The 115,343-nt window shown below is 58.1% G+C and carries 91 protein-coding genes, 1 tRNA gene, 1 pseudogene and 1 other annotated feature (2 of these 94 only partly in view); of the genes and pseudogenes, 54 read left to right on the forward strand and 39 right to left on the reverse strand.

Annotated features, from left to right (window positions below; all coding sequences use genetic code 11):
- The 9 genes and pseudogenes from EH206_RS23590 to EH206_RS02715 form a co-directional block, all read left to right on the forward strand.
- Positions 1 to 147, forward strand: a pseudogene (locus tag EH206_RS23590) (Slam-dependent surface lipoprotein); its annotated part reaches 177 nt to the left of the window's first position; the annotation flags it as partial.
- Positions 148 to 150: 3 nt separating this feature from the next.
- Positions 151 to 609, forward strand: coding sequence for a Slam-dependent surface lipoprotein (locus EH206_RS23280; RefSeq protein ID WP_246050218.1), 459 nt, complete (start codon positions 151 to 153; stop codon positions 607 to 609).
- 297 nt (positions 610 to 906) lie between these two features.
- Positions 907 to 2,388, forward strand: a complete 1,482-nt coding sequence (locus tag EH206_RS02685; RefSeq protein WP_198008314.1) for a surface lipoprotein assembly modifier — start codon at positions 907 to 909, stop codon at positions 2,386 to 2,388.
- An 844-nt stretch (positions 2,389 to 3,232) separates the two neighbouring features.
- Positions 3,233 to 16,072: a BapA/Bap/LapF family large adhesin gene (locus EH206_RS02690; RefSeq protein WP_137739227.1), complete on the forward strand. Its 12,840-nt coding sequence runs from the start codon at positions 3,233 to 3,235 to the stop codon at positions 16,070 to 16,072.
- 108 nt (positions 16,073 to 16,180) lie between these two features.
- Positions 16,181 to 17,587, forward strand: a complete 1,407-nt coding sequence (locus EH206_RS02695; RefSeq protein WP_009111280.1) for a TolC family outer membrane protein — start codon at positions 16,181 to 16,183, stop codon at positions 17,585 to 17,587.
- Entirely contained in the window at positions 17,584 to 19,737 is a 2,154-nt protein-coding gene (locus tag EH206_RS02700; protein WP_009111281.1) for a type I secretion system permease/ATPase, read from the forward strand. The genes EH206_RS02695 and EH206_RS02700 overlap by 4 nt, the downstream gene beginning before the upstream one ends.
- Positions 19,734 to 20,918 carry an HlyD family type I secretion periplasmic adaptor subunit gene (locus tag EH206_RS02705; protein WP_009111282.1) on the forward strand — a complete coding sequence of 395 codons (1,185 nt, stop codon included), beginning with the start codon at positions 19,734 to 19,736 and terminating at the stop codon, positions 20,916 to 20,918. The genes EH206_RS02700 and EH206_RS02705 overlap by 4 nt, the downstream gene beginning before the upstream one ends.
- A gap of 126 nt (positions 20,919 to 21,044) precedes the next feature.
- Entirely contained in the window at positions 21,045 to 21,971 is a 927-nt protein-coding gene (locus tag EH206_RS02710) for a D-2-hydroxyacid dehydrogenase (protein WP_009111283.1), read from the forward strand.
- A gap of 184 nt (positions 21,972 to 22,155) precedes the next feature.
- Positions 22,156 to 22,231: transfer RNA gene (locus EH206_RS02715), tRNA-Gly, on the forward strand.
- Between the two features lie 237 nt (positions 22,232 to 22,468).
- Here EH206_RS02715 and EH206_RS02720 read toward each other — a convergent pair.
- Complete coding sequence (locus tag EH206_RS02720; protein ID WP_009111284.1) at positions 22,469 to 23,341, reverse strand: LysR family transcriptional regulator; 873 nt, start codon at positions 23,339 to 23,341, stop codon at positions 22,469 to 22,471.
- 102 nt (positions 23,342 to 23,443) lie between these two features.
- Between EH206_RS02720 and EH206_RS23285 the strand changes: the two genes are divergently transcribed.
- The 3 genes from EH206_RS23285 (at position 23,444) to EH206_RS02735 (ending at position 25,310) form a co-directional block, all read left to right on the forward strand.
- Positions 23,444 to 23,638 carry an NADH:flavin oxidoreductase/NADH oxidase gene (locus EH206_RS23285; protein WP_009111285.1) on the forward strand — a complete coding sequence of 65 codons (195 nt, stop codon included), beginning with the start codon at positions 23,444 to 23,446 and terminating at the stop codon, positions 23,636 to 23,638.
- A gap of 30 nt (positions 23,639 to 23,668) precedes the next feature.
- Positions 23,669 to 24,274 (forward strand): isochorismatase family protein, encoded by a 606-nt coding sequence (locus tag EH206_RS02730; RefSeq protein WP_009111286.1) that lies wholly within the window; start codon positions 23,669 to 23,671, stop codon positions 24,272 to 24,274.
- Between the two features lie 166 nt (positions 24,275 to 24,440).
- A complete protein-coding gene (locus EH206_RS02735) occupies positions 24,441 to 25,310 on the forward strand; it encodes an alpha/beta fold hydrolase (RefSeq protein WP_009111287.1) in 870 nt (289 codons plus the stop codon).
- 205 nt (positions 25,311 to 25,515) lie between these two features.
- Here the strand turns inward: EH206_RS02735 and EH206_RS23290 are convergent, their stop codons facing one another.
- The 3 genes from EH206_RS23290 to EH206_RS02745 all read right to left on the reverse strand — a co-directional run bounded on the left by EH206_RS23290 (position 25,516) and on the right by EH206_RS02745 (position 27,122).
- On the reverse strand, positions 25,516 to 25,743 hold the full coding sequence (locus EH206_RS23290; protein ID WP_232216566.1) for a hypothetical protein: 228 nt from the start codon (positions 25,741 to 25,743) through the stop codon (positions 25,516 to 25,518).
- Positions 25,716 to 26,270, reverse strand: coding sequence for a pirin family protein (locus tag EH206_RS02740; RefSeq protein ID WP_232216567.1), 555 nt, complete (start codon positions 26,268 to 26,270; stop codon positions 25,716 to 25,718). Before EH206_RS02740 ends, EH206_RS23290 begins: the two co-directional genes overlap by 28 nt.
- A 120-nt stretch (positions 26,271 to 26,390) precedes the next feature.
- Positions 26,391 to 27,122 (reverse strand): SDR family NAD(P)-dependent oxidoreductase, encoded by a 732-nt coding sequence (locus tag EH206_RS02745; RefSeq protein ID WP_198008316.1) that lies wholly within the window; start codon positions 27,120 to 27,122, stop codon positions 26,391 to 26,393.
- Positions 27,123 to 27,465: 343 nt separating this feature from the next.
- Here EH206_RS02745 and EH206_RS02750 point away from each other — a divergent pair, with 343 nt between their 5' ends.
- Positions 27,466 to 28,206, forward strand: coding sequence for a pirin family protein (locus tag EH206_RS02750; RefSeq protein WP_232216568.1), 741 nt, complete (start codon positions 27,466 to 27,468; stop codon positions 28,204 to 28,206).
- A 7-nt stretch (positions 28,207 to 28,213) separates the two neighbouring features.
- On the opposite strand, the gene EH206_RS02755 is transcribed toward EH206_RS02750, so the two are convergent.
- From EH206_RS02755 to EH206_RS02790, 8 genes are all read right to left on the reverse strand, one after another.
- A complete protein-coding gene (locus EH206_RS02755; protein ID WP_009111290.1) occupies positions 28,214 to 29,371 on the reverse strand; it encodes an FAD-dependent monooxygenase in 1,158 nt (385 codons plus the stop codon).
- Positions 29,368 to 30,552 (reverse strand): MFS transporter, encoded by a 1,185-nt coding sequence (locus tag EH206_RS02760; protein WP_009111291.1) that lies wholly within the window; start codon positions 30,550 to 30,552, stop codon positions 29,368 to 29,370. Before EH206_RS02760 ends, EH206_RS02755 begins: the two co-directional genes overlap by 4 nt.
- A gap of 109 nt (positions 30,553 to 30,661) precedes the next feature.
- Positions 30,662 to 32,182 carry an MFS transporter gene (locus EH206_RS02765; RefSeq protein ID WP_009111292.1) on the reverse strand — a complete coding sequence of 507 codons (1,521 nt, stop codon included), beginning with the start codon at positions 32,180 to 32,182 and terminating at the stop codon, positions 30,662 to 30,664.
- A gap of 9 nt (positions 32,183 to 32,191) precedes the next feature.
- Positions 32,192 to 33,403, reverse strand: a complete 1,212-nt coding sequence (locus EH206_RS02770; RefSeq protein ID WP_009111293.1) for an HlyD/EmrA/EmrK family protein — start codon at positions 33,401 to 33,403, stop codon at positions 32,192 to 32,194.
- A 13-nt stretch (positions 33,404 to 33,416) separates the two neighbouring features.
- Positions 33,417 to 34,844 (reverse strand): efflux transporter outer membrane subunit, encoded by a 1,428-nt coding sequence (locus tag EH206_RS02775; RefSeq protein WP_198008317.1) that lies wholly within the window; start codon positions 34,842 to 34,844, stop codon positions 33,417 to 33,419.
- A 143-nt stretch (positions 34,845 to 34,987) separates the two neighbouring features.
- Entirely contained in the window at positions 34,988 to 35,620 is a 633-nt protein-coding gene (locus EH206_RS02780; RefSeq protein WP_009111295.1) for a TetR/AcrR family transcriptional regulator, read from the reverse strand.
- 864 nt (positions 35,621 to 36,484) lie between these two features.
- A complete protein-coding gene (locus EH206_RS02785) occupies positions 36,485 to 37,405 on the reverse strand; it encodes an aldo/keto reductase (RefSeq protein ID WP_009111297.1) in 921 nt (306 codons plus the stop codon).
- Positions 37,406 to 37,425: 20 nt separating this feature from the next.
- Positions 37,426 to 38,571, reverse strand: coding sequence for a metal-dependent hydrolase (locus EH206_RS02790; RefSeq protein WP_009111298.1), 1,146 nt, complete (start codon positions 38,569 to 38,571; stop codon positions 37,426 to 37,428).
- Positions 38,572 to 38,988: 417 nt separating this feature from the next.
- Here EH206_RS02790 and EH206_RS02795 point away from each other — a divergent pair, with 417 nt between their 5' ends.
- Genes EH206_RS02795 through EH206_RS02815 form a run of 5 tightly spaced genes read left to right on the forward strand, consistent with a single transcriptional unit; the run spans position 38,989 to position 43,937 of the window.
- The gene (locus EH206_RS02795) at positions 38,989 to 40,089 is read left to right on the forward strand and encodes an ABC transporter ATP-binding protein (protein WP_009111299.1); all 1,101 of its coding nucleotides are present in this window, start codon (positions 38,989 to 38,991) and stop codon (positions 40,087 to 40,089) included.
- Complete coding sequence (locus EH206_RS02800) at positions 40,086 to 40,736, forward strand: ABC transporter permease (RefSeq protein ID WP_009111300.1); 651 nt, start codon at positions 40,086 to 40,088, stop codon at positions 40,734 to 40,736. The genes EH206_RS02795 and EH206_RS02800 overlap by 4 nt, the downstream gene beginning before the upstream one ends.
- Entirely contained in the window at positions 40,733 to 41,461 is a 729-nt protein-coding gene (locus EH206_RS02805; protein WP_009111301.1) for an ABC transporter permease, read from the forward strand. The genes EH206_RS02800 and EH206_RS02805 overlap by 4 nt, the downstream gene beginning before the upstream one ends.
- Positions 41,458 to 42,354, forward strand: coding sequence for an ABC transporter substrate-binding protein (locus tag EH206_RS02810; RefSeq protein WP_009111302.1), 897 nt, complete (start codon positions 41,458 to 41,460; stop codon positions 42,352 to 42,354). Before EH206_RS02805 ends, EH206_RS02810 begins: the two co-directional genes overlap by 4 nt.
- Before the next feature lie 14 nt (positions 42,355 to 42,368).
- Positions 42,369 to 43,937 carry an HAL/PAL/TAL family ammonia-lyase gene (locus tag EH206_RS02815; RefSeq protein ID WP_009111303.1) on the forward strand — a complete coding sequence of 523 codons (1,569 nt, stop codon included), beginning with the start codon at positions 42,369 to 42,371 and terminating at the stop codon, positions 43,935 to 43,937.
- 115 nt (positions 43,938 to 44,052) lie between these two features.
- Here the strand turns inward: EH206_RS02815 and hutU are convergent, their stop codons facing one another.
- The 3 genes from hutU to EH206_RS02830 all read right to left on the reverse strand — a co-directional run bounded on the left by hutU (position 44,053) and on the right by EH206_RS02830 (position 47,863).
- Entirely contained in the window at positions 44,053 to 45,738 is a 1,686-nt protein-coding gene (hutU, locus tag EH206_RS02820; RefSeq protein ID WP_009111304.1) for a urocanate hydratase, read from the reverse strand.
- Positions 45,739 to 45,935: 197 nt separating this feature from the next.
- The gene (locus EH206_RS02825) at positions 45,936 to 46,511 is read right to left on the reverse strand and encodes a HutD/Ves family protein (protein ID WP_009111305.1); all 576 of its coding nucleotides are present in this window, start codon (positions 46,509 to 46,511) and stop codon (positions 45,936 to 45,938) included.
- Positions 46,508 to 47,863, reverse strand: coding sequence for a formimidoylglutamate deiminase (locus EH206_RS02830; RefSeq protein ID WP_009111306.1), 1,356 nt, complete (start codon positions 47,861 to 47,863; stop codon positions 46,508 to 46,510). Before EH206_RS02830 ends, EH206_RS02825 begins: the two co-directional genes overlap by 4 nt.
- 100 nt (positions 47,864 to 47,963) lie before the next feature.
- Here EH206_RS02830 and hutI point away from each other — a divergent pair, with 100 nt between their 5' ends.
- Positions 47,964 to 49,181 (forward strand): imidazolonepropionase, encoded by a 1,218-nt coding sequence (gene hutI, locus EH206_RS02835; RefSeq protein WP_009111307.1) that lies wholly within the window; start codon positions 47,964 to 47,966, stop codon positions 49,179 to 49,181.
- Complete coding sequence (gene hutG / locus EH206_RS02840) at positions 49,178 to 49,969, forward strand: N-formylglutamate deformylase (protein ID WP_009111308.1); 792 nt, start codon at positions 49,178 to 49,180, stop codon at positions 49,967 to 49,969. Before hutI ends, hutG begins: the two co-directional genes overlap by 4 nt.
- Positions 49,970 to 49,997: 28 nt before the next feature.
- Here the strand turns inward: hutG and hutC are convergent, their stop codons facing one another.
- Entirely contained in the window at positions 49,998 to 50,753 is a 756-nt protein-coding gene (hutC, locus tag EH206_RS02845) for a histidine utilization transcriptional repressor HutC (protein ID WP_009111309.1), read from the reverse strand.
- A 244-nt stretch (positions 50,754 to 50,997) separates the two neighbouring features.
- On the opposite strand from hutC, the gene EH206_RS02850 reads away from it, so the two are divergent.
- From EH206_RS02850 to ahpF, 4 genes are all read left to right on the forward strand, one after another.
- Positions 50,998 to 51,318, forward strand: coding sequence for a type II toxin-antitoxin system PrlF family antitoxin (locus EH206_RS02850; protein ID WP_009111310.1), 321 nt, complete (start codon positions 50,998 to 51,000; stop codon positions 51,316 to 51,318).
- The gene (locus tag EH206_RS02855) at positions 51,318 to 51,776 is read left to right on the forward strand and encodes a type II toxin-antitoxin system YhaV family toxin (protein WP_009111311.1); all 459 of its coding nucleotides are present in this window, start codon (positions 51,318 to 51,320) and stop codon (positions 51,774 to 51,776) included. Before EH206_RS02850 ends, EH206_RS02855 begins: the two co-directional genes overlap by 1 nt.
- A gap of 235 nt (positions 51,777 to 52,011) precedes the next feature.
- Entirely contained in the window at positions 52,012 to 52,575 is a 564-nt protein-coding gene (gene ahpC / locus EH206_RS02860; RefSeq protein WP_009111312.1) for an alkyl hydroperoxide reductase subunit C, read from the forward strand.
- Positions 52,576 to 52,646: 71 nt separating this feature from the next.
- A complete protein-coding gene (gene ahpF / locus EH206_RS02865) occupies positions 52,647 to 54,215 on the forward strand; it encodes an alkyl hydroperoxide reductase subunit F (protein ID WP_009111313.1) in 1,569 nt (522 codons plus the stop codon).
- A 513-nt stretch (positions 54,216 to 54,728) separates the two neighbouring features.
- Here the strand turns inward: ahpF and queG are convergent.
- Complete coding sequence (queG, locus tag EH206_RS02870; RefSeq protein ID WP_009111314.1) at positions 54,729 to 55,868, reverse strand: tRNA epoxyqueuosine(34) reductase QueG; 1,140 nt, start codon at positions 55,866 to 55,868, stop codon at positions 54,729 to 54,731.
- 144 nt (positions 55,869 to 56,012) lie between these two features.
- Here queG and nnr point away from each other — a divergent pair, with 144 nt between their 5' ends.
- The 11 genes from nnr to EH206_RS02925 all read left to right on the forward strand — a co-directional run bounded on the left by nnr (position 56,013) and on the right by EH206_RS02925 (position 68,517).
- Positions 56,013 to 57,542, forward strand: a complete 1,530-nt coding sequence (gene nnr / locus EH206_RS02875) for a bifunctional ADP-dependent NAD(P)H-hydrate dehydratase/NAD(P)H-hydrate epimerase (RefSeq protein WP_009111315.1) — start codon at positions 56,013 to 56,015, stop codon at positions 57,540 to 57,542.
- The gene (tsaE, locus tag EH206_RS02880) at positions 57,539 to 58,021 is read left to right on the forward strand and encodes a tRNA (adenosine(37)-N6)-threonylcarbamoyltransferase complex ATPase subunit type 1 TsaE (RefSeq protein WP_009111316.1); all 483 of its coding nucleotides are present in this window, start codon (positions 57,539 to 57,541) and stop codon (positions 58,019 to 58,021) included. The genes nnr and tsaE overlap by 4 nt, the downstream gene beginning before the upstream one ends.
- Positions 58,018 to 59,706, forward strand: a complete 1,689-nt coding sequence (amiB, locus tag EH206_RS02885) for an N-acetylmuramoyl-L-alanine amidase AmiB (protein WP_009111317.1) — start codon at positions 58,018 to 58,020, stop codon at positions 59,704 to 59,706. The genes tsaE and amiB overlap by 4 nt, the downstream gene beginning before the upstream one ends.
- Positions 59,707 to 59,780: 74 nt before the next feature.
- Entirely contained in the window at positions 59,781 to 61,712 is a 1,932-nt protein-coding gene (gene mutL / locus EH206_RS02890) for a DNA mismatch repair endonuclease MutL (protein WP_009111318.1), read from the forward strand.
- The gene (gene miaA / locus EH206_RS02895; protein WP_009111319.1) at positions 61,705 to 62,646 is read left to right on the forward strand and encodes a tRNA (adenosine(37)-N6)-dimethylallyltransferase MiaA; all 942 of its coding nucleotides are present in this window, start codon (positions 61,705 to 61,707) and stop codon (positions 62,644 to 62,646) included. Before mutL ends, miaA begins: the two co-directional genes overlap by 8 nt.
- Positions 62,647 to 62,760: 114 nt before the next feature.
- Positions 62,761 to 63,057, forward strand: a complete 297-nt coding sequence (hfq, locus tag EH206_RS02900; protein ID WP_009111320.1) for an RNA chaperone Hfq — start codon at positions 62,761 to 62,763, stop codon at positions 63,055 to 63,057.
- Between the two features lie 92 nt (positions 63,058 to 63,149).
- Positions 63,150 to 64,430: a ribosome rescue GTPase HflX gene (hflX, locus tag EH206_RS02905; RefSeq protein ID WP_009111322.1), complete on the forward strand. Its 1,281-nt coding sequence runs from the start codon at positions 63,150 to 63,152 to the stop codon at positions 64,428 to 64,430.
- A 91-nt stretch (positions 64,431 to 64,521) separates the two neighbouring features.
- Positions 64,522 to 65,790 (forward strand): FtsH protease activity modulator HflK, encoded by a 1,269-nt coding sequence (gene hflK / locus EH206_RS02910; RefSeq protein WP_009111323.1) that lies wholly within the window; start codon positions 64,522 to 64,524, stop codon positions 65,788 to 65,790.
- 3 nt (positions 65,791 to 65,793) lie between these two features.
- Positions 65,794 to 66,783: a protease modulator HflC gene (gene hflC, locus EH206_RS02915; RefSeq protein WP_009111324.1), complete on the forward strand. Its 990-nt coding sequence runs from the start codon at positions 65,794 to 65,796 to the stop codon at positions 66,781 to 66,783.
- A 135-nt stretch (positions 66,784 to 66,918) separates the two neighbouring features.
- Positions 66,919 to 67,119 (forward strand): DUF2065 domain-containing protein, encoded by a 201-nt coding sequence (locus tag EH206_RS02920; protein ID WP_009111325.1) that lies wholly within the window; start codon positions 66,919 to 66,921, stop codon positions 67,117 to 67,119.
- A 99-nt stretch (positions 67,120 to 67,218) separates the two neighbouring features.
- A complete protein-coding gene (locus EH206_RS02925; protein WP_009111326.1) occupies positions 67,219 to 68,517 on the forward strand; it encodes an adenylosuccinate synthase in 1,299 nt (432 codons plus the stop codon).
- 544 nt (positions 68,518 to 69,061) lie between these two features.
- Here the strand turns inward: EH206_RS02925 and mpl are convergent.
- Positions 69,062 to 70,447: a UDP-N-acetylmuramate:L-alanyl-gamma-D-glutamyl-meso-diaminopimelate ligase gene (gene mpl, locus EH206_RS02935; RefSeq protein ID WP_009111327.1), complete on the reverse strand. Its 1,386-nt coding sequence runs from the start codon at positions 70,445 to 70,447 to the stop codon at positions 69,062 to 69,064.
- 167 nt (positions 70,448 to 70,614) lie between these two features.
- Here mpl and fbp point away from each other — a divergent pair, with 167 nt between their 5' ends.
- Positions 70,615 to 71,619 (forward strand): class 1 fructose-bisphosphatase, encoded by a 1,005-nt coding sequence (gene fbp, locus EH206_RS02940; protein WP_009111328.1) that lies wholly within the window; start codon positions 70,615 to 70,617, stop codon positions 71,617 to 71,619.
- Between the two features lie 227 nt (positions 71,620 to 71,846).
- Here the strand turns inward: fbp and ruvX are convergent, their stop codons facing one another.
- The 7 genes from ruvX to metK form a co-directional block, all read right to left on the reverse strand.
- The gene (gene ruvX, locus EH206_RS02945) at positions 71,847 to 72,275 is read right to left on the reverse strand and encodes a Holliday junction resolvase RuvX (protein ID WP_009111329.1); all 429 of its coding nucleotides are present in this window, start codon (positions 72,273 to 72,275) and stop codon (positions 71,847 to 71,849) included.
- Positions 72,275 to 72,838 carry a YqgE/AlgH family protein gene (locus tag EH206_RS02950; RefSeq protein ID WP_009111330.1) on the reverse strand — a complete coding sequence of 188 codons (564 nt, stop codon included), beginning with the start codon at positions 72,836 to 72,838 and terminating at the stop codon, positions 72,275 to 72,277. The genes ruvX and EH206_RS02950 overlap by 1 nt, the downstream gene beginning before the upstream one ends.
- Positions 72,839 to 72,940: 102 nt before the next feature.
- Complete coding sequence (gshB, locus tag EH206_RS02955; protein ID WP_009111331.1) at positions 72,941 to 73,900, reverse strand: glutathione synthase; 960 nt, start codon at positions 73,898 to 73,900, stop codon at positions 72,941 to 72,943.
- Positions 73,901 to 73,912: 12 nt separating this feature from the next.
- Positions 73,913 to 74,647 (reverse strand): 16S rRNA (uracil(1498)-N(3))-methyltransferase, encoded by a 735-nt coding sequence (gene rsmE, locus EH206_RS02960; protein ID WP_009111332.1) that lies wholly within the window; start codon positions 74,645 to 74,647, stop codon positions 73,913 to 73,915.
- A gap of 128 nt (positions 74,648 to 74,775) precedes the next feature.
- Positions 74,776 to 75,474, reverse strand: a complete 699-nt coding sequence (endA, locus tag EH206_RS02965; protein ID WP_009111333.1) for a deoxyribonuclease I — start codon at positions 75,472 to 75,474, stop codon at positions 74,776 to 74,778.
- 97 nt (positions 75,475 to 75,571) lie between these two features.
- A complete protein-coding gene (locus EH206_RS02970; RefSeq protein ID WP_009111334.1) occupies positions 75,572 to 76,084 on the reverse strand; it encodes a SprT family zinc-dependent metalloprotease in 513 nt (170 codons plus the stop codon).
- A 90-nt stretch (positions 76,085 to 76,174) separates the two neighbouring features.
- Positions 76,175 to 77,326 carry a methionine adenosyltransferase gene (gene metK / locus EH206_RS02975; protein WP_009111335.1) on the reverse strand — a complete coding sequence of 384 codons (1,152 nt, stop codon included), beginning with the start codon at positions 77,324 to 77,326 and terminating at the stop codon, positions 76,175 to 76,177.
- A gap of 721 nt (positions 77,327 to 78,047) precedes the next feature.
- Here metK and speA point away from each other — a divergent pair.
- A complete protein-coding gene (gene speA / locus EH206_RS02980) occupies positions 78,048 to 80,027 on the forward strand; it encodes a biosynthetic arginine decarboxylase (protein ID WP_009111336.1) in 1,980 nt (659 codons plus the stop codon).
- 38 nt (positions 80,028 to 80,065) lie between these two features.
- Here speA and EH206_RS02985 read toward each other — a convergent pair whose 3' ends face one another.
- Complete coding sequence (locus tag EH206_RS02985) at positions 80,066 to 80,689, reverse strand: LuxR C-terminal-related transcriptional regulator (RefSeq protein ID WP_009111337.1); 624 nt, start codon at positions 80,687 to 80,689, stop codon at positions 80,066 to 80,068.
- Between the two features lie 472 nt (positions 80,690 to 81,161).
- Positions 81,162 to 81,914 (reverse strand): metalloprotease LoiP, encoded by a 753-nt coding sequence (loiP, locus tag EH206_RS02990; RefSeq protein ID WP_009111338.1) that lies wholly within the window; start codon positions 81,912 to 81,914, stop codon positions 81,162 to 81,164.
- Positions 81,915 to 82,285: 371 nt separating this feature from the next.
- Between loiP and tkt the strand changes: the two genes are divergently transcribed.
- From tkt to EH206_RS03030, 8 genes are all read left to right on the forward strand, one after another.
- A complete protein-coding gene (tkt, locus tag EH206_RS02995) occupies positions 82,286 to 84,280 on the forward strand; it encodes a transketolase (protein WP_009111339.1) in 1,995 nt (664 codons plus the stop codon).
- 357 nt (positions 84,281 to 84,637) lie between these two features.
- The gene (epd, locus tag EH206_RS03000) at positions 84,638 to 85,654 is read left to right on the forward strand and encodes an erythrose-4-phosphate dehydrogenase (protein ID WP_009111340.1); all 1,017 of its coding nucleotides are present in this window, start codon (positions 84,638 to 84,640) and stop codon (positions 85,652 to 85,654) included.
- A 72-nt stretch (positions 85,655 to 85,726) separates the two neighbouring features.
- Positions 85,727 to 86,890: a phosphoglycerate kinase gene (gene pgk, locus EH206_RS03005; RefSeq protein WP_009111341.1), complete on the forward strand. Its 1,164-nt coding sequence runs from the start codon at positions 85,727 to 85,729 to the stop codon at positions 86,888 to 86,890.
- 124 nt (positions 86,891 to 87,014) lie between these two features.
- Complete coding sequence (gene fbaA / locus EH206_RS03010) at positions 87,015 to 88,091, forward strand: class II fructose-bisphosphate aldolase (protein WP_009111342.1); 1,077 nt, start codon at positions 87,015 to 87,017, stop codon at positions 88,089 to 88,091.
- Positions 88,092 to 88,225: 134 nt separating this feature from the next.
- The gene (gene mscS / locus EH206_RS03015) at positions 88,226 to 89,080 is read left to right on the forward strand and encodes a small-conductance mechanosensitive channel MscS (RefSeq protein WP_009111343.1); all 855 of its coding nucleotides are present in this window, start codon (positions 88,226 to 88,228) and stop codon (positions 89,078 to 89,080) included.
- 168 nt (positions 89,081 to 89,248) lie between these two features.
- Positions 89,249 to 89,869 (forward strand): hypothetical protein, encoded by a 621-nt coding sequence (locus tag EH206_RS03020; protein ID WP_009111344.1) that lies wholly within the window; start codon positions 89,249 to 89,251, stop codon positions 89,867 to 89,869.
- Positions 89,870 to 89,996: 127 nt separating this feature from the next.
- The gene (gene argO / locus EH206_RS03025; RefSeq protein ID WP_009111345.1) at positions 89,997 to 90,611 is read left to right on the forward strand and encodes an arginine exporter ArgO; all 615 of its coding nucleotides are present in this window, start codon (positions 89,997 to 89,999) and stop codon (positions 90,609 to 90,611) included.
- Between the two features lie 155 nt (positions 90,612 to 90,766).
- Positions 90,767 to 91,489 carry an oxidative stress defense protein gene (locus EH206_RS03030; protein WP_009111346.1) on the forward strand — a complete coding sequence of 241 codons (723 nt, stop codon included), beginning with the start codon at positions 90,767 to 90,769 and terminating at the stop codon, positions 91,487 to 91,489.
- 11 nt (positions 91,490 to 91,500) lie between these two features.
- Here the strand turns inward: EH206_RS03030 and EH206_RS03035 are convergent, their stop codons facing one another.
- Entirely contained in the window at positions 91,501 to 92,394 is an 894-nt protein-coding gene (locus EH206_RS03035) for a LysR family transcriptional regulator ArgP (RefSeq protein WP_009111347.1), read from the reverse strand.
- Between the two features lie 201 nt (positions 92,395 to 92,595).
- Here EH206_RS03035 and rpiA point away from each other — a divergent pair, with 201 nt between their 5' ends.
- Positions 92,596 to 93,252 (forward strand): ribose-5-phosphate isomerase RpiA, encoded by a 657-nt coding sequence (rpiA, locus tag EH206_RS03040; RefSeq protein WP_040342857.1) that lies wholly within the window; start codon positions 92,596 to 92,598, stop codon positions 93,250 to 93,252.
- Positions 93,253 to 93,549: 297 nt separating this feature from the next.
- Positions 93,550 to 94,779: a phosphoglycerate dehydrogenase gene (serA, locus tag EH206_RS03045; protein WP_009111349.1), complete on the forward strand. Its 1,230-nt coding sequence runs from the start codon at positions 93,550 to 93,552 to the stop codon at positions 94,777 to 94,779.
- A gap of 171 nt (positions 94,780 to 94,950) precedes the next feature.
- Here the strand turns inward: serA and EH206_RS03055 are convergent, their stop codons facing one another.
- A complete protein-coding gene (locus EH206_RS03055; RefSeq protein ID WP_009111350.1) occupies positions 94,951 to 95,952 on the reverse strand; it encodes a zinc-binding alcohol dehydrogenase family protein in 1,002 nt (333 codons plus the stop codon).
- 344 nt (positions 95,953 to 96,296) lie between these two features.
- Positions 96,297 to 97,964 (reverse strand): energy-dependent translational throttle protein EttA, encoded by a 1,668-nt coding sequence (ettA, locus tag EH206_RS03060; protein WP_009111351.1) that lies wholly within the window; start codon positions 97,962 to 97,964, stop codon positions 96,297 to 96,299.
- A 328-nt stretch (positions 97,965 to 98,292) separates the two neighbouring features.
- Between ettA and sltY the strand changes: the two genes are divergently transcribed.
- Both sltY and trpR read left to right on the forward strand, forming a co-directional pair.
- Complete coding sequence (gene sltY, locus EH206_RS03065; protein ID WP_009111352.1) at positions 98,293 to 100,221, forward strand: murein transglycosylase; 1,929 nt, start codon at positions 98,293 to 98,295, stop codon at positions 100,219 to 100,221.
- A gap of 74 nt (positions 100,222 to 100,295) precedes the next feature.
- The gene (trpR, locus tag EH206_RS03070; protein WP_009111353.1) at positions 100,296 to 100,643 is read left to right on the forward strand and encodes a trp operon repressor; all 348 of its coding nucleotides are present in this window, start codon (positions 100,296 to 100,298) and stop codon (positions 100,641 to 100,643) included.
- Here trpR and yjjX read toward each other — a convergent pair.
- On the reverse strand, positions 100,640 to 101,176 hold the full coding sequence (gene yjjX / locus EH206_RS03075) for an inosine/xanthosine triphosphatase (RefSeq protein WP_009111354.1): 537 nt from the start codon (positions 101,174 to 101,176) through the stop codon (positions 100,640 to 100,642). The two genes, trpR and yjjX, sit on opposite strands and share 4 nt — an antisense overlap.
- A gap of 51 nt (positions 101,177 to 101,227) precedes the next feature.
- On the opposite strand from yjjX, the gene gpmB reads away from it, so the two are divergent.
- Entirely contained in the window at positions 101,228 to 101,878 is a 651-nt protein-coding gene (gene gpmB, locus EH206_RS03080) for a 2,3-diphosphoglycerate-dependent phosphoglycerate mutase GpmB (protein WP_009111355.1), read from the forward strand.
- Here the strand turns inward: gpmB and robA are convergent.
- Positions 101,867 to 102,757 (reverse strand): MDR efflux pump AcrAB transcriptional activator RobA, encoded by an 891-nt coding sequence (gene robA, locus EH206_RS03085; RefSeq protein WP_009111356.1) that lies wholly within the window; start codon positions 102,755 to 102,757, stop codon positions 101,867 to 101,869. The genes gpmB and robA overlap by 12 nt on opposite strands.
- 201 nt (positions 102,758 to 102,958) lie before the next feature.
- Here robA and creA point away from each other — a divergent pair, with 201 nt between their 5' ends.
- Positions 102,959 to 103,447 carry a protein CreA gene (gene creA, locus EH206_RS03090; protein WP_009111357.1) on the forward strand — a complete coding sequence of 163 codons (489 nt, stop codon included), beginning with the start codon at positions 102,959 to 102,961 and terminating at the stop codon, positions 103,445 to 103,447.
- Positions 103,448 to 103,522: 75 nt separating this feature from the next.
- On the opposite strand, the gene arcA is transcribed toward creA, so the two are convergent.
- The 7 genes from arcA to EH206_RS03125 all read right to left on the reverse strand — a co-directional run bounded on the left by arcA (position 103,523) and on the right by EH206_RS03125 (position 111,771).
- On the reverse strand, positions 103,523 to 104,239 hold the full coding sequence (gene arcA / locus EH206_RS03095; protein WP_009111358.1) for a two-component system response regulator ArcA: 717 nt from the start codon (positions 104,237 to 104,239) through the stop codon (positions 103,523 to 103,525).
- A gap of 346 nt (positions 104,240 to 104,585) precedes the next feature.
- Complete coding sequence (locus tag EH206_RS03100; RefSeq protein WP_136163859.1) at positions 104,586 to 104,870, reverse strand: hypothetical protein; 285 nt, start codon at positions 104,868 to 104,870, stop codon at positions 104,586 to 104,588.
- Between the two features lie 3 nt (positions 104,871 to 104,873).
- Positions 104,874 to 106,490, reverse strand: coding sequence for a dipeptide ABC transporter ATP-binding protein (locus EH206_RS03105; protein WP_009111359.1), 1,617 nt, complete (start codon positions 106,488 to 106,490; stop codon positions 104,874 to 104,876).
- 29 nt (positions 106,491 to 106,519) lie between these two features.
- Complete coding sequence (locus EH206_RS03110; RefSeq protein ID WP_009111360.1) at positions 106,520 to 107,995, reverse strand: Sapep family Mn(2+)-dependent dipeptidase; 1,476 nt, start codon at positions 107,993 to 107,995, stop codon at positions 106,520 to 106,522.
- Between the two features lie 242 nt (positions 107,996 to 108,237).
- On the reverse strand, positions 108,238 to 109,122 hold the full coding sequence (gene opp4C, locus EH206_RS03115) for an oligopeptide ABC transporter permease (protein ID WP_009111361.1): 885 nt from the start codon (positions 109,120 to 109,122) through the stop codon (positions 108,238 to 108,240).
- Positions 109,119 to 110,087, reverse strand: a complete 969-nt coding sequence (locus EH206_RS03120; RefSeq protein ID WP_009111362.1) for an ABC transporter permease — start codon at positions 110,085 to 110,087, stop codon at positions 109,119 to 109,121. Before EH206_RS03120 ends, opp4C begins: the two co-directional genes overlap by 4 nt.
- A 52-nt stretch (positions 110,088 to 110,139) precedes the next feature.
- A complete protein-coding gene (locus EH206_RS03125) occupies positions 110,140 to 111,771 on the reverse strand; it encodes an ABC transporter substrate-binding protein (RefSeq protein ID WP_009111363.1) in 1,632 nt (543 codons plus the stop codon).
- A gap of 242 nt (positions 111,772 to 112,013) precedes the next feature.
- On the opposite strand from EH206_RS03125, the gene EH206_RS03130 reads away from it, so the two are divergent.
- From EH206_RS03130 to thrA, 3 genes are all read left to right on the forward strand, one after another.
- Positions 112,014 to 112,700 (forward strand): tRNA/rRNA methyltransferase, encoded by a 687-nt coding sequence (locus EH206_RS03130; protein ID WP_009111364.1) that lies wholly within the window; start codon positions 112,014 to 112,016, stop codon positions 112,698 to 112,700.
- Positions 112,701 to 112,910: 210 nt separating this feature from the next.
- Complete coding sequence (thrL, locus tag EH206_RS23595; protein WP_071778505.1) at positions 112,911 to 112,979, forward strand: thr operon leader peptide; 69 nt, start codon at positions 112,911 to 112,913, stop codon at positions 112,977 to 112,979.
- Positions 112,918 to 113,033: a sequence feature (Thr leader region), on the forward strand. Its footprint overlaps the gene before it by 62 nt.
- A gap of 326 nt (positions 113,034 to 113,359) precedes the next feature.
- Positions 113,360 to 115,343 carry the 5' portion of a bifunctional aspartate kinase/homoserine dehydrogenase I gene (gene thrA / locus EH206_RS03140; RefSeq protein WP_009111365.1) on the forward strand. It continues 476 nt past the right edge of the window, so only the first 1,984 of its 2,460 coding nucleotides appear in the window; its start codon is at positions 113,360 to 113,362; its stop codon lies off the right edge, out of view.

Consider the following 115,343-nt stretch of genomic DNA (forward strand, 5'->3'; position numbering starts at 1 on the left):
TTGACCGCATCTTTCAGCCATTTTTCCAGTCCTGACTATCAAGATAGTAACGATGTCTATAAGGTAAGCGGCAGACAACTTGTTGAAGATGGGGCTCCAGGGTCCGGACCTTATGATCACAGCGGTATAGGCGTCTGGTCCTTTGCTCAGGTGGGCAGTCAGGATGTCTGGTTCGGCGAATGGGATGCCGAAGCGGCAGCAGGTGATGGCGCCATCGGCGATAAGGTCGCCGGCACCCATAACGTCTGGTACGTGGGTGAGAGTGGCGACGTAGCCACCACGCTGCCTACCGGCGCGCCGGTAACCTACACGGTGCAGTCGATCAACAACTACACCGGCGCGACGCTGCCCACCAGCACGCTTACCGCCAACTTTGACGGCCTGACGGCCAGTTCCACCGGCGATATTTCCTTCTCCGGCGGGGCTATCACCAATACCGGTTCCGACGTACAGCTTGCCGCCAACGGCGTGAACGTCGCCAGCAGCGGCGGCACCAATGGCGATCTGGCCGGTAACTTCTTCGGCACCGGCGCGGCGGCGGTAGCGGGGATCGTCACTTTCGCCGATCGCAATCAGGACACCGCCTTTGGGGGCAGCAAAAATCCGTGAGCGATAACCATTACTCTGGCGCAATAAGTCAGCATCTCGGTCGTAGCCGCAGTGAGGTATAGCCGACGATGAATTCCGCTTGCGCATGTACCGGGAGCAGGGGCTTGCTCCGGCTTGCCTCTGCTCTTTTTCGCGTTCGTCCCTGAATCGCTGGCGCAATGGTTGCCGGGACGTGCGTAGTGGCATTTTCCGGGATATCTATCTATGTCGTATCAGCCGGATTTGTTCGCCGTAATCCAATCAGAACAATGGCGCAGAAAGTGTTTTTCCCCGTGGGCGACGCCGGGTCGATTTGCCGTGACTGCCTTTATCCGCGTTTTCATCTTTTTTCTCTGCCTGCCGCTGACGGGCGTCGTTGTGGCGCAGGAACGCGACGATACGCGCCGCCTGCTGGAGCAGAGCATCGAGAGCCGGGCGTTTGAGCGCGAGCGCGAACTGCTGCGCGACGAGCGGGAACAACCCGCCGCAAGCCGGCCGACCCTTACCCTTGACGGCCGCACCTATACCGTCGAACGTACCGCCGCCGCGTTGGGGCAGGCTCTCTATCTGTCATTGCAGCACCGACAGTGGGGCGCGGCGCGGCGTTTTCTGGATGAATACCTAACCTTGCCGGACCACGATCCCCTGCTGGTGCACTATGCCAGGGGAATGTTGGCCCGCGCGGCCGGACTGCTGGCGCAGGCGGAGGCGGAATTCCGCGCGCTGCTGGCGCTGCGGCCCGCCTTTCTGCCCGCCCGGCTCGAACTGGCGCGCGTACTGTTCGAGGACGGTCAGGAGCGCGAGGCAGAACTGGCGTTCGTGGATATTCTGGCGTCCATCAATGCTGCGGATCCCAAGACAGCCGGGGTGCGCAAGACGATTGCGGCCTACCGCAATGCGCTACGACAGCGCAGCGATTGGCACGGTTCCTTTTCCTTCGGCCCGACCTGGTCCGATAATGTCAACCGCACCTCGGCGAGCCAGACCTGTCTCTGGCTGTTGGCAAACGGTCTCTGTCTGGTGGAACGCAAGCTGCCGGACGCCATCTCCGCCGGCGGCCTGGCCTTCGACGCCAGCGCGCAGCGGCGCATACCGCTACGCGGCCGCCACGGCCTCTATCTCCGATCGTCCCTGTATGGCGCGCAATACCGTCATCACGGCGACTACAACGAAACCACGTTCACGGCGCAGGGCGGCTACAGCTATCGCGGCGGGCGGCATCAGTTACAGTTGGCCCCCTCCTTCGAATATTACCAATGGGGCAGGGAAGCGCTTTACGGCGCCTGGGGAGCGCATGCCGACTGGAGCTACATACCGTGGCGCAACGCGCTGCTAAAGCTGGAAGGGGAGTATAAGGATATGAGCTATCGGCGGCGGGCGTACGCCAATAATTTCGACGGCGCAACGCGCCAACTGTACGCCACCTATTATCATGAAGTGGGCGCCGGCTGGACGCTGTTCGGCGGCGTCGATTGGGTGGACAGCGATGCGCGGCTGGAGGCCAACGGCTACCGGCAGACGGGGCTACGCCTTGGCGCTGCCGTGACCTATTCCGGTTTTTCCGCCACGCTGTTCGGCGCCTACCGGGTACGGGACTACGACGCATACAACCCCCTGCTGGCGGCCCGCAGGGAAGATGACGAACAGAATTATACCTTGATCCTCAAAGCGCCGCGCTGGCAGGCGGCCGGCTTCGTTCCGGTCCTGACCCTGCGTCATAATAAAGTGAAAAGCAACGTGGACTGGCTCTACTCCTACGATCGCAACGATATCAGCCTGAAGCTGGAGCGCACTTTCTAAACGCGAAAGTTTATCTATCTCCGGTAATTAGTGGATATTGCTGATGGAAATGAGTTTTTAAATATAAAAATATTATTATTTTCATTATAAAGTTTCCATGTTTTCCACGATTAATAAAAATGTTTTTAGTCTTGTTTTTTTGATGAAGGTTGGGGGACGTGAAAACTAATGTCGTTTGAGTCTCTGAAAGTTGGTGTTTTAATATCTAAAATGATCTTACATATGAATGAATTGTTAGGTAATTTTTTCACTGCTTAGTATTATGTATATAAAATATAAGTCTGCTAACTATGCCAATGATAAACGATTGGCAAATCCACGGCACAGCATAAGCTAAAAACGTTACAGCGCATGTCCAGTTCTTTTCGGGAGATGGCCGGTAACGGCTATTCTTACCGCGCAATCACCCGTTCATTGTTGATATCAAAAAATTTTTCAGTAATGGAGAGGTTTTTTTGAATTTGCCTTAAGCAAAATTTTTTTGTATCACCTTGCATCTCGTCTTGCTTGTGCTAAATAAAATAGATGGAATAAATTTTTTACAGATGATAACGCCCATGAATTATCGAAAAATTAAAATATAATAAACATCAGTATTGCTTGAATATTTCATAGAGAAAATTCTCTGGGGGTACTTATTGTTTCTTGCTCAATGCTTTTATTTATAAAAAACAGGCGCTTTAATTAGGGTGCTATTTTTTTTGGGGTATTTTTATGATGAATTAATGGTCGGTGTAATTAATTCACTATGGCGCTCTTTTGTCTGGAATATATCAGTGATGTACTTAGTTATCTTTTTTCATAACTAATTTTTAGCCAATACTCATTTGGGAGTGGAAGTTAAATGAAAGGTTTCTCTATTACTGCGAAAGAAAACGGCATTAGCTCTATGGTTAATACCTCTTCCGGAGAATTGAATTTATCTTCTCCTTCCATTGTGACATTGCAGGCCAATCGGCAAGAAATCGCCTCAATGGCTCGCTCTGGCAATGATTTGGTGGTGATATTCCACTCCGGTGAAAAAGTAATACTGCAAAACTTTTATATCGCCGGAGAACAGGGCGCCAGCGAATTGGTGTTGGAAGACGAGAATGGCGCGCTCTGGTGGATAAAAGATCCTGCAACTCAACCTCAATTTGAATCCATTTCCGGTATTGATGAGATCATGGCCGGCATTGAAGGTGCGGAATCTGCTGGCGGTACTGTCCTGCCATACATTCTGGCCGGGAGCGCAGGTGTGGCTGGTGTTATTGCTATAGCGTCCGATCGCCACGATGATGATGATAACGAGCGCAATACCCGCACACCCGAAGCGCCGACGGTAAACATCAGCGAAGATGGCACCGCCATTAGTGGTGAAGCGGAGCCAGGCAGTATCGTGACTGTGACTCTGCCGGATGGTTTAACCATCGAATCCATAGTCGATACGGACGGTTCCTGGAGAGTCACCCCCGAGGACTTGCTGACGAACGGCGAAACAGTGTCCGTGGTGGTGACTGATCCGGCAGGGAATACCTCCACCGCTGTGATTGTCACCGCACCCGACACCACGGCGCCTGCGGCCCCCGCCGATCTGCTGGTGGCGGAAGACGGTTCGTCGGTGAGCGGCAGCGCTGAGCCGGGCAGCACGGTGACCATTAGCGACGCGGCCGGTAATGAACTGGGCAGCGTCACGGTGGGTGATGACGGCAGCTTTACCGTACCGCTAACCCCGGCGCTGACCAATGGCGAGACGATTAGCGCTGTCGCCAGCGACGCGGCGGGGAATGCCTCTGCTGCGGTGAGCGTTACCGCGCCGGACGCTACCGCGCCGTCTGCGCCCGCCGATCTGCTGGTGGCGGAAGACGGTGCGTCGGTGAGCGGCAGCGCTGAAGCGGGCAGTACGGTGACCATCAGCGACGCGGCCGGCAATGAACTGGGCAGCGTGACGGTGGGAGAGGACGGCAGCTTTACCGTACCGCTGACGCCGGCGCTGACCAATGGCGAGGCGATTAGCGCGGTCGCCAGCGACGCCGCGGGTAACGTCTCGACTGCGGCAACGGTGACGGCGCCGGATCTTTCCGTACCGGATACCACCGCGCCGGACGCGCCGGTTGCCGCCGTCAGCGAAGACGGTCTGACGGTGAGCGGCACGGCGGAGCCGAACAGCACGGTAACCGTAACACTGCCGGATACCACCACCCTGACCACCACGGCGGATGCGTTTGGCGTATACGGCGTTGTTCTGCCGACCGCCTTGACCAACGGCGAAACCGTGACGGTGACCGCCACGGATGCTTCGGGGAATGTGTCTGTACCGGCCACTGCGACGGCGCCGGACACCACCGCGCCCGCGGCCCCCGGCGCTTTGCTGGTGGCGGAAGACGGTGCGTCGGTGAGCGGCAGTGCGGAGCCGGGCAGTACGGTGACCATCAGCGACGCGGCCGGCAATGCGCTGGGCAGCGTGACGGTGGGAGAGGACGGCAGCTTTACCGTACCGCTGACGCCGGCGCTGACCAATGGCGAGGCGATTAGCGCGGTCGCCAGCGACGCCGCGGGTAACACTTCGGCTGCGGCAACGGTCATTGCCCCGGACGCTACCGCGCCGGAAGCGCCGGTTGCCTATATCAATGATGACGGCACGGTGGTAAACGGCACGGCGGAGCCGAACAGCACGGTAACCGTAACACTGTCGGATACCACCACCCTGACCACTACGGCGGATGCGTCTGGCGTATACGGCGTTGTTCTGCCGACCGCCTTGACCAACGGCGAAACCGTGACGGTGACCGCCACGGATGCTTCGGGGAATGTGTCTGTACCGGCCACTGCGACGGCGCCGGATCTGACCGCCCCTTTATCCCCCGCCGATCTGCTGGTGGCGGAAGACGGTTCGTCGGTGAGCGGCAGCGCTGAAGCGGGCAGTACGGTGACCATCAGCGATGCGGCCGGCAATGAGCTGGGCAGCGTGACGGTGGGAGAGGACGGCGGCTTTACCGTACCGCTGACGCCGGCGCTGACCAATGGGGAGGCGATTAGCGTGGTCGCCAGCGACTCCGCGGGTAACACTTCGGCTGCGGCAACGATCATTGCCCCGGATACCACCGCGCCGGACGCGCCGGTTGCCTATATCAATGATGACGGCACGGCGGTAAACGGCACGGCGGAGGCGGGCAGCACGGTGACGGTGACCTTACCGGACAACAGTACCCGGATCGTGACGGCGGCGGACGATGGCACCTGGGGTCTCACGATGCCGGAAGCCTTAACCGCCGGAGAACAATTGACGATCACCGCCACTGACGGGGCAGGCAATACCTCTGTCCCCGCCACGGTGACGGCGCCGGATCTTTCCGTACCGGATACCACCGCGCCGGACGCGCCGGTTGCCGCCGTCAGCGAAGACGGTCTGACGGTAAGCGGCACGGCGGAGCCGAACAGCACGGTAACCGTAACACTGCCGGATACCACCACCCTGACCACTACGGCGGATGCGTCTGGCGTATACGGCGTTGTTCTGCCGACCGCCTTGACCAACGGCGAAACCGTGACGGTGACCGCCACGGATGCGGCGGGGAATGTGTCTGTACCGGCCACTGCGACGGCGCCGGACGCTACCGCGCCGTCTGCGCCCGCCGATCTGCTGGTGGCGGAAGACGGTTCGTCGGTGAGCGGCAGCGCTGAAGCGGGCAGCACGGTGACCATCAGCGATGCGGCCAGCAATGAGCTGGGCAGCGTGACGGTGGGAGAAGACGGCGGCTTTATCGTACCGCTGACGCCGGCGCTGACCAATGGCGAGGCGATTAGCGCGGTCGCCAGCGATGCGGCAGGGAATGCCTCTGCCGCGGTGAGCGTTACCGCGCCGGACACCACCGCGCCCTCTACTCCTGCCGATCTATCGGTAGCGGAGGATGGTTTATCGGTGAGCGGCAGTGCGGAGCCGGGCAGTACGGTGACCATCAGCGACGCGGCCGGCAATGAGCTGGGCAGCGTGACGGTGGGAGAGGACGACGGCTTTATCGTACCGTTGACCCCGGCGCTGACCAATGGCGAGGCGATTAGTGCGGTCGCCAGCGACGCCGCGGGTAACACTTCGGCTGCGGCAACGGTCATTGCCCCGGACACCACCGCGCCGGACGCGCCGGTTGCCTATATCAATGATGACGGCACGGCGGTAAACGGCACGGCGGAGGCGGGCAGCACGGTGACGGTGACCTTACCGGACAACAGTACCCGGATCGTGACGGCGGCGGACGATGGCACCTGGGGTCTCACGATGCCGGAAGCCTTAACCGCCGGAGAACAATTGACGATCACCGCCACTGACGGGGCAGGCAATACCTCTGTCCCCGCCACGGTGACGGCGCCGGATCTTTCCGTACCGGATACCACCGCGCCGGACGCGCCGGTTGCCGCCGTCAGCGAAGACGGTCTGACGGTAAGCGGCACGGCGGAGCCGAACAGCACGGTAACCGTAACACTGCCGGATACCACCACCCTGACCACTACGGCGGATGCGTCTGGCGTATACGGCGTTGTTCTGCCGACCGCCTTGACCAACGGCGAAACCGTGACGGTGACCGCCACGGATGCGGCGGGGAATGTGTCTGTACCGGCCACTGCGACGGCGCCGGACGCTACCGCGCCGTCTGCGCCCGCCGATCTGCTGGTGGCGGAAGACGGTTCGTCGGTGAGCGGCAGCGCTGAAGCGGGCAGCACGGTGACCATCAGTGACGCGGCCGGCAATGAACTGGGCAGCGTCACGGTGGGAGAGGACGGCGGCTTTACCGTACCGCTGACGCCGGCGCTGACCAATGGGGAGGCGATTACCGCGGTCGCCAGCGACGCCGCGGGTAACACTTCGGCTGCGGCAACGGTGACGGCGCCGGATCTTTCCGTACCGGATACCGCCGCGCCGGACGCGCCGGTTGCCGCCGTCAGCGAAGACGGTCTGACGGTGAGCGGCACGGCGGAGCCGAACAGCACGGTAACCGTAACACTGCCGGATACCACCACCCTGACCACCACGGCGGATGCGTTTGGCGTATACGGCGTTGTTTTGCCGACCGCCTTGACCAACGGCGAAACCGTGACGGTGACCGCCACGGATGCTTCGGGGAATGTGTCTGTACCGGCCACTGCGACGGCGCCGGACACCACCGCGCCCGCGGCCCCCGGCGCTTTGCTGGTGGCGGAAGACGGTGCGTCGGTGAGCGGCAGTGCGGAGCCGGGCAGTACGGTGACCATCAGCGACGCGGCCGGCAATGCGCTGGGCAGCGTGACGGTGGGAGAGGACGGCAGCTTTACCGTACCGCTGACCCCGGCGCTGACCAATGGCGAGGCGATTAGCGCGGTCGCCAGCGACGCCGCGGGTAACACATCGGGTGCGGCCACTGCGACGGCGCCGGACACCACCGCGCCCGCGGCCCCCGGCGCTTTGCTGGTGGCGGAAGACGGTGCGTCGGTGAGCGGCAGTGCGGAGCCGGGCAGTACGGTGACCATCAGCGACGCGGCCGGCAATGAACTGGGCAGCGTGACGGTGGGAGAGGACGGCAGCTTTACCGTACCGCTAACCCCGGCGCTGACCAATGGCGAGGCGATTAGTGCTGTCGCCAGCGACGCCGCGGGTAACACTTCGGCTGCGGCAACGGTCATTGCCCCGGATACTACCGCGCCGGACGCGCCGGTTGCCGCCGTCAGCGAAGACGGTCTGACGGTGAGCGGCACGGCGGAGCCGAACAGCACGGTAACCGTAACACTGCCGGATACCACCACCCTGACCACTACGGCGGATGCGTCTGGTGTATACGGCGTTGTTCTGCCGACCGCCTTGACCAACGGCGAAACCGTGACGGTGACCGCCACGGATGCTTCGGGGAATGTGTCTGTACCGGCCACTGCGACGGCGCCGGACACCACCGCGCCCGCGGCCCCCGGCGCTTTGCTGGTGGCGGAAGACGGTGCGTCGGTGAGCGGCAGTGCGGAGCCGGGCAGTACGGTGACCATCAGCGACGCGGCCGGCAATGCGCTGGGCAGCGTGACGGTGGGAGAGGACGGCAGCTTTACCGTACCGCTGACCCCGGCGCTGACCAATGGCGAGGCGATTAGCGCGGTCGCCAGCGACGCCGCGGGTAACACATCGGGTGCGGCCACTGCGACGGCGCCGGACACCACCGCGCCCGCGGCCCCCGGCGCTTTGCTGGTGGCGGAAGACGGTGCGTCGGTGAGCGGCAGTGCGGAGCCGGGCAGTACGGTGACCATCAGCGACGCGGCCGGCAATGAACTGGGCAGCGTGACGGTGGGAGAGGACGGCAGCTTTACCGTACCGCTAACCCCGGCGCTGACCAATGGCGAGGCGATTAGTGCTGTCGCCAGCGACGCCGCGGGTAACACTTCGGCTGCGGCAACGGTCATTGCCCCGGATACTACCGCGCCGGACGCGCCGGTTGCCGCCGTCAGCGAAGACGGTCTGACGGTGAGCGGCACGGCGGAGCCGAACAGCACGGTAACCGTAACACTGCCGGATACCACCACCCTGACCACTACGGCGGATGCGTCTGGTGTATACGGCGTTGTTCTGCCGACCGCCTTGACCAACGGCGAAACCGTGACGGTGACCGCCACGGATGCTTCGGGGAATGTGTCTGTACCGGCCACTGCGACGGCGCCGGACACCACCGCGCCCGCGGCCCCCGGCGCTTTGCTGGTGGCGGAAGACGGTGCGTCGGTGAGCGGCAGTGCGGAGCCGGGCAGTACGGTGACCATCAGCGACGCGGCCGGCAATGCGCTGGGCAGCGTGACGGTGGGAGAGGACGGCAGCTTTACCGTACCGCTGACCCCGGCGCTGACCAATGGCGAGGCGATTAGCGCGGTCGCCAGCGACGCCGCGGGTAACACATCGGGTGCGGCCACTGCGACGGCGCCGGACACCACCGCGCCCGCGGCCCCCGGCGCTTTGCTGGTGGCGGAAGACGGTGCGTCGGTGAGCGGCAGTGCGGAGCCGGGCAGTACGGTGACCATCAGCGACGCGGCCGGCAATGAACTGGGCAGCGTGACGGTGGGAGAGGACGGCAGCTTTACCGTACCGCTAACCCCGGCGCTGACCAATGGCGAGGCGATTAGTGCTGTCGCCAGCGACGCCGCGGGTAACACTTCGGCTGCGGCAACGGTCATTGCCCCGGATACTACCGCGCCGGACGCGCCGGTTGCCGCCGTCAGCGAAGACGGTCTGACGGTGAGCGGCACGGCGGAGCCGAACAGCACGGTAACCGTAACACTGCCGGATACCACCACCCTGACCACTACGGCGGATGCGTCTGGTGTATACGGCGTTGTTCTGCCGACCGCCTTGACCAACGGCGAAACCGTGACGGTGACCGCCACGGATGCTTCGGGGAATGTGTCTGTACCGGCCACTGCGACGGCGCCGGACACCACCGCGCCGGAAGCGCCGGTTGCTTATATCACCGAAGACGGCACGGTGGTAAACGGCACGGCGGAGGCGGGCAGCACGGTGACGGTGACCTTACCGGACAACAGTACCCGGATCGTGACGGCGGCGGACGATGGCGCCTGGGGTCTCACGCTGCCGGAAGCCTTAACCGCCGGAGAACAATTGGCGATCACCGCCACGGACGGGGCCGGCAATACCTCTGTCCCCGCCACGGTGACGGCGCCGGATCTTTCCGTACCGGATACCACCGCGCCGGACGCGCCGGTTGCCGCCGTCAGCGAAGACGGTCTGACGGTAAGCGGCACGGCGGAGCCGAACAGCACGGTAACCGTAACACTGCCGGATACCACCACCCTGACCACCACGGCGGATGCGTTTGGCGTATACGGCGTTGTTCTGCCGACCGCCTTGACCAACGGCGAAACCGTGACGGTGACCGCCACGGATGCTTCGGGGAATGTGTCAGTACCAACCACCGCGACGGCGCCGGACACCACCGCGCCGGATGCGCCGGTTGCTTATATCACCGAAGACGGCACGGCGGTAAACGGCACGGCGGAGGCGGGCAGCACGGTGACGGTGACCTTACCGGACAACAGTACCCGGATCGTGACGGCGGCGGACGATGGCGCCTGGGGTCTCACGCTGCCGGAAGCCTTAACCGCCGGAGAACAATTGACGATCACCGCCACGGACGGGGCCGGCAATACCTCTGTCCCCGCCACGGTGACGGCGCCGGATCTTTCCGTACCGGATACCACCGCGCCGGACGCGCCGGTTGCCTATATCAATGATGACGGCACGGTGGTAAACGGCACGGCGGAGCCGAACAGCACGGTAACCGTAACACTGCCGGATACCACCACCCTGACCACTACGGCGGATGCGTCTGGTGTATACGGCGTTGTTCTGCCGACCGCCTTGACCAACGGCGAAACCGTGACGGTGACCGCCACGGATGCGGCGGGGAATGTGTCTGTACCGGCCACGGCAACAGCGCCGGATCTGACCGCCCCTTTATCCCCCGCGGATCTGCTGGTGGCGGAAGACGGTTCGTCGGTGAGCGGCAGCGCTGAAGCGGGCAGCACGGTGACCATCAGCGACGCGGCCGGCAATGAGCTGGGCAGCGTCACGGTGGGAGAGGACGGCAGCTTTATCGTACCGCTGACCCCGGCGCTGACCAACGGCGAAATCATTACCGCGGTCGCCAGCGACGCCGCGGGTAACACTTCGGCTGCGGCAACGGTTACTGCCCCGGATCTGACCGCCCCTTTATCCCCCGCCGATCTGTTGGTGGCGGAAGACGGTTCGTCGGTGAGCGGCAGCGCTGAAGCGGGCAGCACGGTGACCATCAGCGACGCGGCCGACAATGAGCTGGGCAGCGTGACGGTGGGAGAGGACGGCAGCTTTACCGTAACGCTGACCCCGGCGCTGACCAACGGCGAAATCATTACCGCGGTCGCCAGCGACGCCGCGGGTAACACTTCGGCTGCGGCAACGGTCATTGCCCCGGATACCACCGCGCCGGACGCGCCGGTTGCCTATATCAATGATGACGGCACGGTGGTAAACGGCACGGCGGAGCCGAACAGCACGGTAACCGTAACACTGCCGGATACCACCACCCTGACCACTACAGCGGATGCGTCTGGCGTATACGGCGTTGTTCTGCCGACCGCCTTGACCAACGGCGAAACCGTGACGGTGACCGCCACGGATGCGGCGGGGAATGTGTCTGTACCGGCCACCGCGACGGCGCCGGATCTGACCGCCCCTTTATCCCCCGCCGATCTGTTGGTGGCGGAAGACGGTTCGTCGGTGAGCGGCAGCGCTGAAGCGGGCAGTACGGTGACCATCAGCGATGCGGCCGGCAATGAGCTGGGCAGCGTGACGGTGGGAGAGGACGGCAGCTTTACCGTACCGCTGACGCCGGCGCTGACCAATGGGGAGGCGATTAGCGCGGTCGCCAGCGACGCCGCGGGTAACACTTCGGCTGCGGCAACGGTCATTGCCCCGGACGCTACCGCGCCGAATGTGCCGGTTGCCGCCGTCAGCGAAGACGGTCTGACGGTGAGCGGCACGGCGGAGCCGAACAGCACGGTAACCGTAACACTGCCGGATACCACCACCCTGACCACTACGGCGGATGCGTCTGGCGTATACGGCGTTGTTCTGCCGACCGCCTTGACCAACGGCGAAACCGTGACGGTGACCGCCACGGATGCGGCGGGGAATGTGTCTGTACCGGCCACTGCGACGGCGCCGGACGCTACCGCGCCCGCGGCCCCCGCGGATCTGCTGGTGGCGGAAGACGGTTCGTCGGTGAGCGGCAGCGCTGAAGCGGGCAGCACGGTGACCATCAGCGACGCGACCGGCAATGAGCTGGGCAGCGTGACGGTGGGAGAGGACGGCAGCTTTACCGTACCGCTGACGCCGGCATTGACCAATGGCGAGGCGATTAGCGCGGTCGCCAGCGACGCCGCGGGTAACACTTCGGCTGCGGCAACGGTCATTGCCCCGGATACCACCGCGCCGGAAGCGCCGGTTGCCTATATCAATGATGACGGCACGGCGGTAAACGGCACGGCGGAGGCGGGCAGCACGGTGACGGTGACCTTACCGGACAACAGTACCCGGATCGTGACGGCGGCGGACGATGGCGCCTGGGGTCTCACGCTGCCGGAAGCCTTAACCGCCGGAGAACAATTGACGATCACCGCCACTGACGGGGCCGGCAATACCTCTGTCCCCGCCACGGTGACGGCGCCGGATCTTTCCGTACCGGATACCACCGCGCCGGACGCGCCGGTTGCCGCCGTCAGCGAAGACGGTCTGACGGTGAGCGGCACGGCGGAGCCGAACAGCACGGTAACCGTAACACTGCCGGATACCACCACCCTGACCACTACGGCGGATGCGTCTGGCGTATACGGCGTTGTTCTGCCGACCGCCTTGACCAACGGCGAAACCGTGACGGTGACCGCCACGGATGCGGCGGGGAATGTGTCTGTACCAACCACCGCGACGGCGCCGGACACTACCGCGCCCGCTGCGCCCGCGGATCTGCTGGTGGCGGAAGACGGTTCGTCGGTGAGTGGCCACGCCGAAGCGGGCAGCACGGTGACCATCAGCGACGCGGCCGGCAATGAACTGGGCAGCGTGACGGTGGGAGAAGACGGCAACTTTACCGTACCGCTGACGCCGGCGCTGACCAACGGCGAAATCATTACCGCTGTCGCCAGCGATGCCGTGGGTAACGGCAGCAATCCAGCCACGGTCACCGCACCGGACACCACCGCGCCGGACGCGCCGAGCGCCGCCATCAGCGCCGATGGCGGCAGTATCAGCGGGGTGGCGGAAGGCGGCAGTACCGTTACCATCACCCTGGCGGATGGCTCGGTCGCTACCGTACAGGCGAATGCGCAGGGTAACTACAGCTACGATTTCCCGAGCGTGCAAGCCAACGGGGAGTCGGTGTCGGTTACGGCCACCGATGCGGCGGGGAATATCTCGCCAGCGACAAGCGTCACCGCGCCGGTATTGGAACTGGCGGCGAACGATAATGAGGTATTACTGGCTTTGACCACCGATGCGGCGGTTACAACCGAATCGTACAGTGACTGGGGCTTGTTGGTCGTAGGGGCGCTGGGCAATATCGCTTCATTGCTGGGGAATGATAGCGCACAGGTCAGCTTCACGATCGATAACGGCGCGACGGCGGATGTGGCGCTGGAAGCCAATGCCACTGGCGGCGTGTTGTCGCTGCTCAATAGCATGGGGGTGATGGTGCAGCAATATAGCGCTGACACCGACTCCTGGAACACGGTGATCGATACCGCGAACTCACAGTGGGCCAGCCTGCTGACGATCGGTAGTAACGGCGTCACCCTGAACCTTGAGGACATGAGCGAAGGCACTTACCGCGTGCTGGCTTATAACACCACTTTGCTGGCGGTTGGCTCTTACATCAGCGTGGCGGCGACGGTTACCCAAACCGCCGCGGGTGTAGTAAGCGGGGAAACCAGCTATAGCGGTAACCTCATTACCGATGACGACCCTGCCCACGGTGCTGATATCACGCCGGCCGGGACAGTGGTGACGCAGATTGCGAACGGCGCGGGGGATGTGGTTGCCGTAACGTTGGATGGTACGACTATCCAGGGAGAATATGGCACGCTGACTATCAATCCGGACGGCAGCTATACCTATACGCTCACGGATACTTCCACAGCGGTGCTGGGCCGTGTTGATAGCTTCACTTACACGGTAACCGGCAATGGCGCAACGTCCACAGCCGAGCTATTGGTGTCGCTGGGGACGGAAATCAATGCGCCCGGTAATGTGATTGCTGTGGATGACTCGGCTTTCATTACCTTCGATACCACAGTGGACGCGATCGATAACGGCACGTCGTCGCAAAGCGGATTTACCGTGCTGAATCTTGGCCTGGGCAGCGTACTGAGTGTGGGCATTCTGGACGATCTCACCAACCCGATCATTTTTGATGTGGAGGAGGGCACAACCCGTACCATGACGCTTCAGTCGTCGGTGGGCGGCGTTTCCGTATTGTCCGGCTTTGATCTCTATGTCTACAAATTTAATGCCGCCACCCAGCAATATGATCAATACCGTGTGGTGGAAGACTGGCTGACCGTTGTGGCTCTTGGCGCTTCTTCTAGTGAGCTGACGCTAACTCTGCAAGGCGGACAATATCTGTTCCTGCTGGATACCGCTTACGGTATTTCCGCGCTGACGGGCTACACCCTGAACATTCTGGAAGACCATGTCTATACCGTGGAAACGGTCAGCGCCAGCACGTCCGGCAATGTGATGGAGGATGACACCGCGCCTGCGGATTCGGTGATCGGCGTGGTGAACGGGGTGGCGATCGCCGCGGAGGGCATCACCAGCGTTACCGGCGCGTACGGCGTGTTGACCATCGACGCGCAGGGCAACTATACCTACACGTTGAACGCCGGCGTGGGCGCGGACAGCATTACCGCCCCGGACAGCTTCGTGTATACGGTGACGGCGCCGGATGGCGAGTCCGACAGCGGCACCCTGAATATCAATCTGGTGTCCCGCCCGCTGACAGCGGTGGAGGACAGCGTTACGCTGGCGGCGACGGCAGTGCAGGAGGAGACAAGCTACAGCGACAGCGACGCGGGTTCCGTCACCTGGAGTTCAAGGCTTACTAGTTCAAGCTCAGCGAGCACTAGCGGTACGGTTACGGTGGCGGAGCAGACTGCGGTGAAGGACGCCAGTATTACCTTTAATGTGAATTCGTTACTGAGCCTCAGCAGTCTGAGTATTGGCTGGACCTTGCTGAGCAGCGACGGAACACAACTGGCGTCCGGCACGGTATCCAGCGACACGCTGCTCGGCAGCAGCGCGACCGTCTCGCTGGGGGGCCTGGAACTGGCGGCCGGCGACTACACTCTGAACTTTACCGGCTCCATCGGCGCGCTATCCCTGGGGAGTATCACGGTAAGCGCATCGGTCACGGGCACCAGCGTGCTGCTGGATGATTTCCAGACCGAAACCGCCGCCGTGACGGGGAATATCTTCGATGGCAGCGGTTCGGAAGCAAATGCCGCCGATCAACTTGTTTCTGTGGAAACCACGCTCTCCATTGCCGATGTCAATGGCAATGTCACTACGTTGGATCCTTACGTTACCAGCGACTCGACGGTGACGGTACAGGGCAAATATGGCGTACTGACGCTCAATATCGACGGCGAGTACAGCTATACGCTGAACAGCGATGTAGCGCTCACCGACATCACCGAGAAAGAGACGTTCAATTACACCCTGACCGCCGCGGATGGGGAAACCGCCGGTTCGGCGCTGACCATCGACCTGGCGCTGCAGCTGAACGGCAGCAGCCATAGCGACACCGCCACCAGTTCGGCCTACGGCGACACCTTCGTACTCGGCGGCAGCGGCGACTCGTTAATTTTCAGCCTGCTGAATGCGGCGGACGCCACGGGAGGCAACGGCAGCGATATCTGGACGGACTTCTCGCTGGCGGATGGCGATCGCATTGATGTCAGCCAGTTACTGCAAGGCTGGGACAGCGGAACCAGCGATGCCCGCGACTGGCTTTCTGTGGAAATCATTGACGGCAATACGGTGATCTCCATCGACCGTGACGGCCAGGGTACGGAGTTCGGCACTACGCCGCTAGTCACGTTGCAGGGGGTACAAGCCACGCTGGATGAGCTGCTGGAAAATAATTCCATTATTACCTGACGCATAACAAAAGCCCACGGGCGCAGTGATGCCGCCGCGTTCGTGGGGTTTATATTTAATTTATTGATTTTATTAGGGATTGATATGAATGGCAGTCGAGGGTACGCGATGGGGCTGGCGTGTTTTCTGGCTTCGACGGGGGGCATTTACCACGGTGTCAACGCCGCACAGAGCGCGTTGCAGCCAGGCGTTATCAGCACCGGGCAGATCATCTATCGGGAGCAACTGCCCTCGCTTTCCGGCCCGGTTGCGCCGCCGACGGCCTCCAGCGCGCCGGAAAGCCTTGATATTAACCTTGCCGTCGCGCGCGCCGTCTCCTGGCACCCGAATATTCGTGAGGCTATCGGGCAGTTGTTCGAGCAGTCGGAAGCGGTCAACGTGGCGCGATCGCAATATTATCCGCAGGTGACCGGCGGTATTAATAACGGGATTACAAATAGTTACGGTAACAGCGGCTATAGCCCGTCGCTGGTGTTGTCGATTTCCCAGATGTTGTATGACTTCGGTAAGGTAAATAGCCAGGTGCGCGCCGCCAATGCAGGCGTGGCGCAGGAGCAGGCCAATGTGCTGGTGAGTATTGATACGGTGGCGCATGACACCGCGTCGGCGGTGGTTCAGGTACAGGGTTATCAGAAACTGCTGGAGGTCGCCACAGAGCAACTGGCGGCCCTTGACAACATTAGCCGATTGGCGCGCCAGCGCAACGATGAGGGCGCCAGTTCACAGTCGGATGTGGTGCAGACCGAAACGCGTATCGAAGGCGCCCGTTCGGCGCTGCTACAGTACCAGGCCAACCTCGACCGCTGGCGGGCGACGCTCGCTTCCCGGCTGGGCTGGGCGCGTATTCAGCGCGTCAGCGACAATTTTCCGGCAAATCTGCAACGCGCCTGCGACGTTAGCGAGCCGGATGACCGACTGATACCGGCGGTATTAGCGGCTTACGCCCAGGCCAACAAAGCGCAGGCGCAGTTGGATGAAGCCAACGCCCGGATGCTTCCCACCATCTCGTTACAGCCGGAAGTCAATCACTACCTGAATGACCGTTACGCCAACAGCCAAACGCTGGATCGCACGCAATATGCCGCCTGGGTAAAAGTTGAAATGCCCCTTTATCAGGGCGGCCGGCTGACCGCCGGCCGTAATGCGGCGGCACACGCGCGGGAAGCCGCCAATGCCGCGGTGCAGGCCGCGCGGCTGGAAGCGCGCCAGCAACTGACGGAAGCGCAAAATGAGGCCCAAAGCCTGGCGCGCACCTTGCAAATTCAGGTGCGGCAACAGGAACTGGGCGAGAAAACCCGCGAACTCTATCAACAACAGTATCTGGAACTGGGCACCCGGCCGTTGCTGGACGTGCTGAACGCCGAGCAGGAGGTGTTTCAGGCACGCTTTACCGAGCAGCAAACGCTGATCCAGCTTCACCAGTTACAACTTGATTGCCTGTACAGCACCGGAAAGATGCGCAGCGCGTTCGCACTGAATAATCGCACTATCCAGGCCGTGGAGATCCAGCCATGAAGCATTTAATCAATGCAAAAGACGACGCGCAGTTACTGACGCGCTGGACTTCCGCCATCACTTATGTGGGCAGCCACTATCGGCTGGCCTTTTCGCCGGGCGCGCTCCGGGCCAGCACGCAGTGGCAGGAGGGGCTGCCGCTGCTGCGCGCATTACAAAACCTGGCGCGCCAGGCCGGGTTGACGGTCCGCATCCTTCAGGGACATCAGGATATCGCCGCCTGGCGTCTGCCGCTGGTGGTACAACTGACCAGCGGCCAGATAGTCGTTCTCGAACAGTTTGATGGTCAGGACACCGTGAGCGTCAGTTTTATGGCGGACGGCAACCAGTTTAGTCGGCTATCCCTGAGTAAGATTTTACCGGATATTCGCTATGTGGTGGCGCTGCGGCCGGCGGCGGCGGTGAAAGACAGCCGCGCCGGGTACTATCTGGAGGACTACCGCCCGGACTGGCTGTGGAAACTGGTGCTGCGGGATCTCAAACCCTACGGCTATGTGATGCTGGCCTCGCTGCTCGTTAACATCCTGTCGCTGGCCGGGATTCTGTTTTCCATGCAGGTTTATGACCGAGCGATCCCGGCGCAATCCTATCCGACGTTGTATGTCCTGGCGATCGGCGTGTTTATCGCGGTGATCTTCTCTTTTCTGTTGCGGCTGGGGCGCGGGCACATTATGGATATTCTCGGTAAGCGTGCGGATATCCGCGTTTCCGACCGCGTGTTCGGCCATGCGTTGCGGTTACGTAACAGCGCCATTCCACGCTCTACCGGGAGCTTTATTTCCCAGCTCCGTGAACTGGAGCAGATCCGCGAAATGGTCACCTCCACCACGGTTTCGGCGGTGGTGGATCTGCCGTTTTTCCTGCTGTTCTTACTGGTGCTGGCGATTATCGCGCCGTCGCTTTCGTGGATCGCGCCCGCGGCGGCGCTGCTGATGATCCTGCCCTGCCTGCTGATGCAAAAGAAACTGGCGCAGCTGGCGCGCCAGTCCAGCCAGGAATTTACGCTGCGTAACGCGGTGTTGGTGGAAAGCGTGCAGGGATTGGAGGACATCAAACTGATGCAGGCGGAAAACCGTTTTCAGCAGCAGTGGAACAGCTACATCAGTATTAGCGCCGAATCCGGGGTGCGGATGCGTAAACTCACCCAGTGGCTGATTAGCTGGGGTTTGAGCGTTCAAGGGCTGGTGTATGCGCTGGTGGTGATGATTGGCGCGCCGTTGGTGATTGAAGGCGGGATGACCACCGGGGCGATTGTCGCCGCCTCGTTATTGTCGTCGCGCATGATTGCGCCGATGACCACTCTGTGCGGCGTACTGGCGCGCTGGCAGCAGGTTAAAGCCGCGAAAGAGGGGTTGGACAACGTTATGCAGTTGCCGGTGGAGAACGGGCATGATGAAAGCAAACTGCATTGTGATGTGTTGTATGGTCATTACCAGTTCGTCAGGGCGGCGTTCCGTTACCACAGTGAAGAAGGCTCGATCGCGCTCAAAATCGCTAAACTGGAAATCCGCCCTGGCGAGCGGGTGGCGATTCTGGGACGCAATGGCGCCGGGAAATCCACCTTGCTCCAGGCGATGGCGGGGGGAATGGCGTTGGTGGAGGGCGAGCTAAGGCTCGATAACCTGAGTCTGGCGCATATCGATATGGAAGATGTGCGGCGTAACATTGGCCTGGTAACGCAGCACGCCCGGCTGTTTTTCGGCACGTTGCGCGAGAATCTGACGCTGGGCGCGCCGCGCGCCAGCGACGCGGAGATCTTTGCCGTACTGGAAGTTTGCGGCGCGGACAGTTTTGTGAAAAAGCTGGCGCTGGGGCTGGATCACCCGGTGATGGAGGGCGGGATTGGGCTTTCCGGCGGCCAGCGGCAATCGATCCTGCTGGCGCGCATGCTGCTGCGCGATCCGAATATTGTGTTGCTGGATGAACCTACCTCCTCTTTGGATGAGCACACCGAACAGGAATTTATTCGGCACCTCGCCAAGTGGTTGGGAGGACGCACGTTGGTGGTGGCGACCCATCGCGTCGCGGTGCTGGAACTGGTGGAACGCATCATTGTGCTGCAAGAAGGGCAACTGGCGATGGATAAACCGAAAGAGCAGGCGCTGAACACCGGCCGCCATCAAAACGACCATCGGGAAGTCAAGGCATGAAAGAAAACATAGTTGATGACCTGGAAAACGAATATGACCGTAAAAACCAGTACGCCGGTTCAGTGCGGATCGTTGTAATCACCGCGCTGTTGCTGCTGGCGGCGGGGGTTTGGGCATGGTTTGGCACGCTGGATGAAGTTTCCACCGGCAGCGGGAAAGTGATCCCAAGTTCGCGCGAACAGATGTTGCAGTCGTTGGATGGCGGGATACTGACGGAGCTGAACGTCCGCGAGGGGGATATGGTTGATGCCGGGCAGGTATTGGCGCGGCTGGATCCGACCCGATCGGAATCCAATGTGGGTGAGAGCGCCGCCCGTTATCGGGCGGCGCTGGCCGCAGGCGCCCGCTTGAACGCGGAGGTCAGCGACGAACCGCTGAAATTCCCTGCCTCGTTAAGCGGCTGGCCGGAGTTGATCGCCGCGGAAACCCGTCTCTATAAAAGCCGACGCGCGCAGTTTGAGGGATCCGAATCACAGTTAAAAAAAGCGCTGGGCCTGGTTGAGAGTGAACTGGCGATAACCGAACGGCTAGTGAAAACCGGGGCGGCGAGCCATGTTGAAGTACTGCGTCTGCGGCGCCAGAAAGCGGAGCTTGACCTGAAACTAACCGACCTGCGTTCGCAATATTATGTACAGGCGCGCGAGGAGCTGGCCAAAGCCAGTGCGGAAGTGAATATGCTCTCGGAAGTGATTAAAGGGCGTACGGACTCCGTTACGCGGCTGGTGGTTCGCTCGCCGGTGCGCGGTATTGTGAAAAATATCCAGGTGACCACCATCGGCGGAGTGATAGCGCCGAATGGGCATCTTATGGAAATTGTCCCGGTGGATGACCGCTTGCTGGTTGAAACGCGCCTGTCGCCGCGGGATATCGCGTTTATTCATCCAGACCAAAAGGCGTTGGTGAAAATCACCGCTTACGATTACGCCATTTACGGCGGGTTAAGCGGAGTGGTGAAAACCATTTCGCCGGACACGATTCAGGACGAAGTCAAACCAGAAATCTTTTATTACCGGGTATTTATTCTCACCGATCAGGATTATCTGCAAAACAAGGCCGGCCGCCGTTTTTCCATTGTGCCGGGGATGATTGCCACGGTGGATATCAAAACCGGTGAGAAAACGGTGATGGACTATTTAATCAAACCGTTTAATCGCATAAACGAGGCCCTGCGCGAACGCTAGATAACGCCGCGAACCTTTTCTCTTACTTTTCATCCCTTCATTTGCGGTTGCAACTGTGCGGCTTAACGCAATAATCTGTTCTTCCCGGCGTTAATTTTTATCGTTGCCTCGTTTAAGGAACCTGCTATGACCGCTGTGCTGCTGTTGGATTCCCGTGCTGATGAAATCGGCCCCGTGCTGTATAACCAGGCGCCGGAACTTGAACTGGTATTGTCAGATGGTACGGCAGGGCAGGCTGAGCGTTATCCGATCTGGCTTGGCGACCCCGCCGCCGCCGCGGTCCTGCTGGCTCAAGGGGGAAAGCCGCAATGGCTGCAGTCCACCTGGGCCGGGTTTAAACCGTTGCTGGCCGCCGGGTTGCCGCGTGATTACCGGCTCAGCCGGGCCGTGGGAGTATTCGGTCAACCGATTGCCGAATATGTGCTTGCCTATATGCTGCGCCACGAACTACAGATGGATAAACGGCAACATAGCCAGGCTAATCGGCAATGGGATCACCGCCTGCCGGGTTCTCTTGCCGGCAAAACGGTACTTATTGTCGGCGCTGGCGAAATCGGATGTGAAGTCGCGAGCTTCCTGCACCCCTTCGGGGTTGAACTGCATGGCATCGTAAATACGCCCCGCAGGTTACCTCACTTTAAACAAGTATTTGGGATCGCCGGGTTGCAACAGGCCGTGCAGGATGCCGACTATGTGATTAACCTACTGCCTGACACTTCGGCCACGGCGGATATCTACCATTCCGCCCTGTTTACCGCGATGAAGGCGTCAGCCTTATTTATCAACGTTGGCCGGGGAACGGCGGTCGTTGACGACGACTTGCTCGCAGCCTTGCGCAATCACCAGATTGCCGGCGCGGTGCTGGATGTGTTCAGACAGGAGCCGTTGCCCGCATCCCATCCGTTCTGGCTGGAGCCGAATCTTGCCGTTAGTGCTCATATCGCCGGCCCGATGGTGCCGGGATTACTCGGGCGCTTATTTCTGGATAACCTGGCCCGTTTTCGACAGGGAAAGGTCTTACGGGGCGAGATTGATTTTGCTCAAGAGTATTAAACGGTTTTTCGCTGAAAAGAGCTTGCCAGTGCCAATCGATTGGGACATAATGCTGTCCGCTAAGTGGGTTTTTAAGATAAATATCTATAAAATTCATATGGTTGTATAGGTTAATCCACTATATCGCTCCCGGTCCGTCAAAACAGCTTTTCAACGGTACTGAGAGATCATAAGCTGGTCATATGCGGGAATAGCTCAGTTGGTAGAGCGCAACCTTGCCAAGGTTGAGGTCGCGAGTTCGAGCCTCGTTTCCCGCTCCAAATTCTTTTCTATAGACGTCCGCTAAAGTCTGTAGGTCTATGAAAAAAGAGCGAAAAGCTCTTTTTTTGTTTCCGGGGCAATCCGCTGAAAACCACCGTCAACCGTAAGTATCCCGATAATCCGAACAGAACGTCTGCCACTACCCGCTCTGGTTCAGCTGTTCCGGAGTGGCAAGCGCAGACGGATTATGGATTGACAGCCGCTGCTTTCCCTTGCGGCGAAAAGCCGATAAGCGGCTACCGGGACAATTGCTCTCTCAAGAATTCGATGAAGCGTTGCGTTTTCGCAGGAAGCAAACGTGTCTCGGTTATTGCATAGACGGGAGCGGAATTACCTTTCCATTGAGGTAACACACGTCGTAACCGTCCTTCGTTAACATCGCTGGCGGCTATTTCTTCCGGCATCAGGATGATGCCCATACCCAGTGTTGCCAGGCGCCGAATCATGCCGATATTGTTGAGCACAAACCGGCCGCCCACTGAGACCGTGGTTGTGTTTGTGCCGTCATGCAACGTCCATGTATTGGTTTTCGACATACCGATGCATTCGTGTTGTTCCAGATCTTCAGGTCTGTCGGGTTCGCCCGAGAGCTCGAGATAGCCTGGAGATGCATAGAGGCAGGTTGAGAGACGTGCCAGCGGGCGTGCGATCAACTGCGAATCCTCGGACTCTCCCATGCGGATGGCCACATCGAAGGGTTCGCTTACCAGGTCGACCCGCCGCGGGGTCAGATCGAAATCGAAGGTGATGCCGGGGTAATGCCGGGCAAATTCGGCGATCGCTGGGGCCAGGTAATTGATAGCGAAGTCCACAGGCAGAGAAACGCGAAGCACGCCACTGGGTTGGGCCAACATCTCTCCTAATTGTTCATGCGCGAGCCTGGCCTCGTCGACGATGCGTTTGCTACGCTCGAAATAGAGCAGGCCAGCCTCAGTCAGTTCGACCTTGCGTGTCGTACGGTGCAGCAAACGCAAGCCTATGGCCTTTTCCAGTGCGCTGATCCGTCGTGACAAGGTAGAACTCGGCATCCCCATCTTTTCGGCGGCACCGCGGAAGCTTTTTGCTTTGACGACTTCTACGAACAACGACATGTCATTCAAAAGTATCATCGAATTGTCCCATTTTTGGATTAAAGTAATCCATGTTGCCCTATTTATTGCAACCTCAACAAGAGAGATGATGAGAACACGAAATTAATTGAGGTTATCATCATGAGCAAACTGTTTACTTCAGTCCGCATCGGCCGCTACACCCTCCCGAACCGCCTGGTGATGGCTCCCATGACCCGCTCATGCGCTGATGATGAGACCGGTATGCCGACCAAACTGCTCGCGGCGCAAGACGCTCCGCGCGATATCGGAGAAGCGGCAGGGTCGTGCTTTTCGACGCACCTGGGCTACTCTTAATTTGCACCAAACAAAACGAGGACTTTTACTATGGCTCAAGAAAGATTCACCGCTGAGAATTCCGCATTGCTGCTGATTGACCACCAGGTCGGCACGATGCAGTTGATCAAAAACATCGACTCCCAGTTCGCCGGCAAGCAGGCGATCGCGCTGGCCAAAATGGCGAAGATCCTGAACCTGCCAACCGTGATTACTTCTAGCCAGGAAGACCGTGCCCAGGGGCCGATTATGCCGGAAATCGCCGAAATCCTGCCCGAAGCGCACGACGCGCGCATCAAGCGTCCCGGCGTGGTCAATGCCTGGGCCTACCCCGAGTTCCGCGATGCGGTGCTCGCCACCGGGCGCAAGAACCTGATTATGGCCGGCGTGACCACCGACGTTTGCTTAATCTTCCCGGCCATCGACGCTGCGCTTGAAGGGTTTGCCGTGCAGGCGGTGATGGATGCTTCGGGTTCGCCCAGCGACCTGTCCGAGGAATTCTCCCGCCAGCGCATGCATGACGCCGGGGTGGTGCTCACCGCCACCAACACGCTGATGGCCGAGATCGCGCAGGACTGGTCCACTCCGGACGGGCAGCAACTGATCGGCCTGTTGTTCAGCGACGTGTTCCCGGCTCTGGGGGCTGGAATTTCTTGATAGCGTGCCTGCATATGGAGCGCTAGAGCGCTAAAAATGCAGGACCGTCGGCCCTTGCTCAATTGTGCGGCAGCCGGCGGTATCCCTTAACTGTTACGACAATCTGAATCGTTTAGATGTTCGTAATTCTTTAAGCTGAACTGCTATGAGTAATGAACAATAATCCATGACAAAATCGACCAATTTCACTCACCACACTACGGTAGTAAATGGTGTCCGCCTTCATTACGTGATGGCGGGTTCTGGCGATCCTCTGGTCCTTCTACACGGGTGGCCACAGAGCTGGCGAGAATGGCACCACCTAATTCCTATTCTGGCTTCTCGTTTTACCGTCATTGCGCCCGACATGAGAGGTTTTGGCGACTCGGACAAGCCAACCGGCGGTTATGACAAGCGCACAGTGGCGCAGGACATCCGACAACTGGTACAACATCTCGGTTTTTGCGAAATTAACCTGGTTGGACATGATATCGGCATGATGGTTGCCTACGAGTACGCATCGGCACATCCGAAAGAGATCCGCCGGCTCGCGGTTCTGGAAGCCGGGCTTCCGGGACTGGGACTGGAAGCGCTTATGAATACCGCCAAGTTCCCTCAGTTCTGGCATTTTGGTTTCTTCAGTGCGCCGGGTGTGGCGGAAACGCTGATCGCCGGTCGGGAAAAAATGTTCCTGGCGCATTTCATCCGCCATCTGGCCTACGACACTTATGCCGTCACCGAAGACGACCTCAATGAATATTCTGAGCGAATGAGTGCCCCCGGCGCTCTGCGCGCCAGCTTCGAGCATTACCGGGCATTTCCCGTCGACGCGCGCAACAACCAGGAGCACGCCCGAACTAAGCTGCCGATGCCTGTTCTCGGGATCGGGGGCGAGTACTGCATGGGCGATCAGGTCGGCCACATCATGCGCCCGTTGGCGGACAACGTGCAAACGGCGGTTGTTGAACGAAGCGGTCATTGGATCCCTGAAGAGCAACCCGAACAACTGGCCGCCCTGCTGGTCGAATTTTTCACCACGACGTCAGCCGGCGTGTAGCGGTAACCAGGATGATTATAATGAGCGTACGCATTCTGACACAAAGATGATCGGATAACGGACGTTACGGAGACATCCGCACGGTAAGGTCAATAGCTGAGAAAACGGCGGAGCCTATTCTCCGGGCGAGGGCTACGCCGTCGATTCATGCTTTTTAGTGGAGTGGCCGCATCACCACCGTGAAGCGAGGTTTTTGTCCAGACGATTATCTGGACAGTACATTACCGCTGAACATTCCGCCCCGGAACACCATGGCGGCAGGATCGGTGGTAAAAAGCACCAGATCGGTATCTTCATCAGCGTAAACGTCATATTCCTTATCATCACGGATAAGGACGCTTTCTCCATTCTTCAGTCGCTGGTCACCTATGTTTGCGCTTCCCTGAAAGACATACAGCAGCCTCGTCACGCCTGGAGTGGGTATTGCCGGCAATGCCAGATGATTTCCTTCATGTAACCGGACATCATGCAGCCAGGCCTGGGCGCGAAAAATGAGAGGAGCAAACGAGGGGCTGCAACAAGCCGCCAGCTGTTTTCACTGTAGGTGGAAGCGAAGTCGTGGAACTGTACCTGCGGCGGCAGATCAGGTTCAGATGGGCGAACAAATATCTGCAGGCATTGCATCGCATCGGTTTCGCCGATGACCCGCTCTTCATGCTGGAATGTATGGCCGGCATTCATCAGCATAAGCCGTGTATTGGATATTTCTTCCGTATTGCCCACAGTGTCCAGATGGAGCATCTGCCCGGCGCGCACATAGGTGAGTATTTCGTCATCCCGATGAGGATGCATGGCAATGACCGTACCCGGCTTAATATAGGCGTGATCGATACGTCCTATCGCTCCGATTCCACTGTCGCCCGACTCTTCAGCCATACCCGGCCAAAGTATTTCAATACCAAAGCCGCCTGAACCATGTTTGCGCTTCAGGCTACGGTCGATTTTGATCATCTCGGTCATGAGTCTGTCCTCAGTAATAGTGCTTTGGTTTGCTGGCTCTCGTTCAATACGATAAACCGGTTTACTCAGTTAGTAGATGCGCCACAGTTCCCTTAAAAACCTTTATTGAGCGTGCACTTTTTACCAGTTTTCACGATAGGGTCTGACTTCAGTTTCAAAGCTCCAGCCCTGAGGTGACTGGGTTGTCAGGTTGTAAGCGGTTTCGGCCACCGCGCTTGGGGAGACAAATTCATCCGCTGCCTTATCGGACATTTTTTTCCGCGTTGCAGGAAGATCCACAATCCCATCAATGATGAGCAGCGAAACATGAATGCCTGCGGGCCAGAGTTTACGCGCCATGGATTCCGCCAGGCTGCGTTGCGCGGCCTTAGCCGGAGCAAATGCGGCAGTATTTGCGCCTCCGCGGCGTGATGCCGTTGCCCCAATAAAGACGATATTGCCTTTCCCGCCCGCTTTCATTGCCGGAATGACCTGTTTGGCGCAAAGTAAAGAGCCGAGTGCGTTGACCCGCCAGGCCGATTCAAATTGTTCGGGCGTTACACTTTCGATATCTGAAAGCGCACCGGAACCGGCATTGAAAAGTAGCACATCTGTTTCACCTAGCTCCCTGCGTATCGCATCAAACGCTTCCACGACGGATTCCGCGTTACCTACATCGCAGGCATAAGCGTGCGCATGGTCGATTTGAGCGGCGAGCGATTGAGTTCGTTCAAGATTGCGTGCAAGCAATGCGACGGCGTAGCCTGCGGCGGAAAAACGCTGGGCTAAAGCTTGACCGTTGCCTTCGCCTGCGCCGGCAATAACAGCGACAGGGAGGTTGAGTGTGTTCTTTGTCATAATGGTCTCTTCCATATCCTCACAGTTTTATTAACGAATAACAGAATAGGGTTGGAAATTTTTCAATTAATACCAGTTAAATTATGGCCTAATATTTTTTTGAATATACATGATAAATCGGAATTTATTATTCCATACATGGGATAATGTATCTTAATATTTTGAAATATAATTATTTTTCATTTGTGCCGTTATAGAGGTTTTTTATTCCCTTGGGCAGGGAGTCTGGTTGTCCTGATGGTTTTCGGTTAGGTTGTACTCACTAGTGATAATTTCAGAAGTTTTCCGCAAGCGAAAAAGGGAATGTTCGACAGGGAAACTATGTCGCCGAGAAAACTGAAAAAGACGTTTGGAGTCAATGATGATTAATATTCTACGCGCGGATCCCGCATCGGCATTTGAATATGGTCCCTTCAGGATCCTACGCATCCGTCCGGGCAAAATTGCGTCTGGAAATAATGATAGTGCCTTTGGACCGATAAGTGTGATTGATCATGTCAATCTTGCACCGGGCGCATTAATAAAAATGCGCGAGGAGATGAATGATGAAATCCTGAGCTACGTGTGGCGTGGTTCGATAATGCATGAAGACGCCGATGGTCAGAGGATCCCGCTTTCGCCAAAAAAACTGATGATGATGAATGCAGGGAAAGGCATCCGGCATGAAGAATCCGCACCCTTTGTCGCGGCGGAACTGCTGCGGATTTATATCCGTCCACGCCGCGCAGATCTGGATAGCCGGATTCAGTTTATGGACCGTTTCCAGGGCGTGCGCCAGAATGAATGGAGCTTGTTGGCGGGGCCGGAAGGACATAATGCCCCATTGGAGATTCGTCAGGACGTCATCGCTTATGATATCAGTCTTGAACAGGGCGCTCACGCGGATATTCCCCGATACTCAGGCATGGCTCAATGGCTGTATGTGGTGGATGGAGAGCTCAAGATGGGGGATTATGTTTTGGGAAAGGGAGATGCGATCAGTGCTCAGGATGAAGCGTTATCTTCGGTGACTGCAACCCAGAATACCACTCTGATATGTTTTCTGGTGAATATTGGGTCACAGGGTGTTATGGATGGTTTAATCAGCGGACAGAAATGAGGGTATATTACTCATCTGTTGGTAAGCCCGATCCGTTAGATTCAGCATAGTGACGATATTCGGCGCTGATCCGGCTTGAATGCGCGACCAACCCGCGGACATATGGCAGGCGCGCCGCCTCGTAGCGAGCGAATGCCGCAGCGATGGGTTCAGCTGTTTTCCGCGAGGCCAGTATCCGGGCCAGCACAGCAGCATCCTCCACCCCGGTCAGGTAACCGCGACCGGTCATGGGCGAGACGACGTGGGCAGCGTCGCCGACGACAGCCAATGCGCCGCGCGCCAGACGCGGTGGCTGGTACTCGGCGATCGGGGCACCACTCAAAACGGCTGACGAACGCACGCCGGCCGCCACCGCCTCCGCCCATGCCGCGGGCCATAGCCGTGGCGCGAGCGCGGCCAGTTCTTCCCTGACCTTGTTCTCGATCATCCCGCGTCCGAGCGTTCCCACGATGTGGCCATCGGCCGTCAGGCAACCGGTGCGACGCAGCAGTTCGTCCCGATGCACGTCGAACCAGGCGAAGGTGATCTGGCGCCGTCCGGCTTCCACAGAGCCGTCGCGGCCGGGAAGGGTCGCGGCGACCAGCCGGTAGCCGTCCACGAATTCGATCCACAGGCCGCCGTCGGATGGCCAGGGAACCGGGCGCGCCAGCGCCCGTTCTTCGACCAGCCCGCGCCACACCAGGTAGCCGGCATAGCGGGCGAACGGCCCTTCTGGCGAGATCGCACGGCGTACGACGCTGCGGTAGCCGTCGGCGCCGATCACCGCGGCGGTAATTCGCTCGGTGCCGTCGGCAAAGACGATACGTGCCCGATCGCCAAGGTCTGTGACCGAGGCGACGGCCCGGCCCTCTTCCAGAACGATGCCCGGGGTCGCGGCGACGCGATCGCGCAGCCAGGCGTAGAGCGCCGGCCAGGTCGTCAGCTCGCGATAGGCGGGCACCACAGGCAAGACGGGTTGCGCACGCGGATCGTGGCCCACCGTTGCGGCGACCGCATCCAGATCGATGCTTAGGCTATCTCCGCCGTGGCGGTGACCAACTGCGCGTTCGACGATGCGCACGGAAACCCCTCTTGATGCGCAGGCCAGTGCCAGCGTCAGCCCAGCCAGCGAGCCGCCGACAATAGTGATTTCCGAAGGGACGGTCGTAATGGTGTCAGTGTTCATGGTCGTTGCCTGTTATCCAGCGGGGCGGAGGAGGGATGCTTCGCTCCGCCACTGAGCATCAGCAGAACGGCCAGCCCCAGTCCTGCCGTCACCGCTCCGGCCACGGCGACGAACGGGTAGGCGAGTCCTGCCGCTATGACTGCGCCGCCCAGCGCCGCGCCGACTGCGTTGCCGAGGTTGAAAGCGCCGATGTTCACCGAGGAGGCCAGATTGGGCGCGCCTTGCGCGGCGGCCATAACGCGCATCTGCAAGGGAGGCATCACGGCGAAGCTGGCCACCCCCCACAGGAACACGAGCACCGCGGTCGGTACGCGGTAGGGCATGAAGATGGCGAAGAGCACCAATGAGATCACCAGTGCGGCGAGCGATACCGCCAGTGTCCGGTCGGGGTAGCGGTCCGTAAACTTGCCGCCGAGCCAGTTCCCGACCGTGAGGCCGATGCCGTAGGTGACGAGCATGGCCGTGACGAAAGTAGTCGACGCCTCCGTCTCGATCCGCAGCATGGGGACGATATAGGTGAAAACCGTGAACATGGCGCTCGAACTCAGCACCGTCAGCCCGAGCGCGATCCCGACCGGGCGGCTAGCCAGTACCCGCAGTTCGGCATAGGCGTTGCCAGCGGGCGGAGCCGGGATGGCCGGCAGCGTTTTCCAGAGCGCCGTCATCGTGAAGACGCCGATCCCGCTGATGCCCCAGAACGCGGCACGCCACCCCAGCGCTTCTCCCGTCCAGGTAGCCAGGGGCACGCCTACCACGTTGGCGATCGTCAGCCCCATGAACATGGCCGAGACGGCCGCCGCCCGGCGATGGGGCGGGGCGAGACCGGCCGCCACGACGGAGCCGATGCCGAAAAAGGCGCCGTGATTGAGCGAGGTAATCACTCTGGCGAGCAGGAGCATACCGTAGCCGCCGGAAACCGCGGCGAGCAGGTTGCCGAGCGTGAAGATCGCGGCCAGCCCGATCAGGAGCGTGCGCCTGGGCAAGCGGCTGGTCGTCAGCGCCATGAGAGGCGCGCCGATCATCACGCCCAGGGCGTAGGCGCTGATCAGGATGCCTGCCGTGGGAATAGAGACACCGAGGTCATGGGCGATCAGAGGGAGCATGCCCATCGGGGCGAACTCAGTGACGCCAATGCCAAAGGCGCCCGCTGCCAGAGCGAGAACCGGCAGATTAAATTTCATATGACTTTTCCTGTTATGTCCGCCAGGGGCTGCTGGTCATGGGCAACATTTGTATGCCTCTTGCGCAAGGCGCCCCTACGAAAGAATTTCTGAAGTAACGACAACCCGCTCACCGGAATACCTTTTGCAGAACGGAAAGCACAGCGGCGATGACGGCGACCCAGATCACGACCCAGAAAAACTCGATCCCCGCCATCAGAGAAGCCTGCTGGCTGATTTGCTGTGCGACCTGCGCGATCGCCATCTGGCTGGCCTGACCGGCTTCGTGGGACAGAGAAAAGAACTGGCTGAGCTGCTGCAGTTGCTGCGTGAAAATGGGGTCATCTTGGGTCAGCCGGATGTTTATCGCGCCGTACTGTACCGTGCTTCGCCATTGCATGAAAATAGTCGCAATGCTGGTGCCCGCCGCCATAGCGATCTGGCCGAGCATATTCTTGACCTGCTGCGCATGGGCGAACAGCGCGTCCTCATGTCCGACATCGCGGAAAGTTTGCATCGCGGTGGTCGCCAGCACCAGCATGACGAAGCAGCCGTTGAGCGCGAGCGCCGGCAGGATGTGCAGCCACATATCGGCGACCGGCGTCAGCGAGGACAACAGCCAGCCGAAGGCCGCCAGCGAAAGGAACCCCAGGACGAAGAACTTCTTCGGCGCCGGGTATTTGGGCAGCACGCGCATCATCACCAGCCAGGTCAGCAGCGACGCGGTGAGTCCCAGAGCCTGGAACTTGCCGATGGTTTCCCAGGAATAGCCCAGGCCGCTTTGCAGGAAGAACGGCAGGATGTAGTTATTGGAACCCAGGATAAGGTAGCTGAAAGAAAACATACCCACGCCCAGGACATAGCGCGGGGTCATCAGTTCGCGGATCTTCAGTAACGGGCGCTGGTGGTTATGTTCAACGTGGAAGTAGGTATAGAGTGCGAACACGGCCAGCGTGGCGAAGACCAGCATAATGCCGGTGTCGTTATAGAAGTCGTAGTAGGAGCGTTGCAGGACGTACAGCAGGAAGAACGAGCCGAGAGCCAGTAGCAGCAAGCGTGCGGGGCTGGTCCGTGTGCGCTCCTGCTCCGGGTGGGGATCTCTGGGCAGGAACCGCATCGAGAGCCCGGCAGCCACCAGCGCGCAGGCGATCAGCACCCAGAACATGGCCTGCCAGGTGTCGTGGGTGACAGCCAGAGATGCGACCAGCGGCGCAGCGGCGGTGCCGCTGGCCAGTCCGACGGCGAATACCTTGATACCGACGAAGCGGCCGGGGCCGGGAGGGATGTGATTGACGAGGATACGCGACGTCGTCATGAACGAAGCGCCACCCAGCGCCATCACCACCCGACCGATGGCAAACGTGCTCAGATTGTGACTCAGGCTGCACAGTAGAGCCCCGGCGATGTAGACGATGATCGACCCGATCATGTAATTGCGCCAGCCCAGGCGTTCGGTCAGCCAGCGCTGCTTGGCGATCGCGACCACCGCGACGCAGGCATAGAGCGCTGCGACCAGGCTGTATTCCTCGGGGCTGGCGTCGATCTCCCCGCGGATCGGGACGGAGGCGAAGGCTATCATGCCGGTCTGGAGAAACTCCAGGCCGCACAGCAGGCAAACCGTCGCCAGAAGTGCGCCGTGTTTTCTGTACATAAGGCAGACCTATTGCGCGGCCGCGATCCGCGGCTGTCCTTCGTTATCCCGGATCACCGCTTCCACAATGGCGTCGGCATCCTGCAGCTCATGGTTATAGACTTCGGTCTGGTAGACGAAGCCAGGTTCGATATCCTTGCGGATCATCTCCCCGCTGCGATCCTGGGTGTTCACCGACACGCGCATCGACAGTCCAATACGCAGCGGTTGGCGGGCTATCTCCTGCGGGTCCAGCGCGATCCTGACCGGCACGCGCTGGGTGACCTTGATCCAGTTGCCTGTCGCGTTCTGGGCGGGCAACAGAGCGAAGGCGCTGCCGGTTCCGGCGTCCAGCCCCACGATCTTGCCGTGGTAGACCACGCTACGGCCGTAGATATCGGCGGTCAACTCGGCCGGCTGGCCTATGCGCAGGTGCTCAAGCTGCGACTCTTTGAAATTGGCGTTGACCCATAGCTGATCCAACGGAACCACGGACATCAGCGCCACGCCCGGATTGATGCGTTGACCCAGTTGCACGCTGCGTTTGGCCACGGTGCCGTCCACCGGCGACGGAATGGCCGTGCGTGCGCGGGCTATATACGCATCGCGCAGGTTGGTCGCGGCGGCCAGCACGTCGGGATGTGTGCGCAAATCGGTGCCATCGACCATTGCACGGCGCTGTGCCAGCGACTGGTCCACCGCGGTCAGGGCGGCCTGCGCGTTCTTGAGCACGTCTTCGGCATGGCTGATCTCCTCGCGCGAGACGGCGCCGCTGGCGGCGAGCCGGGTACGGCGCGCCAGGTCGGTCGTGGCTTTCTGGACATCGTTCTGGCGCTGCGCGACCTCGGCTTGCAACTGCCGGACCTGCGAATACTGCGTTCGGGCCATCCGCGTGGCCTTGGCCAGCTCGGTTCTGGCGCGCTCGAACTGAACTTCCTGGTCGACCGGATTGAGCGTGACCAGCGGCGCACCGGCTTTCACATGGTCGGTGTTGTCCGCCGCGATGGCCGTCACGGTGCCGCTGATCTGGGCGGTCACCTGCACGACGTTGCCATCCACATAGGCATCTTCGGTGCGTTCGACATTGTGTTGCAGAACATACCAGACGATCCCGGCGATCAGGGGTACGAGCACCACTGCCGTTACCACCCGGCCTTGCGCCTGGAACGGCGAGGGCGCCTTACCGTCGCCCACGGGACTGGACGGCGTTTGTGGTTGACGGGGTTGCGTATTTTGATTCATGTCCATGGATTCCTTATTCTTTGGCGCCATCAAGAGGCAAATCGGGAACGTAGCCGCCGCCCAGGGCACGGCTCAGGTTCGCTTCCAGGGCCAGACCCCGGGATTGCAGCTGGACGAGTTGGCGCCGCTGCGCAAGCGCATCGCTTTGCGTGGTGAGTACCTGAATGTAGGTCGCCAGTCCGGCGCCGTAGCGTTGATCGACCAACTTTGCGGCATCGTCGGCCGTCTGCACCGCCTGTTGCTGCTGGTGGATACGTTCGCGCAGCCAGCGGATCGATGAGAGCTGGTCCGAGATGTCGTGCAGCGCATCGACCAACGTCTGGTTGTAATCCTCGACTGCAATGTCATAGGCGGCGTTCTGCGCGGCCAGGTTGGCGCGCAACCGTCCGCCTTCGAAGATCGGCAGGCTGATGGCGGGCCCGATGCCCAGGATGCGGCTGCCGGCCTCGGTGAACTGGTCGAAGCCGAGGCTTTGGTAGCCGGCGAAAGCCGACAGGTTGACGTTCGGATAGAAGCGCGCCTTCGCGCCTTCGATCTCGTGGCGTGCCGCTTCCACGCGCCAGCGCTGGGCGACCACGTCCGGGCGGTGGCCGAGAAGCTCGGCCGGCAGGTTGCTGGGAATGGTCACCGTATCGAGGCGCTTGAGTTGCGGCGCGGCGATGGCCCGGCCCCGGTCCGGCCCTTTGCCAAGCAGGGCGGCGAGCCGGTTGCGGCTCAGTTCCATCGATTCGCCCAGCGCGGCGATCCGGGCGCGGGTTGCGGGGATCGCCGCCTGTGCCTGCTTGATGTCGATCTGCGAATCCAGCTCGGCCGTAAATCTCTGTTGCGTGAGCGACAAAACCTGCTCTTGTTGCTTGAGCATCTGACGTTCGATCGCCAGTTGTTCGTTGCCCTGTTGTAATTCGATATAGGCTTGCACTATAGCTGACGACAACATCAATTGGGTGGCATAGCGATCGACCTCCATCGCTTTGCTACGCCCCAGAGCCGCCTCGACGGCAGCCCGGTTCTTGCCCCAGAAGTCCAGTTCATAGCCGACGTTTAGCGTGCCCTGGTTCACGGTCTGCCAGGTGCCGGCCATCACCGCCGGCGTCGTGCCGTTCTCGCTATACCGCTGGCGCGTGCTGGCGACATTGGCATCCATGTGCGGCAATAACTGTGCCTGCGCCATGCCCTGCATCGCTTCGGCCTGGCGGACCCGTGCTGCGGCTCCACGCAGGGTCGGACTACCGGCCAGCGCCTCGTCGACAAGTTGATTCAACTGGCCGTCGCCGAAAGCGCGCCACCATTGTTCCTGCGGCCAGCGGGCCTCGGAAATCACGACGCCGGCTAACGATTGGCTGGCCGTCAGGTCAGTAATATCGCCAGGAACCGATGATGGCTTGAGGTTTCCGGGTGCGCATCCGGTTAAGCTGACTACGCCAAGCAGGGCTGCCGCCAATAGACGCAAACCATCGGATAAATTATTTATGTCGCTCGCAGACGACGATAATGTTCTCATAGAAACCATTAGTATCTATATGGATGAAAAAATAGAGGTCAGCATGACCTCTACGACCTCTTACTTGCCGCGCAATATTTTGGTTAGGACGCGCGAAGCCCTTTCATTAAAACGCGAACGGCATCTTCGATAGTCTGCCTGCTTTTCAGATTGCCTGTGAGCAGGTGTAGCCAGGACATCCCTGTCAGCATTGCCACAACGGCGTCAATGCTTGATGTCTTTGTGACCTCACCCCGTTCGATTGCACGAGCGAAGATGCGGCGCAGAATGCGTTCTCGCCGTGGCAGGAAGAGCTGACGGAATTCTTCCAGAGAGTCAGGGTTTAGCTGAATCTCCGAAATGAAACTACGCAGCGCTTCGCCGGAACAGGTGGCGCTCCACCAGTTCCACAAGGAATTCAGATGGATCTTGAGATCCTGTTCAAGGCTTCCGGTATTGGGATCAACGAGAGAAGCCTCTCCTGAGCGTTCATACACCTCTCGTATCAGTTCCGCCTTGCTGCCCCACCAGCGGTAGATGGTGGGTTTGCTCGCGCCGGCGCGTGCGACTACTGCATCAAGCGTGAATGCCTTGTAGCCATTCTCTTCCAGGATGTCGGCGGCGGCGGTCAGGATTGCCTCGGTGCTCTCCTTACTTCGTACCGCACCGACCGACAGCCGGCTTCGACCTTTGGGTTTGCTATCGGTAGAATTGGTAACCTTCTTTTGTGTGTTCATAGGTTGTCTGGCCTTCGAAGCTCGCTACTGCTTTCAGCACCACCCAAAAACGGCCCGATACTCTTTTTGCGGGCGCCATAGCCAGGCCATGCGCCCGGACAAGCGGACAATTGGATAGCATGCCTATGGGAGTGGTGCCGGGCGAAGCCTTTATTGTGGTTGTATAAATCGTGGAAAACGAGTAAGCGTCCTTTAATAGATACTGATGGTATTTATAAGATATTATGCGACACTCGTCAATCATCATTAAGAAATTTTCCCCTGAAGACCCGGCAACTGCCTAAATGTGAAATCTGACCCTATTCAGGGCTGGTGCGTAGTTTTTTGCATGTCTGTTTCGTGGACTGTATCGAAAGCGGCCGGTTTGTAATGGTGAAATTTTTACTTTCTCCCATCGCCGCCACGGTATGAGTAAAAGAAACAAACTGGCGATAATAATATCGGTGATATGAGCAGGCAAAACCCAAAACGTTCTGGCATTTAAAACAACCGCAGGTATACCGGGCAGGCCGTAATTGCCTGTGGCACTTCAGCGTGGTGTATTTCGGCGTACGCAGCTATGTGCTGCCGGGTCCGATCGCCGTGGCGCAAGCCCTCTTGCAACGGCATCGGCAACGGACTTTACCTTGAACATATCTACGTTACGCTCAGCGAAACGCTAACCGGGTTCGCCGTCTCCGCCTTTTTCAACCCAACCGCCTTAACAGCGGCCTCGGCATTCAGGCGAACCGCGAGGCTCGCGAATCGCACCGGATGATATGCACGCACCGGCGATGCGCTTAGTTGCGCAGGCGATGTTTCAGTCCCGGATAACTCATTGGCTTCCAGCAGATGCTGCACCCGCATTCGTCCGGGCGTTGGAACTCAGAGCAAATCTATCAGGCGTTTGCGGAACGCCTGGTCAGCCTCTCTTCCTCGTCCGGCCTGGAGATTATCCGCCATGTGGCGCGGATTTCCCGCTCCGGGGATCACACAGGTCACCGCCGGATGGCTGAGGCAGAACTTCAGCAAGAGTTGCGGCCAACTGGCGCAGTCGTAATCTCCGGACCAGGCCGGCAGCGGTTGCCGCAGGATATTACGCAGCAGGCTGCCGCCGCCGAAGGGACGGTTGATCAGCACCGCCACGCCGTGCTCCCGCGCCAGGGGCAGAATGCGCCGCTCGGCCTCGCGGTCGTTGAGGGCGTAGTTAATCTGTAGAAAGTCCGGTTTTTCCGCCAGCAGCACCTTCTCCAGTTGGTCGTAGGCGCTGGCGGTGTAATGGGTGACGCCCAGGTAGCGGATGCGGCTTTCTTCCTTCCACCGCCGCAGCGTCGCCAGGTGCTCCCGCCAGTCCATCAGGTTGTGTACCTGCATCAGGTCGATGGGCCTCTGTAGCAGGCGCATGGAATCCTGCATCTGTTCTATTCCGCGCTGACGGCCCTGGGTCCAGACCTTGGTGGCGATAAAGGCGCTCTCGCGGCCTGGCAACCCGTCCAGCAGAGCGCCGACCGCCGCCTCGGCCCGGCCGTACATCGGGGAGCTGTCGATCACCGAGCCGCCGGCGGCGAAGAGTTCTTCCAGCACCTTGCGGCAATCGGCCCAGGCGGCGCCGTCGGCAGGGGAGATATCGAAGTTGCGGTAGGTGCCGACCCCAATCACCGGCAACGGCTCGCCGCTGGCGGGAATGGCGCGGCGACGCAGCGGATGTCGCTCCGATGCGGCGCTCAGGCTGAAGGGGCTGACGGCGCAGAGTGCGGCGCCTGCGGCAAGACGGAGAAATTCGCTGCGGGTAATAGCGGTTTTCATGGTTCGGTCTCCTGCGGGTATCAGTGGTAGCGCGCCTTTGAGAGAGAGCCTGGCAGGTTGCGGATCCTGCCCTCAGCCGGCGGATTCGCCGCCGAGGCGGCAACTTCGCAGGCGCGCGCGGCGGACGTTTCTCGATATCTGTCCGACCAATCAGCAAGCGGCAAAGGCGGCTGCTGATGGAAGATGCGCCTGATCATCGGCCGTAATTTCCCCATGTCGGCCATGCCGTCCGGCCAGGTGGTGGGGACCACGGCGGTCCAATGACCATCGGCATCGCACTGCGCCATCTTGAAACGGAAGCTGTAATTGCCGGCGATGCCCATACGCAAGTCGCTGACCACCAGCGAATCGCCGATAATGTCGTAGCGCAGCCAATCATTCGTGAACCAGCGCAGCCTGTCGTGCAGCGGCACGCCGTCCAATAACCGTGCGATATCGGGATTAAGCGGCAGACGCACCCATTCAGGCGGCTGGCTATCAAACCAGCTGCTCACAGACTCATAGTAGTGGCCGTCAGGGGTTTTGGCGATAACGCGCCATAGCAGCGTATTGAATGGCATGGACACGGCAAGCACCTTTGTCGCCGTTATTCCCTGATTGCTCATGGCCTGCTGAACGCGATGTTCGGCCAGCATGCGTCCGCCTAGCCCAAAGGCGAGATAGGCGGTACTGAACGCCAACGCGCAGCACAGAACGCCGACGCCGCGCGCATTCACGCCTTTTACCGCGGCAAAAACCACCGCCGCCAGCAAGGGGAGGGTGTAGAACGGGTCGATGATGAAAATCGCCGACCAGCTTTCCGGAATGGAGGGTATCGGCCAGAAAAGCTGGGTGCCGTAGACGGTAAACGCATCCAGCACCGGGTGGGTAACAAGCACCAGCCACAGGGTTAAAAACAGGCGGCCCCCACTGTAGGGCGCGGCGGGCCAGCGCTGTCGAATCAGCCAGCTTAACAGCGCCGCCAATGCCGTCAGCACGAAGATGGAATGCGAAAATCCGCGGTGATAGGTCATCATCGACACCGGGTCGGCGTAGCGTATTACCACATCCAGGTCCGGCAGGGTCGCCAGCGCGGCGCCGTAGAAAAGTGCGCGCCGTCCCTGCGTCCGTCCCAACAGACTGCCTTGTATTGCTCCCCCCAACAGGGCCTGTGTTACAGAATCCATATCATGAGCCTCTACCTATCAGGTGAATATGGTTCGCCTAAGCCAGCGAAACCCTGACATCTTAGCGGTGAACGCGGCGGCGGTGCACAACAAAAGTGCATCATGTGACTTTGTAGTGCGCTTTCCCTCTACCCCCCTTTTCTTGTTTCCCACCCTTGACCCCTTCAATAAGGCGCGGTTCGGCTTTTTATGGTCTGTTGTTTATTTGGCATTAATTTTGCTTGTTGTACATACAAGATTATACATTAGATGATCTGTAAGACTGGCGCTGGCGGCCGCTGTTGGCAACCGGGAATGCCGTAGCCGGGAAAAGGAGATTTCCACCAGGAAGGACGGACAAACATAAGCGCGCAGCGTGAAAAGCAGGCTCTGACGCCAGGCGCATCGCAGATAGACGATAAGGTGACCGGATAAAGCATGATCTTATTTGACGACGTAACAAAACACTATGCGGACGGCACGCTGGTCGTAGACCGGCTTTCATTTAGCGCGCCGACCGGCAAGCTCACCATTCTCGTCGGTCCGTCGGGGTGCGGCAAAACCACCTCGCTGCGTATGATTAACCGGCTGATTCAGCCCTCCTCAGGAAAAATTCTCCTCAACGGCCAGTCTACGGCGGAGATGGACGTGGTGCAATTGCGGCGCAAGATCGGCTATGTGATCCAGAGCGCCGGCCTGTTTCCCCATAAGACCATTGTCGATAACGTCGCGGTCACCGCCCGCCTCAACGGCGCATCGCGTCATACCGCGAGGAAGACGGCGCTGGAACTGCTGGAGCGCGTGGGGTTGTCCGCCGCGCTGGCGCAGCGTTATCCGTGGCAGTTATCCGGCGGTCAGCAGCAGCGCGTCGGGGTGGCCAGGGCGCTGGCGTCGGACCCTGAATTTATGCTGATGGATGAACCGTTCAGCGCCGTGGACCCGGTGGTGCGCGAACAGTTGCAGGATGAGTTTTTACGTCTGCAGCGGGATATCGGCAAAACCATCATCATGGTGACTCATGATATTGATGAAGCGATGAAACTTGGCGATCGGATCGCCGTGCTAAGGCCGGGCGGGCGGCTGGCGCAGATCGCTTCGCCGGCGGAACTGCTGAATGCGCCGCGGGATCCGTTCGTCGCCGACTTTATCGGCCGGGATCGCGGTTATCGCAAGCTGACGTTCAGCGCGATCCACCCCCGGCTGGCGTTGCAGGATGAGCCAGCCATTGCCCTGGGTTCTTCAACCGCCGAGGCGCGCAACTGCGCCAACGGCCGCTGGGTTCTGGTGGTTGAGGAGGGGCGGCCGCTGGGCTGGTTCGATCTTAATCAGCCGCGCGAGGTCGTCGGCCGGCAGGATCTCAATCTGGGCAGCACCTTCGCGCCCTTGTCCGGTTCGTTAAGGCAACTGACCGATGCGGTGCTCAGTTCGCCCTGTCAGCGGGGGATCGTGGTCGACGAACAGCAGAAATTGCTGGGGTCGGTCAATATGGAGAGCGTGCTGGCGGCATTGCAGAACCACGACGCGGGGGACGCATTATGAGATTCGACTGGCTGATGCGTCAGAGCGACCAGATTTTGCATCTGTTCGGCTGGCATCTTTATCTGTCGGTGGTGCCGGTCATCGTCGGGCTGATACTGGCGATCCCCACCGGCTGGGCGATTCATCATCTGCCCCGCCTCAAGAGCGCGATCCTCAGCCTGTTCGGGTTGCTGTACACCATCCCGTCTCTGGCGCTGTTCGTCCTGCTGCCCGGCATCCTGGGCACCAGAATTCTCGATACGCTCAACGTGCTGGTGGCGCTGACCATTTACGCCTTCGCGCTGCTGGTGCGCACGGTATGCGACGGGCTCGACTCGGTATCGGAAGATGTGCGTCAGGCGGCGGCGGGGCTGGGTTATAGACCGCTGCCGCGCTTTTTGACCGTCGAGCTGCCGGTGGCGTTGCCGGTGATCGCCGCCGGACTGCGGGTGGTGGTGGTGTCCAACGTCAGCATTGTCTCGATCGCCGCGCTGGTCGGCATGCCGCAGCTCGGCACGCTGTTCACCCAGGGGTTTCAGCTCCATTTCCTCACCCCGATTATCGCCGGCATCGTGCTGTGCATCCTGCTGGCGCTGATACTCGATAATCTGGTGCTGTTGTTAACGCGCAGGATGACCTGCTGGATACCGCCGCGGGGGCTACGATGATTGACTGGTTTTTAGATAGCGCCCACTGGCTGGGCGACGAAGGCATGCTGCAACTGATTTATCAGCATCTGCTGTACAGCCTCGCGGCGTTGGCGATTGCGCTGGCGCTGGCGTTTCCCGTCGGCTGTTACGTCGGCCATACCGGTAAAGGCGGCGTGATGCTGATCGGCTGGGCCAATGCGCTGCGCGCGCTGCCGTCGTTCGGCTTGATTATCCTGCTGGTGATTCTGTTCGGCCCGGTATTCGAGTCCGATATGGCCTTTATTGTGCCCTGTCTGATCGTCCTGATCATTCTGGCGCTGCCGCCGATTATGCTGGGAATTTATTCCGGCATCGCCGCGATCGATTCCGCGGTGATTGATGCCGCCGCCGGCATGGGCTACTCCCCGTTGCGGATATTATTCACGGTGGAGCTGCCCTGCGCGCTGGCGCTGATCCTGTCCGGTATTCGCAGCGCGGCGCTGCAAATCATCTCCACCGCCACCATCGCCGCCTATGTGTCGCTGGGCGGGCTGGGCCGTCTGATTATCGACGGCCGGGCGCAGAATGATTATCAGCAGATGGCGGCGGGCGCCATTCTGGTGGCGTTGCTGGCGCTGCTGACGGATTGCCTGTTTTCCCTGCTTACGCGTTTGTGTGTTTCGCCCGGTATTTTGCGGCGCGAATCTCGTCTTAAAAAGCACGTTTCAACGTCCTCTTCTCTCGATCGGAGCCTGGTAAAATGAAATTCACTCAACTGATTGCCGTCTCGCTGTTTTCCACCGTGCTGTTTCAGTCCGCGCACGCCGAATCCAATACCGCCGCCGCCAAGGATGTCGGCACCGTGATCGTCGGCTCGGCCGATTTCCCGGAAAGCCAACTGCTGGCGACCATTTATGCCGCGGCGCTTACGGCAAATAACATCAAAGTGGAGAAGAAATTAAATATCGGCAGTCGCGAGGTTTACCTGCCGGCGCTGCTGGATGGTTCGCTTCACCTGCTTCCGGAGTACAGCGGCGCCACGCTGAGCTATCTGGATCACGCCACTCAGGCGCACAGTTCCGCAGAGGTGGAGAAAGCGCTGGCCGCCGCGCTGCCGCCGGGCATCAGAATGCTGGAAACCTCCTCCGCCCAGAACAGCGACGTGCTGGCCGTGACGGAGAAAACCGCCAGGCTGTACAATCTGAAAACCATTGACGATCTGGCGCCGATAGCCGGACAGCTGGTGCTGGGCGGCCCTGCCGAGTGGAAAAGCCGCCGTGAAGGGGTTAAGGGATTACAGGACGTGTACGGCCTGACCTTTAAATCCTTCAAGGTGCTGGACGTGGCCGGTCCGTTAACGTTGTCCGCCCTGATGAACAATCAGATTCAGGTGGCGGATCTGACCTCAACGACGCCGGAACTGAAGAAAAATCATCTGGTGGCGCTGTCCGATCCCCGCAACCTGTTTTTGGCGCAGAATATCGTGCCGCTGATCGCGGAAGATAAATTGAACGGCACCATCGAGACGGTGCTGAATAAGGTGTCGGCCCGGCTTACCACCGAAGATTTGATCGCCATGAATGAAAAGCTGGGCAATTTTGCAAGCATTGACGATGTGGCCGACGAATGGCTGGTTCAGCACGGTATTAAACAATAGGCGGGCGCAGGCGGATGAACACAACACGGGATGAACGGCGCGCGGGCGATCAGGATAGCGTGGCGCTGGGCAGGGCGGCCTCATCGCCGGCGGATATCGTCGGCATCGCCGATGGGGCGCGAGTAGAACTGGAAGCGACGGCTCTTGAGGGAATGCTGACGGTAAACCGGCGCATCCATCAGGCTATCGCCCAGGGGCGGGTTATTTACGGGCTGACCACCGGCGTCGGCGATCTGGTCACGCAGCGTTTGTCCGCGGACGACATCGCCGATGTTCAGCTGAATATGCTGCGAAGCCACGCCTGCGGCGTGGGCGCGCCTCTGGCGGAGCGCGAGGTGCGCGCCATGATGGCGGTGATGCTCAAGTCGCTGTTGCAGGGCTACAGCGGGGTCAGTCCGGCGCTGGCGGCGCTGATGGCCGAGATGCTGAACAAGGGGGTCACGCCCTGGTCGCCGGCCAAAGGGTCGGTCGGCTATTTGATCGCCACCGCGCATATCGGGCTGGCGGTCTTCGGCATCGGCAAATGCTGGTATCAAGGAGCGTTGCTGCCGGCGAAAGAGGCGCTCGAACGGGCGGGTATTGAACTGCGCACGCCCGGCCCGCGCGAAGGGCACGCGCTGGTCAGCGGCACTTATGAAATCACCGCGCTGGGTTGCCTGGCGGTGGAAACGTTTCAGGCGCTGCTGCCGGTGGCGGACGCCGCCGGCGCCATGAGTCTTGAGGCGCTGAAGGGCAATACCCGCGGTTATGACGCCCGCCTGCACGCGCTGCGGCCGTTTCACGGTCAGCAGGAGACCGCGCGTATTTTGCGCAGCCTGCTGACGGACAGCGAAATTCTGCATAAGTACCGCGACTTTCGGGTACAGGATGCCCTCAGCCTGCGCTGTATTCCGCAGATCCACGGCGCGGTGCGCGATCAGCTGGCCCATTGTCGACAGATGGTGACCACCGAACTGAATTCGGTAACCGATAATCCGGTGTTTTTGCTCGAACAGGATGAACTGGTGGTGCTGCCGGGCGGCAACGGTCATGGCGCGCCGCTGGCGCTAAGCCTGGATGCGCTGGCGATTGCCGTCGCGCAGCTCAGCACCGCGTCTCAGGCGCGCTCGGACCGGCTGACCAATAGCCATCTTAGCGGCCTGCCCGCTTTCCTGATTGCCCAGGGCGGGGCGAACTCCGGCATGATGATCCCGCCTTACGTCGCCGCGGCCTTGGCCGGCGATAACCGCGCTCTGGCGGCGCCGGCCAGCGTGCACACGGTGTCCACCTGCGCCGGCCAGGAGGATCACGTCAGCATGGGGGTGAGCGCGGCGCGCAAGGCGCTGGAGGGGATTGAAAACGCCGTCGATATCCTGGCCATCGAATTGCTGTGCGCCACCCAGGCGCTGGAGTTTCACCGTCCGCTGCGCGCGTCGCGCGGTAGTGAAACGGTGCTGGCGGCGGTGCGCCGTCAGGTGCCGTTCCGCCAGCAGGACCGCGAAATGGCGCCTGATATGCGGGCCGTTCGCGATCTGATTAGCGGCGGCGAGCTGTTGCGGCGTCTGACGCCGATCGTTTATCCCGTTGCAGATAAAGACGCTTAGGCATTCGCGGGGCGGCCACCGATCGGCGGCGGCTTAAAGCAGCGCCGCCGCTTTCTTTCATCTCTCATGTTTCCTTAATTTCCCCGGAGCCAGGTTTCGCTCCGGGGAACTGCGGCTATTTCACCATCGGCAGAGTGAGCCGATATTTTTTGGCGGTGTCGATCGCCAGATCGTAACCGGCGTCCGCGTGGCGCATCACCCCGGTCGCCGGGTCGTTCCACAGCACGCGCGCTAAACGGACGTCGGCTTCCGGGCTGCCGTCGCAGACAATCACCATGCCGGCGTGCTGCGAGAATCCCATGCCGACGCCGCCGCCGTGGTGCAGGCTGACCCAGGTGGCGCCGCCGGCGGTGCTGAGCAGCGCGTTCAGCAGCGGCCAGTCGGATACCGCATCGGAACCATCGCGCATCGATTCCGTTTCGCGGTTGGGGGAGGCCACCGATCCGCAGTCAAGGTGGTCGCGGCCGATGACGATCGGCGCTTTCAGCTCGCCGTTGCGCACCATTTCATTAAACGCCAGGCCGGCAAGATGGCGCTCGCCCAGACCCAGCCAGCAGATGCGCGACGGCAGTCCCTGGAAGGCGATGCGCTCCCGCGCCATATCCAGCCAGCGGATCAGGTTTTTATTGTCCGGGAACAGCTCCTTCAGCTTGGCGTCCGTTTTGTAGATATCCTCGGGATCGCCGGACAGCGCCACCCAGCGGAATGGGCCTTTGCCTTCGCAGAACAGCGGGCGGATATAGGCGGGCACAAAGCCGGGGAAATCAAACGCGTTCTCCACGCCTTCCTCCAACGCCACCTGACGGATATTGTTGCCGTAATCCACGGTGGGGATGCCCATATGGCAGAAGTCGAGCATTGCCTGCACGTGCACCGCCATTGACGCGCGGGCGGCTTTTTCCACCGTTTTCGGATTGGCCTTGCGTTCCTGTTCCCAGCGTTCCACGCTCCAGCCCGCCGGCAGGTAGCCGTTGATCGGATCGTGGGCGGAGGTTTGATCGGTCACGATGTCCGGCTTGATGCCGCCATTTCCGGCGCGCTTGACCAGCTCAGGCAGGATCTCCGCCGCGTTGCCCAGCAGGCCGACGGAAATCGCCCGTTTTTCCCGCCCGGCCCGTTCGATTATCGCCAGCGCTTCGTCCAGGCTATAGGCTTTATAGTCAAGGTAACGGGTGCGCAGGCGGAAGTCGATACGTGACTCCTGGCACTCCACCGCCAGCACGGAGGCGCCCGCCAGCACGCCGGCCAGCGGCTGCGCGCCGCCCATGCCGCCTAATCCGGCGGTCAGGATCCATTTACCGCTCAGGTCGTTGTGGTAATGCTGGCGTCCGGCTTCGACGAATGTTTCATAGGTGCCCTGAACGATGCCCTGCGCGCCGATGTAGATCCACGAGCCGGCGGTCATCTGGCCGTACATCATCAGGCCGGCCTTATCCAGCTCATGGAAATGATCCCAGTTCGCCCAGTGCGGCACCAGATTGGAGTTGGCGATCAGCACGCGCGGCGCGTCGGCGTGGGTACGGAATACGGCGACCGGCTTGCCGGATTGCACCAGCAGCGTCTCTTCCGGCTGCAGCGCCCGCAGCGAGCGCAGGATCTGTTCAAAACAGGCGTGGTTGCGGGCGGCTTTACCAATGCCGCCGTAGACGACGAGATCTTCCGGGCGTTCGGCGACGTCGGGATCCAGGTTATTCTGGATCATGCGGTAGGCGGCCTCAATCAACCAGTTGGCGCAATGAAGCGTATTGCCTCTGGGCGCGCGGATTTCACGTGCTACGGCCTGACTTACTGATTCACTCATTAGCTTTTTCCTTCTGCAAACAACCGGGTTCCCGGTACTCAATTGGGGGGAACTTTATTGTATAATCTTGTATATACAAGTATATTTAAGCAATGTTTGTGCCAGATAGATAAAATTCATTTATATCAATATATTATGCGAAGTATTTTAACACCCGGATCAGGATAAACGCCGTTTCTGCACCATGCAGGCACCTTTTATCCGTTTGAGCGCGCAGCGTCGGGGCAAACGTGATGCCGGGCGGTGATGCGGGTAAACAACATCAGCGCGTCGCTGGATTGCGGGACGATCGCCTCGCCGTTGCTCAGCCACCAGACGCCTTGTCCTGCGGTCAACCGTTTCCCGGCGGTGCGCCATTGGCCGGCGATGATCCAGGCCACGCCGCTTTCCGCCCGTTGCGCCCCATCGGTGACGCAGACGTCGGCATTGAAACGATCGCGTGCGGTCATGATGTTAAAGTCCAGACTGGGCGCGCCGGATAGCCGGGCATAAACGGACTCTTCGCCGGCAAAGCGCAAAGGCCGGTTCACCCGCAGAGCGTGAGGCGGCTTGCCGGCAAACTCCAGTTCGACGCCGTCGCCCTGCAACAGGGTGATCACCCTGTCGGCGCCGGGAAAAGATGAGAAGGGGCCGCTGGCCGCGATGGTGGCGATACTGGCCCGCCAGCCGAAGGCATCTTCTCCGCCAGGAAAGCGGACGATTTCCCGCGTTTCGCCGCCGCCGTTACGCCAGCGGCTGACCGGCAGGTCGTGCAGTTGGTAAAGATGCATCATAACAGGGCCTGCATAACGGCACGGAAACGGGCGTCGCTTTCTTCCTGTCGGGCATGCCGTCCCTGACGAATAACCTGCCGGCCGGCGACCCACACATCGCGGATCTGGCCGCGGTGGCCGCCAAACAGCCAGCGATTCATGCGCTGCCGGTCGTCGTCCAGCGCCAGAAAAGCGTCGTCCTCCAGCACCAGCCAGTCGGCGCGGCAGCCCGGCGCCAGCCTGCCGGCGTTGATCCGGCAGGCCTGCGCCCCGCCCTGCGCCGCCTGCCGGTATAGCAGATCGCCCACCGAGGTTTCGCCGTCCGTTACGATACGGTTGCGGCGTCGGTCGCGCAGGCGCTGGCCGTATTCCAGCCAACGTAATTCCTCCACCACGTCCAGCGAGACGTGGCTGTCGGAACCGATGCCCCAGCGTCCGCCCAGCGCGATATATTCCGTTGCCGGAAAGATCCCGTCGCCCAGATTGGCTTCGGTGGTCGGACACAGCCCGGCCACCGAACCGCTGGCGGCCAGACGGCGGATTTCCGCGTCATCAAGGTGCGTGGCGTGCACCAGACACCAGCGATCGTCGACCTCAAAGCGATCCAATAGCCAGTTCACCGGCCGTTCTCCGCTCCAGGCCAGGCAGTCATCGACCTCTTTCTCCTGCTCGGCGATATGAATATGCACCGGAAGCCGTTCGCCGAGGGAGGAGAGCACGTCGTGCATCTGTTCGCCGGTGACGGCGCGCAGCGAATGGAAACAGATCCCCTGATTGTGCAAGGGCTTATCGGCCAGCAGGCGGCGTAAATGCGCCTGCTGGCGCAGGTAGCGGTCGGTATCCTGAATAAAGCGCCGCTGTCCGGCCTGCGGCGGCTGCGCGCCAAAACCGGAATAGCTATAAAGCACCGGCAGCAGCGTCTGGCCGATGCCCGCCTGTTCGGCGGCGTGAATCAACCGCGGCAGCATGGCGTCGTCGGCGTAGGGGCGACCCCGTTCATCGTGATGCAGATAGTGGAATTCCGCCACCTGCGTGTAGCCGCCTTTCAGCATATCGATATACAACCGGGTGGCGATGTCTCCGACCTGCTCCGGCGTTAACCGCTGCACCATGCGATACATCAGTTCTCGCCACGTCCAGAAACTGTCCTGCGGATTTCCCGCCACTTCCGTCAGTCCCGCCATGGCGCGCTGAAAGGCATGCGAATGCAGGTTGGCCATACCCGGGATCACCGCCCCGGCGAGGCGGATTGCGTCGTCCGCCCGACTATTGGCGGTGACGGCGGCGATCTCCCCCTGCGCGTTGACATCAATGCGTACGGACGACTTCCAGCCTTCCGCCAGCAGCGCATGCGGCGCGAAATAACTCGTCATGCTTGCGTTCCCCGGATGTTATTGTATCAATCGACAATCTTGTATATACATGTTTATATTATTACGCTAAATAATGCAATATGTGCCGGGGGAGAGAACGATGGCGGTTGAATTTGACTGTGACAGCCTGTGGTATGGCGCGGATGTCGTCACCATGCGCGACGGGCGCTATAACCTGATTGAAGACGGAGCGATTGCGGTAAAAAACGACCGCATCGTCTGGGTTGGCCCGCGGAAAGCGGCGCTGGCGGCGCGCGCCGGGCGGCGAATCGATTTTGGCGGCGGCATCGTCACCCCCGGTCTGATCGATTGCCACACGCATCTGGTGTTTGGCGGCGATCGCAGCGCGGAGTTTGAACAACGGCTCAATGGCGCCAGCTATGCGCAGATTGCGGCGGGCGGCGGCGGTATTTTGTCCACGGTACGCGCGACGCGCGCCGCCAGCGCCGAAGAACTGGCGCAGAGCGCGCGGCGGCGTATCGCCTGCCTGCTGGCGGAGGGGGTGACGACGCTGGAGATCAAATCCGGCTATGGTCTGGATGAAGAGAGCGAACTGCGTATGTTGCAGGTGATCCGCACGCTGGCGCGCGAGTTGCCGGTGGAGATTCACGCCACCTGTCTGGCGGCGCATGCCGTACCGCCGGAATACCGCGACGATCCCGATGGCTGGATAGACGTCATCTGCCAACGGCTGCTGCCGCATGTAAAAGCGCAGGGGCTGGCCGATTCGGTGGACGCCTTTTGCGAATATCTGGCTTTTTCCGCCGCGCAGGTCGAACGCGTATTCGCCTGCGCCCGGCAGCACGCGCTGCCGGTGCGGCTGCATGCGGCGCAGCTGTCGTTTTCGGAAGGATGCCAGCTCGCCGCCCGCTTCCAGGCGCTATCGGCCGACCATCTGGAGTACGCCACCGAGCGTGATGCGCAGGCGATGGCCGCTCAGGGCACCGTGGCGGTGCTGCTGCCCGGCGCATTCTATCTGCTGCGGGAAACGCAGCTGCCGCCGATTGACGCCTTTCGCCGTCACGGCGTTCCCATGGCGCTGGCCAGCGACGCCAATCCCGGCACCTCGCCCGCGCTCTCCTTACGGCTGATGCTCAATATGGGCTGCACGCTCTTCGGCATGACGCCGGAAGAGGCGCTGGCCGGGGTGACGCTGCACGCCGCCGGCGCGTTGGGCCTGACGGCAACGCACGGTTCGCTGGAAGCGGGAAAAGTGGCGAATTTCGTGCATTGGCCGCTGTCCCGTCCGGCGGAGCTGACCTATTGGCTGGGAGGGCAGTTGCCTTGCCAGGTTATCTATCATGGAGAAATGCGATGACACCTTTTGATTTTAGCGCCGGCACCTTGCCGCTGCTGGTCAGTATTCCTCACGCCGGCACCGCGTTGACGCCGGAAGTGGACGCGGGGCTGAGCGAGGCGGCGCGTCCGTTGTCGGATACCGACTGGCATATTCCCCTGCTGTATGATTTTGCGCGTTCAATGGGCGCCAGCGTGCTGGTCGGCAACTATTCGCGTTTGGTGGTCGATCTCAACCGGCCGGCCGACGATCGGCCGCTTTATAGCACGGCGACAACCGGCCTGTTCCCGGATACGCTGTTTGATGGCACGCCCGCGTTCAGGGACGGCATGACGCCGACGGCGCAACAGCGGCAGGGCTATCTTGAGCATATCTGGCAACCTTATCATCAACAGCTACAGCGGGAGCTGGCGCGGTTGAAGCGGCAGTTTGGCTACGTGCTGCTGTTTGACGCCCATTCGATCGCCTCGACGATCCCGCGTCTGTTTGCGGGGCGTCTGCCTGACCTGAACCTGGGCACCAATGATGGAAAAAGTTGCGGCGAGGCGATCGCTCAGGCGCTGAGCGCGCGCTGTCAGGCGCAATCGTATTTCAGCTGGGTTCTCAACGGTCGTTTTAAAGGCGGATATATTACCCGCGCTTACGGCCGGCCGGCGGAGCGACAGCATGCGGTGCAGTTGGAGTTGGCGCAGTGTAATTATATGGATGAGCATCCGCCTTTCCGCTGGCAGGAGCAGAAAGCGGCAACGCTGCGGCCGCTGCTGCAATCGTTAGTGGAGACGCTGTTGCAGCAAGGGCGGGGCGCCTGAGGCTCAATCCATCCCGGTTAAGGGAATATCAACCGTTCTGCTGAAAGCGGCCGAACATTTTATAGCGGGCGCCGGGATAGAGCAGTCGGGCGCAGGTAACGACGCTATCCCGGTGCCAGGTACGGCGCTGAATTTGCAGGCAGGGTTCGTGGGCGGCGATATGCAGGAGTTTTTGCTCTTCCGGGCTGCCGCTCACGGCTTCCACCGTGTGTTCCGCGGCGGTCAGCGGCGCAACCTGGCTCAGGTAAACGAACGGGGTATTTTGGGTAAAATCCTGCTGCAAATATTCCGGGGCGATCTGCGGATTGACCAGACGATCTTCCAACTGAACCGGGATGCCGTCTTCAAAGTGCACGATGCGCGAGTGATAGAGCGGCGCGCCGACGGTCAGTTCGAATTTCAGCGCGTCTGATTCGCTGGAGGGCTCTTGCCGCAAAAACAGCACCTGACTGGTGTGACGATGGCCGCGGCTTTTAATTTCATCTGAAATATTATGCACTTCCAACATCGGGGTAAACGCTTTCCGCTCCGCCACAAAGGTGCCCACGCCCTGTAAACGCATTAAATAGCCTTCATGCGTCAATTCTCGCAGCGCGCGGTTGATGGTCATCCGGCTAACGTTCAGTTCATTCACCAGTTCGCTTTCGGAAGGCACGCGCTGACGCGGCTGCCAGTGGCCGTTATCGATCTGGCTAATGATAACTTGCTTAATCTGCTGATAGAGCGGGGCGGGCCGGTCGTTGGCGCCGGCTATCATCTCCGCTAATGTTTTATTTTGGGTCATGGTTTTAACCTTTTATCCCGCCGGGCTCACTTTATAACAGATAATGTATCTGTATATACAACAGTTTTGCTCTTTCCGCTCTTTGCGGCGGCCGGAGGGGGATTTAGCACTGATAATCTGCTTTTCCTGTTCTGATATTTATCATTCTTTGGTTCAAAAGTCGGTTTCTGCCCATCAAAAGAGTTGATTAAGTAAGGAATATTCCTTACATTGAAAGTGATTATTCATTCAGAGAGAGCATGCCATGCCTATCATTCACGAACTTGCCACGATCACGTCAAAGGGCCAGATCACGCTGCCCAAACCGATCCGCCAGGCGCTGGGTGTCGATGCCGGCGGCAAGGTGGCGTTTGATCTGCAGGAAGATGGGCACATCGTCGTCAGCCGCGTAGATGCTGAGCACGAGGATCCTGCTATCGGCGCGTTTTTGAGCCTGCTGGCTCGCGACATCGAAGCTGGCCGGCATGTGCGCGGGTTGCCGGAGGATCTGGCTCGCTCGATGCTGGCGAATGTCGGACATGGCGCGAGGATGGATGAGGATATTGACGGTGAAGTGGCGCTCTGATGCAGCGGCACGGTTGGACTTTGCTGTTCCATAACTGTGTGATCGAACAGTTGCAGAAACTGCACGCCGCCGCGCAGCGCGCGGAGCAGAATGACCCCACAGGATTCGCGTCCAATGCCAACGTAAAACTGTTCCGCGCCCTAAGCCAACTGATGCTTGAAGTTGTTCCGGGCGATCCGGCGCGCGACGAGTACCGTCAAGGCAATACCTTGGGGCCGGATTATCGTCATTGGCGGCGGGCCAAGATTGGGAGGCGGTTCCGGCTGTTCTTCCGCTACGACTCCAAGGCAAAGGTGATTGTCTACGCCTGGGTCAACGATGAGCAGACGCTACGATCGTCGGGCAGAAAATCCGATCCGTATGCGGTGTTTGAGAAGATGCTCGGGCGCGGAAATCCGCCGGACGACTGGAGTGTATTAGTGACTGCCAGCCGGCAGGATTGGAACAAACTCGACTAACCGTTCAATCCACGTAGTAGGACGAATCTTCTTCAATAAACATTCGATGTTTCTGTGGAGCCGTATGCGGATTTTTTCATCGTTATCTTGGGTCGCACTGATGTTGAAACGGTACAGAGCTTCCGCCTATCGCCAAGTAAGGTATTACTTATCGATTCGATAACGACAACAAATTGGTGATGACCATCACAATTATGTACCTTACTCCCATACCAACACACATGAGGATACAGTGATGTCAGTAATTAATACCAAAGTTAAACCATTCAAAAACACGGCCTTCAAAGATGGTGAATTCATCGAAGTGACTGAGAAAGATATCGAAGGCAAATGGAGCGTGTTCTTCTTCTATCCGGCTGACTTTACTTTCGTCTGCCCGACCGAACTGGGCGACGTTGCCGATTACTACGATGAATTCCAGCAGCTCGGCGTTGAAATCTACTCTGTGTCCACCGATACCCATTTTACGCACAAAGCCTGGCACAGCACCTCTGAAACCATCGGCAAAATCAAATACACCATGATCGGCGACCCGACCGGGCAACTGACCCGCAACTTTGAAAACCTGCGTGAAGCGGAAGGTCTGGCCGATCGCGGTACCTTTATCGTCGACCCGCAGGGCATCATTCAGGCGGTGGAAATCACTGCTGAAGGTATCGGTCGTGATGCTTCCGACCTGCTGCGTAAAGTGAAAGCCGCTCAGTATGTGGCGTCCCACCCGGGTGAAGTCTGCCCCGCCAAATGGAAAGAGGGTGAAGCGACGCTGGCGCCGTCTCTGGATCTGGTCGGTAAAATCTAACCCGGACTCCCTGAGATCGTGATGTTTTTATCGGGTGCTCGGCACCCGATTTTTTGCACTGAGGATAATCGATGCTCGACAATACAATGAAAGTCCAGTTAAAAGCTTACCTGGAAAAATTAACCAAACCTGTTGAGTTAATTGCGACTCTGGATGACTCGGCCAAATCCCTGGAAGTCAGGGAATTACTGACGGAGATCGCAGGATTATCTGAGCAGGTTAGTTTCTCTGAACAGAATGACCTGGCAGTGCGTAAACCCTCCTTTTTGATTACCAACCCAGGTTCACAGAGCGGCCCGCGTTTTGCCGGCGCCCCGATGGGACATGAGTTCACCTCGCTGATTCTGGCGCTGTTGCAGGTGGGCGGTCATCCGTCGAAAGAAGCGCAGGAGTTGCTCGACCAGATCCGCAATCTTGACGGATCGTTCCATTTCGAAACCTATTATTCGCTCTCCTGTCACAACTGTCCGGACGTGGTGCAGGCGCTGAATTTGATGGCGGTGCTGAATCCCAACATTACCCATACCGCCATTGACGGCGGCGTGTTTCAAGATGAGATCCAGAGCCGCAACGTGATGGGCGTGCCGACCGTGTTCCTCAACGGCGAGCACTTCAGCCAGGGGCGCATGAGCCTCGGCGAAATCGTGACCAAAATCGATACCGGCGCGAGCGAAAAGCAGGTTGAAAAGCTGAATCAGCGCCCGGTGTACGATGTGCTGATTGTCGGCAGCGGCCCGGCAGGCGCGGCGGCGGCGGTCTATGCGGCCCGGAAAGGCATCCGTACCGGTCTGATCGGCGAACGTTTCGGCGGTCAGATATTGGATACCGTGGACATTGAAAACTACATTTCCGTACCGAAAACGGAAGGGGCCAAGCTGGCGACCGCGCTGAAAAGCCACGTTGATGATTACGATGTGGATGTGATTGACGCGCAGAGCGTTGAAGCCTTGATCCCCGGCGGCCAAGCGGGGGCGGCGCATCAGGTGGTGACCGTGTCCGGCGCGGTACTGAAGTCCCGCAGCGTCATCATCGCCACCGGCGCCCGGTGGAGAAACATGAACGTGCCTGGCGAAGATCAGTACCGCACCCGCGGGGTGACCTACTGTCCGCACTGCGACGGCCCGCTGTTTAAAGGCAAGCATGTGGCGGTGATCGGCGGCGGTAACTCCGGCGTGGAAGCGGCGATCGATCTGGCCGGGGTGGTGAAGCACGTTACCCTGCTGGAGTTCGCGCCGGAGCTGAAGGCGGACTCCGTATTGCAGGACAAATTGCGCAGCCTGCCGAATGTCGACATCATCGTTAACGCGCAGACCACGGAAGTGCAAGGCGACGGACAGAAAGTCACCGGTCTGGCCTATAAGGATCGCGTCAGCGATACGCAGCACCAACTGCCGCTGGAAGGGATCTTCGTGCAGATCGGCCTGCTGCCCAACACCAACTGGCTGGAAGGTACGGTCGCCCGCAACAGGATCGGCGAAATTGAAATTGACGCCAAGTGCGAAACCAGCGTCAAAGGGGTATTTGCCGCCGGCGACTGCACCACCGTGCCGTACAAACAGATCATCATCGCCACCGGCGAAGGGGCGAAAGCCTCGCTAAGCGCGTTTGATTATCTGATCAGAACGCAACCCGCCGAGTGATATTGACCACGCCGGCATAGCCTGCCGGCGGGTTTATTATCACAACCCCTTGGTGTTTACCCTGTCTGGCCCATTGCGCAATGCGGAATGGGCTTTTTGGCGTTTCCCGTTGGAAAAAATAAGCCGTGGGGGCTTGCCAAGGAGCGATAACAAATCCATAATGCCGTCCACTTTTCGCGTGGATGCGGATAAGTCGGCGCAGTTGAAGCGTTAAGGTTTATTGGCTTCCCGCCAGCCTGTTTTCCGGCTCGTTACTATTCTCTTGTTATTAATCCACATAAAAAATCATAATGTTTTGAACAGACTTATCCACAGGTCGTCTGTGGACGTTCTCCCCGCGCTCTTATCTTGTTGTCAGCGCTCTGTTTTTTATTTTATTGATATCTATAGATAAAAATTACTTATAAAACGTTATCAGGATCACTTGTACTTTTTGTGACAGTTGATTGTCAAAGAGTTTTTATATTTATCCACAGCTGATGCGACAAGTTGATGACAGCGGATCGCCACCGCTCAGGCGTCACGCGGCAAGCCTTTCTCCACCGCGCGAATCAGCCTTTTTTTACGCGCGGATTGCACCTCGATCCCCTGTGCTGCGCGGCGTGTCCTTTGTTGTTTAATGGCCCAGTGGATATGTTCGTCGAGCAGATCGTTTTCCCCCAGCCGGGTTTGCAGCGTCAGCACAATGCGGTCCTGATAAGGAGCGTTTCCCAGCGCCACCGCGATATTGCGCAGCCAGCGCAGATGGCCGATGCGGCGAATGGCGGAACCTTCGGTAATTCGCAGAAATTTTTCTTCGCTCCACTGGAACAGCTCCAGCAGTTCCGGGGCATGCAGCGCCGCCCGCGGGCTGAAATCCGTTTCGTCGGTCAACTGTGAGAAACGGTTCCACGGGCAAATCAACTGGCAGTCATCACAGCCGTAGATGCGGTTCCCTATTAACGGACGGAACGCTTCAGGGATCGCGCCTTCAAGCTCTATCGTCAGATAGGAAATACAGCGCCGGGCGTCGACCGTATAAGGTTCAACAATCGCGCCGGTAGGGCAGGTGGTGATACAGGCGACGCAGCGGCCGCATTGCTCTTGCTGCGGCTGGTCGACGGGCAGCGGCAAATCGATCAGCAGCTCGCCGAGAAAGAACCAGGAGCCTGACTCCCGGTTTAATAGAAGCGAGTGTTTACCAACCCAGCCGAGACCGGCTTTGGCCGCCAGCGGGCGTTCCATTATCGGCGCTGAGTCAACGAAAGGACGAAAATTGAGTTCGCCACAGTAGTCCTGAATCCGCTCGCCGAGTTTTTTCAGGCGCTGGCGCAGCAGCTTGTGATAATCGCGTCCCAGGGCATAGCGGCTGACGTACCCCAACTGCGGGTTCTTCAACGTGCTGGCGAATGCCGCTTTGGCGGGCAGATAATTCATGCGCACGCTGATGACCCGCAGCGTGCCGGGCAGCAGTTCATGCGGGCGCGCCCGCAACATGCCGTGACGCGCCATCCAGGCCATTTCACCGTGATACTGCTTGTCCAGCCAGGCCTGTAGCCTGGGTTCCTCGGCGGATAAATCCGTGTCGCAGATACCGACCTGCTGGAAGCCCAGCGATAGCCCCCATTGCTTGATAAGTTGCGCCAATTCACCGAGATCGTAGGGGTATGCCATGACCAGCCGTAAAAGGAATAAAGAGCGGGCTATTTTATCACACTCCGCTTTAGCGGCCGAATGCGCGGTAAATGGAGCGAACTCTGGCGGTTACCGCTATAGCTTGCTAAGTTGGGATCATTCGGGGAACCATAAGGGGGCGTGATGGCTGACGGCAAAACGCGTGGATATGACTTTTCTCTTCCACATTCGGTATTCCGGGCGGAGTGGGTACGCCGTGAAGAGGTAAACGCCGCCTGCGAGCTCGGGGTTTCATTACATGAACTGATGCTGCGCGCGGGCGAGGCCGCTTTTCAGGTCGCGCGCCGCTATTATCCGTCCGCCCGACGCTGGCTGATACTGGCGGGCCATGGCAACAACGGCGGCGATGGCTATGTGGTCGCCAGTCAGGCGCTGGCGGCGGGCATCACCCCTTATGTTATCGCCTGTCAGGGAAACCGCGCGTTGCCGGAGGAGGCTTCCGCCGCCCGTCAATCCTGGCTGGAGCAGGGGGGCGCGATTCTGGATGCCGACGCCCCCTGGCCTGATGACGTCGATCTGATCGTTGACGGACTGCTGGGCACCGGTCTGGCCAGCGCGCCGCGTCCGCCCTATGACGCGCTGATCGCCCAGGCCAACGCGCATTCCGCCCCGGTGGTGTCCATTGATGTTCCCTCCGGTTTAAATGCCGAAACCGGTCAATGTGCGGGCAACGCCGTTTATGCGGCGCACACGGTGACCTTTATCGCGCTGAAGCCGGGGCTGTTGACCGGAAGCGCCCGCGATTTCGTGGGGCGGTTACACTATAGCGCCCTGGGGTTGGCTGACTGGCTGGCAGGACAGACGGCGCCCATACGGCGGCTGTCCGCGGCGTTGCTTACCGAATGGCTAAAACCGCGGCGTCCCGGCGCGCACAAAGGCGATAACGGCCGCTTGCTGATCGTGGGCGGCGATTACGGCACCGGCGGCGCGGTATTTATGGCGGGGGAAGCCGCCTTGCGCAGCGGCGCCGGTTTGGTGCGAGTGCTTACTCACAAACTCTATCTGGCGGCATTGCTGACGCACCGTCCCGAACTGATGGTGCAGGAACTGAGCGCGGAAACCCTGAAACAGGGGCTGGAATGGGCGGATGTGGTGGTGATCGGCCCCGGTCTGGGGCAGGACGAGTGGGGGAAAAACGCGCTGCGGCTGGCGGAAAATTGTAACAAACCCATGTTATGGGATGCAGACGCGCTTAACCTGCTGGCAATCAATCCGCATAAACGGCAGAATCGCCTGTTGACGCCGCATCCTGGCGAGGCGGCTCGTTTATTGCATTGCCGGGTGTCTGATATTGAAAGCGATCGCTTACTTGCGGCGCAAAAACTGGTAAAACGCTATGGCGGCGTCGTGGTTTTAAAAGGTGCGGGCACGGTGGTCGCCGGCGAGCGGGGTCAACTGGCCATTGCCGATGTGGGAAACCCCGGTATGGCGACAGGAGGCATGGGCGACGTGCTGTCCGGTATTATCGGCGCTTTGCTGGCGCAAAAGCTATCCTTGTATGACGCCGCCTGCGCGGGATGCGTGGTGCACGGCGCGGCGGGGGACGAACTGGCCGCGCGGCAAGGAACTCGTGGTATGCTGGCAACCGATCTGCTGCCGGCGTTGTCTCAATATGTCAATCCCGAACGGATACCCTTAGAAAAGACAGAATGAAAAAAATCGAGTTACCCCTGCCGGACGAGGCAGCAACCATCGCGTTGGGCGCGGCGCTGGCTAAAGCCTGTGAAAGCGCCTGTGTTGTGCATTTATATGGCGAACTCGGGGCGGGAAAAACCACATTCAGCCGCGGCTTTGTGCAGGCGTTGGGGCATCAGGGAAACGTAAAGAGCCCGACCTATACCCTGGTCGAGTCTTATGCGTTATCACCGCTGGCGGTATACCATTTCGATCTTTATCGGCTTGCCGATCCTGAAGAGCTGGAATTTATGGGCATTCGCGATTATCTGGTTCAGGATGCCATCTGTCTGATTGAATGGCCGCAGCAGGGCGCCGGCGTATTACCCTCCGCCGATCTTGAACTGCATTTGCATTATCAGCAAGCGGGCAGACAAGCCGAACTCTCTGCGCTCTCCGCGCAGGGAGAGGCGATCCTGCGGCGTTTGGCCGGTCAGTTGGGGATAGAGGCACCATGATAAGTCGTACGATCAAACTGTTGGTATGCGCGTGGCTGATAGCGGCGGGGCCAGGCTGGGCCTCCAACCTGTCGGATATTCAGGTAAGTAACGGTTCCGGCCAGGCAACGGTAAGCCTGAACTTTAGCGGTCAGCCTATTTATGCCTTCTTTCCGCTCAATAATCCTGAGCGAGTGGTGATTGATATTCGCCAGACGGCGCTGATCCAGGGATTGCCGCTGGATTTCAGCGGGCAAAATCTGATCAAACGCATTCGCACCAGCAACGCGCAGGATGCGCAAAGCATCCGCCTGGTGCTCGACCTGACGCAGCCCGCCAGAACCAGGGCGGTCACCCGGCAAAACGGCTCCGGCTATAAGGTGGTCTTTACGGTTGCGGGCGACAAACCCCGAGCGGTAGCGCAGAAAAGCACGCCGACCGCGCCCGGTCAGTCGCGCCCGGTAAAGTCCGAACCGGTGAAAAACCCGTTCAATAATAAACCGACGGTGGTGGTGAACAGCAATGCCTCGGCCAGATCGCCGGCGCGCGCCGCCGCCTCCGTCGGCAACGAGCGGGTGGTGGTGGCCATTGACGCCGGACATGGCGGACAGGATCCCGGCGCCATCGGTCAGAACGGGCTGCGCGAAAAGAACGTCACCATCGCCATTGCGCGTAAGCTGCAAACCTTGCTGAACGCCGATCCCGCTTTCAAGCCGGTGCTCACCCGCGACGGGGATTATTTTGTCTCGGTGATGGGGCGCTCGGACGTGGCGCGTAAACACGGCGCCAATATTCTGGTTTCCATCCATGCGGATGCCGCGCCGAATCGCAGCGCGACCGGGGCTTCGGTGTGGGTGTTGTCCAATCGCCGGGCGAACAGCGAAATGGCGAACTGGCTGGAACAACACGAGAAGCAGTCCGAGCTGCTGGGCGGCGCCGGCGATTTGCTGGCCAACAGCAATGCCGACCCCTATTTAAGCCAGGCGGTGCTGGATCTACAGTTCGGACACTCGCAGCGCGTCGGCTATGACGTCGCGACCAAAGTATTGGGCGAACTGCAGCGCGTCGGCGGATTACATAAACGCCGTCCGGAGCACGCCAGTCTGGGCGTGCTGCGCTCGCCGGATATCCCTTCGCTGCTGGTGGAAACCGGGTTTATCAGCAACGCGGGGGAAGAACGCCTGCTGGGAAGCAGCGACTATCAGCAAAAAATCGCCAACGCGATTTATCAGGGATTGCGCAATTATTTCCAGACGCACCCGTTGCAAGCCGCCCCAAAGCAGGAGGGCCGCCCGGCGCTGGCGGCGGAAAATAGCGCAGCCTCGACCGGGTCCTCCAACGCTGCGGCCGGGAAGAGCAGCGGCGGCAGTAGTATCCGCCATACGGTGGCGCGAGGCGAAACGCTGTCGGCCATTGCGGCGCGCTATGGCGTCAGCATGGCGGCGATCCGCAGCATCAATAAGCTGAACAAAGATATCGTCTGGGTCGGGCAGCGTCTGAACATTCCGGCAACGGCAAGCAAAGCGGCGACCGCGGTCGCCGATACCAAAAAAGCGGCGCCCGTCAGACATAAAGTTGTGCGGGGTGATAGCCTGAGCGCCATCGCCGCCCGTTATGGCGTCAGCATGAAAGAGATTCAGCGGGCGAATGATATGAAGTCGGGCAACGTACAGCTGGGCCAGACGTTGATTATTCCTTCCGCCTGAGTGGGCTGATTTTTCCGGGCGCGTTTTTTATTATAATCGTGCTGTTTTTTGTGATGCTGTAAGAGGGATAGACCATGCCGATTCAGGTTCTGCCGCCGCAACTGGCTAATCAGATCGCCGCCGGAGAAGTGGTGGAGCGGCCTGCGTCGGTGGTGAAGGAACTGGTGGAAAACAGCCTGGATGCCGGCGCGACCCGTATTGATATCGAGATAGAGCGCGGCGGCGCCAAGTTGATCCGTATCCGCGACAACGGCGCGGGTATAGGCAAGGACGAACTGACGCTGGCGCTGGCGCGTCATGCGACCAGTAAAATCGCCACCCTCGACGATCTGGAGGCCATTGTTAGCCTGGGGTTCCGCGGCGAAGCGCTGGCCAGTATCAGTTCCGTCTCGCGTCTGACGCTGACGTCGCGCACCGCGCAGCAGTCCGAAGCGTGGCAGGCCTATGCCGAAGGGCGCGATATGTCGGTCACGGTCAAGCCTGCCGCCCACCCCGTCGGCACCACGCTGGAAGTGCTGGATCTGTTTTACAATACGCCGGCGCGGCGAAAATTTATGCGTACGGAAAAAACCGAGTTCGCGCATATCGATGAAGTGGTGCGGCGCATCGCCCTGGCGCGTTTCGACGTTGCCATTACGCTGCGCCACAACGGTAAGCTGATCCGCCAATACCGGCCCGCGCCGGAACCTGCGCAGCATGAACGTCGCCTGGGCAGTATCTGCGGCAGCGCCTTTTTACAGCACGCGCTGACGGTGTCATGGCGGCATGACGACCTGACCATTCACGGTTGGGTGGCCGATCCTTCCGGGGCGAAGCAACTGCCCGAAATGCAATATTGTTACGTTAACCAACGTATGATGCGCGATCGGTTAATCAACCATGCGATACGCCAGGCCTATCAGGATCGGCTCAAAGACGAGCAGCAACCGGCTTACGTGCTCTATCTGGAGGTCGATCCGCATCAGGTTGACGTCAATGTGCATCCCGCCAAGCATGAAGTGCGCTTTCATCAGGCGCGCCTGGTGCATGATTTTATCTATCAGGCGGTGATGACGGTATTGCAGCAGGTATCCGCGCCAGGGCTGTTGATGCCTGAACCGGGAAGCGAACAGCCCATGCGGTGGCAGCAGGAAAACCGTACAGCCGCCGGTGAAAATCATTTTGCCCAGCCCGCCATCTCCCCGCAGGCAAAACGCCCTCAGGGTTCCGACCGCGCCGCTGAGACGCCGCACCCGGCTTATCCCGCCGGGCAGGGCTACCAGAAGAAACAGGGCGAGCTATACCAGAAGCTATTGCGGCCGGTTGATTTAAATGAAGAGGGATCCCGGCGCAGTTCGGCGCAGAGCGGCGCTATCCCTGCGCCGGCTGAACCCGCGACCGGGCGGAGTAGTGCGCCGGCGGCGCAGCCTGAAACATCGCCGGCCGTTGCGCAATCGCCGCTGGAGAGCAATGCGACCGGGTTCGGCCGCGTTTTAACCGTCTATCCGCCTTGCTATGCCCTGCTTGAATATCGCAAGGGGCTGGCGTTACTCTCTTTATCCGTGGCGGAGCGCTGCCTGAAACAGGTGCAGCTGACGCCGCCGGAAAGCGGGCTGCGTCCGCAGCCGTTATTGATTCCCCAGCGCCTGACGCTGAATAAATCCGAACTGGGGGTGCTGGCGAAGCACCGGCCCCTGTTGATGACTTTTGGCATCGATATTCTGGTCGAATCGCAGCGCGCCACCTTACGCGCCGTACCTTTACCATTACGCCAACAAAATTTACAAAACTTGATCTCTGAACTGTTAGGCTATCTGGCCGATTATCAAACGATGGAACCGCAGGTTCTGGCGGCATGGTTGGCCGCCCGGTTGAATAGCGAACAGCAAAACTGGAGCCATTCCCAGGCGATACAATTATTAACGGACGTGGAGCGGCTTTGTCCGCGGTTGGTAAAAGACCCGCCGGCTGAACTTTTATATCCGATGGACGTCAATACAGCCATCAAGGCTTTGCAGCATGAGTGATTTTGCAACGGCGCCCTATCCGCCGGCTATTTTTATCATGGGGCCGACGGCATCCGGAAAAACGGCGCTGGCGATGGCATTACGTCAATATCTGCCGGTGGAGTTGATTAGCGTTGATTCAGCCCTCATCTATAAGGGCATGGATATCGGTACCGCCAAACCGAGCGCGCAAGAACTGGCGCGGGCGCCGCATCGGCTGATCGATATTCTCGACCCGGCGCAGGCCTATTCCGCGGCGGATTTTCGCCGGGACGCGCTGCGGGAAATGGCGCAAATCAGCGCCTCCGGGCGCATCCCCCTGCTGGTGGGGGGGACGATGCTCTATTTCAAGGCGTTGCTGGAAGGATTATCCCCGCTGCCGCCGGCCGATGCCGCGGTTCGGCAACGCATTGAAGAGCAGGCGAAAGCCGTTGGTTGGGAGGCGATGCACCGCCGGTTATGTGAGATAGATCCGGTTGCCGCGGTTCGGATTCATCCAAATGATCCGCAGAGACTCTCGCGGGCACTGGAAGTTTTTTTCGTTTCAGGTAACACTTTAACTGATCTGACAAAAACGGCTGGAGAAACGCTGCCTTATCGCGTTCATCAGTTCGCCATCGCTCCGGCGACGCGCGAATTGCTGCATCAGCGTATCGAACTGCGTTTCCACCAGATGTTGGCGGCGGGTTTTGAGGCGGAGGCCCGGGGTCTTTTTGCCCGAAATGATTTGCATAGGGATTTGCCTTCCATTCGTTGTGTCGGTTACCGCCAGATGTGGTCATATTTATCCGGTGAAATTGATTATGATGAAATGGTTTATCGGGGAGTTTGTGCGACGCGTCAGCTTGCCAAGCGACAAATGACCTGGTTGCGCGGTTGGGACGCTGTCCATTGGCTGGACAGCGAAAAGCCGCAGGAAGCGTTAGACAAGGTAATACAGGTTGTTAGTGCATAGGTTGAGTGATTGTGTACAATTGGCTAGGTCTCAGCGTACAAATTTTTCACATCGGTATTTTAGAACCCTATGGGTTCTTTGTTACAAACAACAAACAAATAAGGAAAATATAGAATGGCTAAGGGGCAATCTTTGCAAGATCCGTTCCTGAACGCATTGCGTCGTGAACGTGTTCCGGTTTCGATTTATTTGGTGAATGGTATTAAGCTGCAGGGTCAGATTGAGTCTTTCGACCAGTTTGTTATTTTGTTAAAAAATACGGTTAGCCAGATGGTGTACAAGCACGCCATTTCTACAGTGGTTCCATCCCGTCCGGTGTCTCATCACAGTAATAATCCAGGCGCCAGCAATTACCATGGTAGTAATCCGGCGGGCCAGCAACAGCCGCAGGAAAGTGATGACGCTGAATAAAGCGTATCGTCAATTCACCGTGGCGGGGAGGGAGGATGCATTGCTTATCCCCTCCGCCGTGGTGTTTTTTGTTCGTTTGAGAGGTTACTCGCTTGTTTGACCGTTATGAAGCCGGTGAACGGGCCATACTTGTTCATATTTACTTCTCGCAAGATAAAGATACCGAAGACCTGCTGGAGTTTGAGTCTCTGGTTTCCTCTGCCGGTATTGAGTCGTTGCAGGTGATTACCGGCAGCCGTAAAGCACCTCATCCCAAGTATTTTGTTGGCGAAGGCAAAGCCGAAGAAATTGCCCTGGCAGTGAAAGAAACCGACGCTTTTGTGGTGCTGTTCGATCACGCCTTGACTCCCGCCCAGGAACGTAATCTGGAACGTTTATGCGAGTGCCGGGTGATTGACCGCACCGGGTTGATTCTGGATATATTCGCCCAGCGCGCGCGTACCCACGAAGGCAAATTACAGGTAGAGCTGGCGCAGTTGCGCCATCTTGCCACCAGACTGGTTCGCGGCTGGACGCACCTTGAGCGGCAAAAAGGGGGCATCGGTCTGCGCGGCCCGGGGGAAACCCAGCTTGAAACCGACCGCCGGCTGCTGCGTAATCGCATCAGCCAGATTTTATCCCGTCTCGAACGGGTGGAGAAACAGCGCGAACAGGGGCGCAGAGCGCGAGTTCGCGCCGATGTGCCGACGGTTTCGCTGGTGGGTTATACCAACGCCGGTAAATCCACGCTGTTTAACAAGATAACATCGGCCGGCGTATATGCGGCCGATCAGTTATTTGCCACGCTGGATCCGACATTGCGCCGTATTGAGGTGGATGATGTCGGTGATACGGTGCTGGCGGATACCGTAGGTTTTATCCGGCAGTTGCCGCACGATTTGGTGGCTGCGTTTAAGGCTACGTTACAGGAGACGCGTCAGGCTTCTCTGCTATTGCACGTTGTGGACGCCGCCGATCCTCGTCTTGACGAGAATATCGATGCGGTGGATACGGTGTTGGCGGAGATTGAAGCGGATGAAATTCCTGCGCTGTTGGTAATGAACAAGATTGATATGCTGGAAGATTTCGTGCCGCGTATCGATCGCAACGAAGAAAATTTACCGGTCAGAGTGTGGCTTTCAGCTCAGAGCGGTGAAGGTATTCCGTTGCTATTTCAAGCGTTGACCGAACGGCTATCCGGGGAAATTGCGCAATATTCATTGAGCCTTCCCCCTCAGGCCGGACGTTTGCGCAGCCGCTTTTATCAGCTTCAGGCAATAGAAAAAGAATGGATTGAAGAGGACGGGCATATCGGTTTAGCCATTCGTATGCCGATTGCCGACTGGCGCCGCCTCTGTAAACAAGAGCAGGAACTGACGGATTATGTTGTCTGACTGGCAGAAACGGTCTGAACGGCGAAATAGTCTGACGGACTCTGGGATATTGAACCTGAAGAACATCTATCATAAAGAATGGAGCTAAAACATGGCGTGGAATCAGCCCGGTAATAACGGACAGGACCGCGACCCGTGGGGGAGCAGCAATAACAATAGCGGCAACTCTGGCGGAAATAATAATAAAGGCGGCCGGGAGCAAGGGCCGCCGGATCTGGACGATATCTTCCGCAAGCTGAGTAAAAAACTCAGCGAACTGGGAGGAGGAAAAGGCGCGGGCGCCGGCAACGGCGGGACTTCCGGCGGTTCCGGCCTGGGCGGTCGGGTTGTCGGCATCGTCGCGGTCGCGGCGGTCGTCATCTGGGCGGCCAGCGGCTTCTATACCATCAAAGAAGCGGAACGCGGCGTGGTGACTCGCTTTGGTAAATTCAGCCATCAGGTCGAACCCGGTCTGAACTGGAAGCCGACGTTCATTGATTCCGTCAGGGCCGTTAACGTGGAATCGGTACGTGAACTGGCGACGTCCGGCGTGATGCTGACCTCGGACGAGAACGTGGTGCGCGTCGAAATGAACGTGCAGTACCGCGTAACCGAACCGGAACGCTACCTGTTCAGCGTAACCAACGCCGATGACAGCCTGCGTCAGGCGACGGACAGCGCGTTGCGCGGCGTGATCGGCAAGTACACCATGGATAAGATCCTGACCGAGGGCCGAACCATTGTGCGTACCGATACCCAGCGGGTGCTGGAGGAAACGGTGCGGCCGTACAATATGGGCATCACCCTGTTGGACGTCAACTTCCAGGCGGCGCGTCCGCCGGAAGAGGTCAAGGCCGCGTTTGACGACGCTATTGCCGCCCGTGAAAACGAGCAGCAATATATTCGTGAAGCGGAAGCCTATGCCAACGAGGTTCAGCCGCGCGCCAACGGTCAGGCGCAGCGTATTCTGGAAGAGGCCCGCGCTTATAAAACCCGTACCGTTCTGGAAGCGCAGGGTGAAGTGGCCCGTTTCGCCAGGGTGTTGCCGGAATATAAAGCCGCGCCCGAAATTACGCGCGAACGTTTGTATATTGAAACCATGGAGCGCGTACTGAGCCATACCCGTAAAGTGCTGGTCAATGACAAAGGCGGCAACCTGATGGTGCTACCGCTGGATCAGATGCTGCGCGGCGGTTCATCCGGCAGCGGCGAGAATACGCCGTCAGGCAACAGCGGCGCCAACCCGCTGCGTTTGCCCGCTACGTCCGGCAACAGCGGGGCGAGCACCGGCCAGACGCGCAGCAGCAACAATGGAAATATCATGGATCAGCGCAGAGCGAATGCGCAACGTGATGACCTCACTCGAGTAGGGAGAGAATAATTAATGCGTAAGCCCTTACTATTTATCCTGATCCTGGTACTGGTGGTAGTCTATGCGTCACTGTTTGTGGTGCAGGAAGGCCAGCGCGGCATCGTGATGCGTTTTGGCAAAGTGTTGCGCGATGATGAAAACAAACCGCTGATCTATGCCCCGGGATTACAGTTCAAGATCCCGTTCATTGATTCGGTGAAAATGCTGGATGCCCGTATTCAGACCATGGAAAATCAGGCCGACCGCTTTATTACCAAAGAGCAGAAAGACCTGATTATCGATTCCTATATCAAATGGCGCATCAGCGATTTCAGCCGTTACTATCTGGCGACCGGCGGCGGCGATGTTTCTCAGGCGGAAGTGCTGTTGAAACGTAAATTCAGCGACCGTCTGCGTTCCGAGATCGGCCGTCTGGATTTAAAAGGCATCGTTACCGATTCGCGCGGCCAACTGATGACCGATGTACGTGACGCATTGAACACCGGTACCGGCGAGACCACGGAAGCCGATAACGCCATTGCTTCGGCCGCGGCCCGCGTTGCGGAGGAAACCACCGGCGCTCAGCCGCACGTTAACCCGAACAGTATGGCGGCGCTGGGTATCGAAGTTATCGACGTGCGCATCAAGCAGATTAACCTGCCGACCGAAGTGTCCGACGCCATCTACCAACGTATGCGTGCGGAACGTGAAGCGGTAGCGCGTCGCCACCGTTCGCAGGGTCAGGAAGAGGCCGAGAAGTTAAAAGCGACGGCCGACTACGAGGTAACCCGTACGCTGGCGGAAGCCGAGCGTCAGGGGCGTATTTCACGTGGTGAAGGCGATGCGGAAGCGGCGAAGCTGTTTGCCCAGGCCTTCAGCGAAGATCCTGATTTCTACTCCTTCATTCGTAGCCTGCGCGCTTATGAAAGTAGCTTCAGTTCTAATCAGGACGTGATGGTGCTGAGCCCGGACAGCGATTTCTTCCGCTATATGAAATCGCCGGAAACGACGCTGCGTAATTAATCGCTGACTGAAGCAAATTTGTCTAAAGCCCGTTATTTACGGGCTTTTTTTATGACGGGCTTCCTGCCCGTCTCCCTTTCGGGCCGTCGCCAGCGACCTTTAAAATCGCTCCCGGCGATTTCTTATGGAGTTTTTATGAACGCAACCGTATGGATGGCGCTGGGTCTGGTGCTGATTATCGAAGGGCTGGGGCCCTTGCTGTTTCCCCGCATCTGGCGGCGGATGATTTTGGCGATGGCGCAGTTGCCTGATAACACGTTACGGCGTTTTGGCGGCGGAATAGTGGTTGCCGGATGTGTTGTCTACTATATGTTGCGTAGCCGCATGGGTGGTTAAAATAGCGCGGAAAAATGTGCGCAAACCGGTGCTAAAAGTACTGAAAACGAGCAAATGAGATGTTAGAATCCTTTTTTAAGCAACCTGGTGATTCTTGAGATGGGAAAGAACGTCGTCGTACTGGGCACCCAATGGGGTGACGAAGGTAAAGGCAAGGTCGTTGACCTGCTGACTGAACGGGCTAAATATGTCGTGCGCTACCAAGGTGGCCACAATGCTGGCCATACTCTGGTTATCAACGGTGAAAAAACCGTTCTTCATTTAATTCCCTCTGGCATTCTGCGTGAAAACGTTGTCAGTATCATCGCCAACGGCGTGGTGCTGGCGCCTGACGCATTGCTGAAAGAAATGACGGATCTTGAAGCGCGCGGCGTCCCGGTACGCGAGCGTTTGCTGCTTTCCGAAGCTTGCCCGCTGATTCTTCCTTATCATGTGGCGTTGGATAACGCGCGTGAAAAAGCGCGCGGCGCGAAGGCCATCGGCACGACGGGGCGCGGCATCGGTCCGGCTTATGAAGATAAAGTCGCCCGTCGCGGGCTGCGCGTCGGCGATCTGTTTGATAAACAAACTTTTGCCGTCAAGCTCAAAGAGATCGTCGACTACCATAACTTCCAGCTGGTTAACTATTACAAAGTCGAAGCGGTCGACTATCAGAAAGTGCTGGATGACGTGCTGGCGATCGCCGACATCCTGACCGGCATGGTGGTTGATGTGTCCGACCTGCTGTACAAGGCGCATCAGCGCGGCGAATTTGTGATGTTTGAAGGGGCGCAGGGCACGCTGCTGGATATCGACCACGGCACCTATCCGTATGTGACCTCTTCGAATACCACCGCCGGCGGCGTGGCGACAGGTTCCGGCCTGGGCCCGCGTTACGTTGATTACGTGCTGGGTATCGTCAAGGCCTATTCCACCCGCGTCGGCGCCGGTCCGTTCCCGACCGAGCTGTTCGATGATGTCGGCGATTACCTCACCGAGAAAGGCAACGAATTCGGCGCCACCACCGGCCGCCGCCGCCGTACCGGCTGGCTGGATACGGTTGCCGTTCGCCGCGCGGTACAGATCAACTCGCTGTCCGGGTTCTGTATGACCAAGCTGGACGTGCTGGATGGCTTGCAAGAAGTCAAACTCTGCGTCGGCTACCGTATGCCGGACGGCAGCGAAGTGGATACCACCCCGCTGGCCGCCGAGGGCTGGGAAGGCATCGAGCCGATCTATGAAACCCTGCCCGGCTGGTCCGAAAGCACGTTCGGCGTACAACAGCGCGATAAACTGCCGCAGGCGGCGCTGAACTACATCAAACGCGTAGAAGAACTGACCGGCGTTCCGGTGGATATTATCTCTACCGGTCCGGATCGCAGCGAAACCATTATCCTGCGCGATCCGTTTGATGCCTGATTAGTTGGCAAAGGACGGGTAGCCCCCCTCGCGGCCTCCCCCTTGCCAGGGGGGGCGTGCTCCCTCCCCCGCGAAGGGGCTGTCTCTTATACACAAATCCAAGGAACCTCTAGAGGCCATGTGTATTCTGGTCTTGGGTTCATTCTTGGTTCTTGGTTCTTGGTTCTTTGTTTTTTGCTTTTCGTCGGCGTAAGAAATCACGCTGAGGTGGACGACCCCGCGAATGCGCCGCAGGGAGGCGGCGCAAGCCAGTGCCGCGTCGGGAACGCGTCACTGGCGGTTCGGGAAAGGGGGCGACCGCCGAAGGCATCGCGTCAGCGACGTGATTTCAGCCACAAGCCCGGGTCCGCAGGGTGGTGGCGCTTGAACCACCCTGCGTCGGGCGCGTGCTGCGACATAGCAGAGAAATGACGGCCTTCTAGCGCACGAAATAGCGCTGAACTCACATATACCGTTAACAGTATATGTGACTAAGAGACAGCGCGAAGGGGAGGGTTGGGGTGGGGTCCGCAGAAGGCGGATTCTCGTCCTTTTTACTGCCCCGCTATTTATCCGCGGCGATTTCCGCCAGCGCTTTATTCTTCAATGCATCCAGCAGTTTATTATGGATGTTACCGAAGCCCCCGTTGCTCATGACCAGAATATGATCGCCCGGCTGTGCGGTCTTCACAATCATCTCTACCAGCGTATCGACGTCGGCGCTCCAGTGCGCGGGCTGCACGCAGGATTCCGCCACCTCGGCGACCTGCCAGGGAATATGCTGCGGCTGGAACAAAAAGACCTCGTCGGCGCGGCCCAGCGACGGCGCGAGTTCGTTTTTGCACATCCCCATCTTCATGGTGTTGGAGCGCGGTTCAAGCACCGCCAGAATGCGCGCCGTCCCGCCGACTTTGCTGCGCAGAGCGGCCAGCGTCGCCAGTATGGCGGTAGGGTGGTGGGCGAAATCATCATAAACGCTAACGCCATGCTCGGAGCCGCGTAATTCAAGGCGGCGGCGGGCGTTGACGAATCCCCCCAGGGCGCGGCAGGCATCGGCAGGCAGCACGCCCACGTGGTGCGCCGCGGCAATCGCCATCAGCCCATTGTGCATATTGTGTTCGCCGACCAGGTTCCAATGCACTTCGCCAACCTGTTCGCCGTTCAGGTAAACCTGGTATTCGCTGGCGTCGGTAGTCGCTTTTTTCGCATTCCACACGCCGTCTTCACCGACCAGCTCCTGCTCGCTCCAGCATCCCATCGCCATCACCTGCTTCAGATGAACGTCGTTGGCCGGCAGGATGATTTTCCCGCTGCCGGGAACCAGACGCACCAGGTGATGGAACTGTTTCTGGATGGCTTTCAGGTCGTCGAAAATATCGGCGTGGTCGAATTCCAGATTATTCAGAATAAGGGTGCGGGGACTGTAATGAACGAACTTGGAACGCTTATCAAAGAAGGCGCAGTCATATTCGTCGGCCTCGACCACCATAAACGGACTGGCGCCCAGACGCGCCGAGACGGTAAAGTTTCCCGGCACGCCGCCAATCACGAACCCCGGCTGGTAGCCGCAATCTTCCAGGATCCAGGTAACCATGCCCGCCGTGGTGGTCTTGCCGTGCGTACCGGCGACCGCAATCACCCAGCGATGGCGCAGGACGTCATCGTGCAGCCACTGCGGGCCGGAGACATAAGGCAGCCCCTGTTCCAGCATGGCTTCGACGCAGGGATTTCCGCGCGTCATCGCATTGCCCACGATAACCAGGTCGGGCGCGGGATCGAGCTGAGCCGGGTCGTACCCCTGAATCAGCGTGATTCCCTGTTCTTCCAGTAAGGTACTCATGGGAGGATAAACGTTCGCATCTGAGCCTGTTACCTGATGCCCCAATGACCGGGCCAGCAGCGCCAGGCCGCCCATAAAGGTGCCGCAGATACCTAAAATATGAATACGCATACAGTTTCCATCTATACAGTGTGACTGCGCACATTCTAACGCTATGAATCCACCATAAGAAATGGATTTGACTAGGTACTCACTTTCTCTTTGGGCTACACTGCATGCGCAAGCGTTGGCGGTATACCAATAAACCGCTTTTCATCCGCAGACTCTGGAATAGTGTTATGAAAACGTTAGGCGAATTTATCGTCGAAAAACAGCACGATTTCTCTCATGCCACCGGTGAGCTTACCGCGCTGTTGTCAGCGATTAAACTGGGCGCCAAAATTATCCACCGCGATATCAACAAAGCGGGTCTGGTTGATATTTTAGGCGCCAGCGGCATTTCCAATATTCAGGGCGAAGTACAGATGAAGCTCGATCTGTATGCCAATGAGAAGTTGAAAGCGGCGTTAAAAGCGCGGGGCGAGGTCGCCGGCATCGCCTCCGAAGAAGAGGACGAGATCGTCATTTTTGAAGGCGATCGGGCTGAAAACGCCAAATATGTGGTGTTGATGGACCCGCTGGACGGCTCTTCCAACATTGATGTCAACGTATCCGTTGGCACCATCTTCTCCATTTACCGCCGTACCACCCCTTTGGGAGTCTCGGTAACGGAAGAAGACTTCCTGCAACCGGGCAATAAGCAGGTTGCCGCCGGCTATATTGTTTATGGCTCCTCCACCATGCTGGTGTATACCACCGGGCACGGCGTGCATGCCTTTACCTACGATCCGTCTCTGGGCGTATTCTGCCTGTCCCATGAAAAGGTTCATTTTCCGGAAAAAGGGAATATGTACTCCATCAACGAAGGGAATTACATTAAATTTCCTCTGGGCGTGAAGAAATACATTAAGTACTGCCAGGAGCAGGACGAAGCGACGCTGCGCCCTTATACCTCGCGCTATATCGGTTCACTGGTCGCCGACTTCCATCGCAACCTGTTGAAGGGCGGGATTTATCTCTATCCGAGCACCGCGAGCTACCCGCAGGGCAAACTGCGTCTGCTGTACGAATGCAATCCGATGGCGTTTCTGGCGGAACAGGCGGGCGGTAAAGCCAGCGACGGCGAAAACCGTATTCTGGATATTATCCCGGATAAGCTGCACCAGCGTTCGCCTTTCTTTGTGGGAACGGAATCGATGGTGAATGACGTTGAACGTTTTATCCGCGAGTACCCGGATGAGTAAGCACTCTTTCGCCTGAGTGGCGGCGTTTTTTTGTGGCGTGCCATCCATGGCCGCCACCCTTCGGGCCGTCGCTAACGCGACGTCAAAAACTTACGGAGGGCGTCCAGCCCTCCGCCCTGACGGGCCGCCGCAAGCGGCGTTAAAAAACGCTCCAGGCGTTTTTTTCTCCCGGAAGTTTTTTGCTTCAGCGTGCCTGCGCCGTCAGGCACACCGCATGGATACCAGCCCTATGGCTGCGAGTTTTGCGCCTCAAACCAGCTTTCCAGAATAATAACCGCCGATGCGGCATCCACGCTGCCTTTATCCAGCGCCCGGAAACCGCCGCGATCGAACAGATCGGCGCGCGCTTCCACCGTACTCAGCCGCTCATCATGCAGCTCGATCTGCACGCCGAAACGGCCGTGCAGGCGATTGGCGAATTTCCGCGCTCTGGCGGTGAGCGGCTGCTCGCTGCCGTCCATATTGAGCGGCAGCCCGACGACGACCAGCGCCGGTTGCCATTCGGACAACAGCTTTTCCACTTTTTGCCAGTCGGGTACGCCGTCCTGCGCTTTAAACGACGTCAGAGGACGGGCGGTGCGCGTTATTTCCTGACCGATAGCCACGCCGATGCTTTTGGTGCCGAAATCAAAGGCGAGAATGGTGCGGCTCGCCATCAGGCGTGTCCTGCTTCGGCGGCGATATTGTGGATATCCACTCCCAGCTTTTTCGCCGCCGCGCGCCAGCGTTCGGCAATCGGGGTGTGAAACAGGATCTCTTTATCCGCCGGCGTGGTCAGCCAGGCGTTGTCCAGCAGCTCGCTTTCCAACTGGCCTTGATCCCAGGCGGAATAGCCCAGCGCCACCAGGGTGTTTTCCGGCTGCTGCGCGGTTCCCAATGTCTTCAGCACGTCTTGCGAAGTGGTGATCATGGTCTCCGCTGAAATGCCGATGCTGGAAGCAAAACCGGAACGGGGCGTATGCAGAATAAATCCGCGATCGTCCGCCAGCGGGCCGCCGGCAAAAACGGGCTTGTCCAGGCGGATCGACGGATCGCGCGGCGTTGGCGCTATCTTCAGCTTTTTCAGCACATTTTCCACCGTGAACTGTTCCATGGGCTTGTTGACGATCAGCCCCATGGCGCCGTCTTCATTATGCTCGCAGATATAGACCACCGAACGTCTGAATACCGGGTCCTGGAGCGCGGGCATGGCAATGAGAAAGTGATGCTGTAAGTTCATTATGTGTTTTTATCGATCTCTGTCGGCGTTTGATAATCGGCCCGTCGACCAAAGACGAACCGGGCGTTTATGCGTTCCGGCTGAAGCTGGCGCCGGAATGCATCAGCTGTTGCGCGCAGCCAGACGTTTTTCAATCGCATCCATCAGCATACCGGTGATGGAAACATCCGGGTAGGCCGCTTCGATCTCGCGTACGCAGGTCGGACTGGTGACGTTGATTTCCGTCAGACGATCGCCAATGATATCCAGACCAACAAAAATCAGGCCTTTCCGCTTCAGCGTCGGCGCCACGTCGCGGGCGATGCGCCAGTCGCTTTCGCTCAGTGGACGCGCTTCTCCCCGTCCTCCGGCGGCCAGGTTGCCGCGCGTCTCCCCGCTTTTGGGAATACGGGCCAGACAGTAAGGCACCGGTTCCCCGTCCACCACCAGCACGCGCTTGTCGCCCTCTTTAATCTCCGGCAGGTAATTTTGCGCCATGCAGTAGCGGCTGCCATGCTCGGTCAGCGTTTCAATGATGACGGAGACGTTGGCGTCATCCTGCTTCAGGCGGAAAATCGAGGCGCCCCCCATGCCGTCCAGCGGCTTGAGGATCACGTCGCCGTGTTTCTGGTGGAACTGGCGCAGCTTATCCGCGCTGCGGGTCACCAGGGTATCGGGCGTCAGATGCGGGAACCAGGCGGTGAACAGCTTTTCGTTGCAGTCGCGCAGGCTCTGCGGTTTATTGACGATCAGCGTGCCTTGCTCTTCCGCGCGCTCCAGGATATAGGTGGCGTAAATAAACTCCGTATCGAATGGCGGATCTTTACGCATCAGAATCACGTCCAGCTCCTCCAGCGCGATATCCTGATCGCCGGAGAAATCATACCAGCCGTCATAGTCGTACTGAACGTTCAGGCGGCGGGTGGCGGCGCGGGCCACGCCGGCATGCAGATAGAGATCGTTCATCTCCATATAATGCAGTTCCCAGCCGCGGCGCTGCGCTTCCAGCAGCATGGCGAAGCTGGTGTCTTTCTTGATATTGATGGCGTCGATAGGATCCATCACGATACCGAGTTTGATCATTATGTTCTCCTGTTACCCCAGATCGCCGAAACGTACCTGTAAGGCGGTAATGGCGGTGAGCGCGGTGGTTTCTGTGCGCAATACGCGCGGCCCCAAAAGGATGTCGGTAAATCCGTACTCTGAGGTCATCGAAATTTCAGCGGCGGAAAGCCCTCCCTCCGGGCCGATCAGCAGCCGAATGTGATTTACCGGCAACGGTAAGGTATTAATGCTCTGCGTCGCCCGCGGGTGCAGATTGAGTTTTAACGCCGCATCCTGCTCGGCGCACCAGGCTTCCAGCGTCATGGCGGGGCGCACTTGCGGCAGGCGGTTGCGGCCGCATTGTTCACAGGCGGCGATGGCGATTTTCCGCCACTGGGCGACCTTCTTTTCCAGACGGTCCGCGTCCAATTTTACCCCGCAGCGTTCGGAAAGCAGGGGAGTAATCACGTTTACGCCCAGCTCAATGGATTTCTGAACGGTGAACTCCATTTTTTCGCCGCGGGAGATGACCTGCCCAAGATGCAGGCGTAACGGCGACTCTTTATCTTCCAACTTACCTTCAGCAACGCGGACGCGCACATTTTTTTTATCCGCCAGCACGATTTCAGCATCAAAGATGTGATTACTGCCGTCGAATAATTGCAACGGTTGGCCGCTGTTCATACGCAGAACGCGCCCAACGTGGTTGGCGGCATCTTCGCTCAGCGTAACTTCGCCGCCCGCGAGCGGCAGCGTTTCAGGGTGAAAAATGCGCGGGATTCGCATACTGATATTGTGACCTTTATCATATAGTAATCCGCAGCGGACCGAGCGGATCCAATAGCGGCAAACCACCGGCGGCACGCGATGGTTTTACGGACGAATAGCCAGAATAGCTATAGTAGGTAGACAGGCTATCGCTGGCAAGCCTGTTGAACGTAAGGGTTGTGATTCCCCTGTTTCGCGGCGATGCGCCGGTCGCGGGTGCACTCCCACTGCGTTACCGGGAATTGCTTGTCCCAGACCTCGAACAATCGGGTTTGCTGGCTGGATAAACGCAGCTGGTAGCGATCCCGCATATAAAAATAGGTACGGGCGATGGCGCCGCGGGCGCGGGCCGGCGGTTCCGCCAGCTTGTTTTTGAAATCGACTTTCATCTCGCACCGGCCGTACTGCGCTTCTCCGCCGTTCCATTGACCATACATGAAATTACCGCGATCGCCGTTGACTTCGCCGATGGCGGGTTGCAGGTTATGCAGGTCGATTTCCATTTCACGGTATACCGGATCCCGGCTGCAGTTTTTCCTGCCGCCATTTTGCCAGCACTGGCGCTGGTGGCCGAACTGCCAGGCGGGAACCACGTGTTCCCACTCGATGCGGTTGGCGCGCAGCTCGCTTTTTCTTACCTGATAGCCGCAGGAGGCGAGATCCGGGATGCCTTTTTTCCCCTGCCATTTGATGTCGCAACCGCAGTAAAACGAACCCGGCGCGCCCTGATTTATCTCTACCGCCGCCGCCTTTGCCTGCGAGAAATTATTAATGTTTTGACTAAAGGCGGCGGCGGAAATCAGGCCCAGCCCGACCGCGGCGATAATCAGTGTTTTGCGTAGCATATTCCAAATAATCCACAATCAACAAAGCAGGCAGACTACCGGATGAGACTGCGGCAGGCAAATGTAAAAAGCAGTTTTTTAAACTGAAAATTTTCTTTTAAATAGAATTTGTTACGATAAAACGTAATGTTCTGCCGCAATGCCGGCAGCGATATTCTGTTTCGCCGCGCAGCACGCGGTTATGGCGGCGCACGGTTAACTCATGTTGCCGGCAATCGCATTGGTAGGGGAAGGTTTTACCCTGCACGGATTGCACGGCAAAGCGATGCGTTCTTCTGGCGGGCGTCTGTAATACATGCTCCATCATCCAACGCCACTCTTTGCCGTGCGGCGCGACGTTGCCAAAGCGGGCGAATACCAGCAGATGCGCCAGTTCGTGCGGGACGACTTCATCAATAAAAGTTTGCTGGTTTTCCTGCAAGAGAACAGGATTAAGGCGGATTTCCCAGTGCTGTAGCCAGGCGGTGCCGGCGGTGGAACCGCGCTGCTGATAGTTGACCGCGGGTTCGGGATAATGGGTGTTCAAAGCCGTATTGGCCAGTTGGAGCTTATCGCGCAGGCAACGCATTACCGCCTGGTGATGGGCAATGGGAATTCTCGGTGTGTTCATACGAAGAAGCATAAAACGGGGCGGGGCGAAGCGCAATGGCCTCCTCCCAGTCTCCCCCTTGTCAGGGGGAGGGGCGATGCGCTATTGCAGTTACAAACCGGCGTCTTCACGCAGCTGTGCGACTTTATCGGTTTTTTCCCATGGGAAATGTTCGCGCCCGAAGTGACCGTAAGCGGCGGTATCCTGATAAATCGGGTGCAGCAGATCCAGCATCTTGATGAGGCCGTACGGACGCAGGTCGAAGAATTCACGTACCAGCAGGGTAAGCCGCTCGGTTGAAATCTTTTCCGTGCCGAAGGTTTCGATCATGATGGAGGTCGGTTCAGCCACGCCGATGGCGTAGGACACCTGGATCTCGCAGCGTTCGGCCAGACCGGCGGCGACAATGTTTTTCGCCACGTAGCGCGCGGCGTAAGCGGCGGAACGGTCGACTTTTGACGGATCCTTGCCGGAGAACGCGCCGCCGCCGTGACGCGCCGCGCCGCCGTAGGTATCGACAATGATTTTACGCCCGGTCAGACCGCAGTCGCCCATCGGGCCGCCGATAACGAAACGCCCCGTCGGGTTGATGAAGAATTTGGTGCCGGCGGTAAGCCATTCGGCCGGAAGAACCGGTTTGATAATCTCTTCCATCACCGCTTCATGCAGATCGTGCTGAGCGATATCTTCCGAGTGCTGGGTGGACAGCACGACGGCATCGATACCGGCAATTTTGCCGTCGTCATACAGGAAAGTGACCTGGCTTTTCGCGTCCGGGCGCAGCCACGGCAGCGTACCGTTTTTACGCACTTCGGACTGGCGCTGCACCAGACGGTGGGCGTAGGTGATCGGCGCCGGCATCAGCACATCGGTTTCGTTGGTCGCGTAGCCAAACATCAGGCCCTGATCGCCCGCCCCCTGCTCCAGCGGGTCGGTACGGTCAACGCCCTGGTTGATATCGGGAGATTGTTTGCCGATGGCGCTCAGCACGGCGCAGGAGTTGGCGTCAAAACCCATTTCGGAATTAACGTAGCCAATATCGCGGATGGTGCGGCGCGTAATTTCTTCGATATCTACCCAGGCGCTGGTCGTGATTTCACCACCGACTAACACCATGCCGGTTTTTACGTAAGTCTCGCAAGCGACACGAGCCTTGGGATCTTGCTCCAGAATGGCGTCAAGGACCGCATCGGAAATCTGATCGGCAATTTTGTCAGGATGTCCTTCAGAGACGGACTCGGACGTAAAAAGGTGTTTAGCCATGAGTTTCTTTACCTTCAAATCAAAGCCGTTAAGCAGTGTATCAGTGAATCGGTATAGATGGATTAACATCTGGATGGCTATTCTAGGTCACATTTTGGCCCCATTGCCAGCAGTTTTTAGTTTTAGCCGTCCATCTCCGTTATCTTTCCGGTTGCCGGAGGTCGGCCGCCGGGATATTTTCATTTTGCTTTTCCGCCGTCATCCCGGTATAAACGGCGAGCGGTTTGTTGGCCGTGATGTGGTATACTAAACCGTTTGATTAAGGCTGACCGCATACCCGAACCTTGCGGCGCACGTGGAGGTGATAGGATTAATGATCCGTTGTTTACTGAGTGTGTTGCGCTCGCAACGCTTTTCTCTTGACGCTATGGCGTCAGCTGCTCAACCCTTCTTTTCGTTGGCCCGAAGTTGCCTGTCGCTGAATGCGACGCAGGACTCCAGGGCCGGCTAACCCGTCGTTTATTCTTGAGCCAGACGTACGCGGTTCTTCTCTGGCAATGATTTCCCAGTGATTTTTCACAATCAGTTTCACTGACCCGGACCACGGAGTCTGACAACGTGTTTTACACTAATAAGAGTAATAAAACGGCGGCATACTGTATTCAGCCTGGTTTGTTACTGGCGATGTTTTTACCGTCGGCGCCATGTGTCGCCGGCCGGCTTATGCGGTTTGTCCATGCGGGTACGGATGCGAGCGGCCGCACAAAAGAAGAGGTTCGTTATGTCTGACGACATTATTCATCACGGCTCGTCAGCGACGGGTAAACATGAAAATTTGCGCTCCATGCAAGAGGTTGCCATGAATGACCGTAATGCCAGCGAAATGCTTCGTACCTATAATATTGCCTGGTGGGGTAATAATTATTACGACGTCAACGAGTTAGGGCATATCAGCGTCTGTCCGGATCCGGATGTGCCGGAGGCCCGCGTCGATCTGGCCATGCTGGTTAAAGATCTGCAGGAGGAAAACCATCAGCGCCTGCCCGCGCTGTTCTGTTTTCCGCAAATTCTCCAGCACCGTCTGCGCTCCATTAACGCGGCGTTTAAACGGGCGCGCGACGCCTTTGGCTACCAGGGCGGCTATTTTCTGGTCTACCCCATCAAAGTCAATCAGCACCGCCGCGTGATTGAGTCGCTGGTCAATTCAGGTGAACCGATGGGGCTGGAGGCGGGCTCGAAAGCGGAACTAATGGCGGTGCTGGGACACGCGGGGATGACGCGTACGGTGATCGTCTGTAACGGTTATAAAGACCGCGAGTATATCCGCCTGGCGTTGATCGGCGAAAAGCTGGGGCACAAGGTTTACCTGGTCATTGAAAAAATGTCCGAGATTAAGCTGGTGCTGGAAGAGGCCGAGCGCCTGAACGTGGTGCCTCGTCTCGGCGTTCGCGCCCGCCTGGCTTCCCAAGGTTCCGGAAAATGGCAGTCCAGCGGCGGCGAAAAATCCAAATTCGGTCTGGCGGCGGTTCAGGTTTTGCAACTGGTTGAAACGCTGCGCGCGGTGGGACGGTTGGATAGCCTGCAACTGCTGCATTTCCACCTCGGCTCGCAGTTGGCCAATATTCGGGATATCGCCACCGGGGTGCGCGAGTCCGCCCGTTTCTACGTTGAGCTGCACAAGCTGGGAGTCAATATCCAGTGCTTCGACGTCGGCGGTGGTCTGGGGGTGGATTATGAAGGCACCCGCTCCCAGTCGGACTGCTCGGTGAACTACGGTCTGAATGAATATGCCAACAATGTTATCTGGGGCATTGGCGACGCCTGCAATGAACATGGCTTGCCCCATCCGACGGTTATCACCGAGTCGGGCCGCGCGGTGACGGCGCACCACACCGTATTGGTTTCCAATATTATCGGCGTGGAGCGTAATGAGTTCAGCGAACCGACGGCGCCGGAAGCAGACGCTCCGCGAGCGCTGGAAAGTCTGTGGTCGACATGGCAGGAGATCAAACAGCCGGGCAAGCGCCGTTCGCTGCGCGAGTGGCTGCATGACAGCCAGATGGACCTGCACGATGTGCATACCCAGTATACGCACGGCATGCTGGACTTAACCCAGCGGGCGAAAGCGGAACAGCTTTATCTGAGCATCTGTCAGGACATTCAGCGGCAGTTGGATCCCAGTAATCGCGCCCACCGGCCGATTATCGATGAGCTGCAGGAGCGCATGGCCGACAAGCTGTACGTCAATTTCTCGCTGTTCCAGTCGATGCCGGATGCGTGGGGAATCGATCAACTGTTCCCGGTCATGCCGTTGGAAGGGCTGGATAAACCGCCCGAACGCCGCGCCGTACTGCTGGATATTACCTGTGATTCGGACGGCAGCATCGATCATTACGTGGATGGCGACGGTATTGCGACTACGATGCCGATGCCGCCGTACGATCCCGATAATCCGCCGTTATTGGGTTTCTTTATGGTCGGAGCGTATCAGGAAATTCTGGGGAATATGCATAACCTGTTTGGCGACACCGCCACCGTCGACGTATTCGTTTTCCAGGATGGTTCGGTTGAGATTGAGGAGTCGGACGAAGGGAATACGGTTGCCGATATGTTGGAATATGTTCAGCTCGATCCGGAAGTATTGATGGCCCGTTTCCGCGATCAGGTAAAAGCCACCGAACTGGATACGGACCTTCAGGCGCAGTTCCTGGAAGAGTTTGAAACCGGTCTTTACGGCTATACCTATCTGGAAGACGAGTAAGGGCTTACCGGCAAGGGATGTGCTTATGCACATCCTTTTCACCTGAATGCCAGCGAACCCATAACGGTAATATTTTTTGTTGATTCGGATAAATGAGACGACTGCTTCGCGATGGTGTCTTTGAAGAGAATTTTGGCGATAAGCAGTAACGAGTTCTTATCCTGCACGCCATATTTATTCAGTAATCTTGATTTACTGTTCAATACCGATTTTTTATTTAGCCCGATGATTTCTGAAATTGATTCCGCGGTATAACCCGAAGTCCAATATTGAAAAACAGTCTGCTCTGATTTGGATAGTCTGACAGGATTGAGTAAATGCGAGTTCTGGGAAGGGATGAAGTCCGGCAGTTTATAAAAGAAATCCATCGGTGATGATTTAGAAATAAGCATGGTTTTTTTATCAATACACACAGGAAGATGATAAGGGGAGTTATTGATGATAATGAATAACAAGGCCGTCTTGTAAAAAGAGGTTCTTACTGACTCATAATATTCTTCAAACCCTTCGCTGCCGCCGTCAATGATAAAAACACCGCTCGTTCTTGCATGAGGCAGGGTAAACCTATAAGCAGGCCTTACATATAGCATAGGGGAGTGGGATAGAGCCTCACGTAAGCCTACGATAGTAAAATGGCATTTGCTGAAAATTCTGACATCCATGATTTTAACGCATAATAGTTTATTTTTTAAGAAGAACATAAACCAACAGTGGTTATTAATGCTGCCCGTGTCACTCAACCGTAAAAAAAATGTTACTCTAAAGTGGTTTAAATCTTTAATACAATGAATATCTTAAAAAATGTGGAATGGCAAAACGTTTGATTTGTATCGTTATGATTGTATTGGTAAAAGCCGATTATACCCATAAACATACAGTATGCTTGATTTGTAAAATCATTGCTATCTTTAAAATACATCAATTTATCCTGTTGAAAGCGGAGGTCTAAATAGATTAATTGATACAATTAACTATTAAATTAATCTATTTAATTGGTGTCTTCTATCATTTTACCCCTGACTTCAGTTCAGCGACAGGGAACCGGGGGCCGGATTTCATGAAAGCGCCTGAATGTGTAAGGCGCCGGATGGGGAAATCGTTTTCAACGACTAATTATTATTAAATTCGTAACCATTACTTTTCAGCGGCAATACGTTCACGAATATGTTTGGCCCGCTCTTCTGACGGGGGATGCGAATCAAACATGCTGCTTTGATGTCCGGCATCCAGTTTGGCCAGTTTTTCAAAGCTGGTCGCCAGCCCTTCGGTTTTGATGCCGCGTTTCTTCAACAGCTCAAAGGAATAGTCATCGGCCTGCTTTTCCTGTACCTGTGAGAATTGCGCATTGAGCAGTTTTTCACCCAGATCGGCAAGCTGGGACTGTGACAACGAGGCGGCGACGCCGCCGGTGGAAGAGATAGCGGTTCGCGCCGCCGTCGCCGCGTAAGCCAACTGCATCGCCCTGCGGGAGTGACCAAGCGCGACGTGCCCCATTTCATGACCCAGAACGCCCTCGACTTCATTATCCGTCATCAAATCCATCAGGCCGCTGTAAACACGGATACAGCCATTAGCCATTGCCCAGGCGTTCACATCTTTTGTCAGGTAGACTTTGTAGTTGGCCGGGGTGCCGTTAATATCGTGGCCTAATGCATCGGCGATTTTATTCAGACGCTGGGTGTAGGTGCTGCCGGCAGGCGCGATTTGGGCTTCTTTGTCCATTTGCTCGCAGGATTGATCGCTGAGCGTTTTTACCTGTTCATCACTCAGGGTAGCCGCCTGAAAGGCCTGTGCCCCGGACTGCATTAATGTACCTGTGTCAAAGTTTTGGCAAGCGCTCAGCGGTATGGCGATACAGAGCGCCAGCACAGAAGTACGAATATTCATAAAATCATCTCCCTACGATAGTCATTAAGTGAATTAGCGGTGAGTAACGGCGAATCGTCGCGTGGGTTATATGGCGTTAACGATAAACGAGCATGAACATAACCGAAAACTGCGTTTATAAAAAGATCCGCGTGACGGCGAGGATTCCGATCACGGCCGCTATGGCGCCCGATGACCGCCGTTCTTGTGGGCTATCCGCCCGGTCGGAAAAATGAGATGAAATCCTCTTTTTTGCTCACGGTTCCAAGTGCATTCACCTTGATTTTAATGTACATTTATAGTCATCTTTTCTTTGTCTTTATTAGCTAACGTATTGATTAGTATACCATATGCCTGTCAAGGCATCTGTTCAATCCGATCTGGAGTAAAGCATGTCCTCTCGTAAAGAACTTGCCAATGCTATTCGTGCGCTGAGCATGGATGCGGTGCAAAAGGCCAAATCCGGTCATCCGGGCGCACCGATGGGTATGGCGGATATCGCCGAAGTCCTGTGGCGTGATTACCTTAACCATAACCCCGCCAACCCGCACTGGGCTAACCGCGACCGCTTCGTGCTGTCCAACGGCCATGCTTCCATGCTGATTTACAGCCTGCTGCACCTTACCGGTTACGACCTGCCTATTGAAGAGTTGAAAAATTTCCGCCAGTTGCATTCCAAAACCCCCGGCCATCCGGAGTACGGCTACACCGCCGGGGTGGAAACCACCACCGGGCCGCTGGGGCAGGGCATCGCCAACGCGGTCGGCATGGCGATTGCCGAACGTACGCTGGCGGCGCAGTTTAACCGTCCCGGCCACGAGATTGTCGACCATCATACCTATGTCTTCCTGGGCGATGGCTGCATGATGGAAGGGATTTCCCACGAAGTCAGCTCGCTGGCGGGCAACATGAAACTGGGCAAACTGACCGCGTTTTATGATGACAACGGCATCTCTATCGACGGCCATGTCGAGGGCTGGTTTACCGACGACACCGCCGCGCGTTTTGAGTCTTACGGCTGGCATGTGGTACGCGGCGTGGACGGACACGATGCGGACGCCGTCAAGCGCGCTATCAGCGAGGCCCGGCTGGTGACCGACAAGCCGTCGCTGCTGATGTGTAAAACCGTGATTGGTTTCGGTTCGCCGAACAAGGCCGGCACGCACGATTCCCACGGCGCGCCGCTGGGCGACGGCGAGGTCGCCGCGTCTCGCGAACAGCTGGGATGGAAGTACCCGCCGTTTGACATTCCCGCGGAGATTTACGCCGAGTGGGATGCGAAAGCCGCCGGTCAGCGCAAAGAAGCCGCCTGGGATGAGCTCTTTGCCGCCTATGCCAGCGCTTACCCGGAACTGGCCGCGGAATTCAAGCGCCGTACCGACGGCGCCCTGCCGGATAACTGGCAGGCCGACGCGCAGAAATTCATTGAGCAGTTGCAGGCGACCCCGGCGAAGATCGCCAGCCGTAAAGCCTCGCAGAACGCGCTGGAAGCCTACGGTAAACTGCTGCCGGAATTCCTCGGCGGTTCCGCCGATCTGGCGCCGAGCAACCTGACCATCTGGTCCGGCTCCAAATCGCTGGATAAAGACCATGCGGGCAACTATATCCACTACGGCGTGCGTGAATTCGGCATGACGGCGATTGCCAACGGTATCGCGCTGCACGACGGCTTTATTCCCTATACCGCCACGTTCCTGATGTTTGTGGAATACGCCCGTAATGCGGTGCGTATGGCGGCGCTGATGAAAATCCGCAGCATTTACGTTTATACCCATGACTCCATCGGCCTTGGCGAAGACGGCCCGACGCACCAGCCCGTGGAGCAGTTGGCCAGCCTGCGGGTGACGCCCAACCTGAGCGCCTGGCGTCCGGCGGATCAGGTGGAAACCGCGGTGGCGTGGAAATATGCCATTGAGCGCCAGGACGGTCCGACGGCGTTGATACTGTCGCGTCAGAATCTGGCTCAGCAGGAGCGTACCGCCCAGCAGCTGGCCGATGTGGCGAAAGGCGCCTATGTGTTGAAAGACAGCGGCGGCCAGCCGGACGTGATCCTGATTGCCACCGGTTCCGAAGTCGAACTGGCGGTGGGCGCCTATGACAAACTGACGGCGGAAGGGCGCAAGGTGCGCGTGGTATCGATGCCTTCCACCGACGCGTTCGACAAGCAGGATGCGGCCTACCGTGAAGCGGTGCTGCCGCAGGCGGTGACGGCGCGCGTGGCGATCGAAGCGGGCATTGCGGACTACTGGTACAAGTATGTCGGCCTGAACGGCGCGATTGTCGGGATGACGAGCTTCGGCGAGTCCGCTCCGGCGGAGCTGCTGTTTGAAGAGTTCGGTTTCACCGTGGATAACGTGGTGACGAAGGCTAAGGCGTTGTTGCAGTAAATTCCGCACCGGGCGATAGCCGCCATCTGGGCCGCCAGAGCGATCTGGCGGCTTTTTGCTGGTTGTTTCGTTTCTGCCGCTCCACCACCTTCCAGCCCGCCGTTTGCCAGGTAGAAATATGACGTGCGTCACTCTTCTGGCACCCGCCTAGTGAGAATATTTCTTTTGCAGGCTAATTCGTTTATGCTAGCTGAAGCGTTTCAGTTGTGATGTTGGTTGCATTTTATCAGCCGCTATCGGGCCATCTTCCAGAGGGAAGCGGCGCGGAGGGTCAGGAAGCACAAGAAGCGGTTTATTCCTTGTGGCGTACTGACTATCCTATGAGCTTGACGCGACCACCAAAACACAGGAAGTTCCATGACGATCCGTATTGCGATAAACGGTTTTGGCCGAATTGGCCGCAATGTTCTGCGTGCGCTGTACGAGTCGGGCCGCCGGGCGGAAATTGCGGTGGTAGCCATCAACGAACTGGCAAGCGCAGAGGGGATCGCCCACCTGCTCAAGTATGACTCCAGCCACGGACGTTTCTCCTGGGATGTTCGTCAGGAATGCGATCAACTGTATGTCGGAGAGGATTGTATCCGACTGTTGCATCAGGCCGATATCCAGCAGTTGCCCTGGCGTGAGCTCGGCGTTGACGTGGTGCTGGATTGCAGCGGGGTATATGGCAGCCGTGAAGACGGCGAAGCGCATCTGGCCGCGGGGGCGAAGAAGGTGCTTTTTTCGCACCCTGGAACGCCCGATCTGGATGCCACCGTGGTGTTCGGCGTCAATCATCAGAATTTACAAGCCGAACACCGTATCGTGTCGAATGCATCCTGCACCACCAACTGTATTATTCCCATTATTAAACTGTTGGATGACGCGTTTGGTATTGAAAATGGCACGGTAACGACGATCCACTCGTCGATGAACGATCAGCCGGTGATTGACGCCTATCATCACGATCTGCGGCGTACCCGCGCCGCCAGCCAGTCCATTATTCCGGTGGATACCAAACTGGCGGTGGGGATAACGCGGATTTTCCCGCAGTTCGTCGATCGTTTTGAGGCGATATCCGTTCGGGTGCCGACGATTAACGTCACGGCGATCGATTTAAGCGTTAGCGTAAAAAAAGCGGTAAATGTTAATGAAATCAACGTACTATTTCAAGAATCAGCGCATGGGGCATTTCGTGGTATAGTTGATTATACCGAATTGCCGTTGGTTTCGGCCGATTTTAACCACGATCCCCACAGTGCCATCGTTGATGGCACGCAGACGCGGGTCAGTGGTCAGCATCTGATTAAAACGCTGGTCTGGTGCGATAACGAATGGGGTTTTGCCAACCGGATGTTGGATACAACCCGGGCGATGGCGACCTGCGGTTTCTAGTACGAGGGTATTGGTCGGCGATCGATACCTCGCTCAAGCAACTTTAAAAGAGAATCAACAAGAGGATTCACCATGTCTGTAATTAAGATGACCGATCTGGATCTGGCCGGCAAACGTGTACTGATCCGCTCGGATCTGAACGTGCCGGTAAAAGAGGGTAAAGTGACGTCTGATGCGCGTATCCGCGCTTCTCTGCCGACCATCGAAAGCGCGCTGAAACAGGGCGCCCGCGTGATGGTGACTTCCCACCTGGGACGTCCGACCGAAGGAGAATACAACGAAGAGTTTTCTCTGCAGCCGGTGGTCGATTACCTGAAAGAGAAATTGTCTTCCCCGGTTCGTCTGGCAAAAGATTATCTCGATGGCGTAGACGTTGCGGAAGGCGAGCTGGTCGTTCTGGAAAACGTACGCTTCAACAAAGGTGAGAAGAAAGACGACGAAGTGTTGGCCAAAAAATATGCCGCGCTGTGCGATGTATTTGTGATGGACGCTTTCGGCACCGCGCACCGCGCTCAGGCTTCCACCCACGGCGTGGGTAAATTCGCCCCCGTCGCCTGCGCCGGCCCGCTGCTGTCAAATGAACTGGAAGCATTGGGTAAGGCGCTGGGTAACCCGGCGCGTCCGATGGTGGCCATCGTCGGCGGTTCAAAAGTTTCCACCAAGCTGACCGTGCTTGACTCCCTGTCCAAAATCGCCGACCAACTGATTGTCGGCGGCGGTATTGCCAATACCTTCGTTGCGGCCCAGGGTCATAACGTGGGTAAATCCCTGTACGAAGCGGACCTGATCCCCGAAGCGAAAAAACTGCTGGAAACCTGTGATATTCCGGTGCCGAGCGATGTCCGCGTAGCGACGGAATTCTCCGAAACCGCCGCGGCCACTCTGAAATCCGTCACCGCGATTAAAGACGATGAACAGATTCTGGACCTGGGCGACGTTTCCGCCGAACGTCTGGCGGACATTCTGAAAAACGCCAAAACCATTCTGTGGAATGGCCCGGTAGGCGTATTTGAATTCCCGAATTTCCGTAAAGGCACCGAGATTGTCGCCAGAGCCATTGCCGAAAGCGATGCGTTTTCCATCGCCGGCGGCGGCGACACGCTGGCGGCGATCGACCTGTTTGGTATTGCCGATAAAATTTCCTATATTTCTACCGGCGGCGGCGCTTTCCTGGAGTTCGTCGAAGGGAAAAAACTGCCAGCGGTTGTTATGCTGGAAGAACGTGCGAAACAGTAACGCTTTAGGTTGAGCTCGGTTCACTGCCTCAACCCTGGTCGTCCCGTCAGTGGTGTCGGGACGGCTATCGATTTAACGATAGATTTTTTTAACCCCCCACGGCCAACGAAACGGGACGCGTAACATGTCTAAAATTTTTGATTTCGTAAAACCTGGTGTCATCACTGGTGATGATGTTCAGAAAGTTTTCGCAGTAGCGAAAGAAAACAAATTCGCCCTGCCGGCAGTAAACTGCGTCGGCACCGACTCAATTAATGCCGTGCTGGAAGCCGCAGCCAAAGTACGCGCGCCGGTGATCGTTCAATTCTCTAACGGCGGTGCGGCATTTATCGCGGGTAAAGGCCTGAAGGCGGAAGGCCAGCAGGCGGCTATCCTGGGTGCGATTTCCGGCGCGCACCACGTGCATCAGCTGGCGGAACACTACGGCGTGCCGGTTATTCTGCACACCGACCACTGCGCCAAAAAATTGCTGCCGTGGCTGGACGGGCTGCTGGATGCCGGTGAAAAACATTTTGCCGCCACCGGTAAGCCGCTGTTCTCTTCCCACATGATCGATCTGTCTGAAGAGTCTCTGGAAGAAAATATTGAAATCTCCAGCAAATATCTGGTTCGCATGGCGAAACTGGGTATGACGCTGGAGATTGAACTCGGCTGTACCGGCGGTGAAGAAGACGGCGTGGACAACAGCCATCTGGATAACTCCGCGCTGTACACTCAGCCGGAAGACGTGGCTTATGCCTATGAAAAACTGAGTGCCATCAGCCCGCGCTTCACTATCGCCGCGTCATTCGGCAACGTGCACGGCGTTTACAAGCCGGGCAACGTTCAACTGACGCCAAAAATTCTGCGTAACTCGCAGGATTACGTCTCGGAAAAATACAACCTGCCGCACAACAGTCTGAACTTTGTATTTCACGGCGGTTCCGGTTCTTCTGCCGCGGAAATTGAAGAGGCGGTGGGTTACGGCGTCGTCAAGATGAACATCGACACTGATACCCAGTGGGCGACTTGGGAAGGTATTCTGCAGTACTACAAGAAAAACGAAGGGTATCTGCAGGCCCAGTTGGGCAACCCGGAAGGCGCTGAAAAGCCGAACAAGAAATACTACGATCCGCGCGCATGGCTGCGCGCCGCACAGGCCACAATGGTTGCGCGTTTAGAAAAAGCCTTTAAAGAACTGAACGCTATTGACGTTCTTTAACTAAGATTCTTAAAGGTTTATCGCTAAGGCCCCTACGGGGGCCTTATTTTATAGGTACAGATTTCGCCGCTGATTGCGGTTTTTGGTGTGAAAGTGATGCTCAGTCAGAGAGCGCAAGAAACAGGAGTTATTAAATGGAAGAACTGAACGTTGGTGTAGAACAGGCGACCGGCTGGCTGGTCAGCCACCAGGATGTCTTGTTGCAGTACGTTGTTAATATCGTCGCCGCATTGCTGATCCTGATTGTAGGTCTGGTTATCGCCCGAATCCTGTCCGGAACGCTGAATCGCCTGCTGGTGAGCCGTTCTATTGATTCAACGGTGGCCGATTTCCTTGCGGCGCTGGTGCGCTACGGCATTATCGCGTTTACGCTGATTGCCGTATTGAGCCGGGTCGGCGTACAAACGGCATCGGTTATCGCGGTGCTGGGTGCGGCGGGTCTGGCCGTTGGTTTGGCCCTGCAAGGGTCGCTGGCAAACTTTGCGGCCGGCGTGCTGCTGGTGACATTCCGGCCTTTTCGGGTTGGCGAGTGGGTCGATCTGGGCGGTATTGCCGGTACGGTGACGCAGGTGCAGATTTTCTCCACCACACTGCGTACCGCCGACGGTAAGATTATCGTTGTGCCGAACGGTAAGATCATCGCCGGGAATATCATCAACAGCTCGCGTGAGCCCGATCGGCGCACCGAGATCGTTGTCGGCGTGGCCTATGATGCGGATATCGAGGTGGTGAAAAAGCTGCTGGGGGATATTGTGGCGGCCGATAAACGTATCCAGCACGATAAAGGCGTGACCATTCGGCTGAATGAACTGGCGGCGTCCTCGCTGAATTTTGTGGTGTGGGTGTGGACCACCAACGGCGATGCGCAGGCGGTGTACTGGGATCTGCTGGAGAGCTTCAAGCGGGCGCTGGACGAAAATCGTATCGGTATCCCTTACCCGCAGATGGATGTGCATCTGTATAACGCCGGGCGGCAGGACGCGAACTGACCTATTGGCTGGGTTATCCGGGAATGTTATTCCCGGATAACGGTTCTGCGGCAATCCCCATCCCGATAAAGCGCGTTACGCGACACAATCGCTTTAAAGGTGAAGATAATATTCCGCTTTTGTTCTATCGTAACCCATCTCATTTTTTCCTTTTGTTTGATACTGACAATGAAGCTAGACCGCACACCGTATTTTCATACGGTTGTCATTTTTCTTTTTGCCCTGTTTCTGCCATACATCGGGCAGCGTTTCCTTTCCGAAAACCAGGATCTGATTGATTATATTGAATTATTTCAGTCTTTTTGGCTATTGTTCGGGGCGATATTCACTTGGTTTTACATCAAACCGTTACGCTGTGAGAGAGATAAGCGCATTTTCTGGTTATGGAGCATCAGCCTGTGGCTGGTGCTTTTTGGCCGCGGCATCAGCTGGGGGCGCAATTATCTGCCGGATGTACCGAGGATCTATTTTCGGGCGATATCCGTGGTGCTGATAGGCATTCCCCTGCTGATGCTTTTACTTCCCTCTATCAGGCGTGAAATCATCCGGCGTTTTCAAACGGAAACCCTGCCCGTTTTGGATATCGGGCTGATGGTGGGCTGTTTTCTGATTTCCGACGCCATAGAGCATCAGCGCCTGTTGGCATTTCTGTTTGTGAGTGACGAACGGTATAAGAATCTGATGGAAGAGCTGTACGAGCTGCCGTTTATGTTTTCGCTGTTTTTTATCACTTTTTTCCTGCAGAAGAAGGAGCGTGAGTCTTCCACTTTCCCGCACCGTGATCCCTGAGATGGTTAATCTCCCCTCTTTGTCATTAGAGTCTCTAATGTATTATTAGAAATTTAAATTTCCATTAATGTAAGACTCTCCATAAACTGCCGCTCATCTCAATCGCTATTGTTGCAGGGAGACGGTGATGTTGGCGGTGTATCTACAGGGATTTATTCTTGGCGCAGCAATGATTCTGCCCCTGGGCCCGCAGAATGCGTTTGTCATGAATCAGGGGATTCGGCGGCAATATCACCTGATGATTGCGCTTCTGTGCTCGCTCAGCGATGTGGCGTTGATTTGCGCGGGCGTCTTCGGCGGCAGCGCGCTGCTCAGCCAGTCTTCATTACTGATGGGAGTGGTGACCTGGAGCGGCGTCGCTTTTCTGCTGTGGTACGGCTGGGGGGCGTTCAAGACGGCATTCAGCAAGGATTTGGCGCGGGTCGGAAGCGTGGTGATGAAGCAGAGCCGCGGGCGCATTATGGCGACCTTGCTGGCCGTCACCTGGCTTAATCCGCATGTCTATCTGGATACCTTTGTGGTGCTGGGCAGTCTGGGCAACCAGTTTGCCGATGGCGCCCGCGGCTGGTTTGCGCTGGGAACCATCACCGCGTCTTTCCTCTGGTTTTTTGCTCTGGCGCTGTTGGCGGCCTGGCTGGCCCCGTGGCTGAATACGCCGCGCGCGCAGCGGGCGATTAACCTGTTCGTCGGCGTGGTGATGTGGGGGATTGCATGCCAGTTGGCGCGCTACGGCTGGCAATAAATTACCCGGCTTTACCCCCGGTTTCAGAAATTCACCTATATTTTGTTGTGTCGGCCGTGCGGTATGCTGCCCGTTAACCGCCGCGGTGGAAAATAGACGACGGTAAGCCGTTCAGGCGGCCGTCTTGGCGACAAAATATCAATAAAGGAGACATTGTGAAGCTAAAAGTATTGGCATTGGCCGCTATGGTTGGTTTAGGCGCCTCGGCTGTCGGGCTGGCCGCGGAATTGCCTGACGGCCCGCATATCGTGACGTCGGGCACCTCCAGCGTTGACGCCACGCCGGATATCGCCCGTCTGGCGATTGAGGTCAGCGTATCGTCCAAAGATGCCGCGGATGCGAAAAAACAGGTTGATGCCCGCGTCGCCCAGTATTTTGATTTTCTGGGAAAAAACGGCATTGAAAAGAAAGATATCAATGCGGCCAACTTACGCACCCAACCCGAATATGATTACCTGAAGACCGGCGGATCGGTGCTGAAAGGGTATCGCGCGGTGCGCCAGGTCGAGGTAACGCTGCGCCAGTTGGATAAGCTGAATGAGCTGCTGGATGGCGCGCTGAAGTCCGGTCTGAATGAAATCCGCACCGTCGATCTGGGGGTGGCCAATCCTGATACCTACCGTGACGAGGCGCGCAAAAAGGCCATTGAGCAGGCAACCAGTCAGGCACAATCCCTGGCTCAGGGATTTAACGCCAAGCTCGGACCGATTTACAGTATTCGCTACCACGTCGCCAACTATCAGCCGATGCCGGTGACCCGGATGTTTAAAACGGCGGATGTGGCGGCCCAAAGCGAAGCGGCGCAAACCTATGAACAGCAAACCATCCACTTTGACGATCAGGTCGACGTGGTGTTTGAACTGCAGCGTAATCCATAAAAGAACGGCGTTTAAGACTGTCGCAGCACCTGATGTCCGTGCGCCAGCAGGGCGTCGGTAACCTTTCTCATCATCCTGCTTTCCGGGGCGAAACGGTGCCAGTAGAGCATCCGGCGCTGAAACAGCCCCGGCGTCAGATCAATCAGCTCGTTGTCGGCCAGTTCTTTCTCGATTTGCAGATGCGGGATCATACAACAGGTGGTGCCCTGGCGGGCCAACTGCACGAAGGCTTCTGAAGAGTTCACAATATGGCAGGGTACGCTGCCGGGGGATAAATCGAAGTTTTGCTGCAGGAATGCCTGATGCATATCATCGAGATGATCGAATGCCACCGCCGGCGCGCGTAACAGCGCCGCACGCGTCACGCCGTTGGGAAAATAGCGGGCGGCGAAAGCGGGGGAGGCGACAAACAGGTAGTCCAGAGCGCCCAGTTTATCCACCAGACAGCTTGGCAGCGGCTGTGGTTGAATACTCACCGCGCCCACCACTTCGCCGCGGCGTAATCTTTCCTGGGTCCGGGTTTCGTCCTCCACCTGCAGGTTCAGCCGGATGGGCGAGTCCGCCAGCACCGGTTGCAGGGCCGGCAGCAGCCAGGTCGCCAGACTGTCGGCGTTGATCGCCAGCGACAGCAGCAGCGGAATGTCGCTGCTGGCTTCATTACCCAGCCACTCCTCTTCCAGCAGCTCGACCTGATGCAGCAGCGCCAACAGTTTCTGCCCTTGCTCCGTGGGGCGGGGAGGGATGGTCCTGACTAACAACGGCTGACCGAACAGATTTTCGAGTTGCTTGATGCGCTGGGATACCGCCGATTGCGTGATGCATAGTTTCTGCGCGGCGCGCTCAAAACCCCGTTCGCGGATAACGGCGTCCAAAGCCTGAAGCGTTCGATAGTCCGGGCGTTTCATGAAAGTAAAAATTCCTCTGAACGAAATCTATTTTTTCACTATGCCACATTTTGCGCTTTTCCATGCAGAAATCTTATATACCTGCGGCGGCGATAAAATAATGCGCCGACGGCGGGGGGAATTTACGCCATTTCCCCCCATGGGTGTTCTATAATACGCCCACGTTTTCGTACTTTCGTAGCTATGGGCCTGAAACAGACTATGACACAGGATGAACTGAAAAAAGCAGTTGGCTGGGCGGCGCTGGATTACGTTCGCCCCGATACCATCGTTGGGGTGGGGACCGGTTCGACCGCCGCGCATTTTATCGATGCGCTGGGGTCGATCAAACAGCAGATTACCGGCGCGGTATCCAGCTCCGACGCCTCGACGGCCAAACTGAAAAGCCTGGGGATCCCGGTTTTTGACTGTAACGAGGTGGATTCCCTGGATGTGTACGTCGACGGCGCGGACGAGATCAACGGGCATATGCAGATGATAAAGGGCGGCGGCGCGGCGCTGACCCGGGAAAAAATCATTGCCGCCATCGCCCGTCAGTTTATCTGCATTGTCGATGAGTCAAAACAGGTTGACGTGCTGGGTAAATTTCCACTGCCGGTTGAGGTGATTCCCATGGCCAGGGCTTATGTGGCGCGGGAACTGGCCAAAATGGGCGGACAGCCGGAATATCGCCAGGGCGTGGTGACCGATAACGGCAATATTATTCTCGATGTTCACAACCTGAACATTATGGATGCGGTTGCCGTTGAGAATCACATAAACGGTATTGCCGGCGTCGTCACCGTGGGGCTTTTCGCCAACCGCGGCGCGGATGTGGCGCTGGTCGGCACCTCGACAGGAGTGAAAACGGTGAGGTAACGCTCCCGCCTCCGGGGCGTGAGCGGGATTGCCGCGCCGGAAAATTTTTTGTATAAAAATACATTTGTCGTCTACAGCTCATTTTTGGCACTTAATATCACTTTTTCTTATTTTATTTATCGTCGATATGGCGATGTGTTTATTTAGCCATATTTTTTGCCGGAAATGTTGAGCGCTCCTCCCACGAGCCGTACGAGAGAGGCAATCGTTTGTATTGAAGACGGCGTAATTTTTGTTATGTTGGCAGAGGCTGTTTAGCAAACTGCCGCATCTGAAGTCTGAAAATAAGGTCGGGAAATGGCAAAGGTATCATTAGAAAAAGATAAGATTAAGTTTCTGTTCGTTGAAGGGGTGCATCAGAGCGCGCTGGAAAATCTGCGCGCCGCGGGTTACACCAACATCGAATATCACAAAGGCGCACTGGATCCGGAAGCGTTGAAAGCCTCCATCCGCGACGCGCATTTCGTCGGTATTCGCTCGCGTACGCACCTGACGGAAGACGTTTTCTCCGCCGCTGAAAAACTGATTGCGGTCGGCTGTTTTTGTATCGGTACCAATCAGGTTGAACTGCCGTCGGCGACAAAACGCGGTATTCCGGTATTCAACGCGCCTTTTTCCAATACCCGCTCGGTAGCTGAGATGGTGCTTGGCGAAATGCTGTTGCTGCTGCGCGGTATTCCGGCGGCGAACGCCAAAGCGCATCGCGGCGTCTGGCACAAGCTGGCCGTCGGTTCCTATGAAGCACGCGGCAAGAAGCTGGGCATCATCGGCTACGGTCATATCGGTATGCAGTTGGGCATTCTGGCGGAAAGTCTGGGTATGCACGTTTATTTCTATGATATCGAAAGTAAGCTCCCGCTGGGGAATGCCCAGCAGGTTCGCCATTTTTCCGATCTGCTGAATATGAGCGACGTGGTCAGCCTGCATGTGCCGGAAACGGAAAGTACCCAGAATATGATGGGGGCCGAAGAGCTGACGCTGATGAAGCCGGGTTCGATTCTGATTAACGCGTCGCGCGGTACGGTGGTTGATATTGCCGCGCTGTCCGAGGCATTGACCAGCAAGCATATCGCCGGCGCGGCGATTGACGTCTTCCCGCAAGAGCCGGCATCCAACAGCGATCCGTTTCTGTCACCGCTATGCGAGTTTGATAACGTGTTGCTGACGCCGCATATCGGTGGTTCAACGCAGGAAGCTCAGGAAAATATCGGTGCCGAAGTCGCCGGAAAACTGGCTAAATATTCGGATAATGGCTCCACGCTGTCCGCGGTCAACTTCCCTGAAGTTTCACTGCCCGTTCATGGCGAACGCGCCCGCCTGCTGCACATTCACGAAAATCGCCCTGGCGTACTGACGCAGATTAACCAGATTTTTGCCGAACAGGGCATCAATATCGCGGCGCAGTATTTGCAAACCAGCGCGGAGATTGGTTATGTGGTGATTGATGTTGAAACTGACGGCGCGCATACGGCGTTACAACTGATGAAAGCGATACCCGGCACTATCCGTGCCCGTCTGTTGTACTGATAAGTTTAGTTTGCCGACAAAGCTGTCTGTGAGTCTGAGATACACGGGCCTACCGTACCGAGGGGCGCTCCGGCGGCTTACGCCGCTACGGCCCCTCGCCACGCTCTCCCTAATATCAAACTTTATTCAGCGGTCTGTGACCAGCCCCTCTCCGGGGCTGGTGTTTCCCCGTCAGAAGGCAATAACCACCTTGCCGCGCATATGTCCTTCCAGCACTTTCCGATGAGCCTGGCGTAGCGTTTCAACGCTCAGCCCCTGCAAGGTTTCGCTTGCCGTTCCCTGTAATTTTCCCGTATCGATCAAATGGGCGACCTCCTGCAGAATTTCTCCCTGCCGGCTGATATCGGGCGTGTTGAACATGCTGCGGGTAAACATGAATTCCCAATGCAGCACGGCGCTTTTTAGCTTCAGGGCGTTTTGATCGAGCGGATGCTGATTTTCCACGATGGTGCAGATGTGTCCCAGCGGGGCAATCAGTTTGCTGATGGCATCCCAGTGGCCGTCGGTATCATTCAGGCAGAAAATATAGTCTACCTGTTTGATGCCTTCTTTTTCCAGCCCGTCAACCAGATGGCGATAATCGACTACCAGATGCGCCCCGCGCTGGCGACACCATTCCGCCGAATCAGGGCGCGACGCCGTGGCGATGATTTTTACCGGGCTGCGCAGGGCGGCAAGCGAAATCGCCAGCGATCCTACGCCGCCGGCCCCGCCGATAATCAGCAGCGTTTTTTCTTCATCCGCCTGCTGGATTTTCAGATGTTCAAATAAGCCTTCCCAGGCGGTAAGGGAGGTGAGCGGCAGCGCCGCGGCCGCGGGCCAGTCCAGCGAGACGGGTTTATGCGCCGCGATGCGGGCGTCGATCAACTGATGGGTACTGTTGCTGCCGGGGCGGGTAATATCGCCGGCATACCATACTTCGTCGCCCACTCTGAAATTGCCGACGGCGTTGCCGGTTTTCACCACCACGCCGCTGGCGTCCCAGCCGAGGATGCGCGGCTGTTGTAAACCGTTTTGGCGCAGCCCGGCATGCACTTTGGTATCGACCGGATTAACGGAAACCGCTTTAACCTCCACCAGAAGATCGTATTCGCCCGGTTCGGGGATTTCCTGGGTAATGGTGATAAAGTTTTCCGGCTGCCGGGGGTCAACGGCTATCGCATGAGCGGTCATGGTGTGGTTCCTCTTTTGGTTTATTGCTGCACATGTCTTGCTTAATACACAGTGTATACCCGTCATACTTCAAGCTGCAGGTGCGTTGGCTGCGCTCAGTCACCCGAATCACTTACTTGAGTAAGCTCATCGGGATTAAATGAGAGACATCCTGTCTCTCGCCGGAGGCCAGCCGTTAGCTGGTCAAATTCGTTCCCGACGAATTTGTCCTTCCCTTGCCGCCTTCCTGCAACCCGAATTATTTAGGGTATAGAACGGCATTGTGCCGAGAGGATAACGCGTTTTTTCGATTAGCGCTCCGTAGGGGAGAGCAAAACGGCCCGCGGGCGCGGGCCGTCGGGCATTTACTTGGCGATCTTTTTGTATTTGATACGGTGCGGTTCCAGAGCGTCGGCGCCGAGCGTACGCTTCTTGTACTCTTCGTATTCGGTAAAATTGCCTTCGAAGAACTCCACTTTCCCCTCATCCTGATAATCCAGAATGTGGGTGGCGATACGGTCGAGGAACCAGCGGTCGTGCGAGATCACCAGGGCGCAGCCGGGGAATTCCAGCAGGGCGTTTTCCAGCGCGCGCAGGGTTTCGATATCCAGGTCGTTGGTGGGTTCGTCAAGCAGTAGAACGTTGCCGCCCACCTGCAACAGCTTCGCCAGATGCAGACGGCCGCGCTCGCCGCCGGAGAGTTCGCCGACGCGCTTACCCTGATCGACCCCTTTGAAGTTGAAACGGCCCACGTAGGCGCGGCTTGGCATCTCGGTGCTGCCGATACGCATGATATCCTGCCCGCCGGAAACCTCTTCCCACACGGTTTTACCGTTGTCCATCGCGTCGCGGAACTGATCGACCGACGCCAGCTTCACCGTTTCGCCCAGTTCGATGGTGCCGCTATCCGGCTGCTCTTGGCCGGACATCATGCGGAACAGCGTCGATTTACCGGCGCCGTTCGGCCCGATGATGCCGACGATCGCCCCTTTCGGCACCGAGAAGGAGAGCCCGTCGATCAACTGGCGTTCGCCATAGGATTTTCTCAGGCCGGCGACTTCAACCACTTTATCGCCCAGGCGCGGACCCGGTGGAATAAACAGTTCGTTGGTTTCGTTGCGTTTCTGGTATTCCGTGCTGTTAAGCTCTTCAAAGCGCGCCAGACGCGCCTTGCCCTTGGACTGGCGGCCTTTGGCTCCCTGACGCACCCACTCCAGCTCTTTCTCGATGGATTTGCGCCGCGCCGCTTCGGAAGAGGCTTCCTGCGCCAGACGCTGATCTTTCTGCTCCAGCCAGGAAGAGTAGTTGCCTTCCCAGGGAATGCCTTCGCCGCGGTCCAGTTCCAGAATCCAGCCCGCGACGTTATCAAGAAAGTAACGGTCGTGGGTGATGGCCACCACGGTGCCCTCGAAGTCGTGCAGGAAGCGCTCCAGCCAGGCCACGGATTCCGCATCCAGGTGGTTGGTGGGTTCGTCCAGCAGCAGCATGTCCGGTTTTTCCAGCAGCAGGCGGCACAGCGCTACGCGGCGGCGCTCGCCGCCGGAAAGATTGGCGACTTTGGCGTCCCAGTCCGGCAGGCGCAGCGCATCCGCCGCCCGCTCCAGCTGGTTGTTCAGGTTGTGGCCGTCGTGGGCCTGGATGATCTCTTCCAGTTTGCCCTGCTCGGCGGCCAGTTTATCGAAATCCGCATCCGGTTCGGCGTACAGGGCATACACTTCATCCAGGCGTTTCAGCGCCTCCACCACTTCGGCTACGGCTTCCTCAACCGATTCGCGCACGCTATGCTCCGGGTTGAGTTGCGGTTCCTGCGGCAGATAGCCGATTTTGATGCCGGGTTGCGGGCGGGCCTCGCCTTCAATGTCCTTATCGATGCCGGCCATAATGCGCAGCAGCGTCGATTTACCGGCTCCGTTCAGGCCCAGCACGCCAATTTTGGCGCCGGGGAAAAAGCTGAGGGAGATGTTTTTCAGAATATGACGCTTCGGCGGAACGACTTTACCGACGCGATGCATGGTATAAACATATTGAGCCACGTTGCGACTTCGCCTCTTTCTGTCTGTGTTGTATTGACACGATGACGCCTTTGCGGCGGATCGATCATTCTGATCCCGGAGTGTAGCCGGTTTCGGCGCCCGATCCCAGCTATCCGGCCATTTGCCGTGATGGGTAGACGGCGAAGCCGCCCCCATTGAGGAAAAGATGCGCATGGTTCGGCATTCTGCCCGATTGGCATGTCGTTGTTTTGTATGATGTGCCACACTTGAACAGTGCAAGCAGGATAACGGCGATTTTTTTGCGCAAGCGGTTTGCTGGCGTTGATATTTTGCGTCATGTCGATAACGGATGAGGTTAACGCAGGTTATGGTTAAAGCGGGTCATTGGTGGTACGCCATTGCGGCGGTATGTCTGGCAGGAGCTTCGGGTCACGCGCTGGCGGATTCTCTGGACGAGCAGCGTCAGCGTTATCAGCAGGTTAAACAGGCGTGGGATAGCAACCAGTTGGACGTGGTGGCGCGGATTATGCCGACGCTGCGCGACTATCCGCTCTATCCTTATCTGGAATATCGCTCGCTGACGCAGGATCTGAGCCAGGTCAGCGCTTCACAGGTTAAGCAATTCATTACCACCCATCCCACATTGCCGCCGGCGCGTAATCTGCATACCAGCTTTGTCAATGAATTGGCGCGCCGTCAGGACTGGCAAGGGCTATTGGCTTTCAGCCCTCAGCCGCCGAAACCGGTGGCGGCGCGCTGTAATTTTCATTACGCGCAGTGGGCTACCGGGCAGCGTCAGGGCGTCTGGGAGGCCACCCGCGATATCTGGCTGACGGGTCGTTCGCTGCCCGCGGTCTGCGATAAACTGTTCGCCGTCTGGCAACAGGCGGGCGAACAGACGCCGCTGACTACGCTGGAGCGGATGCGGCTGGCGATGAACGAAGGCAGCAGCGGGCTGGTGAGTTATCTTGCCCGACAGCTTCCCGACGATTACCAAACCATTAGCGACGCCCTGGTGAAGCTGCAAAGCGATCCGAACACGCTGGAAAGTTTTGCCCGCTCAACGGGGCCGACCGACTTTACCCGCAAAGTCACTCTGTCCGCATTTAGTCGCGTGGCCCGACAGGATGCGGATAACGCCCGTTCCATGTTGCCGGTGCTGGTTCGCCTGCAAAAACTGAGCGCGGAGGAACGCCAGGGAATGGAGGAAACCATCGCCTGGCGTCTGATGGGCAATGACGCTACTGTGCAACAGGCCGCCTGGCGCGATGAGGTGGTGCGGCGCAGCGCTTCCACCACCCTGCTGGAGCGGCGGGTGCGAATGGCGCTGGGAACCGGGGACCGGCAGGGGTTGGCGACCTGGCTGGCGCGATTGCCGGCGGAGGCGCGGCAGAAGGATGAATGGCGTTATTGGCAGGCCGCTTTGCTGCTGGATCAGGGAAAACGTCAGGAAGGAGAAGCCTTGTTGCGCGCGCTGATGGCGGAGCGCGGATTCTACCCCATGGTGGCGGCGCAGAAATTGCGTGAAGCCTACCCGATAACCATAAAAGTCGCCGTCAGGCCGGATCGCGCCTTAGCGCAGCGGCCGGAGGTCGCCCGCGTGCGGGAACTGATGTTCTGGCGCATGGACAATCTGGCGCGCGGCGAGTGGGTGGGGCTGGTGGCCGGCAGCACGCCGTCGCAGCAGGAGGCGCTGGCGCGCTACGCGTTCGAGCAGCGCTGGGCCGACTTAAGCGTGCAGGCCACCATCGTCGCCAAGCTGTGGGATCATCTGGAAGAGCGCTTCCCGCTGGCCTGGAACGACGAATTCCTGCGCGCCACGCAGGATAAAGGCATCAGCCAGAGTTACGCCATGGCGATAGCCCGCCAGGAGAGCGCCTGGAATCCGCAGGCGCGTTCACCGGTCGGCGCCTCCGGGCTTATGCAGCTAATGCCGGCGACGGCGCAACAGACGGCGAAGATGAGCAATATCGCCGGATACGGCAACAGCAGCCAGCTGTTTGACCCGCAGACGAATATCCTGTTGGGAACCAGTTATCTGGAGTATGTCTATCAGACTTTCGGCCGCAACCGTATTCTGGCCTCGGCCGCCTATAATGCGGGGCCGTCCCGCGTCAATACCTGGCTGAGAAACAGCGCGGGACGCATCGATGCCGTGGCGTTTATTGAGAGTATTCCGTTCTCCGAAACGCGCGGATATGTGAAAAACGTGCTGGCGTACGACGTTTTTTATCGTCATTTTCTGCGCCAGCCCGCCGGCGTGCTGACCGATGCGGAATGGCAGCGGCGTTACTGAGCGCGATCCGTGCGATCATTTTTCATAACCTGTGATATGCTGCCGTACTAGTTAAATAGTATGGTAGCCCCGTTATGACTCCGTTATCTCTTAACCATCCCGCGCTCTCCGAGCAGGACAATAAAGACTGGCTACGTTTTGTGGCGTTATTGCAGCAGTCAATGAGCGAAGACCTTCATCTGCCGTTATTACATCTGTTGTTGACCGAGGACGAACGCACCGCTTTGGGTACGCGGGTACGTATCATTCAGGAACTGATACGTGGCGAAATGAGTCAGCGTGAGCTGAAAAATGAACTGGGGGCGGGGATCGCCACCATCACCAGGGGGTCGAACAGCCTGAAGGCCGCGCCTCCCGCGCTGAAAAACTGGCTGGAAGCGCAATTGCTGCCGGTAGATAAAGAGCAAGGCAACCCGGGTTAATTTACAATCTGTATCGGCGTCTGATAGATAGGATTATGGAAAGGGACCAGCGCCAGCAACAGCGCCTGATGATAAACGCTGGCGCGCGATAGTTTGCCGTCGGTGAAAACCCCGATTGCCCCGCCCTGGCGTTTAATATCCTGAATACCCGTCAACCGCGCCATTTCATCGCCTAATTCTCTCCCCGCGCGGATACCCTGTAATATACTTTCAGGCAGAACCAGGCTGGCGGAACGTGACTCACCGCGCTGGCGGGTGTTTTCAACCACCATCCAGGCGAAGGTCATATGTTCTTCTATCCCTGCTTCAACGCCAACCCAAAAATCAGCTTCCGGGCGTACCTGACGAGCCATCATCACCCGGTTTCTGGCCCCGGTGCGGGTTTCAACCGAACCGAGAGGCTGGCGTGGCACGCCGCTGTCGACGTCGACACCTTCTATACGGCAATTGTCTGCGCCAAAGACATCCGTGAATGCTAAAGTAATAGCTTCAATTTTTGCCGGGTTGGTGGTCGCAGCTACAACGTGATACATAACGGTTTCGTACTCTTTAGTTAATTTGACGCAGTATAACGGAAAATAACCATGTTACAGGTATATCTTGTTCGCCACGGCGAAACAGAATGGAATGTGGCGCGACGTATTCAGGGGCACTCCGACAGCGCGCTAACGCCCCGGGGGGAGCATCAGGCGCATCAGGTCGCGGAACGGGTAAAAAAATTGGGCATCACGCATATTCTTACCAGTGATTTAGGGCGTACCCGCCGGACCACGGAAATTATCGCCCAGGCGTGCGGCGACTGTAAGATAATCATTGAGCCGCGCCTGCGCGAACTTAATATGGGTATCCTGGAGGAACGGGATATTGACCTGCTGAGTCCGCAAGAGGAAGGGTGGCGTAAACAGCTGGTGGATGGCACGCCTGACGGGCGCATCCCGCAGGGCGAGTCGATGGCGGAACTGGCGACGCGCATGCACGCGGTGCTGGAGCGTTGTCTGACGCTGCCGGAAGGGAGCCGCCCGCTGTTGGTCAGTCACGGTATGGCGCTGGGATGCCTGCTCAGTACGGTACTTGGCTTACCCGCCTGGGCTGAGCGTCGGCTGCGTCTGCGCAACTGTTCCCTGTCGCGCCTTGATTATCAACACAGTCCGTGGTTGGCCTCCGGGTGGGTGGTTGAAACCGCTGGTGATATTTCGCATCTGGATGCCCCGGCCCTGGATGAGTTACAACGATAACGATGAGCCGCTGATCGGAATCAGGTATTCACAGCGGATGACGGCCGGCGGGCGGTCTGTGGTATCTTTGATGTCCTTCGGCGGGTGGAAACGTTCGATATCGAACTCTTTGCGGCGGATAAGTTTGAGCGTAGGCAGACAGGTGTCATACAGGGTGACGATAAAGTCCTGTAGCCCGTCCGTCGGGCCTTCATAGATAAACAGCGCATACTCCCCGCCGGGCAGGGTGATGGCTTCTCCGGGATGTGCGCCTTCGGGCAAATGCCGTGGTTCCAGCGCGGTGGTGTATAGAACCTCATGCTCGTCATCTTTCTCTTTATTGGGCCGTGAGTGATGCAGGCCGTAAAGCACCGGCGGAACGGTTTTGGCTTCGCCGAGAAACTGACGCCAGTAGTGAACGCGGATTTCAGTGCGGAAATTACAAATCTGCTCCAGACTACAGTTGTAGGATTGCGTCATCCCCACCAGCGGAGTTTCCGGCAGCGTAACAAACTGCGGTTGCGGCAGGGTGAACTCGCCAAGCCGGATCGGCGGATGGATGCCGAAGGTGTCCCAGTTATCGGAACGCCGATAGGATGCGGGCGTTTGTGCGAACTGCTTTTTGAATGCGCGAGTGAAGGTTTGCTGAGAATCGAAGCGATACTGCAGGGCGATATCAAGGATCGGTCTGCTGGTCAGACACAGCGCCACGGCGGCTTTGGTTAGCCGACGGGCGCGGATGTAGGAACCAATCGCATGTCCGGTTACATCTTTGAACATTCTTTGTAAATGCCATTTGGAGTAACCTGCTTTTGCCGCCACATGATCAAGTGATAATGGTTGATCGAGATGGCTTTCCAGCCAGTTAAGCAGGTCACGTATGATACTGGCTTGATCCATAGAAGATCTTCCTCATAAAACACACTGAACACTAAGCGCATGGAGAGCCTGCATCATAGCAATTTTTTTACATCGGCACTGCCTAAGATTTTGACGATGTTCGGTTGGTTATTCAAATAATACAATATGGGCGGCGGTGTGGAACGCCTTTGCGTCATGCGCATATTAATCACTGATGATGAGTAATCTGAGAGTAGGAAGATGAAAAAAAAGTTTATGTTGAGCGTTAGTTTATTGATGTTGTCTGTGAACGCGGTTCAGGCCGAAGAGGTCGGCTCCGTCGATACCACGTTTAAACTGCTGGGGCCGGACCACAAGATTGTGCTGGAAGCCTTTGACGATCCTGATGTGGATAACGTGACCTGCTACATCAGCCGGGCGAAAACCGGCGGCATCAAGGGCGGGTTAGGGCTGGCGGAGGATACGGCGGACGCGGCGATCTCTTGTCAGCAGGTCGGGCCGATAGCGCTGAGCGACAAAATAAAAAACGGCGGCAAGAGAGGGGTGGTGGTGTTCCAGAAACGCACCTCGCTGGTGTTTAAAAAATTGCAGGTGGTGCGCTTTTACGATGGGAAACGCAATGCGCTGATCTATCTGGCCTATTCCGATCGTCTGGTGGAAGGGTCGCCGAAAAATGCGTTAAGCGCCGTGCCGGTGATGCCGTGGGCGCAAAGTGCTGGCGGGGAGTAGCGGGAAAACCATCGGCGGTGCAAGAGAAGTTGCCGAAGCAGGGAGTGGAAGCTCGCTGCTTCGGCCTGAAGGGAGTCACTCTTCCAGATCGCCGCAGAAACGGTAACCTTCGCCGTGGATAGTGGCGATGATTTCCGGCGTATCGGCGGTGGATTCAAAATGCTTACGAATGCGGCGGATGGTGACGTCGACCGTACGGTCGTGAGGCTTCAACTCGCGTCCGGTCATTTTCTTCAGCAGCTCCGCGCGGGATTGAATTTTGCCCGGGTTTTCACAGAAATGCAGCATGGCGCGGAATTCACTGCGCGGCAGCTTGTATTGCTCGCCCGTGGGGCTGACCAGCGAACGGCTGTTGATGTCCAGCTCCCAACCGTTAAAACGATAGCTTTCAACCAAACGACGCTCTTCCGTACCGCCACTCAGATTCATGGTACGCGACAGCAAGTTACGGGCACGGATGGTTAACTCTCGGGGATTGAACGGTTTGGTGATATAGTCATCGGCACCGATTTCCAAGCCAAGAATCTTGTCCACTTCGTTGTCGCGGCCGGTCAGGAACATCAGCGCGACGCTGGCTTGTTCACGCAGTTCGCGCGCCAATAGCAAACCGTTTTTACCCGGCAGATTAATATCCATAATCACCAGATTAATGTCGTTCTCGGACAAAATGTGATGCATTTCTGCACCGTCTGTGGCCTCGTGAACGAGGTATCCTTCCGCCTCAAAAATACTTTTGAGGGTATTGCGAGTTACCAACTCGTCTTCAACAATAAGAATGTGCGGCGTCTGCATGTTTGCTACCTGAATTGCCAACTAAAATAATAAAGAGAAGTACAGAAGTCACTGTTATAATTGGAGTTTTTAGGTAAAGAGCCACCATCTCACTCAACATCGGACTAAAGTACGTAAATGCGTTCTTGATGCTCATTCACCTGCACGAAAATGCGCTAAACAGGCGATAACGGAGCCAGACTAACAGAGCTCAAAGTGGTGCATAGTTTAACCTTATTAACAGCAACATAACAGTAAACACTGATTTTGCCGGCTGATAAATCTACGGTTCCATTGACATATATCAAATTTCATTGTAGCACGTTAACTATTTTGTGAAAAACACTTAGCAGAATGCCTGTTTAAGTCACAATTTAGCACTTTTTGAGCACGATTCAGCATGGCCGGTCGCCGGGATGAATCGGGCGGTGCCGACTCCTTTTTTATTAATGAAATGATATAAATAAAATTTATCGCTCAATGATTTTTTATCATACTGAAAAATGTTTTTCCCTTGCAGTGAAAACACATTGAGATGCTTTTGTGAATTAAATGTTTTCACATGTTGCGGCAAGACTTTGCGCTTGATTAGTGGTGATAACGTCTTTTTGCCGGGCTTTGCGGCGCGCATAGGTCCGCGGGGCGTGAGCACGGTTTAGGGCCTGCGGCTTGCCGTCAGCGGGTGCAGCATGCTGTCGACGAGCCGTGCGGTGTAGGCGTGGCCGGGCCGATGGAGGACGTTATCCACGCTGCCGTATTCCATCAGGCGGCCGTCTTTTAATACCGCCACGTCGCGACACAGCTGGCTGACCACCACCAGATCGTGGCTGATAAATAAGCAACTGAACTGATATTCCCGCTGGAGTTTTTGCAGCAAATCCAGAATGTGCGCCTGCACTGAAACATCCAGCGCCGACGTCGGCTCATCGGCAATCAGCAGCGTCGGTTTCAGCGCCAGCGCCCGGGCGATGGCCACGCGCTGGCACTGGCCGCCGGAGAGCTGGTGCGGATAGCGCTGACGCCATTGCGCCCCCAGCCCGACCTGTTCCAGCAGGCTGTCCACCTGGGCGGCGACGGCCGCTTTGCTGGCGTCGGTATGCACTTCCAGCGGCTCGGCGATGGACTGGGCGATACTGTAGCGCGGATTGAGCGAACTGCGCGGGCTTTGAAACACAAAGCCGATGGCCTGGCGAATACGCCGGATATCCTCGCTTTTTCCGCGCGCCATGCTGACATTATCGATGGTGATATCGCCCGCGCTGGGGGAGATAAGCCCCGCCAGCGCCCGTCCCAACGTCGATTTTCCCGACCCGGACTCTCCGACAAGACCGGTAAAACAGCCCGCCGGCAGCGACAGGGAGACGTTGTCCAGCGCACGAAAACGCTGCCCGCGGCGGCGATATTCCACATGCAAACCCTCAACGTTCACCCGCACCGGCGCATCGGCAAACGCGGCCGCCGGTGGTTTTCGCTGATAGCGCGGGATGGCGGCCAGCAGGGCGCGGGTGTAGTCAGCCCGCGGCCGAGAGAACAGGTCGGCGATGTCGGCGGTTTCGACGATTTCCCCCCGACGCAGCACGATCGCCCGATCGGCGATATTCGCCACCACCCCCATATCGTGGGTAATCAGCAGGATGGCAATGTCGATGCGCCGGCGAAGCTGGCGCAGCATCTGGAGTATCTCTTTCTGTATCGTGGCATCCAGCGCCGTTGTCGGCTCATCGGCGATCAGCATATCCGGATCGCAGGCCAGCGCCATGGCGATCATCACTCGCTGGCATTGGCCGCCGGAAAGCTGGTGCGGGTAGGCGTCGATACGGCCGGCGGCGTCGGGGATCTCCACCAACTGCAGTAATTCCAGCGTACGCGCCCTGGCCGCCGCCCGGTCTCTCGCTTTCTTATGGGTGAGCAGCACTTCGGCGATCTGCTCGCCGATGCTGAACACAGGATCCAGCGCCAGCCGCGGATCCTGGAAAATCATGGCGATGCGTTTGCCGCGTAATTGTTGTAATTGCCGCGGCGAGGCGTCAAGCAGCGACTGGCCGGCAAAGGTCACCGTTCCGCCGATGCGGGCGTCGGCGGGCAACAGACCGAGAATCGACAGCGCCGTCAGACTCTTGCCCGAACCGGATTCCCCCACCAGCGCCAGCACTTCATGTCGATACAGATCGAAGTTGAGATTGGTCAGTGCGCGCTGGTAGCCCGACGGGTGCTGAAACCCGACGTTGAGGTCGCACACTGTCAGTAAAGGGGAGGGCTTGTCTGCGGGCATCGGCATATTTCCTCAGGGCGGTGAACGGGTTATTGCGGATTTTGCCGCAGCCAGCGATCCAGACGGATGATGGCCAGCACGTAAATCGGGAATACCGACAGCAGCGACGGCAGGTGCAGAGACTCGTCGGCGCCGTGCGGGTAACCATGTCCGGCGGGCAGAAAGTCCGGTATCCGTTTCTCTGTTCGGGCATAGCCGGGTCCGAAGGTGATGCCGCGCGGCAGCACTTTCGAATGGGTGGCGCCGCCCATCGCGTAGGGGGCTTCGTCGCCGGCGCGGATCGCCTGATAGCTTTGCTGCAGGATCTGCACGCGCGGGTCGTCCTCTTCAATATAAAAAGGCGGAGCGTCTTTCCACGTCAGCAGCCGGATCCCATGCGGCAGCAGATGGTGTTCCAACGCGGCGAGCAGGCTTTGCGCGTTTTGCGTCACCGGATAGCGAATATCCAGCGAAACCTGCAGGGCGCGTTCGTGCGGATGAGGACGCCAAATCCCGGCGTTAAACGTCAGCTTACCGGACGGCCGATCTTCAAAGGCGATGCCGATCTCGTCGCCGTAAGGCGATGCCAGCGCCTGTTCAAAAAACAGCGCCGCCTGCCGGTCGAGATCTTTCAGCAGGCGCGCCTCCAGCAGCGCGGAAAACAGCACCCGCACGGCGCTGAGCGTGCCTTCGGGGAAAGCGGCGTGACCGGCGATGCCCTGCGCCTCCACCCACAGCCCGTCGTCTTTGGGCGTTGTCCGGATACGGCCCTGCGCCAGCCCGGCAAGCCGCGACAGCCGTTCGTCGGTCGTCTTTTGATCGACGCCGGTCAGGAGCAGGCCGGCGCGTTCCGGCACGCTGTTGCCGGCGATCCCGGCGGATAAATTCGCCAGCTGCTCGCCCACCGGGACGTTCAGCGTCAGGGTAAGCTGTCCTTTCTGGGCGTAATTGACCGGAAAACGTCCGTCGGTGACGATGGAGATCGCCGGAACCGGCGCGTTCCGCGCATACCAGCTTAGATCTTCCATGCCGGTCTCTTCCGCCAGACCGTAGATAACGCGCAGGTTGTGCGACAGCGGGATCCCCAGATCGCGGATCAGGCGCAGCAGATAGAGATCCACCACGGCGGGGCCTTTGTTATCCGCCACGCCGCGGCCGATCAGAAACTCGCCTTTGCGGGTGACGTCAAACGGCGGATAGACCCAGTTTTCCCCTTCCGGCACCACGTCCAGATGGCTGGCCAGCCCGATTTCCTGCGGATGGTCGCCGTAAATAATCGAACCGGCGTACCCCTGATGGGTTTCGGTGCGAAATCCCAGTTCGCGGGCGCGGTTAAGCGCCAGATCCAGCACCTGGGCGCAGGTCGGCCCGAAAGGCGCGCCGTCGGCGGCCTGATCCGCCCGACTGACGCTGGGAATGCGCACCCAGGCGGTCAAATCGTCGAGCAGCTCCTGCCGATGTTGCGCCACCCACTCATCGATGCGGGACAGCCACTGCTGCTCTTGTTGATTCAGGGATGTAGACATATCGCCTCCGTTATTCAAGCCATTGCCAACGTTTGTTATTAGGGAGAGCGTGGCGAGGGGTCGTAGCGGCGTAAGCCGCCGACAAATTTGCCGGGAGCAAATTTGAACAGCATTTATGCTGACCCGCAAGGGTGGGACACAAGGATGTGTCCCATAATGGCCCCTCGGTACGCTAGGCCCGGGTATCTCGGTCTTACAGGCGACTTTAGTCAGCAACCTCCACTATTCCGGTTATGTAACGACTAGGCTGGCGGCGAGGATGGATCGAACGCCTGCTTCAGCGCGTCGCCGATAAAATTGATGGACAGCACCATAACAAACACCATTAGCCCCGGCGGCAGCCACAGCCACCAGGCATTGCCCAGCACCCGCATGCTTTGCGCCGCCGAAAGCATATTGCCCCAGCTTGCCGTCGGCTGTTTCACCCCCAGACCGAGAAAGCTGAGCGCCGCTTCGGCCAGAATGCCGGTGGCGACGGCCAGCGTGGCGTAGACAATCACCGGCCCCAGCGCGTTAGGCAGCAAATGGCGGAAAATAATGCGCCCGTGCCCGACCGCCATGACCCGGGCGGCGTCCACATACTCCTGGCGGGATAAAGAGAGAAACTCGGCGCGCACCAGACGGGCGATGCCGGTCCAGTTCAGTACGCCGATAATCACCACCACGTTCCAGGTGCTGGCGCCGAGGATCCCCGCCAGGGTGATGGCGATGGCGTAAAAGGGAAAGCACATGATGATGTCGGTAAAGCGCATGATGACGGCGTCGATCCCTTTGCCGAAGTAGCCGGCGATCCCGCCCAGCGTCACGCCGATGGTGAGCTGCAACAGCGTGGCGCTGAACGCCACCAGCACCGACACCTGTCCGCCGTAGATCAGCCGGGTGAATACATCGCGCCCCAGTTCGTCGGTGCCCAGCCAGTGGCGGACGGACGGCGGCGCTTCGATCTGCGCCAGGTCGATATAATTGGGATCCAGTGGGCTGACCAGCGGGACGACGATCACCAGCAGCACGATCAGACTCAGCGCCACCAACCCGATCATCCCGGAACGATGCCGGCGGAAGCGCCGCCACATCACATTGCCCGCGGGCTGCGCCGCGCCGGCCAGCGGAGGAAAAGCGCTGCTCATGATGCGTACCTCACTCGCGGATCGACCAGCGCGTAAAGCATATCGGCCAGCAGGTTGGCCACCAGCGTCAGCAACGCCAGCAGCATGATGATGCCCATCAGCAGGTTGTAGTCGCGGTTCAACACCGCTTCATAGTTGAGGCGGCCGATCCCCGGCCAGGAAAACACGGTTTCGGTCATCAACGCGCCGGAAAACAGCACCGGAATTTCCAGCGACAGAATAGTGATCATCGGCTTGGCGGCGTTTTTCAGCGCGTGTCGCCAAATGATGCGGCGCCGCGACAATCCTTTGGCGTACAGGGTGCGGATAAAATCCTGATCGATAATCCCCAGCATGCTGCTGCGCAGATATTTGATAAACACGGCGCTGTTCATCAGCCCGAGCACCAGCGCCGGCAGCGCCAGATGACGCAGAACGTCCAGCGCGTAATCTAGCCCCTGCAGGGAGTGGCCGAGGGTGACTTTGCCGGAAACCGGCAGCCAGCGCAGATCGACCGCGAAGATTTTGATCAACACCAGCCCGAAAAAGAACGACGGGATGGAGAAAAATACAAAGCTCAGGGAGACGGCGAGGGTGTCCAGCGGCGAATTGCGGTGCAGCGCGGCGAGTATGCCCACCGGCACGGCCACCAGCAGCGAGATGGTCAGCGCCGCGCCGGCCAGCAGCAGGGTATTGCCGAGGCGGCCGGCGATCACCTCGCCGACCTGGGCGCGGTAGTGAAGCGAGAAGCCGAAATCCCCTTGCACGATGCGCGCTAACCATTTGAGGTATTTAAGATAAAGGGGATCGTAATAGCCGACTTTCCGCAATAGCGCCTCTTTTACCGCCGGCGGGGCGCTGGGGTCGATCATCAACGCATAGGGATCGCCGGGCTGCAGATTGATTAATAGAAAAACCAGCAGCGAGATCCCCAGGGCAATCGGCAGCACCAGCAGCAGGCGGCGGGCGAAATAAGCGAGCAACATCAGGCTACGGCGCTCCTTGTCGACGCCGGAACAAAGCCGGAACGGTTTGGCGTCATGGGGCGATAGTCCACTGATTCACCTGGCTAAAGGCCTCATACGCGTAGGGCTGGTACTGGCTAATCCGCGGATTGACCGCATAGCCGAGGCTGGGAATATAGAGCCAGGTGAGGATAGCCAGTTCGTTCTGGCGCTGCGCCCATTGGTGCAATAGCTGATTGCGCGCGCCGTTTTCCACCGTACGATTGGCTTCATCCCCCAATTGGGTAAGTTGCTCGTCGCTGAAGCGCTCCCACCAGTAATCATTGCTGTACTGCCCCGGCCGGAACATGCCGCCCATCAGCAGCAACTGATAGGGCGTCTGCGGGTTTTGCAAAATGGCCAGCGTGGAGTTGAAGTCGCCGACGATGATATTGATATCGATACCGATCTGCTTCAGATCCTGCTGAATGATCGCCGCCGACTGTTCACGCGTGCGGTTACCGGTGGGCACGTGCAGCGTCAGGGCCAGGCGCTTGCCGTCTTTGACGCGGAAGCCGTCGCCGCCCGCGACCCAGCCCGCCTGTTCGAGCAGCGCGGCCGCTTTGTCCGCCGAGTAGGGATACTCGTTCAACTGCGGCGGGTAGGCGGGATCCTGCGGGTGGATCTTGGCGTTAAATAGCTGACCGTTGCCGAACAGCAGATGATCGATAATGCCCTGGCGGTTGATGCCGTAAATCAGCGCCTGCCGCACGCGGGTGTCGGCCAGGATCGGATCCTGATGATTGACCGAGATGTACTGGCCGCTGGTGCCGTTCTGCACAATCAGGTTGACGCCCGCGTCCTGGTAGAGTTTTAAATCCGTCGGGTTAAACGAGGAAAGCTCGACGATATCCAGCTCGCCGTTAATCAACTCCGACTGGGCGGTGTCGCGGTTGCTGACTTTGAAAATCAGCCGTTCGGTCTTGGGCGCGCCCTTGAAATAGTCGTCGTTGCGCGCCAGCTCAACGTATTGATCCGGCACGAAACGCGTCACTTTATACGGTCCGGTTCCCACCGGGCTATTCAGCAGGGCGGTGGCGCGGCTCCACTCGGCGATCGGGGTCTTTTCCCAGATATGTTTCGCCAGCACCGGGCGGTCGGCAAAATAGGAGAGCGCCGAGGCATAGGGCGTGGTAAAGGTGAAACTCACCGTACGATCGTCAATGACCTTGATGCCGCTGACGGCGTCGGCGTTGCCTTCATGGTACGCCTTGAATCCCTCGAGCTGGGTGGTGAATTCCGGCGTATCCGCCGGCCAGTGCGCATCGGCGGTGGCCTGATAGGTAAACGCCACGTCCCGGGCGGTGAAGGGCTGCCCGTCGTGCCACTTCACGCCGTCGCGGAGATGAAACGTCAGGGTTCTGCCGTCCGGCGAATATTCATAGCGTGATGCCAGCGAGGGGGTAAATTCCTGCTGCGGGCTGAGTTCCACCAGCCGGTCGAAAGCGACGAAAATGACCGCGCGATCGTAATCGGTGAAGTAAAGTTCAGGATGAAAATTCCCGCTGGGCGAAGACCACAGCGCGTAGCGAATGGTGGAGGGCGAAGCGCCGCCGGAGGTATCGGCGCTATCGCAGCCGGCCAGCAGAAATAAGGAAAACGCGATGACGGCCAGCTTTTTTATCGCACGGAATGGGCCGGTGGAAAGTACAGCGGAAGCGGGCATGTTAATTTCATCCTGAATCAAGAAATGGTAGTCTGGCACGTCGGGTTTTATCCGCGCCTTGCCTGCCGCGCGGATGTCTTCGAATCTGTTTAGGTTAATATAAAGTAAAGAAAATGATGGGGTTAGATCAATTCCATATTACGTTATGAGAAATAAACATACCCTTCGTTTGACGGTAGCGGTAAGCAAGCGGTTTTATTTTTTGGGTTTTAACGGGCGACGCAGGGTACGGGGAAGTGGTGATGCAGTTTCATATTATTTTGGTTGAACCCGCGCGGGCTGAAAATGTGGGCGCCGCCGCCAGAGCGATGAAAACCATGGGATTCGGCGGGCTGCGGATCGTCGGCGGCAATATTCATCAGGATCCGGCCGCGCGCCGCGTCGCCCACGGCTCCGGCGATATTCTGGATGCGGCGGCCACCTTTCCTACGCTGGCTCATGCGTTGACGGATATTGATTTTACCGTTGCGGCCACGGCGCGCAGCCGCGCCAGATTTCGTTATTACTGCACCCCCGCCGAACTGCTGGGGGTAATGCAGGAAAAACAGCACTGGGTGGGAACGGCGGCGCTGGTTTTCGGGCGGGAAGATTCCGGTCTGACCAATGAAGAGCTCGAACTGGCGGATATTCTAACCGGCGTGCCGATGAAGGCGGATTATCCCTCCCTGAACCTTGGTCAGGCGGTGATGGTATACTGCTATCAGCTGGCGGAGCTGATGCAGGTGAAACCCGGCGCCGCCGTCGCACCGCAGGAGGGGCAACTGTCGGCGCTACGTCAACGGTTAGAGCGGCTGTTAATCAATCTGGCGGTGGATGACGATGAAAAGCTGCGCGACTGGATCCATCAGCGGTTGGGACGGTTGGAGCGGCGGGACACGGCAATGCTGCATATGTTGCTGCATGACATCGAGAAAACGATATCGAAATAAAAAGTTTATCAATGATTCTTTTGCAGTTAAATGTATTAGCTTTTCTATTTTTGCGAATAATTATTTTTAAAGATAAACTTTTCATAGATTATTCAACGTTTGTTCCTTGCCGTCCGCCGCGATGAAAAAAAAGAAATCCGTTGACTTCAAGGGGCGATTGCCTAACTAATAGGGCAATCGTATCTAAATTTACCAAGACAAGATTTTATCATGCGCCATATCAGCCCGATCACCACGATTATTACCATCACCATTACAACCAGTAACGGTGCGGGCTGACGCATACAGAAGAATCGAAAAAAGCCCGCACCGAATAGTGCGGGCTTTTTTTTATGGCGGACTATCCTGTCCGCCACCTTGACAGGCCGTCGCGGGGCGACGTTTAAAATCGCTCCGGGCGATTTTTTATGGCGGACTATCCTGTCCGCCACCTTGACAGGCCGTCGCGGGGCGACGTTTAAAATCGCTCCGGGCGATTTTTTATGGCGGACTATCCTGTCCGCCACCTTGACAGGCCGTCGCGGAGCGACGTTTAAAATCGCTCCAGGCGATTTTTTATGGCGGACTATCTGTGCCCGCCGCACCTTAAGCCGCGGTAAGCGGCGTTCAAAAACGCTCCCGGCGTTTTTGTCGATGGAAATTCAGGAGAAAAGATAAAAATGCGAGTGTTGAAATTTGGCGGGACTTCGGTGGCGAACGCGGAGCGATTTATACGCGTGGCCGACATTATCGAGAACAATGCGCGCCAGGGACAGGTTGCCACCGTCCTGTCGGCGCCGGCGAAAATTACCAACCATCTGGTTGCGATGATTGATAAAACCGTCGCCGGACAGGATATTCTGCCTCATCTTAACGACGCCGAAACTATCTTCTCTTCCCTGCTGCAAGGTCTGGCGCAGTCTCAGCCCGGATTTGACGCTACCCGTCTGAAGGCGCTGGTGGATCACGAATTTGCGCAGTTAAAACAGGTGTTGCACGGTATCTCCCTGCTGGGGCAGTGTCCCGACAGCGTGAACGCGTCCATTATCTGCCGCGGCGAAAAGCTCTCCATCGCCGTTATGGAAGCGGTGTTTCAGGCGCGCGGCTACGGGGTTTCTGTTATCAACCCGGTGGAAAAACTGCTGGCGCAGGGGCACTACCTTGAATCCACCGTCGATATCGCCGAATCCACCCGCCGCATCGCGGAAAGCGCCATCCCGAAAGAGCACGTGATCCTGATGGCCGGTTTCACCGCCGGTAATGAAAAAGGGGAACTGGTGGTGCTGGGCCGCAACGGCTCCGACTACTCCGCCGCGGTGCTGGCCGCCTGTCTGCGCGCCGACTGTTGCGAGATCTGGACGGACGTCGACGGCGTTTATACCTGCGATCCGCGTCAGGTGCCGGACGCCAGATTGCTGAAGTCGATGTCCTATCAGGAGGCGATGGAGCTATCCTACTTCGGCGCCAAAGTCCTCCACCCCAGAACCATCGCCCCCATCGCCCAGTTCCAGATTCCCTGCCTTATCAAAAACACCGAAAATCCACAGGCTCCCGGCACGCTGATCGGCCTGGACGGCACCGACACCGAATATCCGGTCAAAGGCATCACCAACCTGAACAATATGGCGATGTTCAATATTTCCGGGCCGGGCATGAAAGGGATGATCGGCATGGCGGCCCGCGTATTCGCGGCCATGTCGCGGGCGGGCATCTCGGTGGTGCTGATTACCCAGTCCTCTTCGGAATACAGCATCAGCTTCTGCGTGCCGCAGAGCGAACTGGCGTGCGCCAGAAAGACGCTGGAAGATGAATTCTATCTGGAATTGAAAGAGGGCGTGCTGGACCCGCTGGATGTGATGCAGCGTCTGGCCATCATCTCGGTGGTGGGCGACGGCATGCGCACGCTGCGCGGCCTCTCCGCCCGTTTATTCTCCGCGCTGGCCAGCGCCAATATCAATATCGTCGCCATTGCCCAGGGCTCGTCCGAGCGTTCCATCTCCGTGGTGGTCAACAACGACGTGGCGACCACCGGCGTGCGCGTCGCGCACCAGATGCTGTTTAATACCGATCAGGTGATCGACGTGTTCGTCATCGGCGTCGGCGGGGTCGGCGGCGCGTTGCTGGAGCAGATCCATCGCCAGCAGCCGTGGCTGAAGCAGAAGCATATCGACCTGCGGGTGGTCGGCATCGCCAATTCCAAAGCGCTGTTGACCAACGTCAACGGTATTGCGATGGACGGCTGGCGCGATGAGCTGGCGAAAGCCCGCGAGCCCTTTAATCTGGGGCGGCTGATCCGTCTGGTAAAAGAGTATCATCTGCTCAATCCGGTGATCGTGGACTGTACTTCCAACCAGGCGATGGCCGATCAATACGCCGATTTTCTGGCCGACGGCTTCCACGTGGTGACGCCGAACAAGAAAGCCAATACCGGGTCGATGAACTACTACCAGCAACTGCGCAGCGCGGCGGCGAAATCGCGCCGCCGCTTCCTGTATGACACCAACGTGGGCGCCGGCCTGCCGGTTATCGAGAACTTGCAAAATCTGTTGAACGCCGGCGATGAGCTGATCCGCTTTACCGGTATCCTGTCCGGTTCGCTGTCGTTTATTTTCGGCAAGCTGGATGAGGGGCTGTCGCTGTCCGAAGCCACGCGCCAGGCGAAAG

This window comes from Brenneria nigrifluens DSM 30175 = ATCC 13028 (genome assembly GCF_005484965.1).
In the GTDB taxonomy this organism is placed as follows: domain Bacteria; phylum Pseudomonadota; class Gammaproteobacteria; order Enterobacterales; family Enterobacteriaceae; genus Brenneria; species Brenneria nigrifluens.

Bases quoted from the DNA above. Each gene is read 5' to 3' on its own strand.
- metK (WP_009111335.1), bottom strand. From the start codon at position 77,326: ATGGCTAAACACCTTTTTACGTCCGAGTCCGTCTCTGAAGGACATCCT.
- robA (WP_009111356.1), bottom strand. From the start codon at position 102,757: ATGGATCAAGCCAGTATCATACGTGACCTGCTTAACTGGCTGGAAAGC.
- EH206_RS02850 (WP_009111310.1), top strand. From the start codon at position 50,998: ATGCCTATCATTCACGAACTTGCCACGATCACGTCAAAGGGCCAGATC.
- mpl (WP_009111327.1), bottom strand. From the start codon at position 70,447: ATGCGTATTCATATTTTAGGTATCTGCGGCACCTTTATGGGCGGCCTG.
- EH206_RS02825 (WP_009111305.1), bottom strand. From the start codon at position 46,511: ATGATGCATCTTTACCAACTGCACGACCTGCCGGTCAGCCGCTGGCGT.
- tkt (WP_009111339.1), top strand. From the start codon at position 82,286: ATGTCCTCTCGTAAAGAACTTGCCAATGCTATTCGTGCGCTGAGCATG.
- EH206_RS03035 (WP_009111347.1), bottom strand. From the start codon at position 92,394: ATGAAACGCCCGGACTATCGAACGCTTCAGGCTTTGGACGCCGTTATC.
- fbaA (WP_009111342.1), top strand. From the start codon at position 87,015: ATGTCTAAAATTTTTGATTTCGTAAAACCTGGTGTCATCACTGGTGAT.
- pgk (WP_009111341.1), top strand. From the start codon at position 85,727: ATGTCTGTAATTAAGATGACCGATCTGGATCTGGCCGGCAAACGTGTA.
- mutL (WP_009111318.1), top strand. From the start codon at position 59,781: ATGCCGATTCAGGTTCTGCCGCCGCAACTGGCTAATCAGATCGCCGCC.
- EH206_RS02785 (WP_009111297.1), bottom strand. From the start codon at position 37,405: ATGAAAACCGCTATTACCCGCAGCGAATTTCTCCGTCTTGCCGCAGGC.
- EH206_RS02920 (WP_009111325.1), top strand. From the start codon at position 66,919: ATGAACGCAACCGTATGGATGGCGCTGGGTCTGGTGCTGATTATCGAA.
- EH206_RS02705 (WP_009111282.1), top strand. From the start codon at position 19,734: ATGAAAGAAAACATAGTTGATGACCTGGAAAACGAATATGACCGTAAA.
- hflC (WP_009111324.1), top strand. From the start codon at position 65,794: ATGCGTAAGCCCTTACTATTTATCCTGATCCTGGTACTGGTGGTAGTC.
- sltY (WP_009111352.1), top strand. From the start codon at position 98,293: ATGGTTAAAGCGGGTCATTGGTGGTACGCCATTGCGGCGGTATGTCTG.
- EH206_RS02740 (WP_232216567.1), bottom strand. From the start codon at position 26,270: ATGACCGAGATGATCAAAATCGACCGTAGCCTGAAGCGCAAACATGGT.
- rsmE (WP_009111332.1), bottom strand. From the start codon at position 74,647: ATGCGAATCCCGCGCATTTTTCACCCTGAAACGCTGCCGCTCGCGGGC.
- EH206_RS02795 (WP_009111299.1), top strand. From the start codon at position 38,989: ATGATCTTATTTGACGACGTAACAAAACACTATGCGGACGGCACGCTG.
- EH206_RS02810 (WP_009111302.1), top strand. From the start codon at position 41,458: ATGAAATTCACTCAACTGATTGCCGTCTCGCTGTTTTCCACCGTGCTG.
- EH206_RS03130 (WP_009111364.1), top strand. From the start codon at position 112,014: ATGCAGTTTCATATTATTTTGGTTGAACCCGCGCGGGCTGAAAATGTG.
- opp4C (WP_009111361.1), bottom strand. From the start codon at position 109,122: ATGAGCAGCGCTTTTCCTCCGCTGGCCGGCGCGGCGCAGCCCGCGGGC.
- EH206_RS03125 (WP_009111363.1), bottom strand. From the start codon at position 111,771: ATGCCCGCTTCCGCTGTACTTTCCACCGGCCCATTCCGTGCGATAAAA.
- epd (WP_009111340.1), top strand. From the start codon at position 84,638: ATGACGATCCGTATTGCGATAAACGGTTTTGGCCGAATTGGCCGCAAT.
- speA (WP_009111336.1), top strand. From the start codon at position 78,048: ATGTCTGACGACATTATTCATCACGGCTCGTCAGCGACGGGTAAACAT.
- tsaE (WP_009111316.1), top strand. From the start codon at position 57,539: ATGAAAAAAATCGAGTTACCCCTGCCGGACGAGGCAGCAACCATCGCG.
- EH206_RS02765 (WP_009111292.1), bottom strand. From the start codon at position 32,182: ATGTACAGAAAACACGGCGCACTTCTGGCGACGGTTTGCCTGCTGTGC.
- amiB (WP_009111317.1), top strand. From the start codon at position 58,018: ATGATAAGTCGTACGATCAAACTGTTGGTATGCGCGTGGCTGATAGCG.
- EH206_RS02750 (WP_232216568.1), top strand. From the start codon at position 27,466: ATGATGATTAATATTCTACGCGCGGATCCCGCATCGGCATTTGAATAT.
- EH206_RS02950 (WP_009111330.1), bottom strand. From the start codon at position 72,838: ATGAACTTACAGCATCACTTTCTCATTGCCATGCCCGCGCTCCAGGAC.
- gpmB (WP_009111355.1), top strand. From the start codon at position 101,228: ATGTTACAGGTATATCTTGTTCGCCACGGCGAAACAGAATGGAATGTG.
- EH206_RS03120 (WP_009111362.1), bottom strand. From the start codon at position 110,087: ATGTTGCTCGCTTATTTCGCCCGCCGCCTGCTGCTGGTGCTGCCGATT.
- hutC (WP_009111309.1), bottom strand. From the start codon at position 50,753: ATGACCCAAAATAAAACATTAGCGGAGATGATAGCCGGCGCCAACGAC.
- EH206_RS03105 (WP_009111359.1), bottom strand. From the start codon at position 106,490: ATGCCCGCAGACAAGCCCTCCCCTTTACTGACAGTGTGCGACCTCAAC.
- EH206_RS23285 (WP_009111285.1), top strand. From the start codon at position 23,444: ATGAGCAAACTGTTTACTTCAGTCCGCATCGGCCGCTACACCCTCCCG.
- EH206_RS02695 (WP_009111280.1), top strand. From the start codon at position 16,181: ATGGGGCTGGCGTGTTTTCTGGCTTCGACGGGGGGCATTTACCACGGT.
- serA (WP_009111349.1), top strand. From the start codon at position 93,550: ATGGCAAAGGTATCATTAGAAAAAGATAAGATTAAGTTTCTGTTCGTT.
- ahpC (WP_009111312.1), top strand. From the start codon at position 52,012: ATGTCAGTAATTAATACCAAAGTTAAACCATTCAAAAACACGGCCTTC.
- EH206_RS02790 (WP_009111298.1), bottom strand. From the start codon at position 38,571: ATGGATTCTGTAACACAGGCCCTGTTGGGGGGAGCAATACAAGGCAGT.
- EH206_RS02800 (WP_009111300.1), top strand. From the start codon at position 40,086: ATGAGATTCGACTGGCTGATGCGTCAGAGCGACCAGATTTTGCATCTG.
- nnr (WP_009111315.1), top strand. From the start codon at position 56,013: ATGGCTGACGGCAAAACGCGTGGATATGACTTTTCTCTTCCACATTCG.
- EH206_RS02805 (WP_009111301.1), top strand. From the start codon at position 40,733: ATGATTGACTGGTTTTTAGATAGCGCCCACTGGCTGGGCGACGAAGGC.
- EH206_RS02745 (WP_198008316.1), bottom strand. From the start codon at position 27,122: ATGGAAGAGACCATTATGACAAAGAACACACTCAACCTCCCTGTCGCT.
- EH206_RS02855 (WP_009111311.1), top strand. From the start codon at position 51,318: ATGCAGCGGCACGGTTGGACTTTGCTGTTCCATAACTGTGTGATCGAA.
- queG (WP_009111314.1), bottom strand. From the start codon at position 55,868: ATGGCATACCCCTACGATCTCGGTGAATTGGCGCAACTTATCAAGCAA.
- hutU (WP_009111304.1), bottom strand. From the start codon at position 45,738: ATGAGTGAATCAGTAAGTCAGGCCGTAGCACGTGAAATCCGCGCGCCC.
- hflK (WP_009111323.1), top strand. From the start codon at position 64,522: ATGGCGTGGAATCAGCCCGGTAATAACGGACAGGACCGCGACCCGTGG.
- EH206_RS02730 (WP_009111286.1), top strand. From the start codon at position 23,669: ATGGCTCAAGAAAGATTCACCGCTGAGAATTCCGCATTGCTGCTGATT.
- loiP (WP_009111338.1), bottom strand. From the start codon at position 81,914: ATGAATATTCGTACTTCTGTGCTGGCGCTCTGTATCGCCATACCGCTG.
- argO (WP_009111345.1), top strand. From the start codon at position 89,997: ATGTTGGCGGTGTATCTACAGGGATTTATTCTTGGCGCAGCAATGATT.
- hfq (WP_009111320.1), top strand. From the start codon at position 62,761: ATGGCTAAGGGGCAATCTTTGCAAGATCCGTTCCTGAACGCATTGCGT.
- arcA (WP_009111358.1), bottom strand. From the start codon at position 104,239: ATGCAGACGCCGCACATTCTTATTGTTGAAGACGAGTTGGTAACTCGC.
- gshB (WP_009111331.1), bottom strand. From the start codon at position 73,900: ATGATCAAACTCGGTATCGTGATGGATCCTATCGACGCCATCAATATC.
- ahpF (WP_009111313.1), top strand. From the start codon at position 52,647: ATGCTCGACAATACAATGAAAGTCCAGTTAAAAGCTTACCTGGAAAAA.
- EH206_RS02735 (WP_009111287.1), top strand. From the start codon at position 24,441: ATGACAAAATCGACCAATTTCACTCACCACACTACGGTAGTAAATGGT.
- EH206_RS02815 (WP_009111303.1), top strand. From the start codon at position 42,369: ATGAACACAACACGGGATGAACGGCGCGCGGGCGATCAGGATAGCGTG.
- EH206_RS02925 (WP_009111326.1), top strand. From the start codon at position 67,219: ATGGGAAAGAACGTCGTCGTACTGGGCACCCAATGGGGTGACGAAGGT.
- EH206_RS02970 (WP_009111334.1), bottom strand. From the start codon at position 76,084: ATGAACACACCGAGAATTCCCATTGCCCATCACCAGGCGGTAATGCGT.
- hutG (WP_009111308.1), top strand. From the start codon at position 49,178: ATGACACCTTTTGATTTTAGCGCCGGCACCTTGCCGCTGCTGGTCAGT.
- EH206_RS03055 (WP_009111350.1), bottom strand. From the start codon at position 95,952: ATGACCGCTCATGCGATAGCCGTTGACCCCCGGCAGCCGGAAAACTTT.
- miaA (WP_009111319.1), top strand. From the start codon at position 61,705: ATGAGTGATTTTGCAACGGCGCCCTATCCGCCGGCTATTTTTATCATG.
- yjjX (WP_009111354.1), bottom strand. From the start codon at position 101,176: ATGTATCACGTTGTAGCTGCGACCACCAACCCGGCAAAAATTGAAGCT.
- EH206_RS03110 (WP_009111360.1), bottom strand. From the start codon at position 107,995: ATGTCTACATCCCTGAATCAACAAGAGCAGCAGTGGCTGTCCCGCATC.
- rpiA (WP_040342857.1), top strand. From the start codon at position 92,596: ATGACACAGGATGAACTGAAAAAAGCAGTTGGCTGGGCGGCGCTGGAT.
- EH206_RS02830 (WP_009111306.1), bottom strand. From the start codon at position 47,863: ATGACGAGTTATTTCGCGCCGCATGCGCTGCTGGCGGAAGGCTGGAAG.
- ruvX (WP_009111329.1), bottom strand. From the start codon at position 72,275: ATGGCGAGCCGCACCATTCTCGCCTTTGATTTCGGCACCAAAAGCATC.
- hutI (WP_009111307.1), top strand. From the start codon at position 47,964: ATGGCGGTTGAATTTGACTGTGACAGCCTGTGGTATGGCGCGGATGTC.
- EH206_RS03020 (WP_009111344.1), top strand. From the start codon at position 89,249: ATGAAGCTAGACCGCACACCGTATTTTCATACGGTTGTCATTTTTCTT.
- endA (WP_009111333.1), bottom strand. From the start codon at position 75,474: ATGCTACGCAAAACACTGATTATCGCCGCGGTCGGGCTGGGCCTGATT.
- EH206_RS02985 (WP_009111337.1), bottom strand. From the start codon at position 80,689: ATGGATGTCAGAATTTTCAGCAAATGCCATTTTACTATCGTAGGCTTA.
- trpR (WP_009111353.1), top strand. From the start codon at position 100,296: ATGACTCCGTTATCTCTTAACCATCCCGCGCTCTCCGAGCAGGACAAT.
- EH206_RS02760 (WP_009111291.1), bottom strand. From the start codon at position 30,552: ATGAAATTTAATCTGCCGGTTCTCGCTCTGGCAGCGGGCGCCTTTGGC.
- EH206_RS02690 (WP_137739227.1), top strand. From the start codon at position 3,233: ATGAAAGGTTTCTCTATTACTGCGAAAGAAAACGGCATTAGCTCTATG.
- EH206_RS02780 (WP_009111295.1), bottom strand. From the start codon at position 35,620: ATGAACACACAAAAGAAGGTTACCAATTCTACCGATAGCAAACCCAAA.
- EH206_RS02720 (WP_009111284.1), bottom strand. From the start codon at position 23,341: ATGATACTTTTGAATGACATGTCGTTGTTCGTAGAAGTCGTCAAAGCA.
- EH206_RS02700 (WP_009111281.1), top strand. From the start codon at position 17,584: ATGAAGCATTTAATCAATGCAAAAGACGACGCGCAGTTACTGACGCGC.
- creA (WP_009111357.1), top strand. From the start codon at position 102,959: ATGAAAAAAAAGTTTATGTTGAGCGTTAGTTTATTGATGTTGTCTGTG.
- EH206_RS02755 (WP_009111290.1), bottom strand. From the start codon at position 29,371: ATGAACACTGACACCATTACGACCGTCCCTTCGGAAATCACTATTGTC.
- EH206_RS02710 (WP_009111283.1), top strand. From the start codon at position 21,045: ATGACCGCTGTGCTGCTGTTGGATTCCCGTGCTGATGAAATCGGCCCC.
- mscS (WP_009111343.1), top strand. From the start codon at position 88,226: ATGGAAGAACTGAACGTTGGTGTAGAACAGGCGACCGGCTGGCTGGTC.
- fbp (WP_009111328.1), top strand. From the start codon at position 70,615: ATGAAAACGTTAGGCGAATTTATCGTCGAAAAACAGCACGATTTCTCT.
- EH206_RS02770 (WP_009111293.1), bottom strand. From the start codon at position 33,403: ATGAATCAAAATACGCAACCCCGTCAACCACAAACGCCGTCCAGTCCC.